The organism is Micromonospora sp. NPDC049679 (assembly GCF_040659735.1).
GTDB lineage: Bacteria > Actinomycetota > Actinomycetes > Mycobacteriales > Micromonosporaceae > Micromonospora_I.
Window position 1 is genome coordinate 1 of the sequence record NZ_JBFANZ010000020.1, and the last position, 108,033, is coordinate 108,033.

The 108,033-nt window shown below is 71.6% G+C and carries 92 protein-coding genes, 3 pseudogenes and 1 riboswitch; of the genes and pseudogenes, 66 read left to right on the plus strand and 29 right to left on the minus strand.

All coding sequences use genetic code 11. The features are described from left to right. Positions 1-632: 632 nt before the first annotated feature. The 11 genes and pseudogenes from AB0J06_RS15160 to AB0J06_RS15210 all read left to right on the plus strand — a co-directional run bounded on the left by AB0J06_RS15160 (position 633) and on the right by AB0J06_RS15210 (position 11,032). Entirely contained in the window at positions 633-1,238 is a 606-nt protein-coding gene (locus tag AB0J06_RS15160; protein ID WP_357428707.1) for a methyltransferase, read from the plus strand. Between the two features lie 53 nt (positions 1,239-1,291). After that, positions 1,292-2,971: an ATP-binding cassette domain-containing protein gene (locus AB0J06_RS15165; RefSeq protein WP_357428709.1), complete on the plus strand. Its 1,680-nt coding sequence runs from the start codon at positions 1,292-1,294 to the stop codon at positions 2,969-2,971. 49 nt (positions 2,972-3,020) lie between these two features. Continuing rightward, on the plus strand, positions 3,021-3,965 hold the full coding sequence (locus AB0J06_RS15170; protein WP_357428876.1) for an aldo/keto reductase: 945 nt from the start codon (positions 3,021-3,023) through the stop codon (positions 3,963-3,965). A 355-nt stretch (positions 3,966-4,320) separates the two neighbouring features. Beyond that, positions 4,321-4,429, plus strand: a riboswitch (TPP riboswitch). After that, a pseudogene (thiE, locus tag AB0J06_RS15175) lies at positions 4,423-5,055 on the plus strand (thiamine phosphate synthase); the annotation flags it as partial. Its footprint overlaps the riboswitch before it by 7 nt. A gap of 71 nt (positions 5,056-5,126) precedes the next feature. Continuing rightward, positions 5,127-6,239: a glycine oxidase ThiO gene (gene thiO / locus AB0J06_RS15180; protein ID WP_357428711.1), complete on the plus strand. Its 1,113-nt coding sequence runs from the start codon at positions 5,127-5,129 to the stop codon at positions 6,237-6,239. Continuing rightward, positions 6,230-6,430 (plus strand): sulfur carrier protein ThiS, encoded by a 201-nt coding sequence (gene thiS, locus AB0J06_RS15185; protein ID WP_357428713.1) that lies wholly within the window; start codon positions 6,230-6,232, stop codon positions 6,428-6,430. Before thiO ends, thiS begins: the two co-directional genes overlap by 10 nt. Continuing rightward, entirely contained in the window at positions 6,427-7,206 is a 780-nt protein-coding gene (locus tag AB0J06_RS15190) for a thiazole synthase (protein ID WP_357428715.1), read from the plus strand. The genes thiS and AB0J06_RS15190 overlap by 4 nt, the downstream gene beginning before the upstream one ends. Then, positions 7,203-7,850, plus strand: coding sequence for a thiamine phosphate synthase (locus tag AB0J06_RS15195; protein ID WP_357428717.1), 648 nt, complete (start codon positions 7,203-7,205; stop codon positions 7,848-7,850). The genes AB0J06_RS15190 and AB0J06_RS15195 overlap by 4 nt, the downstream gene beginning before the upstream one ends. Then, positions 7,847-8,638, plus strand: a complete 792-nt coding sequence (thiD, locus tag AB0J06_RS15200) for a bifunctional hydroxymethylpyrimidine kinase/phosphomethylpyrimidine kinase (protein ID WP_357428719.1) — start codon at positions 7,847-7,849, stop codon at positions 8,636-8,638. The genes AB0J06_RS15195 and thiD overlap by 4 nt, the downstream gene beginning before the upstream one ends. A gap of 20 nt (positions 8,639-8,658) precedes the next feature. After that, positions 8,659-10,251, plus strand: coding sequence for a phosphomethylpyrimidine synthase ThiC (gene thiC / locus AB0J06_RS15205; protein ID WP_357428721.1), 1,593 nt, complete (start codon positions 8,659-8,661; stop codon positions 10,249-10,251). Positions 10,252-10,621: 370 nt separating this feature from the next. Next, positions 10,622-11,032 (plus strand): roadblock/LC7 domain-containing protein, encoded by a 411-nt coding sequence (locus AB0J06_RS15210; protein ID WP_357428723.1) that lies wholly within the window; start codon positions 10,622-10,624, stop codon positions 11,030-11,032. A gap of 107 nt (positions 11,033-11,139) precedes the next feature. On the opposite strand, the gene AB0J06_RS15215 is transcribed toward AB0J06_RS15210, so the two are convergent. Then, on the minus strand, positions 11,140-12,228 hold the full coding sequence (locus tag AB0J06_RS15215) for a uroporphyrinogen-III synthase (RefSeq protein ID WP_357428878.1): 1,089 nt from the start codon (positions 12,226-12,228) through the stop codon (positions 11,140-11,142). Between the two features lie 180 nt (positions 12,229-12,408). Here AB0J06_RS15215 and AB0J06_RS15220 point away from each other — a divergent pair, with 180 nt between their 5' ends. From AB0J06_RS15220 to glmM, 4 genes are all read left to right on the plus strand, one after another. Beyond that, entirely contained in the window at positions 12,409-13,125 is a 717-nt protein-coding gene (locus tag AB0J06_RS15220; RefSeq protein WP_357428725.1) for a class I SAM-dependent methyltransferase, read from the plus strand. Between the two features lie 167 nt (positions 13,126-13,292). Beyond that, positions 13,293-13,736, plus strand: a complete 444-nt coding sequence (gene rplM / locus AB0J06_RS15225) for a 50S ribosomal protein L13 (protein ID WP_357428727.1) — start codon at positions 13,293-13,295, stop codon at positions 13,734-13,736. Between the two features lie 20 nt (positions 13,737-13,756). Further along, positions 13,757-14,236, plus strand: coding sequence for a 30S ribosomal protein S9 (rpsI, locus tag AB0J06_RS15230; RefSeq protein ID WP_357428729.1), 480 nt, complete (start codon positions 13,757-13,759; stop codon positions 14,234-14,236). A gap of 107 nt (positions 14,237-14,343) precedes the next feature. Next, on the plus strand, positions 14,344-15,702 hold the full coding sequence (gene glmM / locus AB0J06_RS15235; RefSeq protein ID WP_357428731.1) for a phosphoglucosamine mutase: 1,359 nt from the start codon (positions 14,344-14,346) through the stop codon (positions 15,700-15,702). Between the two features lie 103 nt (positions 15,703-15,805). Here the strand turns inward: glmM and AB0J06_RS15240 are convergent, their stop codons facing one another. Beyond that, complete coding sequence (locus AB0J06_RS15240) at positions 15,806-16,987, minus strand: pyridoxal phosphate-dependent aminotransferase (protein WP_357428733.1); 1,182 nt, start codon at positions 16,985-16,987, stop codon at positions 15,806-15,808. Between the two features lie 232 nt (positions 16,988-17,219). On the opposite strand from AB0J06_RS15240, the gene glmS reads away from it, so the two are divergent. Further along, entirely contained in the window at positions 17,220-19,136 is a 1,917-nt protein-coding gene (gene glmS, locus AB0J06_RS15245; protein WP_357428735.1) for a glutamine--fructose-6-phosphate transaminase (isomerizing), read from the plus strand. Between the two features lie 54 nt (positions 19,137-19,190). Here glmS and AB0J06_RS15250 read toward each other — a convergent pair whose 3' ends face one another. Both AB0J06_RS15250 and AB0J06_RS15255 read right to left on the minus strand, forming a co-directional pair. Further along, positions 19,191-20,780 carry an alpha/beta hydrolase gene (locus tag AB0J06_RS15250; protein WP_357428737.1) on the minus strand — a complete coding sequence of 530 codons (1,590 nt, stop codon included), beginning with the start codon at positions 20,778-20,780 and terminating at the stop codon, positions 19,191-19,193. Positions 20,781-20,808: 28 nt separating this feature from the next. Next, positions 20,809-21,102, minus strand: a complete 294-nt coding sequence (locus AB0J06_RS15255) for a type VII secretion target (RefSeq protein WP_357428739.1) — start codon at positions 21,100-21,102, stop codon at positions 20,809-20,811. A gap of 169 nt (positions 21,103-21,271) precedes the next feature. Between AB0J06_RS15255 and AB0J06_RS15260 the strand changes: the two genes are divergently transcribed. From AB0J06_RS15260 to ung, 6 genes are all read left to right on the plus strand, one after another. Further along, positions 21,272-21,640: a holo-ACP synthase gene (locus AB0J06_RS15260; protein WP_357428741.1), complete on the plus strand. Its 369-nt coding sequence runs from the start codon at positions 21,272-21,274 to the stop codon at positions 21,638-21,640. A 31-nt stretch (positions 21,641-21,671) separates the two neighbouring features. Continuing rightward, on the plus strand, positions 21,672-23,153 hold the full coding sequence (locus tag AB0J06_RS15265) for an NAD(P)H-hydrate dehydratase (RefSeq protein ID WP_357428743.1): 1,482 nt from the start codon (positions 21,672-21,674) through the stop codon (positions 23,151-23,153). Positions 23,154-23,203: 50 nt separating this feature from the next. Next, a complete protein-coding gene (gene alr, locus AB0J06_RS15270) occupies positions 23,204-24,322 on the plus strand; it encodes an alanine racemase (RefSeq protein WP_357428745.1) in 1,119 nt (372 codons plus the stop codon). Continuing rightward, positions 24,319-25,473 carry an alpha/beta hydrolase gene (locus AB0J06_RS15275; RefSeq protein WP_357428747.1) on the plus strand — a complete coding sequence of 385 codons (1,155 nt, stop codon included), beginning with the start codon at positions 24,319-24,321 and terminating at the stop codon, positions 25,471-25,473. Before alr ends, AB0J06_RS15275 begins: the two co-directional genes overlap by 4 nt. Further along, positions 25,470-25,952 (plus strand): tRNA (adenosine(37)-N6)-threonylcarbamoyltransferase complex ATPase subunit type 1 TsaE, encoded by a 483-nt coding sequence (gene tsaE / locus AB0J06_RS15280; RefSeq protein WP_357428749.1) that lies wholly within the window; start codon positions 25,470-25,472, stop codon positions 25,950-25,952. Before AB0J06_RS15275 ends, tsaE begins: the two co-directional genes overlap by 4 nt. A gap of 95 nt (positions 25,953-26,047) precedes the next feature. Then, positions 26,048-26,749, plus strand: a complete 702-nt coding sequence (gene ung, locus AB0J06_RS15285; protein WP_357428751.1) for a uracil-DNA glycosylase — start codon at positions 26,048-26,050, stop codon at positions 26,747-26,749. Here the strand turns inward: ung and AB0J06_RS15290 are convergent. Continuing rightward, positions 26,738-27,469 (minus strand): helix-turn-helix transcriptional regulator, encoded by a 732-nt coding sequence (locus tag AB0J06_RS15290; protein WP_357428753.1) that lies wholly within the window; start codon positions 27,467-27,469, stop codon positions 26,738-26,740. The two genes, ung and AB0J06_RS15290, sit on opposite strands and share 12 nt — an antisense overlap. A 284-nt stretch (positions 27,470-27,753) precedes the next feature. Between AB0J06_RS15290 and tsaB the strand changes: the two genes are divergently transcribed. The 6 genes from tsaB to AB0J06_RS15320 all read left to right on the plus strand — a co-directional run bounded on the left by tsaB (position 27,754) and on the right by AB0J06_RS15320 (position 33,768). Beyond that, positions 27,754-28,464: a tRNA (adenosine(37)-N6)-threonylcarbamoyltransferase complex dimerization subunit type 1 TsaB gene (gene tsaB, locus AB0J06_RS15295; RefSeq protein ID WP_357428755.1), complete on the plus strand. Its 711-nt coding sequence runs from the start codon at positions 27,754-27,756 to the stop codon at positions 28,462-28,464. Continuing rightward, on the plus strand, positions 28,461-28,919 hold the full coding sequence (gene rimI, locus AB0J06_RS15300) for a ribosomal protein S18-alanine N-acetyltransferase (RefSeq protein WP_357428757.1): 459 nt from the start codon (positions 28,461-28,463) through the stop codon (positions 28,917-28,919). Before tsaB ends, rimI begins: the two co-directional genes overlap by 4 nt. After that, positions 28,912-29,958, plus strand: coding sequence for a tRNA (adenosine(37)-N6)-threonylcarbamoyltransferase complex transferase subunit TsaD (gene tsaD / locus AB0J06_RS15305; protein ID WP_357428759.1), 1,047 nt, complete (start codon positions 28,912-28,914; stop codon positions 29,956-29,958). Before rimI ends, tsaD begins: the two co-directional genes overlap by 8 nt. Positions 29,959-29,969: 11 nt before the next feature. Further along, positions 29,970-30,224 (plus strand): hypothetical protein, encoded by a 255-nt coding sequence (locus AB0J06_RS15310; protein ID WP_357428880.1) that lies wholly within the window; start codon positions 29,970-29,972, stop codon positions 30,222-30,224. A 68-nt stretch (positions 30,225-30,292) separates the two neighbouring features. Beyond that, positions 30,293-32,002: an ABC transporter ATP-binding protein gene (locus tag AB0J06_RS15315; RefSeq protein WP_357428761.1), complete on the plus strand. Its 1,710-nt coding sequence runs from the start codon at positions 30,293-30,295 to the stop codon at positions 32,000-32,002. After that, positions 31,999-33,768, plus strand: a complete 1,770-nt coding sequence (locus AB0J06_RS15320; protein WP_357428763.1) for an ABC transporter ATP-binding protein — start codon at positions 31,999-32,001, stop codon at positions 33,766-33,768. Before AB0J06_RS15315 ends, AB0J06_RS15320 begins: the two co-directional genes overlap by 4 nt. A gap of 87 nt (positions 33,769-33,855) precedes the next feature. Here the strand turns inward: AB0J06_RS15320 and AB0J06_RS15325 are convergent, their stop codons facing one another. From AB0J06_RS15325 to AB0J06_RS15350, 6 genes are all read right to left on the minus strand, one after another. Beyond that, positions 33,856-35,040 carry an ROK family transcriptional regulator gene (locus tag AB0J06_RS15325; RefSeq protein ID WP_357428765.1) on the minus strand — a complete coding sequence of 395 codons (1,185 nt, stop codon included), beginning with the start codon at positions 35,038-35,040 and terminating at the stop codon, positions 33,856-33,858. Positions 35,041-35,072: 32 nt separating this feature from the next. Beyond that, on the minus strand, positions 35,073-36,335 hold the full coding sequence (locus tag AB0J06_RS15330) for an ABC transporter permease (RefSeq protein ID WP_357428767.1): 1,263 nt from the start codon (positions 36,333-36,335) through the stop codon (positions 35,073-35,075). Then, entirely contained in the window at positions 36,332-37,150 is an 819-nt protein-coding gene (locus AB0J06_RS15335; protein ID WP_357428769.1) for an ATP-binding cassette domain-containing protein, read from the minus strand. Before AB0J06_RS15335 ends, AB0J06_RS15330 begins: the two co-directional genes overlap by 4 nt. A gap of 181 nt (positions 37,151-37,331) precedes the next feature. Beyond that, the gene (locus AB0J06_RS15340) at positions 37,332-38,429 is read right to left on the minus strand and encodes a substrate-binding domain-containing protein (protein WP_357428771.1); all 1,098 of its coding nucleotides are present in this window, start codon (positions 38,427-38,429) and stop codon (positions 37,332-37,334) included. A 251-nt stretch (positions 38,430-38,680) separates the two neighbouring features. Beyond that, entirely contained in the window at positions 38,681-39,160 is a 480-nt protein-coding gene (gene ybaK / locus AB0J06_RS15345) for a Cys-tRNA(Pro) deacylase (RefSeq protein ID WP_357428773.1), read from the minus strand. 11 nt (positions 39,161-39,171) lie between these two features. Then, complete coding sequence (locus tag AB0J06_RS15350) at positions 39,172-40,350, minus strand: methyltransferase domain-containing protein (protein WP_357428775.1); 1,179 nt, start codon at positions 40,348-40,350, stop codon at positions 39,172-39,174. 259 nt (positions 40,351-40,609) lie between these two features. Between AB0J06_RS15350 and groES the strand changes: the two genes are divergently transcribed. From groES to AB0J06_RS15365, 3 genes are all read left to right on the plus strand, one after another. Continuing rightward, entirely contained in the window at positions 40,610-40,924 is a 315-nt protein-coding gene (gene groES, locus AB0J06_RS15355; RefSeq protein ID WP_357428777.1) for a co-chaperone GroES, read from the plus strand. A gap of 118 nt (positions 40,925-41,042) precedes the next feature. Next, positions 41,043-42,689 carry a chaperonin GroEL gene (groL, locus tag AB0J06_RS15360; RefSeq protein WP_357428779.1) on the plus strand — a complete coding sequence of 549 codons (1,647 nt, stop codon included), beginning with the start codon at positions 41,043-41,045 and terminating at the stop codon, positions 42,687-42,689. A gap of 133 nt (positions 42,690-42,822) precedes the next feature. After that, on the plus strand, positions 42,823-44,460 hold the full coding sequence (locus AB0J06_RS15365; protein ID WP_357428781.1) for a molybdopterin-dependent oxidoreductase: 1,638 nt from the start codon (positions 42,823-42,825) through the stop codon (positions 44,458-44,460). Between the two features lie 85 nt (positions 44,461-44,545). Here AB0J06_RS15365 and AB0J06_RS15370 read toward each other — a convergent pair whose 3' ends face one another. After that, positions 44,546-44,941, minus strand: a complete 396-nt coding sequence (locus AB0J06_RS15370; protein ID WP_357428783.1) for a WhiB family transcriptional regulator — start codon at positions 44,939-44,941, stop codon at positions 44,546-44,548. A 260-nt stretch (positions 44,942-45,201) separates the two neighbouring features. On the opposite strand from AB0J06_RS15370, the gene AB0J06_RS15375 reads away from it, so the two are divergent. Continuing rightward, a complete protein-coding gene (locus AB0J06_RS15375) occupies positions 45,202-46,140 on the plus strand; it encodes a helix-turn-helix transcriptional regulator (RefSeq protein ID WP_357428882.1) in 939 nt (312 codons plus the stop codon). Between the two features lie 25 nt (positions 46,141-46,165). Here the strand turns inward: AB0J06_RS15375 and AB0J06_RS15380 are convergent, their stop codons facing one another. After that, the gene (locus AB0J06_RS15380) at positions 46,166-46,567 is read right to left on the minus strand and encodes a DUF5319 domain-containing protein (RefSeq protein ID WP_357428785.1); all 402 of its coding nucleotides are present in this window, start codon (positions 46,565-46,567) and stop codon (positions 46,166-46,168) included. 285 nt (positions 46,568-46,852) lie between these two features. Here AB0J06_RS15380 and guaB point away from each other — a divergent pair, with 285 nt between their 5' ends. The 4 genes from guaB (at position 46,853) to AB0J06_RS15400 (ending at position 52,616) form a co-directional block, all read left to right on the plus strand. Then, positions 46,853-48,421 carry an IMP dehydrogenase gene (gene guaB / locus AB0J06_RS15385; protein WP_357428786.1) on the plus strand — a complete coding sequence of 523 codons (1,569 nt, stop codon included), beginning with the start codon at positions 46,853-46,855 and terminating at the stop codon, positions 48,419-48,421. A 68-nt stretch (positions 48,422-48,489) separates the two neighbouring features. After that, complete coding sequence (locus AB0J06_RS15390; protein WP_357428788.1) at positions 48,490-49,608, plus strand: GuaB3 family IMP dehydrogenase-related protein; 1,119 nt, start codon at positions 48,490-48,492, stop codon at positions 49,606-49,608. A 57-nt stretch (positions 49,609-49,665) separates the two neighbouring features. Beyond that, positions 49,666-51,066, plus strand: coding sequence for a M1 family metallopeptidase (locus AB0J06_RS15395; RefSeq protein WP_357428790.1), 1,401 nt, complete (start codon positions 49,666-49,668; stop codon positions 51,064-51,066). 83 nt (positions 51,067-51,149) lie between these two features. Continuing rightward, entirely contained in the window at positions 51,150-52,616 is a 1,467-nt protein-coding gene (locus AB0J06_RS15400; RefSeq protein WP_357428792.1) for a M1 family metallopeptidase, read from the plus strand. A 42-nt stretch (positions 52,617-52,658) separates the two neighbouring features. Here AB0J06_RS15400 and AB0J06_RS15405 read toward each other — a convergent pair whose 3' ends face one another. Then, positions 52,659-53,792: an LCP family protein gene (locus AB0J06_RS15405; protein ID WP_357428794.1), complete on the minus strand. Its 1,134-nt coding sequence runs from the start codon at positions 53,790-53,792 to the stop codon at positions 52,659-52,661. Between the two features lie 150 nt (positions 53,793-53,942). Here AB0J06_RS15405 and AB0J06_RS15410 point away from each other — a divergent pair, with 150 nt between their 5' ends. Together AB0J06_RS15410 and guaA are read left to right on the plus strand one after the other, a co-directional pair. Next, positions 53,943-55,655, plus strand: coding sequence for a GMC family oxidoreductase (locus AB0J06_RS15410; RefSeq protein ID WP_357428796.1), 1,713 nt, complete (start codon positions 53,943-53,945; stop codon positions 55,653-55,655). A 62-nt stretch (positions 55,656-55,717) separates the two neighbouring features. Next, the gene (gene guaA / locus AB0J06_RS15415) at positions 55,718-57,271 is read left to right on the plus strand and encodes a glutamine-hydrolyzing GMP synthase (RefSeq protein WP_357428798.1); all 1,554 of its coding nucleotides are present in this window, start codon (positions 55,718-55,720) and stop codon (positions 57,269-57,271) included. 10 nt (positions 57,272-57,281) lie between these two features. Here the strand turns inward: guaA and AB0J06_RS15420 are convergent, their stop codons facing one another. Then, complete coding sequence (locus tag AB0J06_RS15420; protein WP_357428800.1) at positions 57,282-57,617, minus strand: PspC domain-containing protein; 336 nt, start codon at positions 57,615-57,617, stop codon at positions 57,282-57,284. Between the two features lie 167 nt (positions 57,618-57,784). Between AB0J06_RS15420 and AB0J06_RS15425 the strand changes: the two genes are divergently transcribed. The 3 genes from AB0J06_RS15425 (at position 57,785) to AB0J06_RS15435 (ending at position 60,959) form a co-directional block, all read left to right on the plus strand. Then, on the plus strand, positions 57,785-58,732 hold the full coding sequence (locus AB0J06_RS15425; protein ID WP_357428802.1) for an NUDIX domain-containing protein: 948 nt from the start codon (positions 57,785-57,787) through the stop codon (positions 58,730-58,732). Between the two features lie 74 nt (positions 58,733-58,806). Further along, positions 58,807-59,727: an NUDIX domain-containing protein gene (locus AB0J06_RS15430; protein ID WP_357428804.1), complete on the plus strand. Its 921-nt coding sequence runs from the start codon at positions 58,807-58,809 to the stop codon at positions 59,725-59,727. A 302-nt stretch (positions 59,728-60,029) separates the two neighbouring features. Beyond that, complete coding sequence (locus tag AB0J06_RS15435; RefSeq protein WP_357428806.1) at positions 60,030-60,959, plus strand: CDP-alcohol phosphatidyltransferase family protein; 930 nt, start codon at positions 60,030-60,032, stop codon at positions 60,957-60,959. A gap of 166 nt (positions 60,960-61,125) precedes the next feature. On the opposite strand, the gene AB0J06_RS15440 is transcribed toward AB0J06_RS15435, so the two are convergent. The 3 genes from AB0J06_RS15440 to AB0J06_RS15450 form a co-directional block, all read right to left on the minus strand. Then, positions 61,126-62,379, minus strand: coding sequence for a phosphatidylserine decarboxylase (locus tag AB0J06_RS15440; protein WP_357428808.1), 1,254 nt, complete (start codon positions 62,377-62,379; stop codon positions 61,126-61,128). A 153-nt stretch (positions 62,380-62,532) separates the two neighbouring features. Beyond that, positions 62,533-62,910 carry a hypothetical protein gene (locus tag AB0J06_RS15445; RefSeq protein WP_357428810.1) on the minus strand — a complete coding sequence of 126 codons (378 nt, stop codon included), beginning with the start codon at positions 62,908-62,910 and terminating at the stop codon, positions 62,533-62,535. Beyond that, positions 62,907-64,754 carry a PspC domain-containing protein gene (locus AB0J06_RS15450; protein WP_357428812.1) on the minus strand — a complete coding sequence of 616 codons (1,848 nt, stop codon included), beginning with the start codon at positions 64,752-64,754 and terminating at the stop codon, positions 62,907-62,909. The genes AB0J06_RS15445 and AB0J06_RS15450 overlap by 4 nt, the downstream gene beginning before the upstream one ends. A gap of 233 nt (positions 64,755-64,987) precedes the next feature. Here AB0J06_RS15450 and AB0J06_RS15455 point away from each other — a divergent pair, with 233 nt between their 5' ends. The 7 genes from AB0J06_RS15455 (at position 64,988) to AB0J06_RS15485 (ending at position 73,292) form a co-directional block, all read left to right on the plus strand. After that, positions 64,988-66,229: a PspC domain-containing protein gene (locus AB0J06_RS15455; protein WP_357428814.1), complete on the plus strand. Its 1,242-nt coding sequence runs from the start codon at positions 64,988-64,990 to the stop codon at positions 66,227-66,229. Continuing rightward, on the plus strand, positions 66,229-66,951 hold the full coding sequence (locus tag AB0J06_RS15460) for a response regulator transcription factor (protein WP_357428817.1): 723 nt from the start codon (positions 66,229-66,231) through the stop codon (positions 66,949-66,951). Before AB0J06_RS15455 ends, AB0J06_RS15460 begins: the two co-directional genes overlap by 1 nt. Before the next feature lie 604 nt (positions 66,952-67,555). Next, positions 67,556-69,199, plus strand: a complete 1,644-nt coding sequence (locus tag AB0J06_RS15465) for an ABC transporter substrate-binding protein (protein ID WP_357428819.1) — start codon at positions 67,556-67,558, stop codon at positions 69,197-69,199. Positions 69,200-69,336: 137 nt separating this feature from the next. Beyond that, entirely contained in the window at positions 69,337-70,263 is a 927-nt protein-coding gene (locus AB0J06_RS15470; RefSeq protein WP_357428821.1) for an ABC transporter permease, read from the plus strand. Beyond that, positions 70,256-71,239, plus strand: a complete 984-nt coding sequence (locus tag AB0J06_RS15475; protein WP_357428823.1) for an ABC transporter permease — start codon at positions 70,256-70,258, stop codon at positions 71,237-71,239. The genes AB0J06_RS15470 and AB0J06_RS15475 overlap by 8 nt, the downstream gene beginning before the upstream one ends. Positions 71,240-71,248: 9 nt before the next feature. Then, positions 71,249-72,283: an ABC transporter ATP-binding protein gene (locus AB0J06_RS15480; protein ID WP_357428825.1), complete on the plus strand. Its 1,035-nt coding sequence runs from the start codon at positions 71,249-71,251 to the stop codon at positions 72,281-72,283. After that, positions 72,276-73,292: a dipeptide ABC transporter ATP-binding protein gene (locus tag AB0J06_RS15485; RefSeq protein WP_357428827.1), complete on the plus strand. Its 1,017-nt coding sequence runs from the start codon at positions 72,276-72,278 to the stop codon at positions 73,290-73,292. The genes AB0J06_RS15480 and AB0J06_RS15485 overlap by 8 nt, the downstream gene beginning before the upstream one ends. A gap of 175 nt (positions 73,293-73,467) precedes the next feature. Here AB0J06_RS15485 and AB0J06_RS15490 read toward each other — a convergent pair whose 3' ends face one another. Both AB0J06_RS15490 and AB0J06_RS15495 read right to left on the minus strand, forming a co-directional pair. Further along, positions 73,468-73,779: a chorismate mutase gene (locus tag AB0J06_RS15490; protein ID WP_357428829.1), complete on the minus strand. Its 312-nt coding sequence runs from the start codon at positions 73,777-73,779 to the stop codon at positions 73,468-73,470. 274 nt (positions 73,780-74,053) lie between these two features. Continuing rightward, the gene (locus AB0J06_RS15495) at positions 74,054-75,907 is read right to left on the minus strand and encodes a bifunctional metallophosphatase/5'-nucleotidase (protein WP_357428831.1); all 1,854 of its coding nucleotides are present in this window, start codon (positions 75,905-75,907) and stop codon (positions 74,054-74,056) included. Positions 75,908-76,117: 210 nt separating this feature from the next. On the opposite strand from AB0J06_RS15495, the gene pcrA reads away from it, so the two are divergent. Beyond that, the gene (pcrA, locus tag AB0J06_RS15500) at positions 76,118-78,523 is read left to right on the plus strand and encodes a DNA helicase PcrA (protein WP_357428833.1); all 2,406 of its coding nucleotides are present in this window, start codon (positions 76,118-76,120) and stop codon (positions 78,521-78,523) included. 127 nt (positions 78,524-78,650) lie between these two features. On the opposite strand, the gene AB0J06_RS15505 is transcribed toward pcrA, so the two are convergent. After that, positions 78,651-79,379, minus strand: coding sequence for a M23 family metallopeptidase (locus AB0J06_RS15505; protein WP_357428834.1), 729 nt, complete (start codon positions 79,377-79,379; stop codon positions 78,651-78,653). 392 nt (positions 79,380-79,771) lie between these two features. Here AB0J06_RS15505 and AB0J06_RS15510 point away from each other — a divergent pair, with 392 nt between their 5' ends. The 4 genes from AB0J06_RS15510 to sucD all read left to right on the plus strand — a co-directional run bounded on the left by AB0J06_RS15510 (position 79,772) and on the right by sucD (position 83,588). Next, positions 79,772-80,176, plus strand: coding sequence for a cobalamin B12-binding domain-containing protein (locus AB0J06_RS15510; protein WP_357428836.1), 405 nt, complete (start codon positions 79,772-79,774; stop codon positions 80,174-80,176). Positions 80,177-80,560: 384 nt separating this feature from the next. Next, positions 80,561-81,265, plus strand: a complete 705-nt coding sequence (locus tag AB0J06_RS15515; protein ID WP_357428838.1) for a hypothetical protein — start codon at positions 80,561-80,563, stop codon at positions 81,263-81,265. 250 nt (positions 81,266-81,515) lie between these two features. After that, a complete protein-coding gene (sucC, locus tag AB0J06_RS15520; RefSeq protein WP_357428840.1) occupies positions 81,516-82,694 on the plus strand; it encodes an ADP-forming succinate--CoA ligase subunit beta in 1,179 nt (392 codons plus the stop codon). Positions 82,695-82,700: 6 nt separating this feature from the next. After that, a complete protein-coding gene (gene sucD, locus AB0J06_RS15525; protein ID WP_357428842.1) occupies positions 82,701-83,588 on the plus strand; it encodes a succinate--CoA ligase subunit alpha in 888 nt (295 codons plus the stop codon). Between the two features lie 58 nt (positions 83,589-83,646). Here sucD and AB0J06_RS15530 read toward each other — a convergent pair whose 3' ends face one another. Next, complete coding sequence (locus AB0J06_RS15530; RefSeq protein WP_357428844.1) at positions 83,647-83,895, minus strand: hypothetical protein; 249 nt, start codon at positions 83,893-83,895, stop codon at positions 83,647-83,649. Positions 83,896-84,204: 309 nt separating this feature from the next. On the opposite strand from AB0J06_RS15530, the pseudogene AB0J06_RS15535 reads away from it, so the two are divergent. Next, a pseudogene (locus AB0J06_RS15535) lies at positions 84,205-85,451 on the plus strand (DUF6350 family protein). A gap of 120 nt (positions 85,452-85,571) precedes the next feature. On the opposite strand, the gene AB0J06_RS15540 reads toward AB0J06_RS15535, so the two are convergent. Then, positions 85,572-85,862 carry a CD225/dispanin family protein gene (locus AB0J06_RS15540; RefSeq protein ID WP_357428846.1) on the minus strand — a complete coding sequence of 97 codons (291 nt, stop codon included), beginning with the start codon at positions 85,860-85,862 and terminating at the stop codon, positions 85,572-85,574. A 244-nt stretch (positions 85,863-86,106) separates the two neighbouring features. Here AB0J06_RS15540 and purN point away from each other — a divergent pair, with 244 nt between their 5' ends. The 6 genes from purN to AB0J06_RS15570 all read left to right on the plus strand — a co-directional run bounded on the left by purN (position 86,107) and on the right by AB0J06_RS15570 (position 92,897). Then, positions 86,107-86,721 (plus strand): phosphoribosylglycinamide formyltransferase, encoded by a 615-nt coding sequence (gene purN / locus AB0J06_RS15545; RefSeq protein WP_357428884.1) that lies wholly within the window; start codon positions 86,107-86,109, stop codon positions 86,719-86,721. Beyond that, entirely contained in the window at positions 86,718-88,286 is a 1,569-nt protein-coding gene (gene purH, locus AB0J06_RS15550; protein ID WP_357428848.1) for a bifunctional phosphoribosylaminoimidazolecarboxamide formyltransferase/IMP cyclohydrolase, read from the plus strand. Before purN ends, purH begins: the two co-directional genes overlap by 4 nt. A gap of 68 nt (positions 88,287-88,354) precedes the next feature. Beyond that, the gene (locus AB0J06_RS15555) at positions 88,355-89,527 is read left to right on the plus strand and encodes a crosslink repair DNA glycosylase YcaQ family protein (protein ID WP_357428850.1); all 1,173 of its coding nucleotides are present in this window, start codon (positions 88,355-88,357) and stop codon (positions 89,525-89,527) included. Between the two features lie 59 nt (positions 89,528-89,586). Next, entirely contained in the window at positions 89,587-90,447 is an 861-nt protein-coding gene (locus tag AB0J06_RS15560) for a bifunctional methylenetetrahydrofolate dehydrogenase/methenyltetrahydrofolate cyclohydrolase (RefSeq protein WP_357428852.1), read from the plus strand. A 112-nt stretch (positions 90,448-90,559) separates the two neighbouring features. Beyond that, entirely contained in the window at positions 90,560-91,510 is a 951-nt protein-coding gene (gene mdh, locus AB0J06_RS15565; RefSeq protein WP_357428854.1) for a malate dehydrogenase, read from the plus strand. Between the two features lie 169 nt (positions 91,511-91,679). Beyond that, entirely contained in the window at positions 91,680-92,897 is a 1,218-nt protein-coding gene (locus AB0J06_RS15570) for an NADP-dependent isocitrate dehydrogenase (protein WP_357428856.1), read from the plus strand. A gap of 436 nt (positions 92,898-93,333) precedes the next feature. Here the strand turns inward: AB0J06_RS15570 and AB0J06_RS15575 are convergent, their stop codons facing one another. From AB0J06_RS15575 to cysC, 3 genes and pseudogenes are all read right to left on the minus strand, one after another. After that, entirely contained in the window at positions 93,334-93,660 is a 327-nt protein-coding gene (locus AB0J06_RS15575; protein ID WP_357428888.1) for a hypothetical protein, read from the minus strand. A 157-nt stretch (positions 93,661-93,817) separates the two neighbouring features. Continuing rightward, a pseudogene (locus AB0J06_RS15580) lies at positions 93,818-94,198 on the minus strand (glycosyltransferase family A protein); the annotation flags it as partial. A gap of 275 nt (positions 94,199-94,473) precedes the next feature. Next, the gene (gene cysC, locus AB0J06_RS15585) at positions 94,474-96,003 is read right to left on the minus strand and encodes an adenylyl-sulfate kinase (RefSeq protein ID WP_357428858.1); all 1,530 of its coding nucleotides are present in this window, start codon (positions 96,001-96,003) and stop codon (positions 94,474-94,476) included. Positions 96,004-96,200: 197 nt separating this feature from the next. On the opposite strand from cysC, the gene AB0J06_RS15590 reads away from it, so the two are divergent. From AB0J06_RS15590 to AB0J06_RS15605, 4 genes are read left to right on the plus strand one after another with little or no spacing between them, the layout of a single operon-like run. Beyond that, entirely contained in the window at positions 96,201-97,118 is a 918-nt protein-coding gene (locus AB0J06_RS15590) for an ABC transporter ATP-binding protein (RefSeq protein ID WP_357428860.1), read from the plus strand. Next, the gene (locus AB0J06_RS15595; RefSeq protein WP_357428862.1) at positions 97,108-98,007 is read left to right on the plus strand and encodes an ABC transporter permease; all 900 of its coding nucleotides are present in this window, start codon (positions 97,108-97,110) and stop codon (positions 98,005-98,007) included. Before AB0J06_RS15590 ends, AB0J06_RS15595 begins: the two co-directional genes overlap by 11 nt. Next, a complete protein-coding gene (locus AB0J06_RS15600; protein ID WP_357428864.1) occupies positions 98,004-98,915 on the plus strand; it encodes an ABC transporter ATP-binding protein in 912 nt (303 codons plus the stop codon). Before AB0J06_RS15595 ends, AB0J06_RS15600 begins: the two co-directional genes overlap by 4 nt. Further along, positions 98,915-99,625, plus strand: coding sequence for an ABC transporter permease subunit (locus AB0J06_RS15605; RefSeq protein WP_357428866.1), 711 nt, complete (start codon positions 98,915-98,917; stop codon positions 99,623-99,625). Before AB0J06_RS15600 ends, AB0J06_RS15605 begins: the two co-directional genes overlap by 1 nt. A gap of 456 nt (positions 99,626-100,081) precedes the next feature. Here AB0J06_RS15605 and AB0J06_RS15610 read toward each other — a convergent pair whose 3' ends face one another. Continuing rightward, complete coding sequence (locus AB0J06_RS15610; RefSeq protein ID WP_357428868.1) at positions 100,082-100,696, minus strand: TetR family transcriptional regulator C-terminal domain-containing protein; 615 nt, start codon at positions 100,694-100,696, stop codon at positions 100,082-100,084. A gap of 84 nt (positions 100,697-100,780) precedes the next feature. Between AB0J06_RS15610 and AB0J06_RS15615 the strand changes: the two genes are divergently transcribed. Then, complete coding sequence (locus AB0J06_RS15615) at positions 100,781-103,186, plus strand: PEP/pyruvate-binding domain-containing protein (protein WP_357428870.1); 2,406 nt, start codon at positions 100,781-100,783, stop codon at positions 103,184-103,186. Positions 103,187-103,313: 127 nt separating this feature from the next. Here AB0J06_RS15615 and ppc read toward each other — a convergent pair whose 3' ends face one another. Next, positions 103,314-106,103, minus strand: coding sequence for a phosphoenolpyruvate carboxylase (ppc, locus tag AB0J06_RS15620; RefSeq protein ID WP_357428886.1), 2,790 nt, complete (start codon positions 106,101-106,103; stop codon positions 103,314-103,316). 175 nt (positions 106,104-106,278) lie between these two features. On the opposite strand from ppc, the gene AB0J06_RS15625 reads away from it, so the two are divergent. Next, positions 106,279-107,319, plus strand: a complete 1,041-nt coding sequence (locus AB0J06_RS15625) for a S66 peptidase family protein (RefSeq protein WP_357428872.1) — start codon at positions 106,279-106,281, stop codon at positions 107,317-107,319. Here the strand turns inward: AB0J06_RS15625 and AB0J06_RS15630 are convergent. Beyond that, complete coding sequence (locus AB0J06_RS15630; protein WP_357428874.1) at positions 107,313-107,600, minus strand: GntR family transcriptional regulator; 288 nt, start codon at positions 107,598-107,600, stop codon at positions 107,313-107,315. The two genes, AB0J06_RS15625 and AB0J06_RS15630, sit on opposite strands and share 7 nt — an antisense overlap. Positions 107,601-108,033 lie beyond the last annotated feature (433 nt).

Below are 108,033 nucleotides of genomic sequence, written 5' to 3' on the forward strand. Positions count from 1 at the left end.
TTGCCGCTCGCCGGCAACCCGGTCTTCGATGAGCGCCTCCTCGCCGCGCTCGTCCTCAGCCCCGCTGTGAGCGGGTCGTCGACGTGACTGCGCTGGGGAACCGGGCGATTACCCGGGGGCGGCGGGTATGGCTCCTGCGGTGCGGAGGGCCGACCGTAGCTCGTGCCCCCGCGCGGCAGGTAACCCTCGATCGGGCCGACCTGAGCGTCGCGGGGACCCGGAGTCGCCGGCCCCGGTCGGGGCTGTGCGCCGCCGGCCGGGCCCGGGGGAGCCGGCCAGCCCGTCGCGGGTCCGGCCGGTGGGAAGGGGGCTGCACCTGCCCGGGGCAGCCCCGACACCTCGTCGTCGGGCTCAGCGCGGCGGTGGCCGCCGCGGGAAGCCGGTCGTGCCGGCGTGGCCTCGGCGCGTGGATCGTGGGCGGGAAGGTCACGCCGCGACCGCGGCGGCCATCCGCCCGAGTCGGAGCCGTGCCCGTACACCATGTCGCACAGGGTAATGGAGGCTGGTCAGCAGGCCCGCTAGGCGCGAATCGCGTCAGTCGAAAGAGTGGACATTTCGCGACCGTTCCTCGCGTTGAGCCGGAGTGGGCCCGGCCCGGCACGGTGGGGGAACGGTAGGCGAGAATGCGAGGCGTGACCGGCGACCACTACTTCAGCGCGCAGCCCAGCACCGCGATCCAGCGGCGTGACGTCGAGTTCACCGTGGCCGGGCGGGACTACGAGCTGACCGCGGCCGGCGGTGTCTTCTCCGCCAGCCGTCTCGATCCCGGCACGGCCGTCCTGCTGCGCAAGGCGGATCTGCCCCCCGCCGGGGCCGCCGGCCCCTTCCTCGACCTCGGCTGCGGCTACGGGCCGATCGCCTGCGTGCTCGCCGCCGTCGCACCGCGGGCCACCGTGTACGCGGTGGACGTCAACGCCCGGGCCCGTGAACTCGCGGCAGAGAACGCGGCGCGGGTCGGCGCCGGGGACCGGGTGCGGGTGGTGGCGCCCGACGAGGTCCCGGATGAGGTGTCCTTCGCGCAGCTCTGGTCCAACCCGCCGATCCGGATCGGCAAGGACGAACTGCACGTCATGCTCCAGCGGTGGCTGCCGCGGCTGGCCCCCGACGGAGTGGCCTGGCTGGTCGTCGCCAAGCACCTGGGCGGTGACTCGCTGCAGCGGTGGCTCGGCGACGAGGGATGGCGGGTCGAGCGGCACGCCAGTCAGAAGGGTTACCGGGTGTTTCGGGTGACGCGGTGAACTGAGGAAAAACCCGCTGTCCACGGCTCGCGCCGGTCAGGCAGGATGCGCCCGTGGGCTATGTAGACGTGGCAGGGGTGGGACACATCCTCCCGGACGGCCGGGAACTCTTCGCCGAGGTGTCCTTCCGCGTCGGCGAGGGGCGCAAGGTGGCGCTGGTCGGCCCCAACGGCGCCGGGAAGACGACGCTGCTGCGGATGGTCGCGGGTGACCTGCCGGTGCGCGCCGGTGCGATCGCGCGGGCGGGTGGGCTGGGTGTGATGCGCCAGTTCATCGGGATGATCGGCGACGACCGTACCCTCAACGATCTCGCGCTTTCGATTTCCCCGCCCCCGCTGCGCGCGGCGGGGGAGCGGGTCGCCGCGGCGGAGGCGGCGCTGCACGCCGCCGAGATCCGCGGCAAGTTCAGCACCGCGGCCGGCAAGGCGCAGCTGGCGTACGCGGACGCGCTCGCCGCGTGGGGCGAGACCGGCGGCTACGAGGCGGAGGTCGTCTTCGACACGGTCTCCACCATCGTGCTCGAGCAGCCGTGGGAGGCGACGCGGGAGCGACCGGTCCGGACGCTCTCCGGCGGCCAGCAGAAACGCTTCGCCCTGGAGATGCTGCTGCGCGGCACCGACGAGGTGCTGCTCCTCGACGAGCCGGACAACTTCCTCGACGTGCCCGGCAAGCGCTGGCTGGAGGGGCGGCTGCGCGAGTCCGCCAAGTCGGTCCTCTACGTGTCGCATGACCGGGAGCTGCTCGCCCAGACCGCCGACCGGGTCGTCGCCGTCGAAGGGGGGAGCGCCTGGGTGCATCCCGGCAGCTTCACGACCTGGCACGAGGCCCGGGTCGCCCGGCACGACCGGCTGGAGGAACAGCGGCGCCGCTGGGACGAGGAGCACCAGAAGCTGCGCGAGCTGATGCTGATGTACAAGCAGAAGGCGGCGTACAACGACGGGCTGGCCTCCCGCTATCAGGCCGCGCAGACCCGGCTGCGCAAGTTCGAGGAGGTCGGGCCGCCGCCGTCGCCGCCGAAGGACCAGGCGCTGCGCATGCGGCTGACCGGCGGCCGCACCGGCAAGCGGGCGGTGATGTGCGAGCAGGTCGAACTGCACGGGTTGACCTATCCGTTCGACCTGGAGATCTGGTACGGCGACCGGGTGGCGGTGCTCGGTGCCAACGGGACGGGGAAGTCGCACTTCCTCCGGCTGCTGGCGCGCGGTGGCACCGATCCCGACGTGTCGAACACCCCTGTCGCCGGAGGCGCCTCCCTCACGCCGGTCGCACACGAGGGGGTCGTCCGGCTCGGCGCGCGGGTCCGTCCCGGCCACTTCTCGCAGACCCACGACCGCCCGGAGCTGCTCGACAAGACCCTTGTGGAGGTGCTGTGGCGCGGTGACGATCACCGGGCCGGGATGGACCGGCACGCCAGCATGGGTGTGTTGAGCAGGTACGAGCTCGCAGCCCAGGGCGACCAGCGTTTCGGGACGCTCTCCGGCGGCCAGCAGGCCCGCTTCCTGGTCCTGCTGCTGGAGCTCTCCGGGGCGACCCTGCTCCTGCTCGACGAGCCCACCGACAACCTCGACCTGGCCTCCGCCGAAGCGCTCGAAGAGGGGCTGCGGGCATTCGAGGGAACCGTTGTCGCTGTGACCCATGACCGGTGGTTCTCCCGATCCTTCGACCGCTTCGTGCTCTTCCGGGGTGACGGTGAGGTGGTCGAGGTCCCGGAACCGGTCTGGGACGTCGGGTGAACGGCGGCAGCGCGGCGCGCGGTTGCATAGGGTTCCTCGTGTGACTGACATGACCTATCGCCGGATGGGCGACTCCGGCCTCGTGGTGTCCGTCGTCGGCGTCGGCTGCAACAACTTCGGCCGCCGGCTCGATCTCGACGGCACCCGCGCCGTGGTCGACGCCGCGCTGGAGGTGGGAATCAACTTCTTCGACACCGCCGATATCTACGGCGAGCCGCACGGCGCGTCGGAGGAGCAGCTCGGCGCCGCCCTCAAGGGGCGACGGGACGATGTGGTGGTGGCGACCAAGTTCGGCATGGCGATGGAGGGACTGAACGGGCGCGACTTCGGCGCTCGCGGCGCGCGGCGGTATGTCGGCCGGGCCGTCGAGGCGTCGCTGCGCCGGCTCGACACCGACTACATCGACCTCTATCAGATGCACGAACCCGACCCCGGCACGCCGATCGAGGAGACCCTGGCCGCCCTGGACGATCTGGTGCACGCCGGAAAGGTGCGCTATCTCGGCTGCTCCAACTTCGCCGGCTGGCAGATCGCCGACGCCGACTGGACCGCCCGCTCCGGCGGCCTGACCCGGTTCGTGAGCGCCCAGAACCACTACAACCTGATCAACCGGGCGGTGGAGGGCGAGGTGCTGCCCGCCTGCGAGCGCTTCGGGCTCGGCATGCTGCCGTTCTTCCCGCTCGCCAACGGGCTGCTCACCGGGAAGTACAAGCGCGGTGGCCAGCCGCCGGAGGGGAGCCGGCTGGCGGCCGGCGGCCGGTACGCGGAGCGGCTCGCGGCGGCGCCGTGGGACACCATCGAGGCGATCGGGGCGTTCGCCGCCGAGCGCGGACGGTCCATTCTGGACGTGGCGATCGGCGGGCTGGCCGCGAAGCCGGCCGTCACGTCCGTCATCGCCGGCGCGACCAGGCCGGACCAGGTGCGGGCGAATGCCGCGGCCGGCGCGTGGCAGCCCTCGGCCGACGACATGGCGGCGCTCAACGCCATCGGATGAGCGCATGCCCGACCGGGCCGGAGATCCCAGCTGTCGACTCGTACCGCTACGAGTCCGCGGCAAGCTGGCCAGCGCAACCGGCCGGACGCTGAAGCCGACGTCCGCCATGCGCCACAAGCAGATCACCGGGACGGTGATCGGGGTGAAGACCGGCCACACGGACGGGCGCACGACGAGCGCAGCCGTGACCGTCCGGTAGCAACTCTTCGAGAAGGCTGTGCCGGGGCGCCGGCCGCCCCGCTCAGCAGCGGAGTCGTCTTGCAGGATTCGGTGTTGCGTGCGGCTGACACAACCGGGGCTGGAAAGTGAGAGCCGGCCCTTTACGGGACCGTGACGGTCGCCGTAGTGTGACAGGCAAGTAACCCACGGGAGCCCGGTGGACCGGGCTGAGAGGGGGGCTGCAGCCCCCGACCGTCGAACCTGATCCGGGTAATGCCGGCGCAGGGAGGAGTTTGCCGTGCCGTCCCTGGGACGTCTGCATCTCATCACCGACACCCGACCCGGGCGTGACCCGCTCGCCGTGCTCCGCGCCGCTCTCGCCGGCGCCCACGCGGCGTCCGCTGTGGAGCAACTGGTCGTGCAGGTCCGGGTCGAGGACCCGGCCACCGATCGGGAGACCTACGAGCTGGCCACGCGCGTCGTGGACCTCTGCGCGGAGGCCGGGGCGAGCTGTCTGATCAACGACCGGCTGCACATCGCGCTCGCGGTCGGCGCCGCCGGCGGCCACGTCGGCGCGCTCGACCTGCCGGTCGACGCGGCCCGGCGGGTGCTCGGCCCGACCGCGCTGCTCGGGGCGACGGCCCGTGCCGCCGGGGCGGCACGGGCGGCCGTCGCGGCGGGCGCCGACTACCTCGGTGTGGGGCCCTGCTACCCGACATCCACCAAGGACGGGCTGCCCGCGCCGATCGGCCCACGTGGGGTGCGCGAGGTGACCGGCGCGGTCGACGTACCGGTCATCGCCATCGGGGGAGTCACCATCGACCGGGTGCCGGACCTGATCGCCGCCGGCGCGCACGGGGTGGCGGTGGTGGGGGCGGTCGCCGCCGCCACCGATCCGGCCCGCGCGACGGCGGACCTGCTCACCGCGCTGCTGGCAGCGGACCCACCACGTGCGGCCAGAGACGATGAGAAGGGGCCCCGCCGTACGGACGGGGCCGGGGCGTGAGCGGCACGGCGGACGTGGCGGTGATCGGGGCCGGCCCGGTCGGGCTGGCCATCGCGTGGCGTTGCGCCGAACGTGGCATGCGGGTCGTGGTGCGCGACCCGGCGCCCGGTTCGGGGGCATCCGCGGTCGCGGCCGGCATGCTCGCCCCGGTCGCGGAGGCCTACTTCGGCGAAGAGCCGCTCACCCGGTTACTCGTCGGGTCTGCGGCCCGCTGGCCCCGCTTCGCCGCCGACCTGCACGCGGCGAGCGGGATGGACCTCGGCTATCGGGCCGAGGGCACGCTCGTGGTCGCGCTGACCGGGGACGACCTCGCCGAGGCGGAGCGGCTCTGGACGTACCAGACGGGGCTCGGCCTGCCGATCACCCCGCTGCGCCCGGCGGCGCTGCGCGAGCGTGAGCCGCTGCTCGCGCCGCGGCTGCGCGGCGGCGCGTACGCGCCCGGCGATCACCAGGTCGACCCGCGTCGGCTGGTCCCGGCGCTACGGGCCGCGCTCGACGGGGCCGGCGTGCCGGTGCGCCCGGAGGCGGTCGGCGCACTGTCCACAGTTGACGCGCGGGTCGTCGTCGTGGCGGCCGGCTGCGGCACGGCGCCGCTGACCGGCCTACCGATCCGACCGGTGAAGGGGCAGATCCTGCGGCTGCGCGCGCCGGGCGGCGCCCCGCCCGGCTTCCTCCACGTGATCCGGGGGTACGCCGACGGCCGGCACGTCTACCTCGTGCCGCGTGCGGACGGGGAAGTGGTCGTGGGCGCCACCGTCGAGGAGCGTGGCGACTGCGCGGTGACGGCCTCGGCGGTGCTGGAGCTGCTGCGCGCGGCCGCCGCCCTGCTGCCGGAGATCGCCGAGTACGAGCTGGTGGAGGCGCGGGCCGGGCTGCGCCCGGGCACCCCCGACAACGCGCCCGTTCTCGGCGCGCTGCCCGACCGGCCCGGCGTGATCGTGGCGGCCGGCCACTACCGGCACGGGATCGTCCTGACGCCGGTGACCGCCGAGCTGATCGCCGATCTCGTGTCGACCGGCGTGCCCGATCCGGCGCTCGCGCCGTTCGGGCCGGGCCGGTTCCTGTCGTCCCGTTTCCTGCGAGGAGAGGCGGATTCCGGGTGGAACTGACGGTCAACGGAATCGGGCGGGCGGTGCCCACCGGCGCCACGGTGGCCGACGTGGTCGCCGAGATCACCACCGAGAGCCGGGGCGTGGCGGTCGCGGTCAACGGCGAGGTCGTGCCGCGGGGCGGGTGGCCGGCCGCCGTGTTGCGCGACGGCGACCAGGTCGAGGTGCTCACCGCCGCGCAGGGCGGGTGACCGGCATGGCGTTCGTCGTGGCCGGGGAGACGTTCGGCTCCCGCCTGATCCTCGGCACCGGTGGCGTGGCCAACCTGCGTGTGCTGGAGGCGGCGATCCGCGCCTCGCGGACGGAGCTGGTGACCGTGGCGCTGCGCCGGGTCGACGCCGCCGCGACCATGAACGGCGGCCTGCTCGAGCTGCTCGAGCGGTGCGGGGTGCGGCTGCTGCCCAACACCGCCGGCTGCTACACAGCGACGGAGGCGGTGAAGGTCGCGCACCTGGCACGCGAGGCCTTCGGGACCACCTGGGTCAAGCTCGAGGTGATCGGCGACGAGCGCACCCTCCTGCCCGACGGGGTGGAGTTGCTGACCGCCGCCGGGCAACTGGTGGCCGACGGGTTCACCGTGCTGCCGTACACATCGGACGATCCGGTGCTCGCCCGCCGGCTCGCCGACGCCGGCTGCGCGGCGGTGATGCCGGCGGGCGCCCCGATCGGATCGGGGCTCGGCATCAGCAATCCGCACCACATCCGGCTGATCCGGCAGACCGTCGACGTGCCGGTGATCCTCGACGCCGGCATCGGAACCGCCTCCGACGCCGCCCTCGCCATGGAGTTGGGCTGCGACGCGGTGCTGCTCGCCAGCGCGGTGACCCGGGCCGCGGATCCGCCGCGGATGGCCGCGGCGATGCGGCACGCCGTCGAGGCGGGGTGGCTGGCCGCGCACGCCGGACGGATCGCCAAACGCTTCCACGCGCTGGCCTCCACCCCGGACGACGGGCGGCCGGAGCTGTGACGACTCCGGTCGGGATCGTCGTCGTCACCGACCGTCGGCTCGCCCGGCGACCGCTCGTCGAGGTGGTGGCGGCGGCCGTCGACGGGGGCGCGCGCTGGGTCGTGCTCCGGGAGAAGGATCTCCCGCGCGACGAGCGCGCCGCGCTCGCCGACGGCCTGCGGGCGCTGCTCGCGCCCGTCGCCGGAACGCTCATCGTCGCCGGGCCGGATCCGCTGGGCGGCGATGCCGTGCACCTGGCGGCCGCAGGCCCGTACCCGCCGCCCGCCCTGCCGCTGGTCGGCCGCTCCTGTCATGACGCGACCGAGCTGCGCCGGCTGTCTACCGAGAGCTACGTGACGGTGTCGCCGGTCTTCCCGACGCCGTCCAAGCCCGGATACGGCCCGATCCTCGGCCCGCAGGGGTTGGCCCGCCTCGTCCGGTGCAGTCCCGTGCCGGTGCTCGCGCTCGGTGGCGTCGCCTCCGCCGAACAGGCTGTCGCGTGCGTCGCGGCGGGGGCCGCCGGCGTGGCGGTCATGGGTGCCGTGATGCGATCCCGCGATCCGGCTGAACTTGTCCGGGGACTCTCCCGTTTCACAGGGTGTGTCGCGCCCCCCACGCTTCGTGCTACCGCTGGGGGGAGCCAACCCAGGGAGGTTCACCCATGACGCCACCGATGGTGCTCACGATCGCCGGATCCGATTCCGGGGCCGGTGCCGGAATCCAGGCAGATCTGAAGGTCTTCGCGGCTCTCCGGCTTTACGGCACATCGGTCATCACGGCGACGACGGCGCAGAACACCCGGGGGGTGCACGACGTCTTCCCGATGCCGGGAAACGTCGTCTCCGCCCAACTGACCGCCGTCCTGGAGGACATGCCGCCGCGCGCCGCGAAGGTCGGGATGCTCGCCACGGCGGAGGCCGCCGCGGCGGTCGGCGCCAAGGCGCGCGCCGGGTTGCTGCCCAACCTCGTCATCGACCCCGTGCTCGAGTCGTCCAGCGGGCGCCGGCTCGGGGTGGTCAGCGCGATCGAGCGGCTGCTGCCGCACGCGACCGTCATCACCCCCAACCGCGAGGAGGCGTCCGCGCTCGTCGGCTGGTCGGTCGCCACCCCGGCCGACATGGCCGGCGCCGCCGCGCAACTCGCTTCCAACGGGCCGAAGTACGTGGTGGTCACCGGTGGCGACATGGTGGCCGGCGAGGACGCTGTGGACGCCGTCTGGACCGACGCGGGGGCGCGGTTCCTGCACTATCCGCGGGTCGTCACCCGCAACAACCACGGCACCGGGTGCACCTTCTCGGCCGCGATCGCCGCCCGGCTCGCGCTCGGCGACGCGGTGCCGGAAGCCCTGGTGTTCGCCAAGGAGTACGTCGCCCGCGCGCTGATCGGCGCGCGTGACTGGAAGCTGGGCGGCGGTCAAGGGCCGTTGGATCATTTCGGCTGGTCATCGGCCTGATCTAGATGAGGGAGGCTGTCATGGAGGCTCGGCGCAGGGTGTACGTGGAGGGGACGCGACCGGATATCCGGGTGCCGTTCGCGGAGGTGGTGCTGACCGGCGACAACCCGCCGGTGCGGCTCTACGACACCGCGGGTCCGGGCTCCGACCCCGCGGTGGGCCTGCCGCCGCTGCGCGGCCCGTGGATCGCCGCGCGGGGTGATGTGGCGCCGGCGCGAGGGGCGGGCACGCCGCTGGTGGGAGCGGCCGGTCGCCGGCCGACGCAGTTGGCGTACGCGCGGTCCGGCCAGGTGACGCCGGAGATGGAGTTCGTGGCGCTGCGCGAGGGCGTGTCACCGGAGCTCGTCCGGCAGGAGATCGCGGCGGGGCGCGCGGTGCTGCCGGCGAACGTCAACCATCCCGAGTCGGAGCCGATGATCATAGGCAGCAGTTTCCTGGTGAAGGTCAACGCCAACATCGGCACCTCCGCGGTGACCTCGTCGGTCGCGGAGGAGGTGGAGAAGCTGACCTGGGCCACCCGCTGGGGCGCCGACACGGTCATGGATCTCTCCACCGGCAAGCGGATCCACGAGACGCGCGAGGCCATCGTCCGCAACTCCCCGGTGCCGATCGGCACCGTGCCGATCTACCAGGCGTTGGAGAAGGTGGGCGGCGACCCGGTCGAGCTCTCCTGGGAGGTCTTCCGGGACACCGTCATCGAGCAGGCCGAGCAGGGCGTGGACTACATGACCGTGCACGCCGGCGTGCTCATGCGCTATGTGCCGCTCGCCGTCGCGCGGGTCACCGGCATCGTCTCGCGCGGCGGATCGATCATGGCGGCGTGGTGCCTGGCGCACCACGAGGAGAACTTCCTCTACACCCACTTCGCCGAGCTCTGCGAGATCCTCGCCCGCTACGACATCACCTTCTCCCTCGGCGACGGCCTGCGTCCCGGCTCGATCGCGGACGCCAACGACGAGGCGCAGTTCGCCGAGCTGCGCACCCTCGGCGAGCTGACCACGGTGGCCTGGGAACACGACGTGCAGGTGATGATCGAAGGGCCGGGGCACGTCCCGATGCACAAGATCAAGGAGAACGTCGACCTGCAGCAGGAGCTCTGCCACGAGGCGCCGTTCTACACGCTCGGCCCGCTGACCACGGACATCGCCCCCGCGTACGACCACATCACGTCGGCGATCGGCGCCGCGATGATCGGCATGTTCGGCACCGCGATGCTCTGCTACGTCACGCCGAAGGAGCACCTCGGGCTGCCGGACCGCGACGACGTCAAGGCGGGGGTCATCGCCTACAAGATCGCGGCGCACGCGGCGGACCTGGCCAAGGGGCATCCGGGCGCCCAGGCGTGGGACGACGCGCTCTCCAAGGCGCGGTTCGAGTTCCGGTGGGAGGACCAGTTCAACCTGGCGCTCGACCCGGAGACCGCGCGCGCCTACCACGATGCGACGCTGCCGGCCGAACCGGCGAAGACGGCCCACTTCTGCTCGATGTGCGGTCCCAAGTTCTGCTCCATGAAGATCACCCAGGAGCTCAAGGAGTACGCCGAGCGCGGCATGCGGGAGAAGTCGGAGCAGTTCGTGGATTCGGGCGGCAAGGTCTACCTGCCGCTGGCCTGAGTCGTCGTCCGGCCGTGCTGCGTTTGCCGTCCCGCGGCAGGCGCAGCACGACGCGCGTCCCACCTGTCGTCCCAAAATGTGGTCGGATCGCGGGATCGGCCGCGACGGCCGGGAGGGCCGAGGCGGTGACTCGGGCAGTATTTGGGCAGTTCATCAGGTCGTAAATATGAAGCCCGCCGCGGCGGACGGTCATGGATGGGTTCCGGCGACTCTTTTCCTCCATTGAGGAGTCTTCCCAACCGGGTCCGGGTTCTGGTGAAATCTCCGCCGTGTCGCGAGCGGGCGCCCCCGGACACGGGGCGCAGGCGCACCGCGCGGTCGCTCTGCACCGGGCAGAACACCAGCACCCCGACCAAGGAGACCACAGCCGATGAACAGGCCAGCGGCGGCAATCCAGGACATGGGCTGGCTGCTCAGCAGCTTCGCCGACAGCGTGGCGGGGATCGCCCACGTGGTCGCCGTCTCGGCCGACGGACTGCTCCTCGCGTCGTCGCGGGACCTGCCGCCGGATCGCGCCGACCAGCTCGCCGCGATCACCGCGGGGGTCGTCAGCCTGACCGACGGAGCGTCCCGGATGTTCAGCGCCGGTGGGGTGCTCCAGACCGTCATCGAGATGGACAGCGGATACCTGTTCCTGATGTCCATCAGCGACGGCTCGTCCATGGCCGTGCTCGCGGCGCGCAGCTGCGACGTGGGTCAGGTCGGCTACGAAATGGCGCTGCTCGTGGAACGGGTGGGCGCGGCGCTCGTGCCGCTGCCCCGACAGGCCGTCGGGGGCTGAGCCGACGCGACCCCCGGCGCTGGTCCGCGCGTGTGATCCGCGAGTCGTCGCGGGTGGCCGCGATCGAGCCGGTGGAGTGCGCGGCGGGTGAGCCGCGATGACGGAGGTCAGTCGACCGGGAGGCGGTAGCCCCGCTTCACCACGGTCTGCACGATCCCCGGCGTGCCGAGGCGGGCGCGCAGCCGCGCAACGGCCATCTCGACCGCGTGCTCGTCGGCGCCGCGCGGCAGCGTACGCAGCAGGGTCGACCGCGACAGGACGCGGCCCGGCGCGACGGCGAGAGCCCGCAGCACGGACATCGGGCCGGGCGCGAGCGGACGGAGCTCGCCGTCGATGACGGCGGCGTGCCCGCGCAGCGTCAGCAGGTGCGCGCCCACCTTCAGGGTCACCGCGCGTCGCGGCAGCTCCTCGGTGATGGTGCGGGCCAGCGCACCGAGCCGGGCGTGGGCGGGGGTGGCGACCGGCACGTCGTGCGCGCGCAGCGGGGCGGCGGTGACCGGGCCGACGCCCGCGGCGAGGACGTCGGAGCGGAGCGCGTCGAGCAGGGCGTCGCAGCGGGGGCCGGCCGCGTCGAGCAGGGCCCTGACCGCGGGTGCGGAGGTGAACGCGACCGCGTCGACGAGGCGGGCGGCGATCAGGTCGATGAGGCGGTGCAGCGGAGCGGGGTCGCTCGGCGGCGCCCACCGGTAGACCGGCACCTCGATCACGGTCGCGCCGGCCGCCGCGAGCGCGGCACCGCACTCCGGATGACGTTCGCCGTGCAGCTGCATGGCCACCCGCTGTCCGGCGACGCCGCGTTGGCGGAGGTGTTCCACCATCTCGTCGCACGTCTCGGAGGGCGGCGACCACGCGGCGCGAAGCCCGGCGGCGTGGATGGCGGCGCGGGCTTTCGGGCCGCGCGCGACGATGCGGGCCCCGGCGAGGACGGAGCGCAGCGGATCGCCCAACCCCCAGCCCTCCGCCGCGGCCAGCCAGCCGCGCATTCCGATGCCGGTGTTGGCGACGACGATGTGCGGTGGGTTGTCGAGACAGGCGCGGGTCGCGGCCCGGAGTTCCGAGCTGTCGGTGGACGGAACGATCCGCAGTGCCGGGGCGAGCACCACCCGGGCGCCGACGCGCTGCAACAGGGTGGCGAGTTCGTCGCGGCGGCGGTCGGCGGTCAGCCCGACGGTGAAGCCGGAGAGCTCAGCGGAGATCAGCGGTCCTGAACGCTCCACGCCGCCTGTCATGTCCGAAGCGTGCCGGCGGACGGTTTCACCCCGGCGTCCCGAACGTTTCCGACCTGCTAAGGCCCGCTCACAGCCGGCGAGCCGTCACGGTACGACCGAAGCGCCTACAATACGAGAAATCTGTCTCATATATCAGGAGGCGATGGGATGGCCGTGTCGGCGTTGTTCGATTCGATGGCGGGCTCCTACGACGAGTCGCGGCGTCGCCTCGTGCCCTGTCTCGAGGAGTTCTACGGAACCGCCGTCGAGGTCGCCGCGCCGCCGCTGCGCGCCGCGCTCGCGGCCGGCCGTACCCCTGAGGTTCTGGATCTCGGTGCGGGCACCGGCCTGCTGTCGCTGCTCGTCGCGGCGGCTGTGCCCGGCGCGCGGCTCACTCTGCTCGACGCCGCCCCGGCGATGCTCGCCGTGGCCGGCGGGCAGCTGCGCGCCCGCGCCGTCGCGCACCACACGGTCGTCGCCGACCTGGCCGATCCGCTTCCCCCGGGCCCCTACGACGCGGTCGTCTCCGCGCTCGCGATCCACCACCTCGACGACGGCGGCAAGCGGGACCTCTACCGGCGCGCGCACGGGGTGCTGCGGCCCGGCGGGGTCTTCGTCAACGCGGAGCAGGTGGCGGGTCCCACCCCGGAGCTGGACCGCCGGTACCACGAGGTGTGGCTGGCGCAGGTCGCCGCGCTCGGTTCGGAACCGGCGGAGATCGAGGCCGCGCGGGAGCGGATGTCCTTCGACCGCCCCGCGCCGGTCCGGGCGCAGTGCGGCTGGCTGCGCGAGGCCGGGTTCGCCGACGTCGACTGCTTCTTCAAGTCCTGGCGCTTCGCGGTGCTCGGCGGCCACCGCTCCGGCGGGCCCGGCGACGGCGGTTAGCGGGGGCTCCCAGCTCTCGTTTTGACCGGTCAGCAGGGGAGCGGGTATCGTTGCCTGCTGTTGTGCGACAGCTGAAAGCGTCCCCATTTCATCGGGTACGCTTGTCGTTCGTGCGCGTCTGGTGACCGACGCGCGACCCCAGACCGACGACGAGACAAGGTAAACCTGTGCGTACGTACAGCCCGAAGCCGGGTGAGATCGAGCGTCAGTGGCACGTCATCGACGCTTCTGATGTCGTGCTGGGCCGTCTGGCCACCCACGTCGCCACGCTGCTGCGTGGCAAGCACAAGCCCACTTTCGCGCCGCACGTCGACACCGGCGACTTTGTCGTCATCGTGAACGCGGGCAAGGTGGCACTGACCGGCAACAAGCGGCAGACCAAGATCGCCTACCGGCACTCGGGATACCCGGGCGGCCTCAAGCAGGTCCGCTACGAGGAGCTGTTGACGAAGCGGCCCGACCGGGCTGTCGAGCTCGCGGTGAAGGGCATGCTGCCGCACAACAAGCTCGGTCGTCAGCTGATCACGAAGCTGAAGGTCTACGCCGGCGCCGAGCACCCGCACGCCGCGCAGCAGCCGGTGCCGTTCGAGATCAAGCAGATCGCGCAGTGAGCGCGGGCGAAGGAAGCAGCATGACCGACACCATCGCGCCCAGCTCGGCCGAGATCGCCGAGTCCGGGGTGCCCGCCGCGGCTCCCGCGCCCGTCGTCAGGGCTCCGCGGGGCGACCGCCCGATCCAGACCGTCGGCCGCCGCAAGGAGGCCATCGTCCGGGTTCGCATCGTTCCCGGCACCGGCAAGATCACGTGCAACGGTCGCGAGCTCGAGGCCTACTTCCCGAGCAAGGTGCACCAGCAGCTGATCAAGGAGCCGCTGGTGACCTCCGAGAAGGCCGAGGCCTTCGACGTCATCGCCAACCTGCGCGGCGGCGGCACCACCGGTCAGGCCGGCGCGCTGCGCCTCGGCATCGCCCGGGCGCTCATCATCAACGAACCCGAGGACCGCCCCGCCCTGAAGAAGGCCGGCTTCCTGACGCGTGACGCGCGGGTCAAGGAAAGCAAGAAGTACGGTCTCAAGAAGGCCCGTAAGGCCCCGCAGTACTCGAAGCGCTGATCAACAGTATTTTGCACCTCTGACGAACGGCCGGTCCGCCCCCAACACGTGGTGGCGTTCCGGCCGTTACGTTTTCTCCTATTGGCGTCCGCACGGAGGTTTCGCGCATGGGTCGGCTCTTCGGCACTGATGGGGTACGCGGTCGGGCAAATGTGGATCTCACCCCCGAGTTGGCGCTCGCGGTCGCCGTCGCGGCCGCACACACCCTCGCCGAGGTTGATCGCACTCATCCGCCGCTCGCCGTCGTCGGGCGTGATCCTCGCGCCAGCGGCGAAATGCTCGAAGCCGCGGTGGTCGCCGGGCTCGCCAGTGCCGGCGCCAACGTCGTACGGGTCGGTGTCCTGCCCACCCCCGGCGTCGCCTACCTCGTCGGCGAGACCAAGGCCGATCTCGGCGTGATGCTCTCCGCGTCGCACAACCCGATGCCGGACAACGGCATCAAGCTCTTCGCGGCGGGCGGCCACAAGCTCCCCGACGAGATGGAGATGAAGATCGAGGCGACGATCGAGGCCAACGGCGCCGCGGAGTGGCGCCGACCGACCGGTGGCGGAGTCGGGCGCGTGCACGATCTGCTCGACGGCGCGGACCACTACGTGCAGCACCTGGTCGCATCGGTGCCGCACCCCCTCGACGGGCTGAAGGTCGTCGTCGACTGCGCCAACGGCGCCGCCTCCGAGATCGCGCCGGTCGCCTACCGCGAGGCCGGCGCCGAGGTCATCGCCATCCACGCCGAACCCGACGGGCTCAACATCAACGAGGGTTGCGGCTCCACCCACCTCGACGTCATCAGGGCCGCCGTGGTCGAGCACGGCGCGGACCTCGGCATCGCGCACGACGGCGACGCCGACCGGTGCCTCGCCGTCACCGCCGACGGTCAGGAGGTCGACGGGGACGAGATCATGGCAATTCTCGCGATCGCCATGCGGGACGCCGGCACCCTTACCGACAACACCCTGGTCGCCACGGTGATGAGCAACCTCGGCCTCCGCCTCGCCATGTCGAAGGCGGGGATCCGGCTGATGGAAACCAAGGTCGGCGACCGGTACGTGCTGGAGGAGCTGCGGGCGTCGGGCCTCGCGCTCGGCGGCGAGCAGAGCGGGCACATCGTGATGCCGGCGCACGCGACCACCGGCGATGGCATTCTCACCGGTCTGCACCTGATGTCCCGGATGGCCGCCACCGGCCGGTCACTGGCCGAACTCGCGTCCGTGGTGACGAAGCTGCCCCAGGTGCTCATCAACGTGCCCGTCGGTGACCGCTCGGCGGGCGCTGCGGCGCCGGCCGTGCTGGCCGCGGCGGAGCAGGCCGAGGCGGAGCTGGGGGAGACCGGCCGGGTGCTGCTGCGCCCCTCCGGTACCGAGCCGCTGGTGCGGGTGATGGTCGAGGCCGCCACCGTGCAGACCGCCCGCGACGTTGCCGAACGGATCGCTCAGACCGTGCGTGAGGCCAGCCCCGTTCCGGCCTGAACCGGCCGCCGCCATCCCGCGCGGCGCCGCTCGGGATCCCGTCACCCGCTTGCAGATCAAGCCGGGTGCCGGGTTCCCCGCACGACGGGGGAGTGCGCGGAGGTCAGGTGGCGCGGAGGCGGCGGACCGCCTCGTCGAGCACGTCGGGGCGCTTGCAGAACGCGAAGCGCACCAGCCGCCGCCCGGCCTCGGCGTCGTCGTAGAACACCTGCGTGGGCACCGCCACCACACCGCACCGGGCCGGCAGCGAACGGCAGAACTCCACACCGTCGTCCCCGCCGAGCCGCGTGATGTCGGCGGTGACGAAGTAGGTGCCCTCCGGCCGTAGCACGCCGAACCCCGCCGCGGTCAGCCCGGTGATGAGCTGGTCACGGCGCGCCTGCAGGGAGTCGCGGAACCCCTCGTAGTAGCTGTCGGGCAGGGCGAGCGCGACGGCGACCGCCGGCTGCAGGGGCGCCCCGTTCACGAAGGTCAGGAACTGCTTGACCCGCAGGACCGCGGAGACCAACGGAGCCGGCCCACTGACCCAGCCGATCTTCCATCCGGTGCAGGAGAACGTCTTGCCGGCGGAGGAGACGCGAAGCGTGCGTTCCCGCATCCCGGGCATCGTGGCCAGCGGGACGTGCGGCCCGGACGCGTCCGTGAAGACGAGGTGCTCGTACACCTCGTCGGTGACCGCGTAGGCCCCGTACTCCTGGCACAGCTCGGCGATGAGCGTCAGCTCGTCCCGGGTGAAGACCTTGCCGGTCGGGTTGTGCGGCGAGTTGAGCAGCACCAGCCGGGTGCGCGGGCCGAACGCCGCCCGCAGCTCCGCGGGATCGAACCCGTAGCGCCCGCCGTCCGTCGGGCGCAGGGTGACCGGCCGGCGCACGGCACCGGCCAACGCCACCGACGCGGCGTACGAGTCGTAGTAGGGCTCGAAGCAGACCACCTCGTCGTCCGGCTCGCACAGGCCGAGGATCGACGCGGCGATCGCCTCGGTCGCCCCGGCGGTGATCAGCACCTCGCCGTCGGCGTCGTAGTCGAGGCCCCAGAAGTGGCGCTGGTGGGCGGCGACCGCAGCGCGCAGCCCCGGGATCCCCGGACCGGGCGGGTACTGGTTGTGGCCGCCGCGCAGCGCGTCGGCGGCGGCGGCGAGCATCTCGACCGGCCCGTCGGAGTCCGGGAACCCCTGTCCCAGGTTGACCGCCCCCGTGGCGGTCGCCAGCGCCGACATCTCCGCGAAGATGGTGGTGCCGAACGGACGCATCCGGCGTACGAGTGGATCGGTATCGGCGGTCGTCACACCGTGAGCCTAGGTGCTGGATGTGGGGGGACGTCCAGTCCGAAATCGGCCCCGGAGGGGGATCCGGTCCGGCAGGGTGAAACCGGCCACAACCGCACGGGCCGCCGGTAGCGCAAACAGCGTGCGCTAATGCACCTTTGGTGCACCGACCCCGCTAATCGCTCATCATGTTTGATTGATTAGGGGCCTTACGCGCAAGCACGGTGAGCGGTTTTCGGTTACGCTGCGGGCCATGTGCGGAATCGTGGGATACGTTGGCGCCCGGCCGGCGCTGGGAATCGTGCTCGACGGGCTGCGGCGGCTGGAATACCGCGGCTACGACTCGGCAGGCGTGGCGATCGTCTGCGAAGACGAGCTGCTCACGGAAAAGCGGGCCGGCAAGCTGGCCAACCTGGAGAAGGCGCTCGGCGACGAGCGGTTCGGATCCGCCGACCGCGCGGACGTCGCGGGCCCGCTCCGCATCGGCGACGGCACCACCGGCATCGGCCACACCCGGTGGGCCACCCACGGCGGCCCGACGGACCGCAACGCGCATCCGCACGTCTCCGCCGATGGCCGGGTCGCCGTCATCCACAACGGCATCATCGAGAACTTCGCGAAGCTCCGGGCGGAGCTGGAGGCCGGCGGGACCGAGTTCGTCAGCGACACCGACACCGAGTGCGTGGCGCACCTGCTCGCCGCCGCCCTCGCGGACCTCCGCGACAGCGGGGAGCCCGAGGGGCCGCAGCTGCTCGCGTCCGCCATGCGGCAGGTCTGCCAGCGGCTGGATGGAGCCTTCACCCTGCTCGCCGTGGACGCGGCGCTCCCCGGCGCGGTGGTCGGCGCCCGGCGCAATTCCCCGCTCGTCGTCGGTCGCGGGGTGGGGGAGAACTTCCTCGCCAGCGACGTCTCCGCGTTCATCGAGCACACCCGTGAGGCGGTCGAGCTCGGTCAGGACCAGGTCGTCCTGATCACCGCCGAGCGGATCGAGATCAGCGACTTCGCCGGTCAGCCCGCCACCGGCAAGGACTTCCACATCGACTGGGACGCCTCGGCCGCCGAGAAGGGCGGCTACGACTACTTCATGCTCAAGGAGATCGCCGAGCAGCCGCAGGCGGTCGCCGACACGCTCCTCGGCCGGCTGACCGAGACCGGCGAGATCATGCTCGACGAGGTGCGCCTCACCGACCAGGACCTGCGCGACGTCGACAAGATCTTCATCGTCGCCTGCGGCACGTCCTTCCACACCGGCCTGGTCGCGAAGTACGCGATCGAGCACTGGACCCGCATTCCGTGCGAGGTCGAGCTGGCCAGCGAGTTCCGCTACCGCGACCCCGTCCTCGACCGGTCCACGCTGGTCGTGGTGATCTCGCAGTCCGGCGAGACGATGGACACGCTGATGGCGCTCCGCCACGCCAAGGACCAGAAGGCCCGGGTGCTGGCCATCTGCAACACCAACGGCTCCACCATCCCGCGCGAATCCGACGCGGTGCTCTACACCCACGGCGGCCCCGAGATCGCCGTCGCCTCGACGAAGGCTTTCCTCACTCAGCTCGTCGCCTGCTATCTGATCGGCCTGCACCTCTCGCAGGTGCGCGGAATCAAGTACGCCGACGAGGTCGCCGCGGTCGTGAGCCAGCTGCAGGAGATGCCCGACAAGCTGCGCCAGGTGCTCGCCGCCATGGAGCCGGTACGCGAACTCGCCCGCGACCTCAGCACGGCGAACCAGGTGCTCTTCATCGGTCGGCACGTCGGCTACCCGGTCGCCCTCGAAGGCGCGCTCAAGCTCAAGGAGTTGGCGTACATGCACGCCGAGGGCTTCGCGGCCGGCGAACTCAAGCACGGCCCGATCGCGCTGATCGACCAGGGCACCCCGGTGATCTGCGTAGTGCCCTCACCGGCCGGTCGCGGCATGTTGCACGACAAGATCGTGTCGAACATCCAGGAGATCCGGGCCCGCGGCGCCCGCACCATCGTCATCGCGGAAGAGGGCGACGACGCCGTGGTGCCCTACGCCGACGACCTGATCTACGTGCCGCGTACCCCGACCCTGCTCGCGCCGCTGGTCACCACGGTGCCGCTGCAGCTGCTCGCCTGTGAGATCGCCGCCGCGCGTGGCCACGACGTCGACCAGCCGCGAAACCTCGCGAAGTCGGTCACCGTGGAGTGACCTCCAGCTCCGGGGCCCCTTCGTCCGCGAAAAGCGAGCCGAAGGGGCCCTTCCTCACGCCGGGGGTCCGAGCGCGACGCGGGCCATCCCGTCGAGGGCCGGGTTGCCGGCGTCCCAGTAGCCCGTGTGACCGCGCGGGGCGCCGTCGAACACGCGGGCGCCGAAATCGGGATCGACCGGGTTGCGCCCGAACCAGAGCTCCTCGTCGGGCGCGGCGATTGCCAGCAGCGGGCCGATCAACGGCGCGGTGACCGCGAGCGCGGCCTGCTTGAGCACCGCGGCCGGAGGTGCCGTCGCGTACTGGATCACGTCGTTGCCCGCGGTGCTGGACCAGACCTGACCGGGCGGCATGCGCAGGTCGGCGGCGCGGTCGACGCCGACGCCGGGCGATCCCACGAACACCAGGCTGTCCGCGGCCAACCCGTGGTCCCGCGCGGTTGCCCCGACCACGAGCGAACCGTAGCTGTGTCCGAGCACCGTCTGGTGCGCCGGCGGACCGTCGTGGCTGGCGCGGAGCCCTTCGTGGAAACGGTGGAGCGCCGGGCCGGCGTCGTGGGCGTGGGAGGCGTGCATCGCCTCGTCGACGAAGTCCGGCGCGTCGTAGTCCAGCCACAGCACCGTCGCCGTCCGCTCGGCCGGGCCGAGCTCTGCGCAGCGCGCCGCCATCCGGGAGGCACGACCCAGCTCGCCGTCCACGCTCGCCAGGTCGGCCGTCATGCCCGGCACGTACGTCAGCACGTTCTCGGCCTGATCCGGGTTGCCCAACGCCACGATCGCCCGCCCGTCACCCCCGCTGCCCAACCGGAGCAGGTAGGCGCGGGGCACGGTGGCGGAGGTCAACCGGGCGGTGATCGCGTCCACCCCGGCCAACAGCCCGTCCACGTGGTCGAGCTCGCCGTAACGCACCGGCCGCCGGGCGAGCAGGTCGGCGCGGCGACCCAGCAACGTGGCCCGTTGCTCGTCGAGCACCAGCCGGTTGGCCTGGTCACGGTCGCGGACCGGCACCCCGTCCAACGGCCCGATCAGCGCCGGTTCGTGCCGGATCAACCAGCGCTGCTCCGCCGGGCTGAGCCCGTCCCACCAGCGCCGGACGGCCACCGGATCCGCGCCCGCCGGAGGGTGGCACGCGGGGGGTCGCGCCACCCAGTCCGCCGCGGCGGCGGTCGACAGCGCGCCGAGCCGGTCCGCAGCCTCGCGGTCCGCCGACGTCGCCAGATCGAGGGCGGCGCGGATCTCGCACGCGATCCGGTGCGCGGCGGCAAGGGTGGGCCCGTTCGGCGGGGTCAGCGCCGGATCGACGGTGACCTCGCCGCGCCGGTCGACGAGCACCCGCACCAGATCCGCCGCGTCGACCGCGCCCTGCAGCATCGCCTTGGCCCGCACGATCGCGGCGGCGAACTCCGCGAGCACCTGATCGACCGCCACGTACGCCGGCCGGCCCGCGTCGAGCTGGTCCCGGATGCCCGCCAGGCGCGCGTCGGCGGTCCGCCCGGCCGTGCCCGACCACTGCGTCCGCAGTGCCGCCGCCGTCGCCGTGATCTCCGCGGATCGGCGACCCACCACCGCGTCCGCGTCCCGCCATGCCGCGCCCGTCGTCCGCCACGAATCCGGGTCGGCCGCCCAGAGCTGCTCGTAGGTGATCACCGTCGGTCCCCGGTCGCCAGCGGTCCGGTCACCGCAGGGCCGCCGTCCGCCGGGCCGCCCGTTCGTCGGCGGCCTCGTATTCGCCCGCCGCCGCGCGCAGCCGGCTCGCTGCGTCCGTGGCCTGTCCGCCGACCTCCCCGAGGTGCGCCCGCACCGCGGCGGCCAGATCCGCCAGGGCGGCGTGGGTGTTCCACCCGGGCGGGGAGGCCGGCGGCAGGGCCAGCGTGCTGAAGCCGTGGCTGAGCTGGTCGCCGGTGCTGTCGAGCTGAACGGCGCCGGCCCGCACCGCGTCGGGATCCACCCGGATCAGATCATCGAGCATGGGAACCTCCCCGGTCCGTCGATGCGCCGACATTAGGGAGCGCGGGTTGGGTCCAACCAGCCCTGTGGATAACCTGGCGGGCCCCGTATCCCCAGGTTGTCCACAGGCGTTGCCCGAGGGTACGCGGCGGGCTAACCTGCGCGCTCCCGCCGACCGCTAGGCTGGGCCGGTGATCGTGGCAGTCGGCATCGATGTCGTTCTGGTCGACCGGTTCACCCGCGCGTTGGCCCGCACCCCGCTGTTGGCCGACCGGCTCTTCACCGAGGCCGAGCGCTATACCGGATCGGGCAATCCCCGTTCGCCGGAGTCGCTCGCCGCGCGGTTCGCGGCGAAGGAGGCGGTGGCGAAGGCGCTCGGCGCTCCGGGCGGCCTGCACTGGCACGACTGCGAGGTCGTCGCCGATCCGGACGGGCGGCCGTGGCTGACCGTCTCGGGCACGGTGGCGGCCGTCGCGACCGAGCGCGGCGTCAACCGCTGGCACCTCTCCCTCTCCCACGATGGCGGCATCGCCTCCGCCATGGTCGTGGCGGAGCGATGAGCGTTCGGGGCGAGCGGGGCGGGGTGGCGTCGTGAGGGCGGTGTGGCGGGTCGCTGACGTGCGGGCGGCCGAAGAGGCGCTGATGGCCACCCTGCCGCCGGGCACGCTGATGCAGCGCGCCGCCGCCGGCCTGGCCCGTCGCTGCGCACTGCTCCTCGCGGAGGCGGGCGGGGTCTACGGGGCCGGCGTCCTGCTCCTGGTCGGGGCGGGCAACAACGGCGGCGACGCGCTCTACGCGGGGGCGCGGCTCGCCGGTCGCGGCGCCGCCGTCGCCGCGGTGCTCCTCGCGCCCGAGCGGGTGGACGCGGACGCGTTGGCGACGCTGCGGGCGGCCGGGGGGCGTCTCGTCGACGAGCTCCCCGCCGACGTGGACCTGGTCCTCGACGGGATCGTCGGGATCGGCGCGGCGGGCGGGCTCCGCGAGCCGGCGGCCACCGTCGTGGCCCGGCTCGGCGGGCTGCGGGGCCGGTCGGGACGGCGGCCGGTGGTGGTCGCGGTCGACGTGCCGAGCGGCGTCGAGGTGGACACCGGCGACGTGCCGCGGCCGGCGGAGCCGACCAACGGAAACGCGGTGCTGCCCACCGCGGTGACCGCCGACGTGACGGTCACCCTCGGCTCTCTCAAGCCGGCTCTCGTGGTGGGGCCGGCCGCCGCGCTCGCCGGCCACGTCGACGTGGCCGACATCGGTCTCGGGCCGTGGCTGCGCGGGACCCCGGCCCTGCACGTCCCGGAGTGGGACGACATCGCCGCGTGGTGGCCGCCGCTGGACGCGTCGTCGGAGAAGTACACGCGGGGCGTGGTGGGGATCTCGACCGGCTCGGCGACCTATCCGGGAGCCGCGGTGCTGTCCGTGGGGGGTGCGCTCGCCGGCCCCACCGGGCTGGTGCGCTACGCCGGCGGCGCGGCCGCGCAGGTGCTGCAGCGCCACCCGTCGGTGATCGCCACGGACCGGGTCGCGCACGCCGGCCGGGTGCAGGCCTGGGTCTGCGGGTCAGGGCTCGGCGGTGACGAGTTCGCCGCCGCCGAGCTGCGTTCGGTGCTCGCCGCGCCGGTGCCGGCGATCCTCGACGCCGACGCGTTGACCATGCTCGTCGACGGTTCGATGGCCGGCCAACTCCGTGACCGGGACGCCCCGATCGTGATCACACCGCACGATCGCGAGTTCGCCCGGCTCGCCGGTGAGCCGCCCGGCGGGGATCGGGTGGGCGCCGCGCTCAAGCTGGCCGCCTGGACGAAGGCGACGGTGCTGCTGAAGGGCGACCGCACCGTCGTCGCGACGCCGGACGGACGGGCCTTCGCCAATCCGACCGGCACGCCGGCGCTCGCCACCGGCGGCACCGGCGACGTGCTCGCCGGGCTGCTCGGATCGTTGCTCGCGGCGGGACTGTCCCCCGAGCGCGCGGCGGTGGCGGCCGCGTACCTGCACGGGCTCGCCGGACGCGTGGCGAGCCGGCGCGGGCCGGTGACCGCGTCCGACGTCGCCGACGCGCTGAGCGAGGTCGTACCGGCGTGAGCGGCATGTTGTCCCGGCCGGCGCCAGATATCAATCAGTAGGCTGGCCCCATGTGGCAGGCTGAGGTACGTGTTGATCTTGACGCGATCCGCGACAACGTGGCGCGGTTGCGCGCCGGCACGACCGCAGAGTTGATGGCGGTGGTGAAGGGCGACGGCTACGGCCACGGCATGGTCCCCTCCGCGCGGGCCGCGGTGGACGCGGGTGCCGACTGGCTGGGCGTGTGCACGCTCGATGAGGCGCTCACGCTGCGCCGGGCGGGTCTCACCGTCCCGGTGATGGCCTGGCTGCTCGCCCCCGGCCTCCCGCTGCACGACGGGGTCGCCGCCGATGTCGACCTCGGGGCGGGGAGCGTCGGCCAGTTGGGCGAGATGACGGCCGCCGCGCAGCGCGCCGGGCGACCGGTGCGGGTGCATCTCAAGATCGACACGGGGCTTTCGCGGGGTGGCGCGACGCCGCAGGACTGGCCGGCGCTGGTCGAGGCCGCCGCCAAGGCGCAGAGCGACGGCACCGTCGAGGTCGTCGGCGTGTGGAGCCACTTCGTCTACGCGGACGCCCCCGGCCACCCGACGATCGACCGGCAGCTCTCGGTCTTCCACGAGGCGCTGGAACTGGCCGGGCGGTACGGGATCCGCCCGCAGTACCGGCACATCGCCAACTCCGCCGCCACCCTGACCCGCCCCGACGCGCACTTCGACCTGGTCCGGCCCGGACTCGCCGTCTATGGCCTGTCCCCGGTGGCGGGGGAGCACTACGGGCTGCGTGCCGCCATGACCGCCCGCGCGCGGGTGATGCTCACCAAGCGGGTCCCGGCCGGTGCGGGGGTGTCGTACGGCCACACGTACATCACGGAGCGGGAGACGACTCTCGCCGTGGTGCCGCTCGGCTACGCCGACGGCATCCCGCGGCACGCCTCCAACGTCGGTCCCATCCAGTTGGCCGGGCGGGTGCGCCGGATCGCCGGGCGGGTCTGCATGGATCAGGTGGTGGTGGACTGCGGTGACGACCCGGTCGCCCCCGGCGATGTGGCAACCCTCTTCGGCAGCGGCCAGCACGGCGAGCCCACCGCTGACGACTGGGCCGTCGCGCTCGACACGATCAATTACGAGGTGGTGACCCGCTTCGGCAGCCCACGGGTGCCGCGCGTCTACGACGGGATCGGCGCATGACGCAGGCGGCCGGGCGGTCGAAGGGGAAGCCGCGGGGCCTGCGGCCGGGCACCGCGCGCAAGGCCGGCATCTTCGGCGCCGTGGTCGGTCTCGCCGCGGCGGGGCTCGCCGCCGGCGTCGCCGCGGAGCGGGCGATCGTCCGCCGCTCCAAGCGCGGCGTCGGCGACCCGCACGCGGACGAGCAGTTCGGCGAGCTGCCGTACGACGAGACGTGCGTGGTGACGACCGCCGACGGCACCGACATCTACGTGGAGGTCGTCGAGCCGGCCGACGGGGTCGAGCTGGACACGGGCTTCGCCGACGGCGTGATCGGTGCACCCCGGCCGGAACCGACGATCGTCTTCGTGCACGGCTTCTGCCTGGACATGGGGACCTTCCATTTCCAGCGCAAGGAGCTGGCCCGCCTCGGCGACTACCGGATGGTCTTCTACGACCAGCCCGGGCACGGTCGCTCCGGCAAGCTGGAGACCGGCGAATACGAGCTGCCCTCGCTCGGTGAGACACTGCGGGCGGTGATCGACGAGACGACGCCGGAGGGCCCGCTGATCCTGGTCGGCCACTCGATGGGGGGCATGACCATCATGGCCTTCGCCGAGCTGTATCCGGAGCTGTTCGGGGAACGGGTGGTCGGTACCGTCCTGATGGCCACCTCTGGCGGGCTGGTCGAGCAGGCCAGGTTCGGGATTCCCGCGCTGATCGGTCGAGTCGGGGGACCGCTTCTCCCGCTCGTCAACAATGCCACCCGGTTAACCGGTCCGATGATCGACCGCGCCCGTCAGGCCTCCTCGGACCTGGCCTGGCTGCTCACCCGCCGATACGGGTTCGGCAACCCGCGCCCCAGCCCGGCGCTGGTCTCGTACGTGGAGGAGATGAACTCGCGTACGTCCGTCGAGACGGTCGCCCGCTATCTGCGGACGCTCTTCACCCACGCGCGCTACCCGGCGCTGGTGGCGCTCCGGGACACGCCGACCCTGGTGATCGTCGGCGAGAAGGACATGATCACGCCGGTGACGCACTCCGAGGAGATCCTGCGGCGGCTGCCGGACGCCGAGTTCGTGAAGGTGCCGGACAGCGGGCACGTGGTGATGCTCGAACACGCCGCGGGGGTCAACGCCGCCCTCGTCGAGTTCGTTGAGAAGATCGGGCAATGAGCACAACGCTGCGACTGCCCGCGATCGAGGACACCCACGCGTTCGGCAGACGGCTCGGCCGGCTGCTGCGTGCCGGGGACCTCGTGGTGCTGACGGGTCCGCTGGGCGCCGGTAAGACGGCGCTGGTGCAGGGGATCGGCGCCGGGCTGGCGGTGCAGGGCGACATCACCTCACCCACCTTCGTGATCGCCCGCGTGCACAAGCCCGATCCGGCCCGCGGCGGCCGGCTCGCGCTCGTGCACGCCGACGCCTACCGGCTCGGCGCCGCGGCCGACCCGCGGGCCGAGATCGACGACCTCGACCTGGACGCGTCGATGGATGACGCCGTCACCGTCGTCGAATGGGGCGAGGGGATGGTGGAGCAGCTCGCCGATGCCCACCTGCAGGTGCACATCGACCGGCGCGACGACGATTCACGGCTGGTGGAGCTGGTGCCCGGCGGCGGCGACTGGGCGGAACGGTTGACGGCGCTACGGTAGGCGCGGCACCGTCGTGAGCCGCGCGCCGGGTGGGTCGGTCTGTCGTACCCGCGCCCTAGAGTGCGGCGAGCGATCACGACCCGGAAAGGCCCCCCATGCCGCAGGACGTTCCGACCCTCGATCTCCCCGCGCTGCTGCCGCCGGCCTGGACCGAGACCCTCGCGCCGCACCTGGACGCCGGGCGCACCGCCGAGCTGGGTCGGTTCGTCGCCGCGGAATACGCCGCGCACACCGTCTATCCGCCGGTCGAGGATCTCTTCTCGGCCTACCGGCTCTGCGCCCCGCGGGACTGTCGGGTGCTGATCCTCGGGCAGGATCCCTACCACCGCGCCGGTCAGGCCCACGGGCTCAGCTTCAGCGTCCGCGACGGGGTACGGGTGCCGCCGTCGCTGCGCAACGTGTTCAAGGAGCTGGCCGAGGACCTCGAACTGCCGGTGCCGGGCAGCGGCAACCTCACCGGCTGGGCCGACCAGGGGGTGCTGCTGCTCAACGCGGTGCTGACGGTCCGGGAAGGGACGCCCAATTCGCACGCGGGTAAGGGCTGGGAGGCGTTCACCGACGCCACGATCAAATCGCTGAACGCCCGCGACACCCGTGTCGTCTTCCTGCTCTGGGGCGGCTACGCGCGCAAGAAGCGCGACCTGATCACCAACCCCGCGCACGTCGTGCTGGAGGCGGGGCACCCGAGTCCGCTCAACCCGCGCGGATTCCTCGGCAGCCGGCCGTTCAGCGCCGCCAACAAGGCGCTCGCCGACGCCGGCCAGCCCACCATCGACTGGGACCTGTCAGCCCGCTGATCCCACGCGCCGCGCCCCGAGCGGCGACTCTGCCCGCTGCCGGCGGTAACGGCGCAGCAGGCCGGCCGCCCGGGCGTCGGTAATCTCCACCTCCGCCAGCGGCACCACCCGGTAGCGCCGTTCCCCGTGCCGGATTTCGATGGCCTCGGGCAACTCGTCGAGCATCCGCGCCCGGATCTCGCCGACCATCGTCTGCCACCGGTGGGCGCCGGGTTCCCGCGGATCGAGCGCCAGGTAACCGAACTCCTGCCACTTCTCGTGCCAGCGGTGCGCATATTTCCGGGTGAGCCACTCGGTGAAGGCGTCCGCGTCGCGCCACGCGAGCGCGATGTCCACCGCCGGGACCGGCACCGGAGCGCCCTGCAGCAGTGCGGCCGTCGGCCCGTCGAATACGAACGGGATGTCGCCGAGACCGTCCATCGCCTTGTCGACCCCGGCGGCGGCGATCCGTTCGGCCACCGGGCGGGCGGTGAGCTCGACGATGGCGGCATCGACGTGCGCGTCGAGCGGCTCGAGGCCGACGGTCAGCTGCGCGTCCACGGCCGCGAAGAGCCGCTCCAGCGTGGCCATGTTGGGCGTCTGCACGCCGCGCTCCACCCGGGCCACCGTGGTCTGGGAGACTTCCGCCCGGTCCGCCAGCTCCCGCTGCGTGAGGCTGTGTAGCTCCCGCTGCCGGCGTAGCGCGTCGCCGAGGAGGGTCGACAGGCGGGTTGTGGTCATCGGTCGATGGTCGGACCCGAGCAGCCGGCTGTCCAGTGTCCGGTTCGGGACGAAGGACGATCGAATGGCGTGCTGTCCGCCTGTCCCGGATCGCGCGTCCAGCCCGGGCCGCCTCATGCCTGTCGGTTCCAATGCGTCTGACGCATCACGAGTCGTCAAGCGCATCAAGCGCAACCGGCTCCATCCCTTCAAGCGCGGCGAGGGGCGTGGTAAAGGGTGCGAGGGCGGCCACCGGGGCCGTGCCGGGAGTCAGCGTCATCTGCTGCCCGGTTAGGGTGCATAGCGTGCTCGTACTGGTGGTGGATTCCTCGACTCCGGCCGTGACGGCAGCGCTCGCGGAGGTCACGGCCGCGGGTGTCGCCCTGCGCGCGCAGCGGCGGTCGGTCGATGCGCGGGCCCACGGTGAGCTGCTCGCTCCCGCCGTCGGGGAGGTCCTCGCGGAGGCCGGGGCACGGCCGACCGATCTCGCCGCCATCGTCGCGGGGCTGGGACCCGGCCCCTTCACCGGGCTGCGGGTCGGCCTGGTCACCGCGGCCAGCATGGGGCAGGTGCTGGGCGTGCCGACGTACGGCGTCTGCTCGCTCGACGCGCTCGGGCTGGCGGCGACCCGCGACCTCGACGTGACGGCCGCCCGGGACGGCGCCCCGGGCGGGCCGGTGCTGGTGGCCACGGACGCCCGGCGGCGCGAGGTCTACTGGGCGGTGTACGCGGCCGGTCAGCGGGTGACCGAGCCCGCGGTCGACGCCCCCGCCGTGGTGGCGGCGCGCGCCGCCGCGCTGGCGGTCGGCGCCGCGGTGGGGGAGGGCGCGGAGCGGTACGCCGACGTGCTCGGCCTGCCGGTGCGGTCGGAGCCGCGCTTCCCGCCGGCCGAAGAGCTCGTCACACTGGCCGCCGAGCGCGTCCTGCGCGGCGCTCCCGGTGAGCCGCTCACCCCGCTCTACCTGCGCCGACCCGACGCGGTCGAGCCGACGACCCGCAAACCGGTGCTGCGGTGACGCCGACCCGCTTCCGGTGGTGGCACATCGACGAGGTGCTCCCCATCGAGGCCGACCTGTTCGGCGCCGAAAAGTGGTCGGCCGGCATGTTCTGGAACGAGTTGGCGGCCGGCCACTTCTACCTCGTCGCGCTCGACGGGGCCGGGACGGTGGCCGGGTACGCCGGGCTGGCCGTCCAGCCACCGGCCGAGGCGTGGGTGCAGAACATCGCGGTGCGCCGGGACGCGCAGCGTGGCGGGGTCGGCCGCGCCCTGCTGGAGGCGTTGCTCGCCGAGGCGGCCCGCCGCAACGTCCGCTCGACGCTGCTGGAGGTGGCGGTGGACAACGCGCCCGCGCAGAAGCTCTACGCCGCGTACGGCTTCGAGCCGGTGGGTGTACGCCGCGGCTACTACCAACCCAGCAACACCGACGCCCTGGTGATGCAGCGCGACACGGAAGCCACTCCTCATGACTGATGAACCCCTGGTCCTCGGGATCGAGACCTCCTGTGACGAGACCGGCGTCGGGATCGTGCGCGGACACACGCTGCTCGCCGACGCGCTCGCGTCCAGTGTGGATGAACATGCGCGCTTCGGCGGCGTGGTGCCGGAGGTGGCCAGCCGTGCCCATCTGGAGGCGATCGTCCCGACGATGCGGCGCGCGCTCGACGACGCCGGGGTCACTCTCGCCGATATCGACGCGATCGCGGTGACCTCCGGTCCCGGGCTGGCAGGGGCGCTGCTGGTCGGGGTAGCCGCGGCGAAGGGGTACGCGCTCGCCGCGGAGAAGCCGATCTACGGGGTGAACCATCTCGCCGCGCACGTGGCGGTGGACACGCTCGAGCACGGGGCGCTGCCCGAGCCGGCGATCGCCCTGCTGGTCTCCGGCGGACACTCCTCCCTGCTGCTCGTGGACGATCTCGCGCACGGCGTCACCCCGCTCGGCGCGACGATCGACGACGCCGCCGGTGAGGCCTTCGACAAGGTCGCCCGCCTGCTCGGGCTGCCGTTCCCCGGCGGGCCGCCGATCGACCGGGCGGCGCGCGAGGGGGACGCGGCGGCGATCGCGTTCCCACGCGGGCTGACCGCCCCGAAGGACCTCGCCGCGCACCGTTTCGATTTCTCGTTCTCCGGGCTGAAGACCGCGGTCGCCCGCTGGGTCGAGGCGCGGCAACGGGCCGGCGAGACGCTGCCCGTCGCCGATGTGGCCGCGTCCTTCCAGGAGGCGGTCTGCGACGTGCTCACCGCGAAGGCGATCGACGCGTGCCGGGCGCAGGGGATCAGCACGCTGGTCATCGGGGGCGGGGTCGCCGCCAACTCGCGACTGCGGGCTCTCGCGGAGCAGCGGGGCGAGAAGTACGGCATCCGGGTGCGGGTGCCGCGGCCGAAGCTCTGCACCGACAACGGGGCGATGGTGGCCGCGCTCGGCTCCCATCTGGTCGCCTCCGGAGTCGCGCCCAGCCGGCTGGATCTGCCCGCCGACTCCGCCATGCCGTTGACGATCGTGAGCGTGTAATGTCCCGCGACGTGATCGTGCGGATGTGGGAGGTGCGCGCGGAGCCGTACGGCTTCACGGACCTCATCTCCTGGATCTGCGACACGGCGCTGCCGGAGCTCGAGCACAGCCCGTTGCACATCTCGAGCGAGGTCTTCTCGTCCACCGACAACCGGGTCGTGGTCGTCTCGAAGTGGCGCAGCAGCCCGGTGTCGCTGCCCGAGCCGCCGGCGCGACTGGTCGCCCGCTCGCCGCACGTCTGGGACTTCACCCAGGTCGACCGCTGACCGACCCGGCACAGCCACGGGAAATCGGTGGCGTGGCCCCACGCTGACCACATAGTTTCAGTGCTGCCATGCGCTCCCTACCGGTAGCCGATCCCGGCGTTCCCGATCACCGCTCAGCCACCCGCCTGCTGCTGTGGCTGGCGGCGCGTGCGTGGCCGTCGTTGAGCACCGCCGTGCTGCTCGGTGTCCTCTGGATGGTCAGCCAGGCGCTCATGCCGGCCGCGGTCGGCAAGGCCATCGACGCCGGGATCCGTGCCCAGGACCGGACCGGACTGATGACCTGGGGTGGTGTCCTGCTCGGTCTCGGCCTGCTGCAGGCGACCGCCGGCGTGCTGCGGCACCGGCTGGCGGTCTACAACTGGCTCGCCGCGGCCTACCGGACGATCCAGGTGACGATCGACCAGGCCAACCGGCTCGGCGCCACGTTGCCCAAGCGGCTGGCCGCGGGCGAGATGGTCAGCATCGGCACCGCCGACATCAGCCACATCGGCGGGGCGCTGGACATCACGGCCCGCGGCAGCGGAGCGCTCGTCGCCGTCGTCACCGTCGCGGTCATCCTGCTGAGCACGTCGGTCCCGCTCGGTCTCGTCGTGGTGCTCGGGGTGCCCCTGCTCATGGCGATCGTCGGCGGGCTCATCCGGCCGTTGCACCGGCGGCAGCAGTCCTACCGGGACCAGCAGGGGACGCTGACGACACGGGCGGGCGACATCGTGGCGGGGCTGCGGGTGCTGCGCGGTGTGGGTGGGGAGCCGGTCTTCTCGGCGCGCTACCGCGCGGAGTCGCAGGAGCTGCGGGCCAGCGGCGTACGGGTGGCGCGGGTCGAATCCGTGCTCGACGCGGCGCAGGTCCTCCTCCCCGGCGTCTTCGTCGTGCTGGTGACCTGGCTCGGCGCCCGGTTCGCGGTGCGCGGTGAGATCACCGCCGGACAGCTCGTCTCGTTCTACGGCTACGCCGCTTTCCTCGTCTCGCCGCTGCGGACGCTCACCGAGGCCATCGACAAGTTCACCCGGGGTCACGTCGCCGCGTGCCGGGTGGTCGCGATGCTCGCCATGCAGCCGGAGCTCACCGATCCGGCCGAGCCCACCCGGCTCCCCGCGACTCCCGGCGAACTCGTCGACGTCGAGTCGGGACTGGTCGTGCCCCCGGCCCGGATGACCGCGATCGCGGCCGCGGCGCCGCAGGACGCGGTCGCCATCGCGGACCGGCTCGGCCGTTACGTCGACGCCGAGGTGACGCTGCACGGCGTACCGCTGGAGAAGCTGACGCTGGCGACGGTGCGGGAGCGGATCCTGGTGGCCGACAACGACGCGCACCTCTTTTCCGGCCCGCTCCGCGCGGAGCTCGACCCGCGCGGCCGGGGTCACGAGGAGGCGATCCGGGCGGCGCTCGTCGCGGCCAGCGCCACGGACATCGTCGACGCGCTTCCCGATGGACTCGACACGGTCATCGCCGAGCGCGGCCGGGAGTTCTCCGGTGGCCAGCAGCAGCGGTTGCGGCTGGCGCGGGCGCTGCTGGCGGATCCGGAGATCCTGGTGCTCGTCGAGCCCACCAGCGCGGTCGACGCGCACACCGAGGCCCGGATCGCGCGGACGCTGGGCGCGGCGCGCCACGGCCGGACGACCGTGGTCTGCACGACGAGCCCGCTCCTGCTCGACCCCGCCGATCACGTGGTCTTCGTGGAGGACGGCAAGGTCGTCGCGGAGGGTACGCATCGGGCGCTGCTCGCGAGCGAGCCGCGCTACACCGCCGTGGTCACCCGAGAGGAGGTGCCGTCATGAGCGGCGCTCTGCCGGTCGCGGACGCGGCGCAGGTCCGCCGCTACGCCCGCGCCCTGACGCGCCGCCACCCGCGCGCGCTCGCCGCGGCGCTGACCCTGCACGCGCTCGCCGCGATCGCCGGACTGGCCGCCCCCCGGCTCCTCGGTGACCTGGTGGAGGCGATCTCGCACGGCACGACGACTGTGACGGTCGACCGGATCGCCCTGGCGATCGCCGGGTTCGTGGTCGTGCAGGCGGTGCTGGTGCGCTTCGCGCACCTCGCCTCGGCGCGCCTCGGCGAGCAGGTCCTCGCCGAGCTCCGCGAGGAGTTCGTCGACCGGATTCTCGCCATCCCTCTCTCCACCGTGGAGCGGGCGGGCATCGGCGATCTGCTGACCCGCACCTCCCGGGACGTCTCGGCGTTGTCGAAAGCGGTGCGCTTCGCGGTGCCGGAGACGCTGATCGCGATCGTCACCGGGTTCTTCGTCATCGGCGCCCTCGTGCTGGTGGGGCCGCTGCTGGCGCTGCCCTGTCTGGTGGCGGTGCCGCTGATCTGGGCCGGCACCCGGTGGTACCTGCGCCGCGCCCCCGACAGCTACCTGCGGGAGAACGCCAGCTACTCGGACATCACCGACGGGATCAGCGAGACCGTGGAGGGGTCGCGCACGACGGAGGCGCTGGGCCAGCAGGAGCGGCGTCGGGCCCGCACCGACGAGAACATCCGGCGGTCGTACGCGGCGGAGCGGTACACGCTCTTCCTGCGGACCGTCTGGTTTCCGGTCGTCGAGATCGGTTACGTGCTGCCCGTCGTCGCCACGCTGGTCGTCGGCGGCTGGTTCTACATCGAGGGCTGGGTGACCCTCGGTCAGGTCACCGCGGCCACGCTCTACGTCCAGCAGCTGATCGACCCACTGGACCGGCTCCTCACCTGGCTCGACGAGTTGCAGGTGGGGGGCGCGTCGCTGGCCAGGCTGCTCGGCGTCGCCGGGCTCCCCGACGACCGGGGCGCTTCGCCGGCGCGTCCCGAAGGGGGGCGGCTCATCGCCCGCGACGTGCGGTTCTCGTACGTGCCGGGGCGCGAGGTTCTGCACGGGGTGACGTTGACCGTGGAGCCGGGGGAGCGGCTGGCGATGGTCGGACCCTCCGGCGCCGGCAAGTCCACGCTCGGTCGCATCCTCGCCGGCATCCACGCCCCGCGCTCGGGGACGGTCACGGTGGGCGGCTCCCCTCTGGCTGAGCTCTCCCTCGACGAGCTGCGCTCACACGTCGCGCTGGTCACCCAGGAACACCACGTCTTCATCGGCACGCTCCGCGACAACGTGGCGATGGTCCGCCCCGGCGCCTCCGAGGACGACGTACGCGCGGCGCTGGCCGCCGTGGACGCGCTCGACTGGGCGGAGGAACTGCCGGCGGGGCTCGCGACGGTGGTCGGCTCCGGCGGACACGCGCTGTCGTCGGCGCAGGCGCAGCAGCTCGCGTTGGCGCGGCTGGTCCTGGCCGACCCGCACACCCTGGTCCTCGACGAGGCGACCTCGTTGATCGATCCGCGGGCGGCGCGGCACCTGGAGCGGTCGCTCGCGGCGGTGCTGCGGGGGCGGACCGTCATCGCCATCGCCCACCGGCTCTTCTCGGCGCACGACGCGGACCGGGTGGCGGTGGTAGAGGACGGGCGGATCGCGGAGCTCGGCTCGCATGCCGAACTCGTCGCGGCGGACGGCTCGTACGCCGCGCTGTGGCGCTCCTGGCACGGCGAGGAGGCGGCACCTCCTGCTGTTCCCGCACGGTAAGGGGGAGCGGGCGTCAGCTCCGGGTGGCGGCCATGAAGACACCGAGCACGATGAACGCGGCGATCGCGAAGATGATCAGGCGCGCGGTCAGGGGGCGGCGTCGAGCGGATCGGAGAGAAGCTGCTCGAACGCGAGCTCGGCCGCGCCGAGCAGCGCGGCGTCGTTGCCCAGCTTCGGCGTACGCAGCCGCACGTGCTCGCGGCAGGCGGCGAGCGCCATCGCGTTGAGCCGGCTGCGCAACTGCGCCGCCGACGCGAGATAGACGTGGCGCAGCGTGCCGCCGAAGATGACCATCTCCGGGTTGAAGATGTTGACCAGATTGGCGACGCCGAAGCCGAGCCACTCGCCGACCTGCCGTACCGCGGTCTGCGCGCTGGCGTCGCCCCGCCCGGCCGCGTCGACGACGGCGAGCACCGCGTCCGGACCCAGCAGCCGCTCCCGGCCGGCCGCCCGGAGCAGCGCGTGTTCGCCGATCTCGGTCTCCCAGCAGCCCCGCGACCCGCAGCCGCAGGGCCGCCCGTTCGGGTGCACGACCATGTGCCCGACCTCGCCGCCGTAGCCGCCGTGCCCGGTCACCGGTCGGCCGCCGGCGATGATGCCCGCGCCGATGCCCACATCGCCGTAAACGTAGATCAGGTTGTCGCAGCCGACGGCGACCCCGCGGGTGTGCTCGGCGAGCGCGGACAGGTCCGCGACGTTGCCGACCGCGAGCGGCCGATCGCCGCCGAGCTGTCCCCGCAGCACCTCGCCGAGCGGTTCGTCCAGCCACCCGCTGTTCGGGCTGAGCCGGACCATGCCGTCCTCGCGGCGCACCATCCCGCAGACCGCGACCCCGCCGCCGACGTAGACGGAGCCGTCCGGCACCGACTCCTGCATCTCCTTGACGACGGCCGCCAGCAGGGGCGCGGTCTCGGCGATGGAGACCGCGTGCGGACGGCGCATCTCCCGCTGGTCGAGCAACTTGCCGCCCAGGCCGACCCGTCCGGCGCGCAGCCGGTCGACCTCGATGCTCAGCGCGTACGCATAGACCCGCTCCGACTCGGGCCGGACGACCAGCGATGGTCGTCCGGCCCGGCCGGTCTCCCGGGGCGCCCCCTCGGTGACCAGACCGGCGGCGGCGAGGTCGGCGGTGAGCGCGCCGATGGTGCTGCGGTTGAGGCCGAGCGCGGTGGTCAGCTCGGTCCGTGACGTCGCACCGTGGACGTGCACGTAGCGGAGGAGCGCGCCGAGGTTCTGGCGGCGGATCTCCTCCTGGCTCGGCCCTGCCCGCATCCGACCGTTCTCTCCACTATGGACGGCGCTGATTACCGGTTACCCGTCGCGGCGGCTCTGCGCCGCGACAGCGCGTCGACACCGGCGGCGAGCAGCAGCACCAAGCCGGTGACGGTGAACTTCACGCCCGAGCTGGCGTTCATCAGGGCCATGCCGTTGTCGATCACCGCGACGACCGCGCCACCCAGAATGGCGTCCAGGATCCGGCCCTTGCCACCGAAGAGACTGGTGCCGCCGATGACCGCCGCGCCGACCGCGTAGAGCAGGACGTTGCTGCCGCCGGTGTTGGCGTCGACCGAGTTGCTCCGGCTCGCCGCCACGATGCCGCCGACGGCCGCCATCGAGGAGCAGATGACGAAGACCGAGATGCGGATCCGGTCGACGTTGATGCCGGCGCGGCGCGCGGCCTCCTTGTTGCCGCCGACCGCGTAGACGTGCCGGCCGTACGCGGTGCGCTGCAGCACGAACGTCCAGACCACCAGCAGGACCACGATGATCGGTACGACGATCGGCACGCCCTTGAGCGACGAGATCAGCGTGTTGATGCTTCGCTCCACGTTGAGGATGTAGACCGCTACGCCGACGATCACCGCCAGCGCGCCGATCCGGGCGAACACGATTCCGATGGGGTCGGTGATCAGGCCGCGGGCCGACCGCTTGCGGTGGCGCAGCAACTGCACGGCGGCGTAGCCGCCGACCCCGATCGCAGCGAGGAGCCAGCCCAGCGTGGGCGGCAGGTTGCGGTTCGCGATCGCCACCAGCGCGTCGTCGCGGACGGAGATGTTCTTGCCGCCCTCGATCAGCAGCAGCACGACGCCCTGGAAGGCGAGGAACGCGGCGAGCGTCACGACGAAGGAGGGGATGCCGATCTTCGCGACCAGGAAGCCGAGCACGAAGCCGATCACGGTGCCAGTGGCGATCGCCGCGAGCAGCGCGACGTACCAGGGATAACCGTGCAGCGTGACGAGGACCGCGAGCACCGCGGCGCAGACCCCGCTGGCGAAGCCGGCGGAGAGGTCGATCTCGCCGAGGAGAAGGACGAAGACCAGGCCCATCGCGATCAGCGTGACCGCCGCGCCCTGGGTGAAGAGGTTGGCGAAGTTGCCGGCGGAGAAGAAGGCGGGTCGCACGATCGAGAAGACCGTGCAGAGCACCACGAGGCCGAGGACGGCCGGCAGCGCGCCGAGATCGCCGCCGCGGAGGCGGGCGACGTAGTCGCGGACGTGTTCGCCGACGGTGCGGGTGGCCACGGGCACTCGCTCGTTGCCCACCGGGGGAGTGGTGGTGACGCTCATCGGTCGGCTCCAGGAGTGACGGTGATTGACTGCTCGGCGCTGTTCTCCGCGCCGTTCTCGGCCGGCAGGCCGAGGTCGCCGCTGCGGCCGGCCGTGATCAGCTCGACGATCTGCGAGTGGTTGATGTCAGTGGTCTTCACCTGGGCGACCATCCGGCCGAGGTAGAGCGCGGCGATGCGGTCGGAGACGGCGAAGACGTCGTTCATGTTGTGCGAGATGAGCACGACGGCGAGACCCCTGTCGGCCAGCCGTCGGACCAGTTCGAGCACCTGGGCGGTCTGGGCGACGCCGAGCGCGGCGGTCGGCTCGTCGAGGATGACGACCTTGCTGTTCCAGAGCACCGCCTTGGCGATCGCCACGGTCTGCCGCTGGCCGCCGGAGAGGCTGGAGACGTGCTGGCGCAGCGATTTCACGGTGCGGACCGAGAGGCCGTCGAGGGTCTCCCCGGCCATCTGCTCCATGGTCGCCTCATCGAGGACGATGCCGTTGCGCTTCTCCCGACCGAGGAACATGTTCTGCACGATGTCGAGGTTGTCGCAGAGCGCGAGATCCTGGTAGACGACCTCGATGCCGAGCGCGGAGGCGTCGCGCGGGTTGCTGACGCTCACGGGTTGGCCTTCGAAGAAGAACTCGCCGCCGTCGGTGGGGTAGATGCCGCTGATGCACTTGACGAGGGTGGACTTGCCGGCGCCGTTGTCGCCGACGAGGGCCGTGACCTCGCCGGGATGCACGGCGAAGTCGACGTTGCGCAGGACCTGGACGGGACCGAAGCTCTTGTCGATCCCGCGCAACTCCAACAGGGGTGTCGCGGACACGGATGGGTCTCCTTTGCGGGTGTCCGGTCGAGATTGGTCCGTCGGGCGCTGCTCACCGGTGAGCGCTGCCACCGTCTAGCGCTGCCATCGTCGGCCAGTGGCGCCGCCCGGCACGCGATCACGTGCCGGGCGGCGCCGCTGCGGCGGTGTCGCCGGGCCGGCCGTCAGGCCGGCCGCGCGATCAGCTGATGCCGGCCGCGGTGCAGGCCGCCGCGAAGGCGGCGGTGCAGAGCTCGGCCTTGGTGACGAAGCCGTCGGTGACGACGTCCTTCACGTTCTCCTTGGTGATCGACTGCGGGGCGAGCAGGACGGCGGGCACGTCGCGGTTGCCCTCGGGGTCCTTGACCGTCTGGCCGGTCTCCTTCTTGTCGCCCTTGGCCACGGAGATCGCCAGATCGGCGGCCGCCTGGGCCTCCTTCTTGATCGCCTTGTAGACCGTCATGCACTGGTCACCGGCGAGGATGTTCTGCAGGCCCTGCACGGTGGCGTCCTGGCCGGTCACCGGGACCTTGCCGTTGAGCTTGTTCTTCTTCAGCACGGAGATGACCGCGTTGCCGAGGCCGTCGTTGGCGGCGAGCACACCGTCGATCTTGCCGCCGGTCTGGGTCAGCATCTGCTCGAAGATCGTTCCGGCCTCGGTGTTGTCCCACTGCGGCACGGACTGGTCCGGACCCTTGGTGTACTCCTTGGCGTCGTACTTCGCCTTGAGCACCGAGTCGTAGCCGTTCTTGAACAGGGTGGCGTTGTTGTCGGTCGGGGAGCCGTTGAGCTCGGCCACGACCGGGGTCTTCGCGCCCTTGTCGGTGAGGCACTTGACCAGGCCCTCACCCTGCAGCTTGCCGACGGCCTCGTTGTCGAAGCTGACGTAGTACTGCGCGGAACCGCCCAGCGTCAGCCGGTCGTAGTCGATCGTCGCCACGCCCTGCGACTTGGCCTTGTCGAGCACGGCCTTGCCGGTGCCGGAGTCCAGGTTGACGATCATCAGCGCGGTGACGCCGTTGGTGATCATCTGGTCGGCGATGGTCTGGAACTGGGTCTTGTCGCCCTGCGCGTTCTGGATGACGTAGTCGACCTTGGCGGCCTTGAACGCCTCTTCGAGGAACTTGCGGTCGGCGGTCTCCCAGCGGGCGGAGGAGGCGCTGTCGGGGAGGATGACGCCGATCTTCGGCTTCTTGTCGCCGCCACCGCTGGTGCCGGTGCCGGAGTCGGTGCCGCAGGCGGCGACGCCACCGACGGTCAGCAGACCGACAGCGGCGAGGGAGAGGATCCCTTTGCGCATTGCATGGGTCCTTTCAGATTGATCGAGTCTCGCGACTGGGATATCGGGTGGTGTGGCCGCGGGGCTCTGACGCCGCCACGGCGGGAAGAGTGAGACGGTCATCTCACTTTTGTTGTGTCCGGCAACGTATTGGCCGGTGAGCCGATCGCACAAGATGGTCGAGGTCACGACTTTGTTGTGGGCCGTAACAATTCAGCAACGTGCACGACGCGTGCCGGACATGTGCCCGTTCCCGCCTGGTATGGGCGTGGTCAGCGCGCCGCGATCGGGGCGAGCGTGGCCGCGGTGAGCCGGATCAGATCCGCCGGGGCGAGCGCCACCTGGAGCCCGCGCCGCCCGGCGGAGACGTACAGCGTGGGGAGCGCCTCGGCCGACGAGTCGATCACGGTCGGTAGCCGTTTGCGCTGTCCCAGCGGGCTGATTCCGCCGCGGACGTACCCGGTGGTGCGCTCGGCGAGCGCCCGGTCGGCGAGGGCGGCGCGTTTGCCGCCGACGGCGGCGGCCAGGGCCTTCAGATCGAGTTCGCCGGTGACCGGCACGACCGCTACGGTCAGCGCCCCGTCGACCTCGGTCACCAGTGACTTGAACACCTGCGCCGGTGGCACTCCGAGGGCCGCCGCGACCTCGGCGCCGTAGTGGGGGGAGTCGGGCGAGACGTCGTACGGGTGGGTCGTGTACGCGATCCTCTGCTTCGTCAGCAGCGCCGTCGCCGGAGTGCCCTGACCTGCCACGGAAACAGACCCTACCGGCAGAGCAGCACCGTCGGCGCTCCGGCGACGCGGGTCAGCACGACGGTGGCGGAGCCGGTGCCGGCCAGCCGCAGGTCCCGGCGCAACTGTTCCGGATCGAGCGCCGACCCCCGTTTCAGGATCTCGGCCCGGCCGACGCCCCGCTCCCGCAGCAGCGCCCGCAGCCGTTTGAGCGAGAACGGCAGCACGTCGGTGATCTCCAGGCACCGGGCGTACGTCGTCGCCACCGCGGTGTCGGCGTAGACGTACGCGATGGTCGGGTCGGCGAGGGTGCCGTCGACGGTCGCGGCGAATTCGGCGACCAGGTGGGCACGGACCACGGCGCCGTCCGGGTCGTACAGGTAGCGGCGGACCGCGCCGACGGGTGCGGCCGCGTCGCCGGTCCCGGCGAGGTCCGAGGTGGTCCCGGCGGCGGCGAGCAGTGTCGCCCGCCGGGGCGTGCCGGCGAGCGGGCCGCACCAGATGGCGGCCTCGACGACCTCACGGGCGACGCTGACCCATTCGGCTTCGGCGCCGGGCGGGATGAGCGCGTGGTCGATGCCGGGCGCCACCTTCAGCACGGTGCGGGGGACCCGTTCGGCGAGCGCCATCACGAAGTCCCACGGCGGTGAGTAGGCGGCGGGGTCGAAGACCCGCCGGCCGGTGCCGGACTTGCGGCGCGCCGGGTCGCAGAAGACCGCGTCGAAGCCGGTCACGTCGACGGTCGTGGCGTCGGCGCGCTCGACGGTGAACAGGTCGGCGACTCCGGCCGCCTCCGCGTTGGCGGTGGCGATCGCGGCGGTGACGGGATCCGCTTCCACGCCGTGCACCCGGATGCCGGCGCGGGCCGCGGCGATCGCGTCGGCGCCGAGGCCGCAACCGAGGTCGGCGAGGGTGCGTACGCCGGCGGCCCGCAGCCGGGTGGCCCGTCGCTCGGCCACCGCGCTCCGGGTCGCCTGTTCCAGTCCGGCGCGGGTGAAGAACATGTGCGCGGCCAGCGGACCGAACTTGCCCACCGCCCGGCGGCGCAACTCGGCCTGGGTGAGGGCGGCGGCGGCGAGGTCGGCGGGGACGCCGCGCGCCCGCAGCGCGCCGGCCGCGGAGAGCGGGTCACGGCCGGCGAGGTCGGCCGCCGCCGCGAGTGCGCTCACCCCGGCGGGGGTACGCAGTGCGGCGAGCCGGTCGAGATCCATCGCGTCATTGTCGTACGTCGGAACCGGGCGATCGCGATCCGGCGCCACCGAGTTGGCACTCTCCTTGACGGAGTGCTAGCGACAGGCATAATCTTTCGTTAGCACTCTCAACCTGAGGGTGCCAGCTCCCCGACACGCTCGAGGGGCGAAACGCCAGGCGGACCGGCTCCCGCGACGACGGACCCGCCCGGTGGCATGAGGCAGATTGATGCCGGCCGGACCAGTCTGGCCGGCAACGACACCAGATACCCCGGAGGGTATGCCCGTGACTACCGCGACCAAGGTTGCGATCAAGCCGCTCGAGGACCGGATCCTGGTCCAGGCGAACGAGGCTGAGACCACCACGGCGTCGGGCATCGTGATCCCCGACACCGCCAAGGAGAAGCCGCAGGAGGGCACTGTCCTCGCTGTCGGCCCGGGCCGGATCGACGACAAGGGCAACCGGATCCCGGTTGACGTCAATGTCGGCGACTCGGTTCTCTACTCGAAGTACGGCGGCACCGAGGTTAAGTACGCCGGCGAGGAGTACCTGGTGCTCTCCGCCCGCGACGTCCTCGCGGTCATCGAGAAGTGACCTACTGACAAGTGCTGAGCGCCCCGGCACCCCACGCGGGGTTCCGGGGCCTCATCCGTTCTCCGGCCGTCGGCGCAGCCGACGGCCGGGCAATGGCTAGTGCGTTGAAGGGACTTTTATGGCGAAGATCCTGAGCTTCTCGGACGACGCCCGACACCTGCTCGAGCACGGTGTCAACGCTCTCGCTGACACGGTCAAGGTCACCCTCGGCCCGCGCGGGCGCAACGTCGTGCTGGACAAGAAGTTCGGTGTTCCGACGATCACCAACGATGGCGTGACCATCGCCAAGGAGATCGAGCTCACCAACCCGTACGAAAACCTCGGTGCGCAGCTGGTCAAGGAGGTGGCGACGAAGACCAACGACGTCGCCGGCGACGGGACCACGACCGCGACCGTGCTGGCCCAGGCCATGGTGCGCGAGGGTCTGCGCAACGTGACCGCCGGGGCCAACCCGACCAGCCTCAAGCGGGGCATCGAGGCCGCGGTCGAGAAGGTGTCCGCCGCGCTGCTCGACAAGGCTGTCGACGTGGCCAGCAGGGACTCGGTCGCGCACGTCGCGACCATCTCGGCGCAGGACGCCACGATCGGTGACCTCATCGCCGAGGCGATGGAGCGGGTCGGCCGCGACGGTGTCATCACCGTCGAGGAGGGGTCCGCCCTCGCGACCGAGCTGGAGGTGACCGAGGGCCTGCAGTTCGACAAGGGCTTCATCTCGCCGCAGTTCGTGACGGACACCGAGGCCCAGGAAGCGGTCCTCGACGACCCGTACATCCTGATCACCACGCAGAAGATCTCGACGATCGAGGAGCTCCTCCCGCTGCTGGAGAAGGTCCTGCAGACCGGCAAGCCACTGCTCATCGTGGCCGAGGACGTCGAGGGCCAGGCGCTCTCCACGCTCGTGGTCAACTCGATCCGCAAGACCGTCAAGGTCTGCGCGGTCAAGGCGCCCGGGTTCGGCGACCGCCGCAAGGCGATGCTGCAGGACATGGCCGTCCTCACCGGCGGCGAGCTTGTCGCGCCCGAGTTGGGCTACAAGCTCGACGCGGTCGGCCTGGAGGTGCTCGGCAGCGCCCGTCGCGTCGTCGTCGACAAGGAGACGACCACGGTCATCGACGGTCGTGGCCGGGACACCGAGGTCACCGACCGGGTCTCGCAGCTCCGCAAGGAGATCGAGGCCTCGGACTCCGACTGGGACCGGGAGAAGCTGGCCGAGCGGCTGGCGAAGCTCTCGGGCGGCATCGCGGTCATCAAGGCCGGTGCGGCGACCGAGGTCGAGCTGAAGGAGCGCAAGCACCGCATCGAGGACGCGATCGCCGCGACCAAGGCCGCGGTCGAGGAGGGCACTGTGCCCGGCGGCGGCGCCGCCCTGGTGCAGATCGCCTCCGTGCTCGACGGTGACCTCGGGCTGACCGGCGACGAGAAGGTCGGCGTGTCGATCGTCCGCAAGGCGCTCGACGAGCCGCTGCGCTGGATCGCCCAGAACGCGGGCCACGACGGCTACGTGGTCGTGCAGAAGGTGCGCGACAGCAAGTGGGGCTCCGGCCTCAACGCGGCCAGCGGCGAATACGTCGACCTGGTCGGGGCCGGCATCATCGACCCGGTCAAGGTGACCCGCAACGCGGTCATCAACGCCGCGTCGATCGCCGCTCTGCTGCTCACCACCGAGAGCCTGATCGTGGAGAAGCCGGAGAAGGCGGAGCCGGCCGCGGCCGGTGGCCACGGCCACTCGCACGGTCACGGCCACCAGCACGGCCCCGGCTTCTGACCGGGTAGCGCCACGCACGCAAGATCCGCGTGATCAACAACTCCGGCGGAGTTGCCTGATCACGCGGATCTTTCCTATTACGGATCGCTGACGTGACTACCGCCGTGACCGCTGCCGCGCCGAAACTTGTCGCGTGACGAGGACGAGGTTCGGCGCGTTGGCCGGTGTCGCCGCCGCGGCGGTCGCCGTTGGGCTGGCCGAGGTGGTCGCGGTCCTGACCGGGGCGCGCTCCGCGCCGCTCGTCGCGGTCGGTGCGGTGGTGGTCGACACCGTGCCCGGACCGCCCAAACAGTTCGCCATCGACGTCTTCGGCGTATACGACAAGATCGCGCTGCTGATCGGCACCGGGCTGCTGATCGCCATCTTCGCCGCGCTCATCGGCGTGCTGGCGCTCCGCTCGCTCGCCGCCGGGTCGGCCGGGGTGGCGCTCTTCGGTGCGATCGGCGCCGCGGCCGCCCTGACCCGTCCCGGTGCCGGTGTCGGCGCCGCGCTGCCCTCGCTGGTCGGCGCCGCCGCCGCTGCCGGGGTGCTGTGGCTGCTGACGGCCGGCCCCCTGCGCGCCCCGCCGACCCGGGACACCGCCGCACCCGAACCGGCCGCACGCCACTCGGCCGCACCCGACTCCGCGACCCCGGTCGGCGTGCTCACGGAAGAGCGGGCCGGAGAGGCCGACGACACGCGCGACGCAGCCCCTGATCGCGGGGAGCCGGGGCGGCGGCGGTTTCTCCGCGCGGTCGGCGTCGCCCTGGGCGCCGCCGCGCTCACCGGTCTCGGCGGCCGATGGCTCGCCACCCGCCGCTCCGTCGCCGCCGCCCGATCCGCGGTCACCCTGCCCGTCCCCGCCGACCCGGCGCCACCCCTGCCGGCCGGAGCCGACCTCGCCCTGCCGCGGCTCGCCCCGTACACCACGCCGAACGCCGGCTTCTACCGCATCGACACGGCGCTGGTGGTGCCCCAGGTCGATCCGGCCACCTGGCAGTTGCGCATCCATGGGCGGGTCCGTCATCCGCTCACGATCAGCTACGCCGACCTTCTCGCCCGGCCGATGACCGAGCGGCACATCACGCTCGCCTGCGTCTCGAACGAGGTCGGCGGGGACCTGATCGGAAACGCGCGGTGGCTCGGCGTACGCCTCAAGGACCTGCTCGACGAGGCGCAACCGTTCGACGGCGCGGACCAGGTTGTCGGGCGTTCCGCCGACGGTTGGACCTGTGGCACCCCGACCGCCGCGCTGCGCGACGGCCGCGACGCGCTGCTCGTGGTCGGCATGAACGGCGAGCCGCTGCCGATCGAGCACGGCTTCCCGGTCCGGATGGTCGTCCCCGGCCTGTACGGCTACGTCTCGGCCTGCAAATGGCTGGTCGAGCTCGAGCTGAGCAGCTTCGCCGACTTCGACGCCTACTGGGTTCCGCGCGGCTGGTCGGCGCAGGGGCCGATCAGGACGCAGTCCCGGATCGACACGCCCCGCGCCGGCGGCCGGCTCACCGCCGGCCGGGTGACGGTTGCCGGCGTGGCCTGGGCGCAGCGCCGGGGGATCGAGCGGGTGCAGATACGCGTGGACGGCGGGCCGTGGCACGACGCGACGCTCGCCGCGACCGTCTCCGTCGACACCTGGGTGCAGTGGTCCTGGCGGTGGCCGGCGACCCCCGGCGAGCACACGCTGCAGGTGCGCGCCACCGATGGCACGGGGGACGCCCAGCCCGAGGAGCTGCGCGCGGTGACGCCGGACGGCGCGACCGGCTGGCACTCGGTGCGGGTGACGGTGCGGTGAAGGCCGGACGGGCCGCGGGGGACCGCCGAGGCGACACAGCGCCGCGGGGCCTCCTGGCAGAGGCCGCGTCGACGCTGTTGTCCGGTCAGTAGGTGCCGGCGGGGACCGGTCGCTGGGCGGGCACGGTCGACTTGTGGGGGCGCCCCAGGCGGGCCTCGAGCCGGGCGATGTCGACCCGCGTCATGCGACGGTCGGCGAGGTCCTCCCAGCCGACCGCGAGCAGTCGCAGACGCTCGGACTCGCTGAATCCGCCCCATACGCCGTACGGCTCGCGCACCGACAGCGCGTGCGCGGCGCACTCGGCGCGGACCGGGCACGTGCCGCAGACCGCCTTGGCCTGGGTCTCGCGACGGTTGCGGGAGGAACCACGCTCACCGTCGGGGTGGAAGAACTGGGCGCTGTCCCGGCCGCGACAGGAACCGAGCCGCTGCCACTCCCATAAGTCGACGATGGGTCCGGGCAGTCTGCGTACGTTCGACATCAGCACCCTCCTTCCGCGCGGCGCCGCGACGGTCAGTCCTCGGCGGTCGGACCGGAGCGGCGGGCCGCGCGGGCGCACCATGTCCGACCAGACACACCCGTACCCTGCGCATCACCTACTCACACGTTCCTGATCAAACCGTTACTGTCAACGAACCTGACGCGGTGCCGAGGTGTTCGGAACTTTCCTCTTCTTTCGTAGGAAAGCGCGTAATGATCAGACCCTTCCGTGGTCTTCTCCTTGAGGAGAGGGGGATGACTGTGCGTACCGTCCTCGTGTGCGTTCGGACTACATTCGCCGCGCAGAATGTCGCGTCCGCCGCGACGCGGCTCGGGATGGCCGCCGCCATCCGCACCGCCGTTTCCGAGCCGGAGGTCATGCTGCGGCTCTCCGAGCGGCCGGCGGAGATCGTGCTCGCCGACACCGCGCTGACCCGCCCGGACAGTGTCGGGTTTACCCGCCGGGTGCTCGCGAAGGCTCCCGGCGCGACGATCGTGCTGTTCGGTGGGGAGGACCCGCGGGTCGCCGCCGCCGCGATCGCGGCGGGCGCCCGCGGTCTGATCCACGGGGCGGACCAGGACCTCGTCAGTGTGGTGGCGAAGACCCTGCTGCTGCTCTCCACGCCGGGACGGGCCGCGTCCGGGCTCGGCGCGGCCGCCGGTTCGGGGCAGGCGGCCGCGGTCGGGCGCAATCTCTCCGCTGGTACGCCGGGCTCCCGCCCGGGCGGGGCGTCGCGGGTGCCCGGTGCCGCGATACCGGCGGGCAGCATGGCCGGAGCCACCCTGCCCGGTCAGCCGGGTGGCCCCGCCGTCGTTCCGGTGCAGCGCGGCGAGGATTTCGCCGGTTATCCGCCGGGCGTCGCTCGGCCGTCCGGCGAGGGCGATCACCGGTTCCCGAGCGGGCTGGACCGGCGCGCCAACGCGGTGCGGGACGGACGCTTCGGTGGGCCCGGACAGCGGTCGGGTGAGTCGCCGGCGGGTTACCCGGGGAGCCCGGTACGGCGGGTCACGCTCACCGAGCGCGAGCTGCAGGTGCTGCGTGGCATGGCGGAAGGCAAGAGCAACGCCGAGATCGGGCGTGACCTCTTCGTCTCCGAGGACACGGTGAAGACCCACGCCCGGCGGCTGTTCCGCAAGCTGGGCGCGCGGGACCGGGCGCACGCGGTCGCGGCGGGCTTCCGGGCGGGGCTGGTCGCCTGAGCGCGGGGCGCCGGCGGGCCGGAGCTCAGACCTCGGCCTCGTCGGTGCCCTCGGTCAGCGTGTCGTGCACGCCGTCGGCGTAGCCGCGGGCGTATTCCCACGTGACGTAGTGCTCCGGGTCCGGATCGAAGGCGGGCTCGTGCACCCGGGGCCGCCCGGAGTTGAGCAGGTGGCGCAGATTGCCGCGGAGCAGGTCCCAGTCGAAGTAGTGGGGCTCGTGGCAGTCTTCGCACTCGATGACCAGACCGCGGACGCCGATGGGGGTGAGCAGGGCCTGGTAGATCTCGAGGTCGGCCAGGTCCTCGAGCACGTCCTGCCGCTCGACCTCGGTCAGCGGGTCGAGCTGAGCGTCCCCGGCGAGGTCGTCCAGACCCGCGGACGGGTCGGCGGGGTCGCCGTTGAAGGGGTCGATCGGCTCGTCGTGCACCCCTCCACCGTAGTCGCACCACCGGCTGTCGCGCGCACCCGCCATCGCGCCGCGGCGCAGGCCCGGACGGGTGACCGCGCCGGCGCGCCCCGTCGGGGGCGCGGGTCGGAGCCCGTGCGCCGGTGCGGGCGGCTCGTCCGACCCGGTTGTGACGCCCGTCGACGCGCGTGGGCGGCGGCCCCTGGTCCCTGGGTACGATGGGTCATCGCGCCGCACGCTGGGCGAGCCGGTCACGCGCCGGGCGTGCCAGGCGAATCCCGTCCGACCAGTTCAGGGGAACAAGTCGTGGATAACTCGCCCGCCAACGATCTTCCGATGGGTTCGGTCGACACCGACCCGCGCCCCGATCGACCGGCCCCGGAGCACGTGCCCGGGTCAGCGCGGTTGGTCCCCCTCGGGCTGACCTTCGACGACGTGCTGCTGCAGCCGGCCGAGTCCGACATCGTGCCGAGCCGGGTCAACACGATCACCCGGATGACCCGCAACGTGAACGTGTCCATCCCACTGCTGTCCAGCGCGATGGACACGGTGACCGAGGCCCGGATGGCGATCGCGATGGCGCGCCAGGGCGGCATCGGCGTGCTGCACCGCAACCTGTCGATGGAGGACCAGGCGCTCCAGGCCGACCTGGTCAAGCGCTCGGAAGCGGGCATGATCACCAACCCGGTGACGGCGAGCCCGGACGACCGGCTGCGCGACGTGGACGAACTGTGCGCGCGCTACCGCATCTCCGGCGTGCCCGTCGTCGACCGGGACGGCGCCCTGGTCGGCATCGTCACCAACCGCGACATGCGCTTCGAGTCGGACAAGAACCGCAGGGTCCGCGAGGTCATGACCCAGATGCCGCTCGTGACCGCTCCGGTCGGGGTCTCCAAGGATCATGCGCTGGCGCTGTTGCGCGAGCACAAGGTGGAGAAGCTCCCGCTGGTCGATGAGACGGGGCGGCTGCGTGGGCTGATCACGGTCAAGGACTTCACCAAGAGCGAGCAGTTCCCCGACGCCACCAAGGACGACGCCGGCCGGCTCCGGGTGGCCGCCGCGGTCGGCGTGGGGGAGGAGTCGTACAAGCGGGCCCGGCTGCTGGTGGACGCCGGGGTGGACGTGCTGGTCGTGGACAGCGCGCACGGCCACAGCCGTAACGTGCTGGAGATGGTGCGCCGGCTCAAGAAGGACACCGCGATCGACATCGTCGGCGGCAACGTCGCCACGTACGCCGGGGCGAAGGCGCTCGTCGACGCCGGCGCCGACGCGGTCAAGGTGGGGGTCGGTCCGGGCGCGATCTGCACCACCCGCGTGGTCGCCGGGGTCGGCGTCCCGCAGGTCACCGCGATCATGGAGGCCGCCCGCGCCTGCACGCCGGCGGGGGTGCCGGTGATCGGTGACGGCGGAATCCAGTATTCGGGCGACATCGCGAAGGCGCTGGTGGCCGGCGCCAGTACGGTCATGCTCGGCAGCCTGCTCGCCGGCTGCGCCGAGAGCCCGGGCGAGCTGCTCTTCATCAACGGCAAGCAGTTCAAGTCGTACCGGGGGATGGGTTCGCTGGGCGCGATGCAGTCGCGCGGCGAGGCCCGCTCCTACTCCAAGGACCGCTACTTCCAGGACGACGTGCTGAGCGAGGACAAGCTCGTGCCGGAGGGTGTCGAGGGCCAGGTGCCCTACCGGGGGCCGCTCTCCGTCGTCGCCCACCAACTGGTCGGCGGGTTGCGCGCGGCGATGGGGTACGTCGGCGCGGAGAGCATCCCGGAGCTGCACCGACGCGGCCAGCTCATTCGGATCACGGCGGCGGGGCTCAAGGAGAGCCACCCGCACGACATCCAGATGACGGTGGAAGCGCCCAACTACCACAGCCGCTGACCGTTCACCGGCGCGGTCGACCCACCGTTCCCGCCCACGGGGCGGGCCTGTCTACTTTGGAGTGACCCATGCGTGACGTGGTGGAGATCGGGCTGGGTAAGACCGCGCAACGCGGCTACCACCTCGATGACATCGCCATCGTGCCGAGCCGCCGCACCCGCGACGTCGACGACGTGTCGACCGCGTGGCAGCTCGACGCCTACCCGTTCAAGATTCCCTGCGTGGCGCACCCCTCCGACGCGACGATGAGCCCCGCCTCCGCGGTGGCGCTGGGACAGCACGGCGGGCTCGGGGTGCTCAACGTCGAAGGGCTCTGGACGCGCTACGAGGACCCGGCCAAGGTGCTGGAGGAGCTCGCGAGCCTCGGCGAGGACCCGCGCGCCACGCAGCGGCTCCAGGAGGCCTACTCCGAGCCGATCCGCCCCGAGCTGATCGCTGAACGGGTCCGCCACATGCGTGACGGCGGGGTGACCGTCGCGGTGCGGGTCTCGCCGCAGCACACGCTCGCGCTCGCCCCGGTGATCCTCGACGCCGGCGTCGACATCCTGGTCATCCAGGGCACGCTCGTCTCCGCCGAGCACGTCTCGACCACCGACGAGCCGCTCAACCTCAAGGAGTTCATCGCCGACCTCGACCTTCCGGTCGTGGTCGGTGGGTGCACGGACTACAAGACGGCGCTGCACCTGATGCGTACGGGCGCGGCCGGCGTGATCGTCGGCATCGGCGCGGACGAGTGGTCCACGACGGACACCGTCCTCGGCATCCGGGTGCCGATGGCGACCGCGATCGCCGACGCGGCGGCGGCCCGTCGCGACTACCTCGACGAGACCGGCGGGCGTTACGTGCACCTGATCGCCGACGGGGATCTGCAGACGTCGGGCGACATCGCCAAGGCGCTCGGATGCGGCGCCGACGCGGTGATGCTCGGCGAGCCGCTGTCGTTCTGCGACGAAGCGCCGGCCTCCGGGGCGTGGTGGCACTCCGCCGCCAGCCACCCCAACCTCCCGCGCGGCGCGTACGGCGTCGCGGGCGACTCGCTCGGTTCGATGGAGAAGCTGCTGTACGGCCCGGCGGACGACCCGGATGGGCAGCTCAACCTCTTCGGCGGCCTGCGCCGGGCGATGGCCAAGTGCGGCTACCGCGACCTGAAGGAGTTCCAGAAGGTGGGGCTCGTCCTGGACCGCTAGGTCCGGGAGTGGTTGGCGCGGTGACCGTGGGCCCGATGGTTGTGGGGAGAGGTGGGGATGGTGCGCTCGACGCGGGTGGCCGTGGCGTGCGCGCTGGTCGTGGTCCTCGCGGCGTCCGGTTGCACCGGTGACCGGTCGGAGCCGAGGCGGGATTTCCGTCCCGGCTCCAACGGTGTCGGTGACCCGTACTTCCCGACCTACGGCAACGGCGGCTACGACGTGGCCAGCTACGCCCTGAAGCTCACGTACGACCCGGCCGACGACCGCGTGACCGGCAACGCGACGATCACCGCGACGGCGACCAGTGACCTGTCCCGGTTCAACCTGGACCTGGTCGGGCTGACCGTCTCCACCGTCACCGTCGACGGGAAGCGCGCGGGCAACTCCCGCGACGGCGCCGAGTTGGTGATCACCCCGGACGCCGGGTTGCCGAAGGGGCGGCGCTTCACCGTCGAGATCGGTTACGCGGGTGTCCCGGAGCAGATCACCAGTTCCGATCTGGGCAAGAACGGCTTCTTCGACACCCGTGACGGCGCGATCGCCCTCGGCCAGCCGGAATCCGCGAGCACGTGGTTCCCGGTCAACGACCATCCGCTCGACAAGGCCAGCTACGAGATCGAGGTCACCGTGCCCGACGGGCTCAGCGCGCTGAGCAACGGCGTGCCCGGCGGGACCACGAAGGCCGGTGGCTGGACGACGTGGAAGTGGTCGACGCGAACGCCGATGGCGAGTTACCTGGCGACCGTGGTGATCGGCAATTACCGGGTGAAGAGCGGGACGCACGACGGGAAGCCGCTGGTCACGGCCGTCGCCGCCACGTTGCCAGTCGGCGCCGCCGACGCGGCGATGGCCCGCACGGGCGAGATCGCGGATTTTCTCGCCACCCAGTTCGGGCCCTACCCCTTCGAGGCGTACGGCGGCATCGTGGTCGACAACGACCGGATCCGCTACGCGCTGGAGACCCAGACACGTCCCGTCTACGGCAACGTCTTCTTCGGCTCCGGCCCGAGCACCTGGGTGGTGGCCCACGAGTTGGCGCACCAGTGGTTCGGCGACAGCGTGTCGATCCATCACTGGAGCGACATCTGGCTCAACGAGGGCTTCGCGACGTACGCGGAGTGGTTGTGGGAGGAGCACGACGGCGGTAAGCCGGTGCGGGCCAACGTCGAGTCCGAGTACGCCAGGACCGACTGGTCGAAGCCGACGGCCGATCCCGGCAGGTCGGCCATTTTCAGTCCGGCGGTCTACAAGCGTGGCGGACTGACGGTCCACGCGCTGCGCCGCACCGTCGGCGACGATGCCTTCTTCCGGATCCTGCGGACCTGGACCGCCGAGAAGCGCGACGGCAACGCCACGACGGCCGAGTTCATCACCGTCGCCGAGCGCGTCTCCGGCAGGTCCCTGCGGTCGTTCTTCGACGAGTGGCTCTCCGGGAACACCGCGCCACCCCTCCCGTGACCGGACCGTGAATGCTCCTTTGTAGAGTCTCCCTCCTGGGTCGGCATGACCATGTCGCGCTCGTGTTTCGCGGGGGGATTCGAATGGGCACTGGACGAGGTATGCCCCGGGCCGCGGTCGGCCTCGTGGCGGTCGCCGTGATGGGGTTGGCGGGCTGTGGGTCCGGTGAGCGCGCCGGCTCGGCGTCCCCGTCGGCGGCGGGCGTCTCACCGACGCCGAGCTACAACTTCGAGCCGGGCGCGGACGGTGTCGGGGATCCGTACTTCCCCACGTACGGCAACAGCGGGTACGACGTCGAGCAGTACACCGTGAAGGTCAGGTACGACCCGAAGAGCGACCAACTCGCCGGGACGGCGACCGTGCAGGCGACCGCCACGTCGGACCTCTCCCGGTTCAACCTTGACCTGGCCGGCCTCACCGTGCGCTCCGTGACGATCGAGGGGGCGGCCGCCAGGCACGCCCGTGAGCGCAACGAACTCGTCGTCACGCCCGCGAAGGGGCTGCCGAAGGGCGCCCGGTTCACGGCGGAGATCGCCTACGACGGCAAGCCGTCGCCGCTGACCAACAAGGACCTCGGCGACGGGGGCTTCCTGCACACCCCGGACGGCGCGATCGCGCTCGGCCAGCCGGAGTCGGCGAGCACCTGGTTCCCGGTGAATGACCACCCGTCGGACAAGGCGACGTACAGCTTCGAGATCACCGTTCCGGACGGGTTGGCCGCGATCAGCAACGGCGTCCCGGAGGGGAGCACGAAGGCCGGCGGCTGGACCACCTGGAAGTGGGCCGAGCGGACGCCGATGGCGAGCTACCTCAGCACCGTGGTGATCGGCAAGTACCGGGTGAAGACCGGCCAGCACAAGGGGCGGCCGGTGCTCACCGCGGTGGCCGACAGCCTGCCGAAGGGCGCCGTCGACGCGGCCATGGCGAGCACCGTGACGGTCGCCGACTACCTCGAGACGGTCTTCGGGCCTTACCCCGTCGAGGCGTACGGCGGTGTGGTGATCAACGATGACCGGATCCGCTACGCCCTGGAGACGCAGGGACGTCCGGTCTACTCCGGCGGTTTCTTCGCGGGTGGCCGGCAGAACAACGTGGTGGCGCACGAGATCGCGCACCAGTGGTTCGGCAACAGCGTGGCGCTGGAGCGGTGGCAGGACATCTGGCTCAACGAGGGTTTCGCCACGTACGCGGAGTGGCTGTGGGCGGAACATGCCGGCGGCCCGAAGGTCCAGGCGGCGTTCACCACGGAGTACGGCCGGAGCGCGGCCACGGTGTGGAAGATCCCGCCCGGCAAGCCGGGGCCGGCCGAGTTGTTCAGCGCGTCGGTCTACAAGCGGGGCGGGATGACGGTGCACGCGCTGCGCGTGGCGGTGGGCGACGAGGCGTTCTTCCGGATCCTGAAGACGTGGGTGGCGGAGCAGCGGAACGGCAATGCCACGACCGCCGAGTTCGTGACGCTGGCGGAGCGGATCTCGGGCAAGCAACTCGACGCGTTGTTCGACGCGTGGCTCTACGGCACGAAGAAGCCGCCGCTGCCCAAGCGGAGCTGAGAGTCACGTCGAGGCGGTCACTCTCAGCGCCGCGCGGCCGGGTCAGCCCTTGACGACCAGCTTCGGGTTGGCTTTCAGGAACGCTTCCGCCCGGCCCGCCCGCAGTTCGGCGATGAACTTCCGTCCGACCTGCTCAAGCTGCTCGCCGGCGTAGCCGCCGCCGCTCTCGACGCCGAGCCCGGGGAGGCCGACCAGGGTCAGGGCCTCGGGGCGGAGGTTGCTCAGGGCGAAGGCGAAGTCGATCGGCCGGCGTCCCTGCCCGTCGAAGACCAGCGTCTTGCTGACCGCCCGCAGCACCCGGTCGATGCCGGCCGGATCGCTGGCGAGCTTCCGGTCGAGCACCTTGCGCAGCATCGCCTTGAGTAGTTGCTGCTGGTGCCGTTGCCGCGTGTAGTCGCCGCCGGAGATGTAGCGCTGCCGGGCGTAGTCCAGCGCCTGCCACCCGTTGAAGTGCCGCTGGCCCTTCTCGTAGACCATCTGTGGACCCGAGTAGCCGTTCGTGCCGCCGGGCGTGCGCATCCGTCCGTCGGGTCGCAGGTGGATGGAGGCGACCCGCTGGTCGACGTAGAGGTCGACGCCGCCGATCGCGTTGATGAGGTCCCGGTACCCGCGGAAGTTGAGCACCGCGCCGGCGTCGAAGCGGGCGATCCCGGTGTACTTGCTGACGGTCTTCGCGAGCAGCTGGAAGCCCTGGGCGACGTCGGGCCTGGCACCGCCCGTGCGGCGGCTGCCGTAGCTCATGGCGTGGGTGAGTTTGGTGCGTCCGCCGCCGTACCCGGCCTTGGGGAATGACGGGATGTCGACGACGAGGTCGCGGGGGAGCGAGAAGAGATAGCCGCGGTCGAGCCCCTTCGTGACGTGCAGGATCAGCACGGCGTCGGCGTTCGGTTGCCACGTCGGCACGCTTTCCCGCGGATCGATTCCGACGAGCAGGATGTTGAGTGGCCCGGTGATGTCGGCGCCCGGCGGCGTGGTGGGACTGGGCGTGGGCGACGGAGTGGACGTGGGCGGGGACATCCCGCCGAGCAGATCGGCGCGGGGCACGTCGTACCGGGAGCGGAGTAGCTGGATGCCGAACACGGCCGCGCCCGCCAGCAGGACCGCGACCAGCGCGATCGCCGCGCCCCGCATCATGCGGCCGCGCCTGCTCGCCGGGTCCGCCCCCGTGTCGCCCATTCGTGTGCTCCTTCACGGGTTGCCGCTTGTCTCGCTGCTATGGAAACGCCCCGGTGACGGTACGGGTTGCGTGCCGATCAGGTGTGTTGACTCGGCGGAACGTGTGACTTGCCCGTAGCGCAAAAGCTACTCGTCGGTAATGATGACCCCATGCGGTACGACGTGGTCGTGGTTGGCTCGGGATTCGGCGGCAGCGTATCCGCCCTGCGTCTCGCGGAGAAGGGTTATTCCGTCGCGGTGCTCGAGGCGGGCCGGCGTTTCGCCGACGACGAGTTCCCGCAGACGTCCTGGCGCACCCGGCGCTTCCTGTGGGCGCCGAAGCTCGGCTGCTACGGGATCCAGCGGATCACCCTGCTCCGCTCGGCCGGCCGGAAGGCGGGCGGGGCCGGGGCGGGGGTGCTCGTGCTCTCCGGCGCCGGCGTCGGCGGCGGCTCCCTCGTCTACGCCAACACGCTCTACGAGCCGCTCTCCGCGTTCTACGACGATCCGCAGTGGCGCGACATCACCGACTGGCGGTCGGAGTTGGCGCCCTACTACGACCAGGCCAAGCGGATGCTCGGGGTGACCACCTATCCGGTGCACACCGCGGCCGACCGGGCGATGCGCGCGGTGGCCCAGCGGATGGGCGTGGCGGAGACCTTCCACCCCACGCCGGTCGGCGTCCACATCGGACGTCCCGGTGAGGTCACCGCGGACCCCTACTTCGGCGGCGTCGGCCCCGACCGGACCGGCTGCCTGCACTGCGGCGCCTGCATGACCGGTTGCCGGCACGGAGCCAAGAACACGCTGGTGAAGAACTACCTCTGGCTCGCCGAGCGGCTCGGCGCGGCGGTGCACCCGATGACCACGGTGACGGCCGTCCGTCCGGCCGCGTCCGGCGCGGGCTACGAGATCGAGACCGTACGCACCGGCGCGTGGCTGGCGAAGCGACGGCAGGTGATCGAGGCCGACCAGGTCATCTTCGCGGCCGGGGCGCTCGGCACCCAGCGGCTGCTGCACGAGATGAAGACGTCCGGCCGGTTGCCGGAGCTCTCGCCCCGGGTCGGGGCGTTGACCCGCACCAACTCCGAGGCGATCCTCGGCGCCGCGGTGCTGCGGCCCGAGGCGCGACGGCGTGGCGTGGACTTCACCGAGGGGGTGGCGATCACCAGTTCGTTCCACCCCGACGCGCAGACCCATGTCGAGCCGGTGCGTTACGGCCGCGGCTCCAACGTGATGGGTCTGCTCCAGTCGGCGCTGGTCGACGGCGGTCCACGTCGGGTGCGGCGCTGGCTCGGCATCATGGGTCGGGCGCCCCTGACCTACCTGCGACTGCTGTCGGTGCGCGACTGGTCGCAGCGGACCGTCATCGCCCTGGTCATGCAGTCGGCGGACAACTCGCTGACCACCCACTTCCGGCGCAGTTGGCTCGGACGGCGTCGCCTCGCCACCACGCAGGGACACGGCGCGCCCAACCCGACGTGGGTCCCGGCGGGCAACGAGGCCGTACGGCTCCTCGCCGAGGAGATCGGTGGCATCCCGGGCGGGGCCATGACGGAGCCGTTCAACATCCCGATGACCGCGCACATCCTCGGCGGGGCCGCGATCGGGGCGTCCCCCGACACCGGGGTCGTCGACGGCTACCACCGCGTCTTCGGTCACCCCGGGCTGCACGTGGTTGACGGGGCCGCCGTCTCGGCGAATCTCGGGGTCAACCCGTCGTTGACGATCACGGCCCAGGCGGAGCGGGCGATGTCGTTCTGGCCGAACCGCGGCGAGCAGGATCCGCGGCCCGCGCTGGGCGATCCGTACGTGCGGGTCGAGCCGGTGCCGCCGCGCCGGCCCGCGGTTCCCACCCATGCCCCGGCGGCGCTGCGCGTGTGAGGAGAAGCGGTTCCTTACGCCGCCGTCTCGGCGGGCGGTGACGGTCGGTAGGCTTGCTCGGCATGAGCACGCCGCGACCCGTCCTCGTCGTTGACTTCGGGGCCCAGTACGCCCAACTGATCGCCCGTCGTGTCCGTGAGGCGAAGGTCTACTCGGAGATCGTGCCGCACTCGATGTCGGCGGCCGAGATGCTGGCGAAGAATCCCGCCGCGATCATCCTCTCCGGCGGTCCGTCCAGCGTCTACGAGTCCGGCGCCCCGCAGCTCGACGCCAAGCTCTTCGATGACGACGTGCCGGTTTTCGGCATCTGCTACGGCTTCCAGGCGATGGCGCAGGCGCTCGGCGGCACGGTGGCCCGGACCGGTCGGCGGGAGTTCGGCGGCACGCCGCTCACCGCCCGCCCCGAGGCCGGCGTGCTGCTGCGCGAGCTCCCCGCCGAGCTGCCGGTCTGGATGAGCCACGGTGACTCCGTCACCGAGGCTCCGGCCGGCTTCACGGTGACGGCGGAGTCCGCCGGCGCGCCGGTGGCGGCGTTCGAGGATCTCGTCTCCCGTCGCGCCGGGGTGCAGTTCCACCCGGAGGTGGCGCACACCGCGCACGGTCAGGAGGTGCTGAAGCGCTTCCTCTACGACATCGCGGGGATCGAACCGACCTGGACCCCGGCCAACATCATCGACGAGCAGGTCGCGCGGATCCGTGAGCAGGTCGGGGACAAGGAGGTGATCTGCGGGCTCTCCGGTGGGGTCGACTCCGCGGTCGCCGCCGCCCTGGTCCACAAGGCCGTCGGTGATCAGCTCACCTGTGTCTTCGTCGATCACGGTCTGCTCCGCGCGGGCGAGCCGGAGCAGGTGGAGGAGGACTACGTCGCGGCGACCGGCATCAAGCTGAAGGTGGTCGACGCGCAGGAGCGCTTCCTGGGGGCGCTAAACGGCGTCATCGACCCGGAGCAGAAGCGCAAGATCATCGGGCGGGAGTTCATCCGGGTCTTCGAGGCCGCCGCCCGTGAGGTCGCGGCGACGGGTGACGTCGAGTTCCTGGTGCAGGGCACCCTCTATCCGGATGTGGTCGAGTCCGGTGGCGGCACCGGCACCGCCAACATCAAGTCGCACCACAACGTCGGCGGGCTTCCGGACGATCTCCAGTTCTCGCTGATCGAGCCGCTGCGCACGCTCTTCAAGGACGAGGTGCGCGCGCTCGGCCTCGCCCTGGGGCTCCCCGAGGCGATGATCTGGCGGCACCCGTTCCCCGGCCCCGGGCTCGCGATCCGGATCATCGGGGCGGTCGACCGGCCGCGCCTGGAGGTGCTGCGCGCCGCCGATCTGATCGCCCGCGAGGAGTTGACCGCCGCCGGGCTCGACCGCGACGTGTGGCAGTTCCCGGTGGTGCTCCTCGCCGACGTCCGCAGCGTCGGAGTCCAGGGCGACGGGCGCACCTACGGGCACCCCGTCGTGCTGCGCCCCGTCTCCAGCGAGGACGCCATGACGGCGGACTGGTCGCGCCTGCCGTACGACGTCATCGCGCGGATCTCCACGCGCATCACCAACGAGGTGCCCGAGGTCAACCGGGTCGTGCTCGACGTGACCAGCAAGCCCCCGGGCACCATCGAGTGGGAGTGACCCCCACCGGTCACGCGAGCGGCGGCTGGGGCGGGGTGTGGCCCTGCTCCGGCCCGGTGGGGACCCACCCGGGCGCACCGGGAGCCGCCGGCCACGCGGGCGCGGTGGGCGGCTCCTCGGGCATGAGGAACCACATGACCGGGTACGCCAGCAGCGCCAGACCGCCGGTCAGCACCGCGGCCACGGCGAAGATCACCCGGACCAGCGTGGGGTCGACGGCGAAGTAACGGCCGAGCCCACTGGCCACACCGGCGATCATCCGGTCGGTCGTGGGGCGGCGGAGCTGCTTGTACGGAGGCTGGTTGACGGCCGGCTGGCTGTGCGGGGAGAGCAGGTTTTCTGTCATGCCTCCACGGTCCGCGCCGCCGTGCCCGCCGACCTCGGGAACCGCCCGGATCCTTACCCTGAGTGCCCCCGGATCGGCAACACTCCGGCCCCGCCTTCCGCCGACGAGTGTCGCCAATCTGACAGTCTTCCGTGTGTTGTCTCCTCATACGGGCAGAATTCCGCCCTGTGACCCCCGCGCTGGAGCCGCTTCGCAGGATCGCGGCATACGCAGTTTGCGCCGATTCCGACGATCGGGTGCTCCTGGTCCGCGCGTCGCCACGCTCGGGCACCCCCGGCGTGTGGTCGCTGCCCGGCGGCGCCGTCGACCACGGTGAGGACCCCAACCACACCGTCGTACGGGAGACCGCCGCGGAGACCGGCCTGTCGGTGGCGGTGACCGGGCTGCGGGACGTGCTCGCCGACATGCGCGCTCTGCCGCACCGGGGGATCACGATCCACACCGACCGCCTCGTCTACGACGTCTCGGTCCGCGGTGGAACTCTCTGCGACCGCATCGGCCACCCCACCGACCTCGCCCGCTGGCACACCCTCGAGGAGGCCAAGGGCCTGCCGCTGCGCCCCTTCACCGCCGGCGCGCTGGGGCTGCCTCCCGGCCCGGTCGACCTGCGCCCCGACGAGCCCCCCGAGTTCCCGTCGTTCTACGCGGTGCCCGGACCGGACGGCCTGCACCGGGCGCAGCGGTTCGCCGCGTACGCGGTGGCGACCGATCCGGCCCGCCGCGTGCTGCTCACCCGGATCGCTCCCGGATATCCCGGGGCGGGCCGCTGGCATCTGCCCGGCGGCGGCACCGACTACGGCGAGCAGCCGGGTGCGGCGCTGATCCGGGAGCTGCTCGAGGAAACCGGCCAGCGCGGGCGGCTCACCGAGCTGCTCGGCGTCGCCAGCCACCGTGACGCGGCCTCCCTCGGCCCGGAGGGCTATCCGATCGACTGGCACGGGGTGCGGGCCTTCTATCGCGTCGTCGTGGAGACCCCCGCCCCGCCGACCGTCGGCGACGTGGGCGGTTCCACCTCGGAGGCACGCTGGTTCGCCCCGGACGAGCTGACCGCCCTCTCGCCGACCGATCTGACCGAGGTGACCGCCGAAGCCGTACGCGCTGCCCGTCTCGCGTGATCGGCGCTGCCGCCGTCGGTCATGCTGGGGGAGCGGCGTGCGGGACGTCGCGCGCGGACCGAGGAGGTGCCGGCTTGGAACGGCGGCGACGCATCGCGGCGTACGGGCTGTGCCGTGACGATGCCGGCCGGGTCCTGCTGGCCCGCGCGTCCGCGCAGGCCGACCTGCCCGGGCTGTGGCAGATCCCCGGCGGGGGCATCGAGCACGGCGAGCATCCCGCCCGCGCGGTGGTGCGGGAGTTCGCCGAGGAGACCGGGCTCGCGGTCGAGGTGGTCAGGGTGAGGGCCGTGCTCGCCGATGTCCTGGCGTTGCCGCGGCGGGCGATCCTGCAGCACACCGACCGGGTCATCTACGACGTGCGGGTCGTGCGCGAGGGGGTCGTCCGGCACGAAGCCGACGGAACGACCGACCTGGCCGAATGGATCGCGCCGGACCGGTTGGCGGAGCTGCCCATGATGGCCTTCACCGCCGAGTTGCTGGGGTTGCCGCCGAGGCCGGAGCCGGCCCGCGAGACGATCCCGGTCCTCCCGGGCGAGCACTCTGGGCAGGATCGGCCGGCGCGGGGGCAGCGCTTCGCGGCGTACGGGCTGACGACCGATCCGGACGGCCGGGTGCTGCTGACCCTGATCGCCGAGGGGTATCCGGGTGCGGGGCGCTGGCATCTGCCGGGCGGCGGAACTGATCACGGCGAGCAGCCGGCGACCGCGCTCCTGCGCGAGTTGGCGGAGGAGTCGGACCAGGTGGGCCGGATCACCGGGCTCCTGGACGTCTCCCACCACCGGAACCCGTCGGCGATGGGCCCAGAGGGCTATCCGATCGACTGGCACGCGGTCCGGGCCGTTTTCCGGGTCGTCGTGGAGGCGCCGACCGAGCCGCGGGTGACCGAGGTGGGGGGCGGCTCCACGGCCGACGCGCGCTGGTTCAGCGCGATCGAGCTTGCCGGGCTCCGGCTGACGGATGTCGCCGTGACGGCCCTTGCGCACCTGGGCCGGTGATCGCACGAAAGGCCGTTCTGGATGAGATCCGGTAAGATCGAGGGCTGGGCCAGTCGACCGGTCGGTTCCGCGCCCGAGATGGGAATACCTGCGCGGTTCGTGCTGTTTTACGGAGAAAGGTCCGCACGCAGCTATCGCCAACTCGTTCCATCTGTGCGATGGTGTAGGCCGCAAAATCGGGCGGTCGCCACGGCGGCGGATAAACCGATCCGGTGTTGGAGGGATACGTGCCGAGAGCCCCATGGCGTCGGCGTCGTACGACGGACAGCCCGCGCCCCGCAGGGCGCCGGTGGGCAGGACGGTTGCGCCGCAGTGGCACGTTCGCACGGCAGGTGCTGCTCGTCCGGGTCGCGCGTCGCCACGACGGACAGGCCCTCCCGGCCATGGTGGTCCGTCAGGGCCGCCGTGACGTCAACGGGATGGACCCGATGGTTCGATTCAGGGTCGACCCCATGACCGCCCGGGAGATCGAGTCCATCGCGCCGATGAGCCCCGCCTTCGGGCCGTCCGGCGCCGCTGCCGAGCCCGACTCCACGATCGTGGTCCCGCTGCTCCCCGGTGAGCGCACGATCGCCCGGCGTGCCAAGTTCGCGCTGGTCAACGCGTGCACCCTGGCCAGCCTCGGGCTCGGCCTCCTCGCCATCTTCCTGGCGATGCAGGGCGACGTCCGGGTCGCGGCCGGCTGCCTGATCGCCTGTGTCGTCTTCGACGGTCTCGACGGCGCGCTCGCGCGCAAGTTGGGCGTCTCCAGCCCGTTCGGCGCCCAGATGGACTCGTTGGCCGACATGTGCTCGTTCGGTCTCGCCGCGCCGGTCGTGGTCTACGCGTCGTTGGCCGGCACGGTTCCGGCCGCCGGTGCCGCGGTCGCCTGTGCCCTCGTGGCCGGGTGCGCGGCGATCCGGCTGGCCCGGTTCAACGTGTCGCCGAAGGACGGTCGCTTCTTCTGCGGCGTCCCGACCACCATGGCGGCCGCGGTGCTCGCCCTCGCGGTGCTCATCGGTCTGCCGGTGCCCGGGCCGGCGAAGCTCGCCGTGGTGGCGTTGCTCGCCTTCGCGATGGTCTCCAGCTTCCCGTACGCCAAGCTCGCCCGGCTGCTCAAGCTTCCGCCGTGGCTGTGGCTGCTGCCGCTGGTGGGTGCGCTGGTCGACATCCGGGTGACCTTCGCCCTGGTGGTGGTGGGCTATCTGGTCAGCGGTCCGCTGCTCTGGCTGCGCCAGCGCAGCACCGTCTAACCACAGACGATCGAAGGGGCGGCCTCCGTGCGGAGGCCGCCCCTTCGTGTATCTGCCTGGACCATCGCCGACCGACCAGGGCTTCCCCGTCGATCAAGGAGTAATAAACACGAGTTGATCGTCAACCGTGTGAATCACCCCTTGATCGACCGGAAAGTCCTTGAAGTCAGAGCCAGCGCGCGATCACCGACGCTCCGCCGAGCACCCGGTCGCCGGGGCCGACCAGCGCCTCGGCCGCGTCCGCCGGCAGGTAGACGTCCGTACGCGAGCCGAAGCGGATCAGTCCGAGGCGCTCGCCCTTGGCCAGCAGCGCCCCGACGGGCGCGCGCTGCACGATCCGACGCGCGATCAGACCCGTACGCTGGGCCACCACCACCGTGCCGCGAGCGGTGTCGAGCACCGTGTACGCGGCCACGTTGTGCTCGGCGGCCGGCTTCATCGCCGCGGCGAACCCACCGTCGACGACGAAGTAGTCCACCACCTTGCCGGCCACCGGGGTCCGGTTGACGTGCACGTCGAGCACCGACAGGAAGACCGCGATCCGGAGAAACTCCTGCTCGCCGAAGCGCTCGTCACGCAGCCGCTCCACCGACAGCACCCGGCCGTCACTGGCCGCCACCACCGCCGACTCGTCGTCGGGCACGTCGCGCTGCGGGTCGCGGAAGAAGGCCGCCACGGGGGCGGCGGCGAGCGCGGGAAGCAGCCACAGCTTCGACTTCGGTCGTGCCGCGCGGGTGAGCGCGGCCAGCCCCAGCGCGATGCCGGCCGCGGCCACCCCGTTGGAGTCGATGTGCATGTTCTGGGTCAGCGGCACGCTCGACGGGCGGTAGGCCGGGCCCAGCCGGCCCGCCACGGTGGCGTCGGCGGGCGTGAAGCGCAGCCGGTGGACGCGGACCGGCGGGGTGTTGCGCAGCACCAGGTCGGCGCCGACGCCGAAGAGCGCGCCCTGCCGCTCCAGCTCCGCGGTGGCACCCGACGTCATGCCCGGCAGCGCCGGCACGGCGGCGGCGAGCACACCGCCGTCGGTGAGGTACTTGTTGAGCCCGTCGAGGGTCGAGCGCGCCTCGTCGGCGGTGCCGGTCAGCGGTTGGCCGAGCACCAGCACGTCGGCCGGGTCGGCCTCGCCGACGGAGTCGACGACGCGGAGCCGGTCGGCCACCCAGCTGCCCTGCGCCGTGATGTGGTCGCGGAGCTGGGCGGCGCCGGTGCCGTCGGCCGGGACGACGGTGAGCGTGTCACCCGGCAGCAGCGCCTCGATCGCGGCGGCCAGCACCGCCGACTCGGCGTCGACCCCGACCAGCAGCGCGGACTTGGCGCCGTGGTGACGGGCCAGCTCGGTGGTCAGGGTGCGGGCGGCGCGGTCGCCGAGACGGACCGGGCCGCGGGGGCCGACCGTGCGCACGGCGGGGGACTGGGTCATGTCGTACGGGCTCCTCGCGGTGAAGACAGGACGGGCCGGGACGAGTGCCCGTGCCCGGCGGTGCCGGGGCGGGCGGGATGCAAACCGGCCGGCGGAGCCGAAACTCCACCGGCCAGCATATGCGCCTTTCCGGACCGGCCGCAGTGGCCGGCGTCAGGCCGGCCCCTCTCCGGCCCTTCCGTGCGGCGGCGCGGTGACCGGTTCCACTGGCGATCCGACCGGGAAACCCTCCGCCGGTGTGACCGGGGTCCCGCTGACGGGTCCCGGACCGCTCATCGGATCGGCCGGTGTGCCGGTGGTGGGCGTGACGTCGGACGACGTCGTCGCGTCGGCGGTGCGGGCGGCCGAGCGACCCGAGCGGAGGGCGCCCAGCAGACCGAACATGCCGAACAGGATGAGCGCGCTCGCGACGATCCATCCCACGGCGGGCAGTTCGAGATGGATCACCTGGGCGGCGAGCCACCAGGCCGCGATCCCAAGGAAGATCACGGAGAAGGTGAGCGAGACGCCGTCGGTGCGGTGCCCTTTCATCGGTATACCTCCACGTTGCCGGCGTTCACGTGCACGACGAGCCGCAGCTTCCCGCCGCCCGGCCCGTCCGGGCCGGCATCGGTGACGGTGCGGGCGGGCTGTTCGAAACCGCTCCAGGTGGTGTTGAAGACCCTGGCGTCGCCGGCCCTGACTTCGACCTGTGCGTCCACGTCGACGTTCGGTGGCAGGATCACCCGGAGTTGACCGAAGTCGACGGCCGTCGTCACCTGCGTGTCCCGTCCGCTGAAGTCGACCGACCGCAGATCGAGCACGGCGTCGCCGAACCGGTTGGCGTAGCGGTCGGCCAGATCCTCGTACGCCGCCGGCTGCCAGTTCACGTCGGCGCTCTCACCGCGTACCTGGGTGTAGGACTCCGACACGCTGGCGACGCCGAGCGCCGCCGAGACGACCAGCCCCAGCGCGATGAGCCAACGGGCCCGACCGAACCAGGCGCCGATCAGCAGCCCCAACGCGATCGTGACCAGCGCGCCGACGAAGTACGCCGAGACCGGCACCGCGGCGACATGCGTCAGATCGACCATCGCCACCAGGCCGAGCGCCACGAAGATCATCGAGAAGGTGGCCGCGCCGAGCGGGGAGCGCTCCTTCGGTTGCTTGGGTGGCTTGACCGGCTTGACGGGCGCCGCCTGGAAGCCGGGCGGGTAGGGACCGCGGCCGGCGTACGGACCGTGGGGGGCGAACGGTGCCCGGTAACCGCTCGGCGGCGGCGCGGCCGGCGGGTACGCCGCGGGGTCGGGCTGCGGTGCACCGAAGGGCGTCGCGAACGGCGGTGGCGCCGGGAACTGAGCCGCTGCCCCGAACTGCGGCGGGACGGCGTACGGAGCAGGGGCGGACGCGGTGCCGGGGAGATACGGCGATGGCGCGTGCGGCGACGCGGCGGTGCCGGAGTCCCCGGCCGACGGCGGGTAGGGCGTGACCGGCGTGCCCGGCATGGCCGGAGTCCCGGAGGGCCCGGTGGGCGGCATCCAGCCCGGCGTTGGCACCGCCCCGGGCGGGGGCGGGCCGACCGGATCGGGGGACGGGGTGAAGCGTCCCGGGCGCCCTCCGCTGTCGCGGTTGAGCAGCAGCGCACCCCCGATGAGGATCGCCGCGCCGAGCACGATGGCCCGGAACCCGTCGGTGACGATGAGCCCGAACATCACCGCCACGAGCACGCTCAGGATGAGCACCGTGATCGGCGACATGCTGGAACGGCCCCGGCCGAGCATCGACTCGACGGGGGACGCCGTGTCCCCCTCGTTCGGGATGACCAACCACGCGGCGAGATAGATGAGGATGCCGATGCCGCCGGCGAAGCCCAGCACGGCGAGCAGCACCCGCCACAGGATCGGATCCGTGTTGGTCGCCCGGCCGATCGCGGCGCAGACGCCGGCGAGGTACCGGCCATTGCGCGGGCGGACGAGGCCGTACCGGGAGGTGAAGGCCGACCCGGCGAACGGCGGCGGGTACCCGCCGCCCTGGCCCCATGGCGGCGGGCCGCCCGGGCCGGGCGGCGGCCCACCCGGCCCACCGGGCCCAGCGGTCCCACCCGATCCGCCCGGTGGCCCGCTCGGCGGTCCCGGGTTGGTCGGGTCGCCGTCGGCGGCCGGCGGGAACGGCCTGGTCGGGTCGCTGCCGGCCGGCGGGAACGCGGTGGTCGGCTCGTCGTCCGGGCCGTGGGAGAAGGCCGTCGGCGCGGCGCCGAGGTCGGTGGCGGTGGGCTCGTCGTGCGGGCGGGGCGCGTCGTTCGGATCGGAAGGCGCCGGGCCGGGCAGCGGGGGCCGCGCCCGAGCGGCGTCCTCCGTGTTCGCCGGTCTGCGGGACTCGGCAGCTTCGTCGGTCATGGTGACGATCCTGCTCCGCCGGGCACCCGAGCAACCTCCGGCGCCGACCCTGAGCGCACCCTGAGATCGCGGACGCGGCAATGTCCGGGGCGCGCCCCATGGCGACGGCGGGCCGCGGCATGTGACGATCGAAAGGGCCGGTACGCAGCGGGTATCGGCGCCGCCGGCCCGATCGGACGGGCGTGCCCGCCGCCCCTCCGCCGCCACGACAGGAGCCAGTCATCAGCACCCCGATGCAGCCGCCCCGCCTGTACCGCGCACGTGATCAGCGGGTGGTCGCCGGCGTCGCCGCCGGGATCGCGCACCACCTCGGCATCTCGGCCGTGCGGATCCGGATCGGGTTCGTCGTGTTGCTCAGCCTCAGCGGCCTGGGTGTGCTCCTCTACGCGGCGTTCTGGGCCGTGCTGCCGCCCCAGCCGGCGACCGCCGACCCGCCGCCCCGGCGCGACCTCAGCCAGTTGCTGCCGTTCGTGGCGATCGGGCTGGGCGTGATGCTGCTGCAGATCCTGCTCTTCGGCTCGGCGGGAGTGAGCGCCACCGCGGGCTGGCTGGTCGCGATCATCGCGGTCGGCGCCGGCATCATCTGGCACCAGTCCGCGCCGGAGCGACGGCAGATGTGGAGCGACACGCTCCCGCAGGTGCCCTGGCTCGCCGCCGTGGTCGACGAGACCGGCCGCCGCTCGTTCCTGCTGCGGTTCATCGGCGGCGGCGTGCTGGTGGCCGTCGGGGTCATCGGTGTGGTCGCGGTCTACTCGCCGCAGGGAAACTTCGACGCCGTCGTCAACGGCGTGATCTTCGCGCTGGTCGGGCTCGCCGGGGTCGGCGTGGTGGCCGCGCCGGTGCTCTGGCGTACGTACAACCAGCTGCGGGCCGAGCGGGAGGGGCGGATCCGCGAGCAGGAGCGGGCCGAGCTCGCCGCGATGGTGCATGACCAGGTGCTGCACACCCTCGCCCTGATCCAGCGCAACGCGGCCGACGTCAAGGCGGTGCAGCGGCTCGCCCGTGGGCAGGAGCGCTCGTTGCGCAATTGGCTCTACAAGCCGACCGCTTCGCCCACGGAGCGCTTCGCCGCCGCGCTGGAGCAGGCGGCGGCCGAGGTCGAGGACACGTACGCGATCACGGTGGAGGCGGTGGTGGTCGGTGACCGGGAGAACGACGAGCGGGTCGCGGCACTGGTCGCCGCCGCCCGCGAGGCCCTGGTGAACGCGGCGCGCCACGCCAAGGTGCAGACGGTGTCGCTCTACGCCGAGGTGGAGCCGGAGCAGCTCAGCGTGTTCGTACGGGACCGTGGCGCCGGCTTCGATCTGAGCACGGTGGAGGATCATCGCCACGGCGTACGCGGCTCGATCATCGGGCGTATGAAACGGCACGGCGGGCGGGCCGAGATCCGCAGTGAGCCGGGGGACGGCACCGAGGTGCGGCTGATCCTGCCGATGGCACGGGCCACCTCCAGCGCAGGGAAGGACAGACAGTGATGAACGACCAGCCGATCGAGGCCGGTACGGATCCGGGTACCGCGGAGGAGCGGCGTCTGCGCGTCTTCCTCGTCGACGACCATGCGATGTTCCGGGCGGGGGTCCGCGCCGAACTGGGTGCGCACGTGGATGTGATCGGCGAGGCGAGCACGGTGGCCGAGGCGGTCGCCCGGATCGCGACGATGGAGCCGGACGTCGTGCTGCTCGACGTACACATGCCGGATGGCGGCGGCCGGGCGGTGCTCGACGCGGTGCTGCGGGGCGCGCGCGACCGCGGCGCCCCTGCCCCCGCCGCGGCGTCGTCCGTCCGTTTCCTGGCCCTGTCGGTCTCCGACGCGGCCGAGGACGTGATCGGTCTGATCCGGGCCGGCGCGCGCGGGTACGTCACGAAGACGATCTCGCCCGACGACCTGGCGACCGCGATCCGGCGGGTCGCCGACGGCGACGCCGTGTTCAGCCCCCGGCTGGCCGGCTTCGTGCTGGACGCCTTCGCCGCCCGTCCCGACGCGCCGGTGGCCGACCCGGAGCTCGACCAGCTCACCAACCGGGAGCGCGAGGTGCTGCGTCTGTTGGCGCGGGGGTACGCCTACAAGGAGATCGCCAAAGAGCTCTTCATCTCGATCAAGACGGTGGAGACCCACGTCTCGAACGTCCTGCGCAAGCTGCAGATGTCCAACCGGTACGAGTTGTCCCGGTGGGCGGCGGACCGCCGACTCGTCTGAGCGTCGCGCACGCCCACGGCTCCGGTCCCGGCGACCTCGATCCCGCTTGTCGATCCATCCGTCGGTGGTCGTGGCGAGCCGAAGTGACATCGCCCGGATGGGCGAATACGGCGAGTGCCCGGCGAGCGTCGGAGAGTGGCGAAGTCGACGGAGGTGAGGTCGCCGGGACCGATCGTACTCTGGGGTATTGTTGCGAACCGGCGATCCGAAATCCCTGGTCAAAGGCCTTTCCTCACAAGGGAAATTGATCTTGATTCCGTATCGGCATCGTCCCGGCAGCGTATCGGCTTGATAACGGCACCTTCACGCAATGGGCATGTCGGTGTCACAGTGTCACTCACCTCACCCGACTGTGTGAGCGCTCAGGAGGCGCCTCATGCGCACGGACACCGCAATAACGGTTGTGTGTGCGAATGACTCTTCCTGGCGCGCCATGCCGCGGTGGTGGCGCGTCTGAGCGGATCATCAAGCGTCACGGGCTTCACCGATCTTCGGTGAAGCTCGCCGGCGGCGCGCCGGGCGGCGTCGGGCAGTTGGCCGGCGCTGACCGGGGGCTGCCGGATACAGCAGGAACACCAGCAATAACTAAAGGGAGGCCCCCGAAATGAGAGTTTCGAAGCGGGCGGGTGCGGTCGCTTTGACCGCTGCCGCTGCGCTCGTCGCGGCCGGCTGCAGCAGCGGCGACAGCGGCGGGAAGTCCGGTGGCGACACCGCCAACGGCGCCATCACGATCGACGGCACCCAGCCCGAGGTGGGGCTCATCCCCTCGAACACCACCGAGACCGGTGGCGGCAAGGTCGTCGACTTCATGTGGACCGGCCTGGTCACCTACCCCAACGACGGTGGTGCGCCGAAGAACGCGGTTGCCGAGTCGATCGAGACGACCGATTCCAAGGTCTACACGATCAAGCTCAAGAAGGGCACCAAGTTCCACGACGGCACCGAGGTGAAGGCGAAGAACTTCGTCGACGCCTGGAACTGGGGCGCCTACTCGCCCAACGGGGCCCAGAACGGCAGCTTCTTCAGCCAGATCGAGGGCTTCTCCGACGTCCACACCGAGGACCCGGACGGCCCGGACGGCGCGAAGAAGGCGCCGGAGCCCAAGGCCAAGGTGATGTCGGGCCTCAAGGTCGTCGACGAGCACACCTTCACGGTCACTCTCGGCGCGCCGTTCTCGATCTTCCCGACGATGCTCGGCTACAGCACCTTCATGCCGCTGCCGGACGCGTTCTTCACGAGCAAGCCCGAAGAGTTCGGCAAGAAGCCGGTCGGCAACGGCCCGGTGAAGTTCGTGTCGTGGCAGGACAACGTCGAGCTGAAGCTGACGCGCTTCGACGACTACAGCCTGGACGACAAGGTCAAGATCAAGGACGTCACCGTCAAGCTGTACCAGGACGACACGGCGGCCTACAACGACCTGCTGTCGAACAGCCTGGACTTCCAGCAGCAGATCCCCGTCTCGGCGCTCGCCGGTGACAAGTGGAAGAGCGACCTGGGCGACCGGGCGATCGACGCGCCGATCCCGTCGACCGGCATCATCGCCTTCCCGATCTACGACAAGCGCTTCCAGAACGCCGACCTGCGCAAGGCGATCTCGCTCGCGGTCAACCGTCAGGAGATCAGCGAGAAGATCTTCTTCGGTGCGCGCAAGCCCGCCAACAGCTGGGCGAACCCGCTCACCCCGGGTAACAAGGAAGGCAACTGCACCGCCTGCACGTACGACGCGACGCAGGCCAAGGCGCTGCTCGCCAAGGCCGGCGGCTTCCAGGGCGAGATGGTCTTCTACTACAACGCGGACGCCAGCCACAAGGAGTGGATGGAGGCCGTGGCGCAGAGCGTGAAGAACACGCTGGGCATCAACGCGCGCGCCGAGGGCATCCCGACCTTCGCCGTGTTCCGTCAGATGATCAACGCCCACCAGATGAAGGGCCCGTACCGCGCCGGTTGGCAGCAGGACTACCCGGACGTGGAGAACTGGGTCGGCCCGCTGTTCACCACGGGCGGTTCGTCGAACGACGGCCTGTACAGCAACAAGCAGGTTGACGAGCTGTACAAGCAGGGCACCGCTGCTGCTGACGTGGACGCGGCGCACGCCAAGTTCACCGAGGCGGTCGCGCAGGTCGACAAGGACGTCCCGACCATGCCGATCTACTTCTCGAACCAGCAGTCCGGCACCTCCAACAAGGTCAAGAACGTTCAGACGACCAACGTTGGCGAGATCGACCTCTCCTCGGTCGAGCTCAAGTAACTGACTGAAAGCCTCAGGTCCGGCCCACCTACCGGTGGGCCGGACCTGAGGCGGTCCGGTGGGGGTGCGAGCATCTGCCCCCGCTGCTCCACCAACCCGTGTCGGCGCCCTACCGGGCGCCTGTGTCTGGAGGACCCATGGGCCGTTACGTGCTGAGACGGCTGCTCCAACTAGTCCCCGTCTTCTTCGGGACCACCTTCCTCATCTACTTTCTCGTCTGGAGCGTCCCCGGCGATCCCTTCGCCGGCAAGTGCGGCGACAAGCGCTGCCCGGACTCCTACATCCAGTTCATGACGGAGAAGTACCACCTCAACGATCCGATCTGGACGCAGTACGGCAACTACATGAAGAACCTGCTCCAGGGTGATTTCGGAGTGAACTTCAGCGGTCGGGAAATCAGCGACATCATCCTCACCGCGTACCCGAACACGCTGAAGCTGGCCATCGTGGCCCTCGCCGTCGAGGCGCTCATCGGCCTCACCGCCGGTGTCCTCACCGGCCTGCGGCGCAACGGCTTCCTGGACAACCTGGTCCTGGTCTCGACGCTGTTCCTGATCGCCCTGCCGACGTTCGTCACCGGCTTCGTGCTGCAGTACCTCTTCGGCGTGCAGTGGCACATCGTCAACCCGACCGTCACGAACCCGCCCGGCTTCGCCGAGCTCATCCTCCCCGGGTTCGTCCTCGGCAGCGTCTCGATGGCCTACATCGCCCGGCTCGCCCGCACGAGCATCGCCGAGAACCGGCGCGCGGACTACGTCCGGACCGCCATCGCCAAGGGGCTGCCGATGCGTCGGGTGGTCGGCATCCACCTGCTGCGCAACTCGCTGATCCCGGTGGTCACCTACCTCGGCACCGACCTGGGCGCGCTGATGGGTGGCGCGATCATCACCGAGGGCATCTTCGGCATCAACGGGATCGGTCGAGAGGTCTACCGTTCGATCGTCACGAAGGAGAGCGCGGTCGTCGTCTCCATCGTGGTCGTCCTGGTGCTCATCTACCTGTTCATGAACCTGCTGGTCGACCTGCTCTACGCCGCACTTGACCCGAGGATCCGCTATGAGTGACCCGACTTTGGGATCGATGGCGACGACTCCGCCGGCGGAGCAGCCCACCGTTCCCGCGACCACGGCCGCCCCGAACGCCGGCCTGTCCGCTCCGGATCGCAAGGAGAAGCCGCGCGGACTGCTCGGTGACGCCTGGCACGACCTGAGCCGCAAGCCGCTCTTCTGGATCTCGTCGGGGTTCATCCTGCTGTTCCTGGTGATGGCCGCCTTCCCGACGCTGTTCACCTCGGTGGACCCGACGCACGGGCTGCTCGCCCGCAGCCGGGTCGAGCCGAGCGGCGACGCGTGGTTCGGCTACGACGTGCAGGGGCAGGACGTCTTCGCCCGGGTCATTCACGGCGCCCGAGCCTCGATCGTCGTCGCGGTCCTCTCCACGATCGGCACCGTGCTCATCGGTGGGACGCTCGGCATCATCGCCGGTTTCAAGGGCGGCTGGTTCGACACGATCCTGTCGCGGATCGCCGACATCTTCTTCGGCCTTCCGTTCGTGCTCGGCGCGATCGTCATCCTCTTCTCGTTCAACCCGCCGGGCTCCAACCGCGGCAAGTACGCGATCATGGGGATGGTCATCGCGTCGCTGGTCATTCTGAGCTGGCCGGTGTCGATGCGGATCATGCGCTCCGCGGTGCTGGCGAACAAGGAAGCGGACTACATCATGGCCGCGCGGGCCATGGGCGCAGGTCCGGGACGGATCATCCTCAAGCATCTGCTCCCGAACTGTCTCGCCCCGGTCCTCGTCTACTCGACGATCCTGATCGGATCCTTCATCGGCGCCGAGGCCACGCTGTCCTTCCTCGGCGTGGGCCTGAAGTCGCCGGTGGTCTCCTGGGGGATCATGATCAACGAGGCGCAGAACTACATCCGGGTGTCGCCGTTCCTGCTGCTGTTCCCCGCCGGGTTCCTTGTCGTCGCCGTGCTCAGCTTCGTCATGCTCGGCGAGGCGGTCCGCGAAGCCCTCGACCCGAAACTGCGGTAGGAGATCCAGGTGTCTGACGTAATCGTGTCCGAACCTCAGCTCGACACCTCGGGGCGTCCGACCGGCCGCCTGCTCGAGGTCGAGGACCTCCGCGTCGAGTTCCGCACCCGGGACGGCGTCGCGAAGGTCATCAACGGTGTGACGTACCACGTCGATGCCGGGGAAACACTCGCCGTGCTCGGCGAGTCCGGCTCCGGCAAGAGCGTGACCGCCCAGACGATCATGGGCATCCTTGACACTCCGCCCGGCTTCGTCACCGGTGGCCAGATCCGCTACCAGGGTCAGGACATGCTGAAGATGTCGGCGGAGCAGCGCCGGCGGATCCGTGGCGAGGGCATCGCCATGGTCTTCCAGGACGCGCTCTCCGCGCTGAACCCCGTCTTCAACGTCGGGTTCCAGATCGCCGAGCAGTTCCGGATCCGGCGGGGGATGAGCCGCGGTGACGCCAAGAAGCGCGCCATCGAGATGCTCGACCAGGTCAAGATCCCCAACGCGAAGCAGCGGGTGACCGAATACCCGCACCAGTTCTCCGGTGGTATGCGGCAGCGCGTCATGATCGCCATGTCGCTGGCGCTCGACCCGCAGGTGCTGATCGCGGACGAGCCGACCACCGCGCTCGACGTCACGGTGCAGGCGCAGATCATGGACCTGCTCGCGGAACTCCAGCGCGAGCGGCAGATGGGTCTCATCCTGATCACCCACGACCTGGGCGTGGTCGCCGACGTCGCGGACCGGATCGCGGTCATGTACGCGGGGCGGATCGTCGAAGAGGCGAACGTCCACGAGCTGTACGGGAAGCCGGCCCACCCCTACACCCTGGGGCTGCTCGAGTCGATCCCGCGGATCGACGAGAAGGGTCAGCAGCTGCGGACGATCAAGGGGCTCCCGCCGAGCCTGCTGAAGATCCCGTCCGGGTGCCCGTTCCACCCGCGTTGCCCCATGGCGCAGCCGGTGTGTCAGGAGAAGGTGCCCCCGCTGCTGCAGCTCGGGCCGACCCGGGCCAGCGCCTGCCACTTCGCCGAGGAGCTTGTGAGCCGTGACTGAGAAAATCCTCGAGGTCCGTGACCTGGTCAAGCACTACCCCGTGACCCGTGGCGTGGTCTTCAAGAAGACCATCGGCCACGTCCAGGCCGTCGACGGGGTCTCGCTCGACCTGCACTCGGGCGAGACGCTCGGTGTGGTCGGCGAGTCGGGGTGCGGCAAGTCGACCCTCGCCCGGGTGCTGATGAACCTGGAGAAGCCGACGGGCGGCACCGTCCGTTACCGCGGCCAGGACATCTACTCCCAGCGCGGGGCGGATCTGCGCCGGCTGCGGCGTCAGATCCAGCTCGTCATGCAGGACCCGTACACCTCGCTCAACCCCCGGATGACCGTCGGTGACCTCATCGGCGAGCCGTTCGAGATCCACCCGGACGTCGCCCCCAAGGCGAGCCGGCGACAGAAGGTGCAGGAGCTGCTGGAGGTGGTCGGGCTCAACCCCGAGCACATCAACCGCTACCCGCACCAGTTCTCCGGCGGCCAGCGTCAGCGCATCGGCATCGCCCGCGCACTGGCTCTGCGTCCGGAGATCATCGTCTGCGACGAGCCCGTCTCGGCGCTGGACGTGTCGATCCAGGCCCAGGTGATGAACCTCCTGGAGAAGCTGCAGAACGAGTTCGGTCTCGCCTACATCTTCATCGCCCACGATCTCTCCGTGGTCCGGCATCTCTCCGACCGCGTCGCGGTGATGTACCTCGGCAAGATCGTGGAGACCGGCACGGAAGACGAGATCTACGAGCGGCCGACCCACCCGTACACCCAGGCGCTGCTCTCGGCCGTCCCGGTGCCCGACCCGAACAGCCGGCAGAACAAGGCGATCATCCGGCTCACCGGCGACGTGCCGAGCCCGGCCGACCCGCCGTCGGGATGCCGCTTCCGCACCCGGTGCTGGAAGGCGCAGGACATCTGCGCCACGGAGCCGCCGGCGCTGGAGACGCGTCCCGGCTCGGACCACCCCAGCGCCTGTCACTTCGCGGAGAAGCGGGAGATCGTCCCGACCCACGAGGCGGCGTAACCCTCGCGCTTGCCGGAGTCGGCGACGACTCCGGCAAGCCGTGGCGTCGCACCCGCCCCGCACGCCTCCCGCGGCGCCCGGGCGGTCGCGCACGGGCGTCGCGGGCTGGTCGCGTTGACGCGGACGCGGTCCCGGTCACGGGAAAATGCCTCCGGTGACGGCTGCGGATCGCGCTTCACAGTGGTCCGCGGCCGGCCCGGAGCAGCAGCAGGGCGAGCTGGGTGCCGTCGGCGCCGAGAGCGGCGCGGAAGCGCTCCAGAATCTCGCGCTCACGGGAGAGGACCAGTCGCGTCCCGCCCGAGGCCAACCGTGTCTTACCGACCTGTTGCGACAGCGCTGCCCGTTCCTGCCAGAGCGCGATCAGCGCGTTGTCGATCTCATCGATGCGTTCGCGCAGGTCGGTGATGCGCTCTGCCGCCTCCGGCGCGTTGGTGCCGGTCTGCGCGGCCGGGCCGTCGGTCTGCTGTTCCACCACGTTCGCCTTCATTCGGTGCTCCTGGGGTCCAGGCCCCCGGCTCTCCGAACCCGGAAGCGAAAAGCCCCGGGCTCAGGAGCCCGGGGCTTTTCGTAGGTCTGTGTGCTCAGGCGCGACCTACGGCTGCCGGACTCCCGCAGCCGTAGTAAAAGTAAAAGCGCGCCTCGTGGATCACGTGGTCGAGTATGCCCACGTTGACGCTGGGTTCGCAAGCATTCGCCAGTTAATGGGACGGACCCGGATTCGAGCGGCTGGGATGCCGTCCGGATCCGGGCCCGTACCCGGGTCATCCCAGCCGCGTGATGCGGTTCGCCGGCCCCGGCGCGACCGGTGCGCCGGCCCCGAGGTAGCCCACGAGCGCGTCCACGTCGAAGCCGTTCGCCGTGGTCCGGCCGGTCCCCGCCGAGAGCGTCGTGAACCCGTCGCCGCCGTTGGCCAGGAAGTCGTTGGTGGTCACCCGGTAGCTCGCGGCCGGGTCGATTGGGACGCCGTTGAGCGAGAGCCCGCTGACCCGCTGCCCGGCCGAGAGCCTCGTGTCGTACGAGTAGGTGAGGCCCGCCGACACCTGCAGCACCCGCTGGCTGGTCTGTCCGGCGAAGCCCACGAACTGCTGCTCCAGCACGTCCTTGAGCTGGGCCCCGGTGAGGGTCTGCGTCACCACCAGATTGTTGAACGGCTGCACGGTGAACGCCTCGCCGTAGGTGATCTGTCCGGGGGCCTCGCCGCCGCTGGAGGCGGCGTAGGAGAGCGAGGCCCGGACGCCACCCGGGTTCATCAGGGCGATCTGCGCGCCGTTGTCGCGGGTCCAGGCGAGCTGGGCGTCGGCGATGACGTCACCGAGCGGGCTCTCCTGGTTGGGCTGGTTGTCCCGGACGATGTCCGCGGTGATCGCGCCCACGACCCGGTTGGCGATCGGAGCGACCGCGGTCCGGTACGTGTCGGCGAGCGCCTTGGCCTGCGGATCCACCAGCGCCGCGTTGCGCACGTAGCTGCCCGGCGTGGTCTGGCGCCAGGTGCCGTCCGCGTCGCGGACGCCGTTCTCGACGATCACGTTGCGCGCGGAGATCTCCGCGAAACGTCCGCTGCGCCGGTCGATCGAGTAGTCGATGTCGGTGATCAGCTGGCCGTTGCTGCCGGCGCTGGTCACCACGGTCTGCGCGCCCGACGAGTTCGGCAGCGAGCACGAGTAGAACCGGTGCGTGTGCCCGGAGACGACCAGCCCGAATTCGGGTCGGAGCCCGGCGACGATCGGCACGACCGGGCCGGAGAAGTTGGCGCAGTCGGAGATGCCGGGAGTGGTCGGCGGCGCGGACTGCTGGCCCCCTTCGTGCAGGAGCAGGACGAGGGACTTCACGCCGAAGCTGCGCAGCAGGCCGCCCCACTTGTTGGCGGTCTCGACCTCGTCGGAGAACTCCACCGAGGTGATCCCGGCCGGGTTGACGATGCGCGGGGTGCCCTTGAGGGTGAGTCCGACGAAGCCGACCGGGACGCCGTCGACCAACCGCAGGTCGACCGGGGGGAGGACCGGCAGGCCCGTGCGCTTGCTGACGGTGTTCGCGGCGAGGTAGTTGAACTTCGCCCCGGCGAACTCGTGGCCGGCCTTGCAGCCGTCCACCGGGTGGCAGCCGCCCTTGGTCATGCGGATCAGCTCGTCGACGCCTTCGTCGAACTCGTGGTTACCGACGGAGCTGATGTCGAGCCCGACGAGGTCCATCAGCTCGATCGTCGGCTCGTCGTGGAACGCGGCGCTGACCAGCGGGCTCGCGCCGATCAGGTCACCGGCTCCGACCGTGGTGGTCTTGCGGCCCTCGGCCGCGGCTTCGGCGCGGAGCTTCTTGAGCCAGGTCGCGAGGTATTCGACGCCGCCGGCGGGAGTGCCGTTGACGACCGCGCCGCTGCCCGTGGGCGGGTCGATGGCGCCGTGGAAGTCGTTGTAGCTCAGGAAGTTGCCCTTGACGGTCGCGGCGGCGGGTGTGCCGTAGGAGACCGTGACCGGGGCGAGCGCCGCCGCGGAGCGGTCGGCGGTCGTGGTCGTGGAGGTTGTCGTCGCCATCGGTATCGTGGCGATGACGGCCAGTGCGAGGGCGGGCGTGGCGAGGTGACGCAGGGCCGCCCAGCCGCGCGAGCGCGGTCGGCTCATCGGTTTCTCCCAGTCGATGGGGCGGACGGTCGTCCCGCGGCGGATGCCGGCCGGGACCGTCCTGGGGGATCACCCGTCATAGTTCTCGACCGGGGATGAACACGCCAGAGCTGACGGATGACAGCTTGGTGTCCATCGGGGCCGCGGACACCCGACGCGCGTGTCCTGCGGGTCGGGGATGTCGGACCGGCGGCATAGAATCGCCGTGCGATGCATGCTCTCTTCGAAACCCCGCCGGTCCAGTCCACGCCACCACGCCGCTCCCACGGCGCGGGCCTCGACGCCCAGGCTCTCCTCGTCGGTCTGAACGGGCCGCAGCGCGACGCGGTGACCCATGCCGGCGCGCCGCTGTTGATCGTGGCGGGTGCGGGGTCGGGGAAGACCCGGGTCCTGACCCACCGGATCGCCTACCTGCTCGCCGCCCGTGACGTCCATCCGGGCGAGATCATCGCGATCACCTTCACCAACAAGGCCGCCGGCGAGATGAAGGAGCGGGTCGCCGCGTTGGTCGGGCCGCGCGCCCGGCTGATGTGGGTGTCGACCTTCCATTCGGCGTGCGTGCGGATCCTGCGGGCCGAGCACGAGCACGCCGGGCTGAAGTCGACCTTCTCGATCTACGATGCCGACGACTCGCGGCGGTTGATGCAGATGGTCGTCCGTGAGCTCGACCTGGACCCGAAGCGTTATCCGGCGCGGGGCCTGGCGGCGCAGGTCTCCAACCTGAAAAACGAGCTGGTCGACCCGGAGGAGTTCGCGGGTCGGGCCAACGGGCCCAACGAGCGGGCGCTGGCCGAGGCCTACACGCTCTACCAGCGGCGACTCAAAGAGGCGCACGCGCTCGACTTCGACGACCTGATCATGACAACGGTGCACCTCCTCCAGGCGCATCCGCATGTGGCGGAGAGCTACCGCCGCCGGTTCCGGCACGTGCTCGTCGACGAGTACCAGGACACCAACCACGCGCAGTACACCCTGATCAAGGAGCTGGTGGGGGCGGCCGACGATGGCCTGCCGATCGAGCCGGCCGAACTCTGCGTCGTCGGCGACGCCGACCAGTCGATCTACGCGTTCCGCGGCGCGACGATCCGCAACATCCTCGAGTTCGAGCGGGACTTCACCAGCGCCCGCACCATCCTCCTGGAGCAGAACTACCGCTCCACACAGACCATCCTCAACGCCGCCAACGCCGTGATCAACAACAACACGTCGCGTAAGCCGAAGCGGCTCTGGAGCGACGAGGGGGCCGGCGAGCAGATCGTCGGCTACGTGGCCGACACCGAGCACGCCGAGGCCGACTGGGTGGCACGGGAGATCGACCGGCTCTGCGACGACGGGTCGGCCCGTCCGGCCGACGTCGCGGTCTTCTACCGCACCAACGCGCAGTCCCGCGTGTTCGAAGAGGTGTTCATCCGGGTCGGGTTGCCCTACAAGGTGGTCGGCGGGGTGCGCTTCTACGAGCGCAAGGAGGTCCGCGACGCGTTGGCCTACCTGCGTGCCGTCGTCAACGACGACGACACGGTGAGCCTCCGCCGGGTCCTCAACACCCCCCGCCGGGGGATCGGCGAGCGGGCCGAGGCGTGCGTCGAGGCGTTGGCCGCGCGGGATCGGATCTCGTTCGGCGCGGCGCTGCGCCGCGCCGTCGAGGCGCCCGGCATCTCCACGCGGGCCGCCAACTCGATCGCCGACTTCGTCGCGCTCCTTGACGGCGCCCGCGAGCTGGCCGCGAACGGTTCCCCGGAAGATGTGCTGGAGGCGGTCCTGCTCCGGTCGGGCTACCTCGCCGAGCTGGAGGAGAGCCTCGACCCGCAGGACGCCGGGCGGGTCGAGAACCTCCAGGAGCTGGTCAGCGTCGCCCGGGAGTACACCGAGCGGGTTGAGGGGCAGGCCGAGGAGGGGGAAACCGGCGCGACGCTCGCCGGTTTCCTCGAGCAGGTCGCGCTCGTCGCCGACGCCGACCAGATTCCGAGTGACGACCCCGAGCACCAGGGCGTGGTCACGCTGATGACCCTGCACACCGCCAAGGGGCTGGAGTTCCCGGTGGTGTTCCTGACCGGCCTCGAAGACGGGGTCTTCCCGCACCTGCGCTCGCTCGGCGACACCCGCGAGCTGGAGGAGGAGCGCCGGCTCGCCTACGTCGGCATCACCCGAGCCCGCCAGCGCCTCTACCTGTCCCGTGCGGTGACCCGGTCGGCGTGGGGACAGCCCGCCTACAACCCGCCGTCCCGCTTCGTCGCGGAGCTGCCGGTGGAGCTCGTGCGCTGGGAGCGCACCGAAGGCTCCTACACGTCCTGGTCCGGCACGGGCGGCGGCGTCGGTGGGCGGGCGGGCGGCGCCGAGCGTTCGGCCGCCGCGCGTGGCGGTGGCTTCGCCGGCGGTACGCCGAAGGCGGCCCGCCTCGCCGAACGGCTCGGCATCGACGGCAGTCGGTTGGCCACGGCGAGCGAGCTGCCCCAGGCTCCGAAGGTCGCGGTAGGGGACCGGGTCAACCACCAACGCTACGGCCTGGGTCGGGTGCTCGCCGTCGAAGGACACGGACCGGGTGCGCGGGCGCAGATCGACTTCGGTGAGCAGACCATGTGGCTCGTGCTGCGGCACGCGCCGCTCGACAAGCTCTGAACCCTCCGTTCGTCCACGTGTAGTCGGAAGCCCGGTTCGCTGACCGAACCGGGCTTCCGGGCAACACAGAGTGATCAAAAATCGCCCGCGCCGGACCGGCGCGGGCGATTGTGAGGCGTGGCGGAGGTCACTGACTCCCGGTGCCGCCGTAGATTGCCTCGATCTGCAGCTTGATGTCGACGCCCTTGGCCCGCAGATACGGGATCGGGTCCTTGGCCTGCCCGTTGGCGTGCACCTCAAGGTGCAGGTGGGCACCGTAGGAGTGGCCGGTGTTGCCCACCTCGCCGAGCACATCGCCGGCCTTGACCTGCTGGCCGACCTTCACGTTGATCTTCGACGAGTGGCCGTAGACGGACTCGGTCCCGTCGTCGTGCCGGACGATCACGCAGTAGCCGTAGCCGCCGTTCCAGCCCGCCAACGTCACGGTGCCGGAGTGGATCGCGCCGTAGGGGGTGCCCTCGGGGGCGGCGAGATCGATGCCGCCGTGCAGCTTGCCCCAGCGCATCCCGTAGGGAGAGGTGAAGGTGTAGCCGTGCAGGGGGAGCAGCCAGACATCCGGCGCGGCCTGCGTCATCGAGGTGGCGAGCCCGGCGCGTTCGGTGTCACGCGAGGCGCGAGCGGCATCCTGGGCGCGGGTCGACGCGTCCGTGGTCGTCGCGCTCGCGGTCTCCAGGTCGGCCAGGGTCGAGGGGCTCACCGTCTTGGCGTCGGGAAGGGCCGCGCCGGCGCCGAGGGCGACGATGCCGGCACCGACGAACGCGGTGGTGACGACGGCGGCGTAGCGGCTCCGCGGGGGGGTGGGCACGCGGCGGCGGCCGCGATATCGGTCGGGCTCAGACGACAGGCGCTGGCGCACGCACACCCTCCGTTGTCGGGTCAGTCAGGCGGTATCGCGAGCGTCGGTGAACCGGGGATGAACGCTCGCTGACCGCGTCGTCAGCCGGTGGTGTACCAGATGACAACCGTGGACACGTTAGCCAACCCCTAGGCGCGTTACAAGCTGGACCGCCGAATTAGTGATTCGGAGTGCGACTGTCCGTTGGGGAATGCCGGTATTCGTAACCTTTTGTATACAGCCTCGTTGGTAACGGAAAGTTACATTGAGGCTGACGGATCGTCAGTGTGTTCGCCCCGGATGGGAGACGACCCGGGAGTCCCCCTACGGGGCCACCTCCCCGGTTCGACGCGCCCTGGGTTACCGTTCGTTCAGGTGGAAGGCAACGGATGCCCTCGGAAGGTGTTGCGCTGATGAGTTCTCGAATTCGGGTCGTCGTCGCCAAGCCGGGCCTCGACGGGCATGACCGCGGCGCCAAGGTCGTCGCGCGGGCGCTCCGCGACGCCGGTATGGAGGTCATCTACACCGGGCTGCACCAGACTCCCGAGCAGATCGTCGAGACGGCGATCCAGGAGGACGCCGACGCGGTGGGGCTCTCCGTGCTCTCCGGTGCCCACATGACGCTTTTCCGTCGGCTCCTCGAACTGCTCGCGGAGCGTGGGGCGGAGGACATCGTCGTCTTCGGTGGCGGCATCATCCCCGAGGCCGACATGCCGGAGCTGGCCCGGCTCGGGGTAGCCAGGATCTTCACGCCCGGCGCGACCACCCAGTCAATCGTGGAGTGGGTCCGCGAGAACGTGGCGGCCCCCGTCGCCTGAAAGCCGCACGGACCGTCGCCTGAAACGGGACTTATCAGCGCCTGAAACGGCGAACGGACCGGCGCGAGATCGCGGCGGTCCGGATGGGGCGGCAATGATTGGCGCGGAATTAGGTGAGAGGCCGGACGCACCCCTCACACGTCCGGCCTCTCGATGCACGATGCCCCGCCGCCACCCCTCGACCGACAGGGCATCGGCCGTTTTTGTCGTCCCGCCGTAGCGCTTCGACATCTGAATCAACGATGTCCGAGGGCGGTGGTTACGCGGACGGCGGGAACTCTTTCCCGGCATTCCGGCCGCCTCCCGGGAGGCCTGCTGGCGATGATCGCGGTCGGTCGTACGCTGTTGGCGCGTCCGTCCTGATCCGCGCGCCTGGAGTCGTCGATGAGCATCCCGCCGCAGCCGCAGCCGCAGCCGCAGCCGCAGCCGCACGGCTGGCCGCAGCAGCCGCAGGTCCCCGGCTGGCCGCAGCAGCCGCCGCCGGCGGGTTGGCCGCAGCAGCCGATGCCGCAGGGCGGCTGGCACCAGCCACCGGTGATCGCGAAGCGCATCCCGGAGGACCAGCCCTTCATCGTCCGGCACAGCGCGCCCAAGCGGGTTCTGCAGTTCGGCCTGCTCCTGCTCTTCGTCGCAGTGGCCGTCGCCTGCCCGTTGGGGCTGGCCGCGGCGGGGAGCGGGGAGGGTGCTCTCCCGCTCGTCGTGATGACCGGCGGCCTCCTCGGGTTCTTCGCGCTGATCTTCGGACTGCAGATCTATCTGCTCACCTCAGGTGGCCCGGTCCTCGCGATGGGTCCCGCCGGACTTTGGATCAAGACCAGGCCGACGCGCGGGCAGTCCGTCTGGCTCCCGTGGGAGGCGGTCGAGCAGGTGTACCGGCGCCGGTGGGGCCTGGACAAGATGGTCTGCGTGAAGCCGCGTGACCCCCGGATCTCCGGCAATCTCGGTGGGTTCACCGCGTTCGACGCGGGGATGCAGCGGCTCTTCTTCGGCACCGGGTTCACCGCGCCGCTCACCTTCGCCGATCGCCCGGAGCAGGAGATCATGGGGGCCATCGCGCACTTCTCCGCCGGTCGCTGCCCCCTGGTCTGACCCGTCCCGTGCGCGCGTGACCAGGTACGTTTCGCGTGGCGCGCCGCCGACACGCCGGAATGGGCGCCGGTTTGCGGGGAATGGGGGCTGTGCATTACCGCACATGCCGCGCCCGCCTGGTTGCGACCGGTGCCGGTGTCGCTAGGCTGCGCCAGATGACGCCGCCCCCATTCCGGGACGGATGTCATCCACTTTTCACGCTGGCGGCGGCGCGACGTCGCGCCGCGGAGACGGAACGGGACGCGCAAACGTGGACCTGTACGAGTACCAGGGGCGCGACATGTTCGAGCGACACGGCTTGCCCGTGCTCGCCGGCGGCGTCGCCACGACCCCGGAGGAGGCCCGCGCGATCGCCGAACGCCTCGGCGGCCGCGTGGTTGTCAAGGCTCAAGTCAAGGTCGGTGGCCGGGGCAAGGCGGGCGGCGTCAAGCTCGCCGACGGCGCCGAGGAGACGGTGGCCCGCGCCAGCGACATCCTCGGCATGGACATCAAGGACCACACCGTCCACAAGGTCATGATCACGGTGACCGCGGACATCGCCGAGGAGTACTACCTCTCCTACCTGCTGGACCGCGCGAACCGCACCTTCCTGTGCATCGCCAGCGTGGCCGGCGGCATGGACATCGAGCAGGTCGCCGTCGAGTCGCCGGAGAAGGTGGCCAAGATCGCCATCGATGCCAACACCGGCGTCGACGAGGCCAAGGCGCGCGAGATCGTGAGCGCCGCCCGCTTCCCGGCGGAGGTCGCCGACCAGATCACCGACATCGCGGTCAAACTGTGGCAGGCGTTCGTCGCCGAGGACGCGACCCTGGTCGAGGTCAACCCGCTCGCCAAGACCGCCAGCGGCCAGGTGCTCTGCCTGGACGCCAAGGTCACGTTGGACGAGAACGCGGGCTTCCGCCACCCCGACCACGAGGCCCTCGTCGACCAGTCGGCGGTGGACCCGCTGGAGCAGCGCGCCAAGGAGAAGGACCTCAACTACGTCAAGCTCGACGGCGAGGTCGGCATCATCGGCAACGGTGCGGGTCTCGTCATGTCGACCCTCGACGTGGTGGCCTACGCCGGCGAGGCGCACGGCGGCGTGAAGCCCGCCAACTTCCTCGACATCGGTGGCGGCGCGAGCGCGGCGGTCATGGCCAACGGACTGGAGATCGTCCTCTCCGACCCGGCCGTGAAGAGCATCTTCGTCAACGTCTTCGGCGGCATCACCGCCTGCGACGAGGTCGCCAACGGCATCATCCAGGCCCTCGCCCTGCTCGAGCAGCGCGGCGAGACGGTCACCAAGCCGCTGGTCGTACGGCTGGACGGCAACAACGCCGAGGCCGGGCGCGCCATTCTCAACGATGCCGCCAACCCGCTCGTCGAGCGCGTTGACACCATGGACGGGGCGGCCGAGCGTGCCGCCGAGCTCGCTGCGGCGGGGAAGTGATCTGACATGGCTATCTGGCTGACCAAGGACTCCAAGGTCATCGTGCAGGGGATGACCGGCTCCGAGGGCTCGAAGCACACCCGACGGATGCTGGCCGCCGGCACCGCCGTCGTCGGTGGGACCAACCCGCGCAAGGCGGGTCAGACGGTCGACTTCGACGGCACGGCGCTGCCGGTCTTCGCCGGCGTGAGCGAGGCGATGAAGGAAACCGGTGCGGACGTCACCGTCATCTTCGTCCCGCCGCAGTTCACCAAGGCGGCCGTGATCGAGGCGATCGACGCCGAGATCCCGCTCGCCGTGGTCATCACCGAGGGCATTCCGGTGCACGACAGCGCGGCGTTCTGGGCCTACAACGTGGCGAAGGGGAGCAAGACCCGGATCATCGGGCCGAACTGCCCCGGCATCGCCTCGCCCGGCGCGTCGAACGCCGGCATCATCCCGGCCGACATCACGCCGGCCGGCCGGATCGGCCTGGTGAGCAAGAGCGGCACGCTGACCTACCAGCTCATGTACGAGCTGCGGGACTTCGGCTTCTCCACCTGCGTCGGCATCGGTGGCGACCCTGTCATCGGGACGACCCACATCGACGCGCTCGCGGCGTTCCAGGACGACCCGGAGACCGACGCGATCGTGATGATCGGCGAGATCGGCGGCGACGCCGAGGAGCGGGCGGCCGAGTTCATCAAGGCCAACGTGACGAAGCCGGTGGTCGGCTACATCGCCGGCTTCACCGCGCCGCCCGGCAAGACGATGGGGCACGCGGGCGCCATCATCTCCGGCTCGGCCGGTACCGCGGACGCCAAGAAGGCGGCGCTCGAGGCCGCCGGGGTCAAGGTCGGCAAGACGCCGAGCGAGACCGCCCGGCTCATGCGCGAGGTCATGTCCGCCATCTGACGGAGTACGACGCACAGGGCCGGTCGCGATTGCGGCCGGCCCTTCTGCGCGTCCGGCTTCACATGCCCGGATAGCGTCCGGTCGCGCGCAGCACGGCGCTAGCGACGACGTTGACCACGCTCACTGCGATCGCCACCCAGCCGAGCACGGGGGACCGGCCGCACCGCCGGGCGTCGCGGATCGAGAGATAACCGAAGACGATACCGAGGATCCCGCAGAGCAGGCCGACGACGATTCCGAGGACGCCCCACAAGGTGGTGCGGTCGTTGCCGGGCGCCGCCGCCGGCGGCGGGTACGGTGCGCTCACGGGGCCTCCACGGGTCTGCGTCTACCCGGAGCATGGGACCGACGGTCCGCAACCAGACGCTAGCCCGGCCTCACGTCCAATATCCGAATATCAACGAACTGTGTGATCGTCACCGGTGGTGTTGCCCGCCGCCCGACCGGTCGACGTGCCAAAGTAGGGGCCTGATGTCATCCACCACCCCTGACCTGCCACCGCGCTCCGCAGACGCCGAATCCGCAGGCGGCCGCCCCGAAGACGTCCCGGGCGCCGGCGACCAGCGCGCCCGCGCGCGGTCCGCCGGGGTGCCGCGGGTCTCCGCCGAGGCCGCGGATGCGGCCCCGACCACCCGCGACGCCCTCCGGGGCGCCGCCGTCGTCGCGCGTGCGCCCGCGCCGCGCCGCGGCGGCACCCGCCGCCCCGGCCGCCCGCCGCTGGCCGTCGCGGCGGGCGTCGCGGCCTGTTGGGCGGCGCTCGTCTCCTACCTGCCCGTCACGCTGGTGCTCTGGCTCGCGCAGATGGCCGAGGAAGGCGGCAGCCTGGGCGGAGCGGCCCGGATCGGGCTCGCCGGGTGGCTGCTGGGGCACGGCGTGCCGCTCGGCACCTCCGCCGGGCCGCTCGGCCTGCCCCCGCTGGCGCTGGGCGCGTTCGCCGCGTGGCGGGTCGCCCGCGCCGGGGTGCACGTCACCCGCGCCGTCGGGGCGCGGGAGACGGGATCGGCACCCCGGGCGCTCGCGGTCGCGGGCGCGGTGGGCGTCGGGTACGCGATCGTCGGCGCGCTCGCCGCCATGTTCGCCGCCACCCCCACGACGACCGTTTCGCCGCTGCGCGCCGGGCTCACCCTCGCCGTCTTCGGCGCGCTCGCCGCGCTCGTCGGCGCGCTGCGTACCACCGGCGCGCTGTGGGTGCTGGCGCGCCGGATCGCGCCATCGCTGCGCCACGGGCTGCGCACCGGAGTGGTGGCCGCGCTGCTCGTGCTCGGCGCGGGAGCCGGCGTCGCCGGACTCGCGGTGGCGATGGGCGGTGGCGACGCCAGCGACATGATGGGGGCCTACCGGGCCGGGGCGTCCGGGCAGGCCGGCATCACCCTGATCAGCATCGCCTACGCGCCCAACGCCGCGATCTGGGCCGCGGCATACCTGCTCGGCCCCGGATTCGCGGTCGGCGCGGACACCACCGTCAAGACCACCGAGGTGACCCTCGGCGCGCTGCCCGCCGTACCCGTGCTCGCGGGTCTTCCGCACGGACCGGTCGGTGGGTTCGGCGCGGCGCTGCTCGCCGTGCCGGTCATCGCCGGGATGGCGGCCGGGTGGTTGCTCGGGCGGCGCCGGCTGCACGCGGCGCAGCGCGACGGGGTGCCGATGCAGTGGGGTGGTCTGCTCTCGGCCGCCTCGATCAGCGGCCCCGTGGCGGGGGTCGTGCTCGGTCTCGCGGCGATTGTCTCCGGTGGACCGCTCGGGGGTGGCCGGCTGGCCGAGATCGGTCCCGTCGCGTGGCAGGTGGCGGCCGCCGCGACGCTGCTCGTCGCGCTCGGTGCCCTCATCGGCGCTGCGGCGACCCGGGCGTTCGCCGGCTCGTGAGTGCCGCGCGGGGCGCCCCGGAAGCTCGGAGCGCCCCGTACCGGTCGCGCATCGCGTCCAGTCGCCGTCGAGCGGCGTTGGCCGCGTTGAAGCTGACCGTCAGCAGGATTGCGGGGTCGGTCAGACCGAGGAGTTCCCCGCGAGCGAGCTGAGGCCGCCGAGCAGGCAGCAGAGGATGACCACGCCGTACCAGGCCAGACCGATGATGAGCGCCAGCTTCGACCACTTCTTGGACTCGGCCGCCGCCGCCTGGGCTCCGGCGTAGTCGCCCTGCTGGATCAGCGGGTTGACCTTCGAGGCGTTGATGATGGCGGGGATCGCGAGCGGCCAGAACAGGAAGATCGCGACGATCGACATCGTCATGTTGTTGTCGATCTGCTGGGGCGGCTGCGAGGGGTACCCGGGCTGCATGGTTGCTCCTGTGGAGGTATTTGTCAGAGTTGGATGATCGTCGGGCAGCAATGCCCGAGCGACCGGCAGCGTACCTGGCCAGACCGCCTGTCGGCACCATCAAATAGCCGACATGCCGCAGCGGCGGAGTCGGCGGAAGCTTACGGACAATCGATGGGTGATCGGGGCGTCGCGCGCCGTGGCGGAACCGGCGTGGGGAGCCCGCCGACCACGCTGACCTGCCGGGTAGGGTGCTCGCGTGACTGTGCCCCCGCCGGCCGCCCGCATCGTCGTCCTCATTTCCGGCTCCGGGTCCAACCTGCAGGCGCTGCTCGACGCGTGTGCCGATCCGGCGTACGGCGCCCGGGTGGTCGCGGTCGGCGCGGACCGGGACGGGGTCGCGGGGCTCGAGCGGGCCGCCGCCGCCGGCGTGCCGACCTTCGTCGACGCGGTGCGCTCCTACCCGGGGCGGGACGACTGGGACCGGGCCCTCGCCGCCCACGTCGCCGAACACGAGCCCGATCTGGTGATCTCCGCCGGCTTCCTCAAGCTGGTCGGGACGGAGTTCCTCGCGGCCTTCGGCGACCGTTACGTCAACACCCACAACGCGCTGCTGCCCGCGTTCCCGGGCATCCACGGCCCGCGCGACGCCCTCGCATACGGCGTGAAGCTCGCCGGCGCCACCCTCTTCTTCGTCGATGCGGGCGTCGACACCGGCCCGATCATCGCTCAGGTCGCGGTGCCGGTGCTGCCGGACGACACCGAGGAGACGCTCACCGAGCGGATCAAGGAAGCCGAGCGGCAGCAGCTCGTCGAGTACGTGGGCCGCCTCGTGCGCGAGGGCTGGACCATCACGGGAAGAAAGGTCTCCATTCCATGAGTTCCCCGTTGGACGACCGGCGGCCGGTGCGGCGCGCGTTGGTCAGCGTCTACGACAAGACCGGCCTCACCGAGTTGGCCCAGGCGCTGCACGCGGCCGACGTGGAGATCGTCTCCACCGGGTCGACGGCCGCCACGATCGAGGCGGCCGGCGTCCCGGTCACCCGTGTCGAGGACGTGACCGGCTTCCCGGAGTGCCTGGACGGCCGGGTGAAGACGCTGCACCCGAAGGTGCACGCCGGACTGCTGGCCGATCTGCGGCAGGCGTCCCACGCCGAGCAGCTCACCGAGCTCGGCATCGCCCCGTTCGACCTGCTCGTGTCCAATCTCTACCCCTTCCAGCAGACGGTCGCCTCCGGGGCCGACGTGGATGAGTGTGTGGAGCAGATCGACATCGGCGGACCGGCGATGGTGCGGGCAGCGGCGAAGAACCACGCCTCCGTCGCGGTGGTCACGTCGGTCTCCGCGTACCCGCTCATCTCCGAGGCCCTCGGCGGCGGCGGCTTCACCCTCGCGCAGCGGCGCACGCTCGCGGCGCGCGCCTTCGCCGACATCGCCGAGTACGACGTGGCGGTGGCGCAGTGGTGCGCGGCGGTGCTGGACCCGGCCGCCCCGGAGTGGCCGGAGTTCACCGGGATGGCGCTGCGCCGCGCGGCGGTGCTGCGCTACGGCGAGAACCCGCACCAGCAGGCGGCGCTCTACGTCGACCCGGCGGCCCCGCCCGGGCTGGCCCAGGCCGAGCAGTTGCACGGCAAGGAGATGTCCTACAACAACTACGTGGACGCGGACGCGGCCTGGCGGGCGGCGAACGACTTCACCGAACCGGCCGTCGCGATCATCAAGCACGCCAACCCGTGTGGCCTCGCGGTCGGAGCGGACGTGGCGGAGGCGCACCGCAAGGCGCACGCCTGCGACCCGGTCTCCGCATTCGGTGGGGTCATCGCCGTCAACGGCGAGGTTTCGGTCGAGCTGGCGAAGCAGGTGGCCGAGATCTTCACCGAGGTGGTGGTCGCCCCCTCCTATGCGGACGGTGCGGTCGAGGTGCTCGCGGCGAAGAAGAACATCCGGCTGCTCCTCGCCCCGGCCTGGGGGCCGTGGCCGGCGGAGTGGAAGCAGGTCAGCGGCGGGGTGCTGGTCCAGATGGCCGACCGGGTGGACGCCCCGGGCGACGACGTCGCGGGCTGGCGGCTCGTCTCCGGTGAGCCCGCCTCCCCGGAGACCCTGCGCGACCTGGCGTTCGCCTGGCGGGCGATCCGGTCGGTGAAGAGCAACGCGATCCTGCTCGCGGCCGACGAGGCCACCGTGGGCGTGGGAATGGGCCAGGTCAACCGGGTCGACGCCGCGCACCTGGCGGTGTCCCGGGCCGGCGGCGACCGCGCGCGCGGTGCGGTGGCCGCCTCGGACGCGTTCTTCCCGTTCCCGGATGGGCTGCAGGTGCTCATCGACGCCGGGGTCCGGGCGGTGGTGCAGCCGGGCGGTTCCGTGCGGGACGAGGAAGTCGTCGCCGCGGCCGCGGCGGCCGGCATCACGATGTACCTCACCGGCACCCGGCACTTCTTCCACTGACGCCACGTTCCACTGACGCCACGCCGCAGGTCGCGGTCCTTGTCGGTGTCCGGCCCCATAATCCCGGCATGGACATGACGAAGCTGCGGGCGTGGTGGTGGCACCGGCAGGGGCTGGACGGCGCGCTCGGTGGCGCCACGCCGGCTGAGGTGCTCTCGCGCACGGGCTGGGCGCGGTCGGTCGGCGGAGTCAACCCCTACCTGACCCTGTTCGCGCGGGCCGGCGTCCACCGCGGCACGGTGGACGCGGCGGTCGAGGCGCTCGAGATCTACGAGCTGCCCTCCGCCCGTGGCTGCACGTACGTGCTTCCGGCCGAGCACTTCGCGCTCGGCCTGCAGCTGGGCAGGGGCGCTGCGGAGGTCCCGCTGCGGACCCTGGCCCGGCTCGGGGTGGAGCGTGCCGAGATCGAACGGCTCTGCGCCGACGTGGTGACGTTGCTCGACGGCCGGACGCTGGACCCGGCGAAACTGAAAGCCGAGCTGGGGGAGGCGGTGCGCACCCTCGGTGAGGAGGGGCGTAAGCGCGGGCAGGCCACGACGCTCCCCGCCGCGCTGGGGCTGCTGCAGGCCGCCGGCGAGATCCGGCGGGTGCCCAGCGGGGGCAGGCTCGACAACCAGCGGTACGCGTACACCCGGTGGAGCGTGCCCCCGACGGGGCTGGACGATGCGGCGGCCCGCGCCGAGTTGGCCCGCCTCTACTTCCACTGGACGGGGGCGGCGACGCTCGCGCACTTCCGATGGTTCAGCGCGTTCACGGTCGCGGCCGCGAAGGCCGCCGTGGCCGGGCTCGATCTGGTCGACCTCGGCGACGGGCTGCTCGCCCCCGCCGATCTCGCCGCGGAGTACGCCGCGTTCGCGCCGCCGCCCACGCCGCGTTACGCGTTGCTGGCCGGGATCGACGCGTTGCTGCTGCTGCGTCGGGATGTGCCGTCGCTGCTCGACGCGCCCGACGCGGAGTGCCCGATCCCGGGCGCCCCCGACCGGCGGATGGGCATGGTGCCCGACCTGCCGGACCATCCGATCGTCGACCGCGGCCGGGTGATCGGGCTCTGGCAGTACGACGTCGCCGCCGAAGAGGTGGTCTGGTGGCTCTTCGGGGGCGCTACGCCGGAGCGCGACCTTGCCGCGACCATCGCCCGCACCGGCGTCTACATCCGCGATGAGCTCGGTGACGCCCGTTCCTTCAGCCTCGACTCGCCGCAGTCCCGCGCGCCGCGCATCGCCGCGCTGCGGGCCGGCTGAGTTTCCCGGAGCGCGGACCGCCCGCACCGCCGACCCGCGCGCATGAGACGATCGGGGCCGTGACGGCGACTCTCCTGGATGGCAAGGCCGCCGCGGCGGCGATCAAGGACGACCTGCGTGCGCGGGTGAAGGCTCTCGCCGAGCGGGGCATTGTGCCGGGGCTCGGCACGGTGCTCGTCGGCGAGGATCCCGGCTCCCAGGCGTACGTGAACGGCAAGCACCGCGACTGCGCCGAGGTGGGGATCGCCTCGATGCGGCGGGAGTTGCCCGCCGACGCGACGCAGGAGCAGGTCGACGCGGTGGTCGCCGAGCTCAACGCGGACCCCGCCTGCCACGGCTACATCGTGCAGTTGCCGCTGCCGCGGCAGATCGACACCCAGCGGGTGCTGGAGCTCATCGACCCCGACAAGGACGCCGACGGCCTGCACCCGATCAACCTCGGTCGGCTGGTCCTCGGCTACGACGGGCCGCTGCCCTGCACGCCGCGCGGCATCGTCGAGCTGCTCCGCCGCCACGAGGTGCCGCTGCGCGGGGCCGAGGTCGCGGTGGTCGGTCGCGGCAACACCGTTGGGCGTCCCCTCGGCCTCCTGCTGACCCGCCGCAGCGAGAACGCCACGGTCACGCTCTGCCACACGGGCACGCTCGACCTGGGCACGCACACCCGTGCCGCGGACGTCGTCATCGTCGCGGCCGGGGTGCCGGGGCTGCTCACCGCCGATATGGTCAAGCCCGGCGCGGCAGTGGTCGATGTCGGCATCACGCGGATCGTCGGCGAGGACGGCAAGGGGCGCTACACCGGGGACGTCGCAGCCGAGGTCGCCGAGGTGGCCGGCGCGATCGCGCCGATGCCGGGCGGGGTCGGCCCGATGACCCGGGCGATGTTGTTGAGCAATGTGGTGGAACGCGCCGAACGCGGTTAGACATGTCGGACGGTGAGCCGTCCGACGCGCGCAGGCCCTGACCGGGCCTGCCGTTATCCGGCTGATACGGTCCGGGACGGAACCCGCCCCGGTATCAGGGAGTGAGACGACAATGGGTAAGAAGGTCACCGTCGTAGGAGCCGGCTTCTACGGCTCGACGACCGCGCAGCGCCTGGCCGAGTACGACGTCTTCGACACGGTCGTGCTCACTGACATCGTGGAGGGCAAGCCCGAGGGTCTGGCGCTGGATCTCAACCAGTCGCGGCCGGTCGAGGGCTTCGAGACCAAGGTCGTGGGCGCCACCACCGGCCCGAACGGCGAGGGGTACGAGGCCATCGAGGGCTCGGACGTCGTCATCATCACCGCGGGTCTGCCGCGGAAGCCGGGCATGAGCCGGATGGACCTGCTGGAGGTCAACGCCAAGATCGTGCGTGGCGTGGCGGAGAACGTCGCCAAGTACGCGCCGAACGCCGTCGTGATCGTGGTGTCCAACCCGCTCGACGAGATGACCGCGCTGGCCCAGCTCGCCACGCAGTTCCCGAAGAACCGGGTGCTCGGCCAGGCCGGCATGCTCGACACCGCCCGCTTCACCAACTTCGTCGCCGAGACGCTCGCCGTTCCGGTCTCGTCGGTGAAGACGCTCACGCTGGGCTCGCACGGCGACACGATGGTGCCGGTCCCGTCGCGCTCCACGGTCAACGGCAAGCCGCTCGCCGAGCTGCTGCCGGCCGACAAGATCGAGGAGTTGGTGGTCCGCACCCGCAACGGCGGCGCCGAGGTGGTCGCGCTGCTCAAGACGGGTTCGGCCTACTACGCCCCGTCCGCTGCCGCGGCGCGGATGGCGAAGGCGGTCGCCGAGGACAGCGGCGCGGTCATGCCGGTCTGCGCCTGGGTCGACGGCGAGTACGGCATCTCCGGCGTCTACCTCGGCGTCGAGGCCGAGCTCGGCGCGGAGGGCGTCCGGCGGATCGTCGAGACCGACCTGACCGGGTCCGAGGTGGCCGCGCTCAAGGAGGCCGCCGAGGCGGTCCGCGCCAAGCAGGCGGACGTCGCGCACCTCTGACGGCCCGCACCACGACCGTGAACCGCATGATCGCCGCTCGCCCCGCGAGCGGCGATCATGCTTTTTCCCGGGCCAGGTACGCGATCTTGCATGCGGCGTGCACGCCCGCCAACCGCCTGCCGTACGCTCGTACTGCTTACGTACTTGTTTCCGAGAGGAGCGCCGGTCGATGGCGAAGATCAAGGTAAATAACCCTGTCGTCGAGCTCGACGGCGACGAGATGACGCGGATCATCTGGAAGCAGATCCGCGAGCAGCTGGTCCTGCCCTACCTCGACGTCGACCTGGAGTACTACGACCTGTCGATCCAATACCGCGACCAGACCGACGACCAGGTCACGGTGGACGCGGCGAACGCCATCAAGCGTCACGGCGTGGGCGTCAAGTGCGCGACCATCACCCCGGACGAGGCCCGCGTCGAGGAGTTCGGCCTCAAGAAGATGTGGCGGTCGCCGAACGGCACCATCCGCAACATCCTCGGCGGCGTGGTCTTCCGCGAGCCGATCATCATGTCCAACGTGCCGCGCCTGGTGCCGGGCTGGACCAAGCCGATCATCATCGGCCGGCACGCGCACGGTGACCAGTACAAGGCCACTGACTTCGTGGTCCCGGGCCCGGGCACCGTGACCATCACGTACACCCCGGCCGACGGGGGCGCCCCGATGGAGATGGAGGTCGCCAACTTCCCCGGCGGCGGCGTCACCATGGGCATGTACAACTACGACGAGTCGATCCGGGACTTCGCCCGCGCCTCGTTCCGGTACGGCCTGGACCGCAACTACCCGGTCTACCTGTCGACCAAGAACACCATCCTCAAGGCGTACGACGGTCGGTTCAAGGACATCTTCGCCGAGGTGTTCGAGGCCGAGTTCGCCGAGGAGTTCAAGGCCGCCGGCATCACCTACGAGCACCGGCTGATCGACGACATGGTCGCCGCCGCGCTCAAGTGGGAGGGTGGCTACGTCTGGGCCTGCAAGAACTACGACGGTGACGTGCAGTCCGACACCGTCGCGCAGGGCTTCGGCTCGCTCGGCCTGATGACCTCGGTGCTGCTCTCGCCGGACGGCCGCACCGTCGAGGCGGAGGCCGCCCACGGCACTGTCACCCGGCACTACCGGCAGTGGCAGAAGGGCGAGAAGACCTCGACCAACCCGATCGCGTCGATCTTCGCCTGGACCCGCGGCCTGGCCCACCGGGGCAAGCTGGACGGCACCCCGGCGGTCACCGAGTTCGCCGAGACCCTGGAGCGGGTCTGCGTCGAGACCGTCGAGGGTGGTCAGATGACCAAGGACCTCGCGCTGCTGATCTCGCGGGACGCCCCGTGGCTGACCACGGACGAGTTCATGGCCGCGCTGGACGAGAACCTCGCCAAGAAGCTCTCGGCCTGACCAACGCTGTTCGACGAAGCCCGCCGGTCCCGTGCCGGCGGGCTTCGCCGTTTCCGCGACCGCAACGGTTCTTCGCGCGTACCGGCAAGGTCGACAAATTCTGACCGTCACCCCCCATCGGGGGGCATCGTTGACCAGGGTGAACGTGGTGCCAGCCACGTTCACAGGAGACCATCCCGGTCGCGGTCGCCCGGAGCCCAAGGCGCCGACCGGACGGTCTTCGGCTGCGGCAGCAGCCTGCCGTCCCTTCCCTGCGGGGGGCCCTGTCCCGGGCCCCCCGCGCCCCCCGCCGCCGGGACGACATCTCCAGCCGCGTGCCGCCGGGAGCGAGTAGCCGCAGCGCACCGCTGCCGTCCACCCGCGTCCCGGTTACGGGTAGGTGCGCGGTTGTCGCCGCTACCGCGGTGGCGACCGCGCACGACCCGCGGGAACGACCTCAGATGCCGCGGCCGTGCCGGTGCAGTGTCGTCAGGACACTCTCGACGGTGACCGCCCCGGTCAGGGCGGCCAGCGCGATAGCCGCGCGCGGCTCACGCCAGTTGGCGCGGATCGCCGCCTTCGCCCACCGCCAGGCGTCGCCCCGGTTGCCGGTCGCCGCCGACCAGCAGGCGAGCTGGCCGTAGACGCGGGCGGCGCCGGGCGGGCAGCCCCGGATCTCCGGGTGGCGCGCGATCATCCAGCGCAACGAGGAGATCTTCGTGGCGTACCCGTACGCGTAGTGGGACGTGCGTCTCCACAGCACCCGTACCAGCGCCTCGTCCACATGCACGATCGGCGCGCCCGGCGGGCGGCCCGGAGCAGCAGGTCCCAGTCCTCGTTCTGGCTGCCCGGGCATCCTCCGCGACCAGGCCGATCCGACCGGCGTCGGTGAGCGCCGCACGCTGGGCGAGAAACCCCGACGAGTGCAGCATCGCCATCCGGGAACGCGCCAGGTCCTCGACGACGACGCGGCGTCGCCCGGCGAGGCGCGGGGTGCGGCGACCGGCGTACTCGACCTCGATCGCGCACGTCGCGAACTCGGCCCCCGGGTGCTCGGCGAGCGCGCCGACCTGCCGGTGCAGCTTCTCCGGCGTCCACCGGTCGTCGTCGTCGCAGAACGCCACTAGGTCCGTGTCGAGCGCCAGGATGCCGCTGTTGCGGGCGCCGGCCAGGCCGGGGGTGCGGCTATTTTCGACCACCATGACGGGTACGCCCCCGGTGGCGGCGAGCAGTGGGTCCGGCGGGGTGCGGTCGAACACGATGATCACCCACCCGGCCGGAACAACCACCCTGACGGGTTCACCTAAGCGTCGAACTGTCATTCACCACGCCCCCACAGCCACCAGGACTAGACGCTCAAGGGCGCCTCGAACCGGGCCACCGCGGAATCAGAATTGCGAGCACTACGGCGAGAACCACGAAACAGCAACCGGCGCGGGTCCATGCCGGAGCTTCCAGCTCGCGAAGCACGAAGATAGCTGCGCCTGCCAGAAGAGTGCCGAAGATGACGACGTAAAGGGCCGTGGATGGACTTAGCGGCTTCTTTGACATTTCGTATCGGCTGCCCTCTATTTTTAAGATCATGGCGGCTGCCGTACTAGGCGGGCTGCAGGCGGGGCTCGACCCAACCCGTCTCGATGAGGTGCTGCAGAACGAGCTGCACGCCCTCCTCGACGCTGATGTCGGTCGTGTCGAGGACGAGGTCGGCGTCGGTCGGCTCCTCGTAGGGGTCGTCGATGCCGGTCATGCCGCGCAGCTGGCCAGCCCGCGCCTTGGCGTAGAGGCCCTTGCGGTCGCGCAGCTCGCAGATCTCCAGCGGGGTGGCGACATGGATCAGGAGGAAGCCGGCGCCGGCGGCCCGCGCCATCGCCCGCGCGCCGGCGCGGGCCTTCGCGTAGGGCGCGATGGGACAGCAGATGGCCAGGCCACGGTGCCGGGCGACCTCGGCGGCCACCCAGCCGATCCGCCGCACGTTGAGATCACGGTCGGTCCGGCTGAAGCCGAGGCCCGCGGAGAGCTCGCGCCGCACGACGTCGCCGTCGAGCAGGGTCACGGTCCGGTCCCCGCTCTCCCGCAGCGCGTCGGCGACCCCACGCGCGATCGTCGACTTGCCGGAGCCGGAGAGCCCGGTGAAGAAGACGACCATGCCACGGTGCCGGCGGGGCGGACGGGCCCGGGAGAGCTCCTTGGCCACGGCGGGCGGGGTGTGCCACTCCGGCAGTGGGAAGCCGCGGTCGAGAAGATCCTCGATCTCCTCCGACCTCAGCGCGAGGCGGCGGTTGCGGGGCGGGATGTCGTCGCGCCAGCGCCACTGGCCGTCGCGGTTGTCGTAGGCGAGTTCCCGCGGCACCAGCACCCGTGGCCCGCCGCCGGAGAGCATCTCACCGGTGGAGAGCAGGTGGGTCACGCCGTACGCGGCGGCCACCCGCGCGCGCAGCAGCGCGTCGCGGATCTCGTCACCCCGCCGGACGAGCGGCACGGCGACCAGGGTGGCCGGCGGCATCCGGTCGCGTGCGGCGAACACCGCCCGCACCAGCACCTCGGGAGGCAGTCCGTCCGGCCCGATGTCGCTGACCGGGATCAGGATGAGCAGGTGCGCGGCGAGGGTGCGGGCCGCGTGGGCGATCTGTGCCAGCTGCGGACGGTGCAGCGGCCGGTCGGCGACCACGCCGAGTACCCGCCCGGGCGGCAGCAGCGCCCGGACCTCGTCGGGCGTGCGCCGCAACCGTCGGAACGGGCCGTGCCCGCCGTCGCCGAGCCGACGGACGCTGCCCCCGACCCCGGAGAACCGCTCGCGGGTCGGCCACAGGTCGGCGACGTCCAGCGCGGCGACCGGGGCGCCCTCCGGGTCGGTGAGGACGAGCGTCCGCTGCAGCGGGTCGGCGAGGTCGAAGCGTTCGACGAGTTCGGTCGGCACCTCGAGGGTCACCGGCACCGGCCAGGGCGTGCCGTCGGCGAGTCGACCCCGCCGGTTGAGCGCGGCCAGGTCGGCACGGGTCAGAAAGCCGGTCAGCGGCGTATAGGCGCCGGACAGGAGCAGCTCAAGGTCGGCCAGCTCGTACGGTCGCGGCGTGTACGCCGGCGCGTCACGCAGCACTTCGTCGGGCAGTACCCACCCGTTGCTCATCGCACCCCCAACAGCGGATCGGCACATAGTTTCTCAGCCGACCGTCCATCGGTCGAGAGCGCCACGGCTATCTCGTGTCCCGGACCAGAGTCGCACGCCGATGAGCCATCCGTCAGGGGGGCACCGACACCGGAATCGGGGGAGCGTCAGGGTCGCACCTGATCCCGCGACGAGCCCCGGGTACCTACGCTGAGCGCGTGACACTCATCGCGACCCAATCGCTGACGAAAACGTACGGCGGCCGGGTGACGGCGCTCTCCGACCTCACGCTCAGCGTCGAACCGGGCATCGTCGGCCTGGTCGGCGCCAACGGCGCCGGAAAGTCGACCTTCATCAAGATTCTGTTGGGGCTGCTCGCCCCGACCAGCGGCCAGGCCCGCGTGCTGGACCTCGACCCCGTGACCGACGCCGAGGCGGTGCGGGCGCGGGTCGGCTACATGCCGGAGCACGACTGCCTCCCGCCCGACCTCTCCGCCGCCGAGTTCGTCACCCATCTGGGGCGGATGAGCGGCCTGCCGAAGACGGTGGCCCGGGAACGCGCCTCCGAGGCGCTGCGTCACGTCGGGCTCTACGAGGAGCGCTACCGGCAGATCGGCGGCTACTCCACCGGCATGAAGCAGCGGGTGAAGCTCGCCCAGGCGCTGGTGCACGACCCCGACCTGCTGCTGCTCGACGAGCCCACCAACGGGCTCGACCCGGCCGGACGGGACGCGATGCTCGCGCTGATCCAGCGGATCGGCGCCGAGTTCGGCATCTCCGTGGTGGTCTGCTCGCACCTGCTCGGCGAGGTGGAGCGGATCTGCGACGCGCTGGTCGCCATCGACGGCGGCCGACTGCTCCGCTCGGACCACATCTCGGCGATGACGACCGCGACCGACGTGCTCGCCGTCGAGGTGAGCGAGGGGACCGAGGAGTTGGCGGCGCGGCTGGCCGAGCTCGGGCTGCCCGTACGACGCGACGGCCGGATGCTGCTCGTGCCGCTCGCCGACGAGCAGACGTACGACCGGATCCTGCGCGCGGTGGCCGAACTGGACCTGCCGCTGCACCGGCTCGACCAGCGGCGGCACCGCGTGGCCGAGCTCTTCGCCCCGAGGGAGACCGTCAGTGTCAACTGAGACGACGACCCCGGCGCCCGCCGGGGTCATCCACGACATCGGGTACCAGCGGTACGCCGGCGCCCGGCTCGGCCGGCGCTACGTCGCCGGCTCCCTCTACGTGCACGGGCTGCGGACCGCGTTCGGGTTCGGGCGCAGCGCCAAGGCCAAGATCTTCCCGTGGCTGATCGTCGCGATCGTCGCCGTGGTCGCCGCCGGGCTCGCCGCGGTCCGGTCCCAGATCGGGGAGGTGGTGCTCACCTACGCGCAGTTCGCCGACGCGATGAGCTGGCTGGTGATCTTCTTTGTTGCCGTGGTCGCCCCCGAGCTGGTCTCGCGCGACCTGCGCAGCGGGGTGCTCCCGCTCTACTTCTCCCGGCCGTTGCACCGCGCCGACTACGTGCTGGCCAAGCTGGCCGCGTTGATCACCGCGGTCTGGCTGCTGCTCGGCGGCCCGCAACTGTTGATGTTCGCGGGCGCGGCCTTCACCACGGACAAGGGGATGGGCGGGGTCTGGGACGAGGTCCTGGACCTGCTGCCCGGCCTGGCGTACGCCGCGATCTGGGCGGTCGTCTTCGCGTCGATCGGGCTGCTGGTGGCGTCGCTGACCGGCAAGCGGGCGTTCGCGGCCGGCGGGGTGGTCGCGGTCTTCCTGATGACCACGCCGATCGTCGGGGTGCTGATGGTGATGCCGTCCACGACCGTCAACCGGCTCGCCGGCCTGGCCTCCCCGTCCAGCCTCGTGCAGGGCGTCGGCGTGTGGCTCTTCGAGGAATGGCTCGTCACCGACACCCCCACCGGGATCGGCGTCGGCCGGTTCGGCCCCGTGTACGGCGCCGCCGCGCTGCTGTTGATCGTCGCCTGCGTCGGGCTGCTGCTGGCCCGCTACCGGAAGGTCGCCTCCGCATGACGACTGTGGACCTGAGCGGGGTCTCCCGCTGGTACGGCAACGTGGTCGCCGTCAACGACATCAGCATGGCGCTCGGCCCCGGCGTCACCGGGCTGCTCGGCCCCAACGGCGCCGGCAAGACCACGCTGCTGCACATGATGGCCGGCTTCCTCGCCCCATCCCGGGGCACGGTCACCCTGGACGGCGCGCCCACCTGGCGCAACCCGGACGTCTACCGCCGGCTCGGGCTGGTCAGCGAGCGCGAGGCGGTGCACACCTTCCTCACCGCGTACGAGTTCGTGCTGGCCAGCGCCCGGCTGCACCGGCTGCCCGACGCGGAGGCCGCGGCGCGGCGCGCGATCGAGCTGGTCGAGATGACGTCGGCGCAGGACCGCCGGATCGGCACCTACTCCAAGGGGATGCGGCAGCGCACCCGCGTCGCCGCCGCGCTGGTGCACGACCCGCAGGTGCTGCTGCTCGACGAGCCGTTCAACGGCATGGACCCGCGGCAGCGGCTGCACATGATGGAGCTGCTGCACCGGCTCGGCGACGCCGGCCGCACCATCCTGTTCAGCTCGCACATCCTCGAAGAGGTGGAGCAGGTCTCCGGCACCGTCCAGGTGATCGTCGCCGGCCGGCTCGCCGCCTCCGGCGACTTCCGGACCATCCGGCGGCTGATGACCAACCGCCCGCACGTCTTCGCCGTGCACTCAAGCGACGACCGGCGGCTCGCCGTGGCGCTGATGGCGGAGGCGTCCGTGACCGGTGTGGAGATCGACCGGACCGGGCTGACCGTGCGCGCCGGCGACTACGGCAGCTTCACCCGGGCACTGCCCAAGGTCGCTCTCGCCTCCGGCATCCGCGTCCGCCGGCTGCTGCCCTCGGACGAGTCCCTGGAGAGTGTGTTCTCCTACCTGGTGGAGGCGTGATGTCGACGATTTCCTGGCTGACCGCCCGCGGGCTCTTCGGCCGCCGCCGGTTCCTGTTGCTGCTCCCGCTGCCGCTGCTCGTCGTCGGGCTGGCCGTGCTCGCCCGCTGGGCCGGCGTGTCGCCGACGCACTGGGGCGGACCGGTGCTCGTCGGCCTCGGCCTCGCCGTCGTGCTGCCCGTCGTCGCCCTGATCGTCGGGACCGGCGTGCTCGGCTCCGAGATCGACGACGGCACGATCGTGCACATCCTCACGAAGCCGTTGCCCCGCTGGCAGATCGTGCTGCCGAAGCTCGCGGTCGCGATCGGGGTCACCGCGGTCACCGTCGCGATCCCGCTCTACGTCGCCGGGGTGCTCGCGCACTCCGTACGGCTGGGGCTGGCGCTCGCCGCGGCGAGCGCGGTCGGTGCGATCGCGTACTCCGCGTTCTTCCTGGCGCTCAGTCTGGTGACCCGGCGGCCGGTGCTGCTCGGCCTGGTCTACGTGCTGATCTGGGAGGGGCTGCTCGGCAACTACGTGTCGGGGACGAAGGTGCTCTCCATCCAGCAGTACGTGGTGACGCTCGCCGACCGGCTCGCCCCCACGTCGCTGCTGAACGGCTCGGTCTCGGTGCCGGTGTCGATCGCGATGACCGTGATCATCGCGGTGGGCTTCACCGTGCTGGCGATCGACCGGCTGCGCTCGTTCAGCATGGCCGGCGAAACCAGCTGACCGTCGCAAGATCTCGTCATCAGCAACCAGGTCAGCGTCATGACCTGGGTGCGGCCTCGGGGCATCTCCGCTCCGGGGCCGCTTTGCTGAATGCGCAGCGGGTGCCGCAGTGCACGGCGATCGACTGACCGGTGTTACGCCTCGTCGGACGGTTCGAAGCCGGCGGCGCGGCAGATTTGGCGCGCCGACCAAGGTGGACCCGTCCGTGGGGCCGCTGATGACGCCCGGCCAGGAGCATCGCGGGCGCGGTGCCGGGTCGTGACCGCGATGGACGGTGAGCCGATCAGCGATGCCTGGGTGTACTGGGCGGCCACCCGGACGGTCGACCTGCATCGCGCGCGTCCCGGCGAGCAGTGGGCGCCGGGCGCGTGCGCAGTGCGCACCCCACGGGTGCGACCAGCTCGACTGGGCACGGCGGTACCTGAGGTAGAAGCGGAGGGGCGCGCAAAGATCCCGCTACTCCGCGGATGTCGTTGACCCGAACAGCACCGCCAGGTGTGCGTCGAGGGCAGCGACGGCCTCGTCGGGGGAGTAGTGCCGCCCCAGCAGATGCATGCCGAGTCCGTCGGCGAGCGCCAGCAGTGCCGTGGCCGCGTCGGCGGGATCGATCCGCAGGGGTGTGCCCCTTGTCGCCTGCGCCGCCCTGATCTGATCGGCGAGGAACGCCCGCATCTGGCTGGCGCTCTCCCGCAGCCCCTCGGCGATGGCCGGCTTGACGGCGGCGTAGGCGAGGAACGCGAGGAGCACGTGGCCTTCGAGTCGCCGGGTCTCGTCCAGCGGCAGGGTCTGCATCAGCAGCGTGCGGACGAGGTGTCCGGGCGAGGCCCCTGGCCCGCACGCCGTGACCGCGGCGGTCGCCCGCGCCTCGACGTTGTTCATGACCATCTCCAGGGCGAAGGTCATCATCTCGTCCTTGGTGCGGAAGTAGTGCTGCACCATGCCGGTCGACACCCCGGCCTCGGCCGCCACGTGCCGGAGGCTGACGGCCTCCAGGCCCTCGGTCGCGGCAAGCCGCATCAGGGCGTCCGCGAGTTGCTTCCGCCGCGCCTGGTGGTCCACCTTCCTGGGCATCCCGTCACTTTACATTGCAGTCGTATTGACATAGCGGATCCGTGGCAATACATTTCGGTCGTATTGCAACGAGGGGAGTCCGGGATGCACGTCATCGCGTTGCGCGACACAGCCGCCGGCATGGTGGATCTGGTGGGCGGCAAGGCCGCCGGGCTCGGCGAGATGATCAAGCTCGGCGAGCGGGTGCCGGAGGGGTTCTGCCTGACCACCACCGCCAACCAGCTCGGGGCGATACCGGAGACGGAGGTCGTCGCGGCGTACGAGCGACTCGGCGGTGGCCTGGTGGCCGTGCGCTCCAGCGCGACCGCCGAGGACCTGCCGCACGCCAGTTTCGCCGGACAGCAGGACACCTTCCTCAACGTCACCGGCACGGAGCAACTCCTCGACGCCATCCGTAGGTGTTGGGACTCCCTGCACACCGAGCGGGCCATCGCCTATCGCGAGGCGAACAACATCGCGCACGAGACCGTGCGGATGGCGGTCGTCGTGCAGCGCATGATCGACCCCACGGTCGCCGGGGTGATGTTCACCGCGAACGCGGTCACCGGCTGCCGTACCGAGATGGTGGTCGACGCCGCCCCGGGTCTCGGCACCGCCGTGGTCGACGGCACCGTCGTGGCCGACCACTACGTCCTCACCGGAACGCAGCACGACGACAAGGGCTGCCTGACGCGGGCACAGTTGGACGAGCTGCAGCGGGTCGGGGAACGGCTCCAGGACCACTTCGGTCGCCCGCAGGACATCGAATGGGCGATCGACCACGACGGCGCACTGTGGCTGCTGCAGTCCCGGCCGATCACCACACTGTTCCCCCTCCCGCCGGACACCGGCCGGCCGCTTCCCCGCATCTACCTGGAGTTCGGCCACGTACAGGGGATGCTTCAGCCGGTCACCCCGATGGGGATGTCCACGCTGAAGACGATGCTCGCGGGCATGTTCGCTTCCTTCGGCATCAAGGTGGAGATCGTCGACATCGGTGGACGCCTCTACGGCGATCTGACCGATCTGGTGCGCAGCAGGTCGACCCGCAAGAGGGTGGTCAGGCTCATGGCTGTGGACTTCGGCCCACGGGCTCAGGCGGTGGTCGAACACGTCCTGGCCGACCCGCGGTTCGCACCGCAGCCCGGCAACCCGGCCCGCACGAGCGCCGCGCTCACCTCGACGCTGCGCACCGTTCCCCGGGCGGCGGCCGGGATTCTGGGTGCGCTGGCGCGGCCCGACAGGGCGCGCGTCCGGATGTTCCGGGAGATCGAACAGCTCAAGCGTCGGGCTGTCGCCCCCGCCGGGCTGAACACGGCCGCGGAGCGGCTGAGCTTCGTGGAGACGCAGGACCCGTCCACGCGGTACGACAGGATCATCTGGCCGGTCGTCACCGGCATTCTCGTGGCCGCGCTGCCGCCGCAACTGCTCAAGGGCATCGCCAGCGACGCCGAGATCCACACCGTCCTGAGTGGCATGCCGCACAACGTCACCATCGAGATGGACCTGGCGCTCTGGCGGGTGGCCGAACGCGCCACCGAACACCGTGAACTGCTGTTGAACACCCCGCCGGACGAACTCGCCACGAAATACCTCGCGGGGGCGCTCCCCGACATCGGCCTGTCGGCGTTCCTCGACAGCTACGGCCACCGCGCCGTCGCCGAGGTCGACATCGGAGTGCCGCGCTGGGACGAGGACCCGGCACCGGTCTTCGCCATGATCGCGAACTATCTGCGGGTCACCGATCCGGAGCAGGCGCCCGATCGACGGTTCGAGCGGGCCGCGGCCACGGCCGAAGCGAAACTGGAGGAGCTGGTGCGGCGGGCGCGCCGCAGCAGGCCGATCCGCGGCCGGCTCGCCGGGTTCTTCCTGCGCCGGTCCCGGGCCCTGACCGGCCTGCGCGAGGCGGGCAAGTTCGCCGGGCTCTACCCGCTCCGCGAAACGCGCCGGCAGTTGCTGCTGATCGGGGCCGACCTGGTCGAGAGCGGGCTGCTGAAGCACGCCGACGACATCATGTTCCTGACCGCCGGCGAGGTGCGCACCGCCGTACACGACGGTGCCGATCACCGGGACACCGTCACCTCCCGCAAGGCCGTGCACCACCGGGAGCTGCGCCGCCCGACCGTGCCGGTCTCCCTCCTCTCCGACGGCACCGACGTCGAGCTCCTCATACCGCCGGCACCGTCGCAGGACGGGGCGCTGCGGGGCGTGGGAGCGGCCGCGGGTCGGGTCACGGGACCGGCCAGGGTGGTCCGCGATCCGGCAGCGGCCCACATCGAGCCCGGCGAGATCCTCGTCGCCCCCACCACCGATCCCGGCTGGACGCCGCTGTTCCTGACGGCCGGCGGGCTGGTGACCGAAACCGGCGCGACAATGGCGCACGGCCCGACGGTGGCCCGCGAGTACGGCATCCCCGCCGTCATCTGCGTGCCAGGTGCCACCGCCAAGATCAAGACCGGACAGCTCATCACGGTCGACGGCGCCGCCGGAACCGTCACCATCGACGAGTGAGTCGCTCAAACGCACCACGATCGCGCAACTTCCCGGAAATTGTGGTCTCGTCGTCCCGCGAGACCACAATTTCCGGGAAACAGAGCGATGGAATTGAACGGCGCGGCGGGTCGCGCCCGGCAGAGCGTCAGCCCGTGTTGCGCATGCCCGCCGCGATGCCGTTGACGGTGGTCAGCAGCGCCCGCTCCAGCGCGGTGCCGTCGCCGGGTGCCCGGCGCCCGCCCGGCGCGGTCGCGATCGCCCGGCCGGCGAGCCCCGACTCGCGGTACTGCCGCAGCAGCGCCACCTGGAGGTGGTGCAACGGCTCCAGGTAGGTGTCCCGGACGGCGAGGGTCCGCTGCAGCACCGCGTTGTTCTCCAGCAGCCCCAGCTCACCCGTGATCGCGAGCATCTCGCGCACGGTCCGCTCGTACTCCTCTTCGATCTTCGTGAAGATCGGCTGCAGCGGACCCGGCACCAGCGTCTCGACATAGCGCCGCGCGATGCTCAGATCCGTCTTGGTCAGCATCATCTCCACGTTCGACAGGAACGTCCGGAAGAAGTGCCAACTGCCGTGCATCTCGGCCAGCACCTCCGACAGCCCTGCCTCGCGGGCGGCGGCGAGCCCCGAGCCCACCCCGAACCAGCCCGGCACGATCTGCCGCGACTGCGTCCAGCCGAAGACCCACGGGATCGCCCGCAGGCCGCCCAGACCGGCGCCCGTGTTGGGCCGCTTCGCCGGCCGGGAGCCGATGTTGAGCGCGCCGAGCAACTCCGTCGGGGTGGAGGCCCAGAAGTATTCGGGCAGGTCCGGGTCTTCGACCAGCGACCGGTAGGAGCGGAACGCGGCGTCGGAGACGGTGTTCATCGCCGAGTTCCAGCGCTCCAGCATCTCCTCCGGCTGGCGCGGGGCGGTGTGCAGGAGCGTCGCCTGGAGCACCGCGGCCACGGTCAGCTCCAGGTTTTCCCGGGCGAGCGCCGGCAGGGTGTACTTGTCGGAGATGACCTCGCCCTGCTCGGTCACCTTGATCGCGCCGTCGAGCGTCCCGTACGGCTGGGCCAGGATCGCCTCGTGCGTCGGCCCGCCACCCCGGCCGACCGTGCCACCGCGACCGTGGAAGAGGCGCAGCCGGACGCCGTGCCGGGCCGCCACGTCACGCAGCGAACGCTGTGCCCGGTGGATCGCCCACTGGGACGTGGTGATGCCCGCCTCCTTGTTGGAGTCGGAGTAGCCCAGCATCACCTCCTGCACGTCGCCGCGGGCCGCGACGATCGCCCGGTACGCGGGGAGCGAGAGCAGTTCGTCGAGGAGTTCGCCGCCGGCGTCGAGCTCGGCCGGGGTCTCCAGCAGCGGCACGAGGCCGATCCGGGCCCGCGAGCTGTGCACGTCGATCAGCCCGGCCTCGCGGGCCAGCACCGCGGCGGCCAGCACGTCGTCGACGCCCATGGTCATCGAGATGATGTACGACTCGATCACCTCGTTGCCGAACCGCTCCTGCGCGTCGCGGATCGTGCCGAACACGTCGAACGTCTTGCGCGCCGCGTCGGTCAGCGGGGTGTCGAGCCGGGCCAGCGGTCGCCGCCCGGTCAGCTCCTCGGCGAGGAGCTTCGTGCGGTCGGTCCGGGTCAGCGTCTTGTAGTCGCCGACCTCACCGACCCGCTCGTAGAGCTGCGCCAGCACCGCGTGGTGCGCCTCGGCGTGCTCCCGCACGTCCATCGTCGCCAGGTGCAGCCCGAACGCGGAGACGGTGCGGATCGCCGACGCGAGCTTGCCGACGGCGGTGAGTTGTCCTGCGTTGCGGGCCAGCGAGGCGCGCATCAGCTCCAGGTCGGCGAGGAGTTCGCCGGAGCCGCGGTAGTCGCGTCCCGGCACGTGCGCGGTGCCGTCGGCCAGCCGCTTGCGGGTGTTGGCGAGCTTCGCCTTCACGCAACGCGCCTTCAGCCGGTAGGGCTCCTCGGCGTTGACCCGCCGGAACCTGGGCGCCACCTCGGGCAGCGCGTCGAGATCGGTGGCGAGACTGGCCGACAGGTCGAGCGAGACCCCACGCAGCCGCCGGGACACCGAGACCTCGCTGATCAGCGCGTCCATCGCCGCCTCGGTGGCCTGGATGCCGTGCTCGTGCTGGATCAGCATGACGTCGCGGGTCACGGCCGGGGTGACGAACGGGTTCCCGTCGCGGTCGCCGCCGATCCACGTGCCGAAGGTGAGCGGGCGGGACGTCGGTGAGGTCTCCACTCCGAGCGACCGCAGCGTGTCGGCGAGGTCGTCGAGGACCTGCGGCGCGGCGTCCGCGTACAGGTCCCGCAGGTAGTAGACGGCGTTGCGGGCCTCGTCGGTCGGGTCCGGCCGGTCCAGCCGCAGCTCGTCGGTCTGCCAGAGCAGGTCGAGCAGCTCGGCCAGACGGCGGTCGGTCGGGCCGGTGTCGGTCGCGCCGTACAGCACCGAGCCGGCCATCTCCAGGTCGAGCTCGTCGGCGACGGCGCGCAGCTTCGACAGGATCGACCGCCGCGCGGCCTCCGTCGGGTGGGCGGTGAAAACGGGGCGTACGGCGAGCCGCCGGGCCGCTGTCGCGATCTCCTCGGCCGGCACCCCGCGCTCGGCGATCAGCTTCGCCGCCTGGTCCAGCCAGCCGCCCTGGGTGGCGCGCTGCCGGCGCAGGTCCCGGGCGCGGTGCACCTGCTCAGTGATGTTGGCCAGGTGGAAGTAGGTGGAGAAGGCCCGGGCCAGCTTGGTGCCGGTCGTGACGTCCAACGCGGCGAGCCGGCCGGCGGCGGCCTCGGCGTCGGAGCGGACCAGCGCGCGTACCTCCTCGACCAGATCGAGCAGGGGACGCCCCTCCTGCCGGGCGAGGGTCTGACCGAGCAGCGTGCCCAGTCGCCGGATGTCGGCGCGTACCGCGGCGTCGGGGCCGTCGTTTTCGGTGCCGTTGTCGGACAGATCGCTCACCTGGCGCTCCTTACAAGGGTACGGAGGACAGCGCTGTCCGACGTCTCCGATCGTATCGGTGGCCCGTCCGGGGCTGGTCAGACTGGTGACCCACGTCTCAGCTGCTGGTTTTTCCGGCCGGAAATGCGAGTGCGGACGGCTCGCGGGCGGCGGTAGCGTGCCGCGCATGTCCGAGCGGAGCTATCCGGCCAAGCCGAAACCGGGGGACCGGGTCGCCGTCCTCTCACCCTCCGCCGGGCTGCCGGCGATCTTTCCCCACGTGCACGAGCTGGGCCTGCGCCGCCTGCGCGAGGAATTCGGCCTGGAGCCGGTCGAATACCCGACCACCCGGATCATGGGCGCCGACCCGCGTGACCGGGCCCGCGACATCAACGCCGCGTTCGCCGACCCGTCGATCACCGCCGTGCTCGCCACCGTCGGCGGCAACGACGAGGTCACCGTCATTCCGCACCTGGACGACGCGGTGCTACGGACCAACCCGAAGCCGTTCTTCGGCTACTCGGACAACACCAATCTGCTGTCCCACCTCTTCGACCTGGGCATCGTGGCCTACCACGGCGGCTCGGTGCTGGTGCACCTCGGCCGCCCCGGCTCGCCCCACCCGCTCTCGATGGACTCGCTGCGCGCGGCGCTCTTCACGGACGACTGGTACGAGCTGACGCCCGCCACGGAATACGGCGACGAGCCGAACGACTGGCACGACCCTTCCTCGCTCGACCGGCCACCCGCCATGTTCCCCGCGAGCGGCTGGAGTTGGCACGGTCCCCGCGCCGTTGTCGAGGGACCGGTCTGGGGCGGAAACCTCGAGGTGCTCTCCTGGCTGCTGCAGGCGGGCCGGATCGCGCCGAGCGCGACGTACGCCGGCTGCGTGTTCATCATGGAGACCTCCCAGGAGCTGCCCTCGGCGGTCGAGGTCTACCGGATCCTGCGCAACATGGGGGAGCGCGGTCTTCTCGCGGGCTTTCCCGCCGTGCTGGTCGGGCGGCCGAAGGCGTGGGAGTTCGACAAGCGCCTGTCGCCGGAGCAGAAACGGGAGTACGTCGCCGCGCAGCGCGCCGCCGTCACCCGCGCTCTCTCCGAGTACGCCCCGAACGCCGTGGTCGTCTTCGACCTCGACATCGGGCACACCGACCCGCAGCTGATCGTCCCGATCGGCGGGACCGCCCGCGTCGACGCGGTGGCTCGGCGGATCACGGTCCTCTACTGACTTATCCGCCGGATTGACCGGGACACCCCGTCGTGATCGAGACGAGTCACGCTCATCCCGGCCATGACCCGCCTGGATCGCGTGTCTACGAACTGTGCTGGTCCCGCACGAACACGCCCGCGCCGGGCGCTCCGTCCACGAAGGCCCTTCGCTTTGAGCCAGTCGATGGCGGCGCGCACGACCGGGCGGGAGACGTCGAACTCCCCGCACAGCTGGCGTACCGGAGGCAGCTTCGAGCCGGGGCGGGTACTCGCCGGAGGCAACCTGACATGCCAGGTCAACCCGGGATTGACCCCCGGGTTGACCTGGCAGGTTTCCCAGAAGTGGTGTCACGGTCTGTCATGCAGTGGCTGATCCGTGGTACCCGGTCACGCCTGCCGGGCGCGGCCTGAACACCGCCCTTCGCCGCAGATCTTGTCGAACGCCCCGCCCGCGCCCGTCTCGACCCTTCTGAATCAGACGTGGGTTGCCCGCAGCCCGCGTCTCCAGTGATCCCGAATGATCCGTGGGGTTATGACCCCACTGATCATTCATGATCACACCGCTTGGGCGCGGTGCCCCCACTGATCAAGGAGTTGTGCGTCGATCAAGGACGTATTCACACGATTTGATCTCCAATCGTGCTCGATCATGCGCGCGCCGATCTCCTGCAGTTGCTTGCGGCCGAGCCCCTCGCGGACCTTCGGGAACCAGTCCTGCTCCTCCTCGTCCATG

Coding starts and splice junctions, on each gene's coding strand:
- AB0J06_RS15445 (WP_357428810.1), bottom strand. CDS start 62,910: ATGAAAGGGCACCGCACCGACGGCGTCTCGCTCACCTTCTCCGTGATC.
- AB0J06_RS15370 (WP_357428783.1), bottom strand. CDS start 44,941: ATGTCGAACGTACGCAGACTGCCCGGACCCATCGTCGACTTATGGGAG.
- tsaD (WP_357428759.1), top strand. CDS start 28,912: ATGACTGATGAACCCCTGGTCCTCGGGATCGAGACCTCCTGTGACGAG.
- AB0J06_RS15400 (WP_357428792.1), top strand. CDS start 51,150: ATGGGCACTGGACGAGGTATGCCCCGGGCCGCGGTCGGCCTCGTGGCG.
- thiD (WP_357428719.1), top strand. CDS start 7,847: ATGACGCCACCGATGGTGCTCACGATCGCCGGATCCGATTCCGGGGCC.
- AB0J06_RS15465 (WP_357428819.1), top strand. CDS start 67,556: ATGAGAGTTTCGAAGCGGGCGGGTGCGGTCGCTTTGACCGCTGCCGCT.
- glmS (WP_357428735.1), top strand. CDS start 17,220: ATGTGCGGAATCGTGGGATACGTTGGCGCCCGGCCGGCGCTGGGAATC.
- groL (WP_357428779.1), top strand. CDS start 41,043: ATGGCGAAGATCCTGAGCTTCTCGGACGACGCCCGACACCTGCTCGAG.
- AB0J06_RS15315 (WP_357428761.1), top strand. CDS start 30,293: ATGCGCTCCCTACCGGTAGCCGATCCCGGCGTTCCCGATCACCGCTCA.
- AB0J06_RS15255 (WP_357428739.1), bottom strand. CDS start 21,102: ATGCTCGATGATCTGATCCGGGTGGATCCCGACGCGGTGCGGGCCGGC.
- AB0J06_RS15570 (WP_357428856.1), top strand. CDS start 91,680: ATGGCGAAGATCAAGGTAAATAACCCTGTCGTCGAGCTCGACGGCGAC.
- AB0J06_RS15210 (WP_357428723.1), top strand. CDS start 10,622: ATGAACAGGCCAGCGGCGGCAATCCAGGACATGGGCTGGCTGCTCAGC.
- AB0J06_RS15475 (WP_357428823.1), top strand. CDS start 70,256: ATGAGTGACCCGACTTTGGGATCGATGGCGACGACTCCGCCGGCGGAG.
- mdh (WP_357428854.1), top strand. CDS start 90,560: ATGGGTAAGAAGGTCACCGTCGTAGGAGCCGGCTTCTACGGCTCGACG.
- AB0J06_RS15220 (WP_357428725.1), top strand. CDS start 12,409: ATGGCCGTGTCGGCGTTGTTCGATTCGATGGCGGGCTCCTACGACGAG.
- guaA (WP_357428798.1), top strand. CDS start 55,718: ATGAGCACGCCGCGACCCGTCCTCGTCGTTGACTTCGGGGCCCAGTAC.
- AB0J06_RS15460 (WP_357428817.1), top strand. CDS start 66,229: ATGAACGACCAGCCGATCGAGGCCGGTACGGATCCGGGTACCGCGGAG.
- AB0J06_RS15455 (WP_357428814.1), top strand. CDS start 64,988: ATGCAGCCGCCCCGCCTGTACCGCGCACGTGATCAGCGGGTGGTCGCC.
- AB0J06_RS15555 (WP_357428850.1), top strand. CDS start 88,355: ATGGACATGACGAAGCTGCGGGCGTGGTGGTGGCACCGGCAGGGGCTG.
- AB0J06_RS15410 (WP_357428796.1), top strand. CDS start 53,943: ATGCGGTACGACGTGGTCGTGGTTGGCTCGGGATTCGGCGGCAGCGTA.
- AB0J06_RS15395 (WP_357428790.1), top strand. CDS start 49,666: ATGGTGCGCTCGACGCGGGTGGCCGTGGCGTGCGCGCTGGTCGTGGTC.
- thiC (WP_357428721.1), top strand. CDS start 8,659: ATGGAGGCTCGGCGCAGGGTGTACGTGGAGGGGACGCGACCGGATATC.
- cysC (WP_357428858.1), bottom strand. CDS start 96,003: ATGAGCAACGGGTGGGTACTGCCCGACGAAGTGCTGCGTGACGCGCCG.
- AB0J06_RS15490 (WP_357428829.1), bottom strand. CDS start 73,779: ATGAAGGCGAACGTGGTGGAACAGCAGACCGACGGCCCGGCCGCGCAG.
- AB0J06_RS15540 (WP_357428846.1), bottom strand. CDS start 85,862: ATGCAGCCCGGGTACCCCTCGCAGCCGCCCCAGCAGATCGACAACAAC.
- AB0J06_RS15510 (WP_357428836.1), top strand. CDS start 79,772: ATGAGTTCTCGAATTCGGGTCGTCGTCGCCAAGCCGGGCCTCGACGGG.
- alr (WP_357428745.1), top strand. CDS start 23,204: ATGTGGCAGGCTGAGGTACGTGTTGATCTTGACGCGATCCGCGACAAC.
- AB0J06_RS15420 (WP_357428800.1), bottom strand. CDS start 57,617: ATGACAGAAAACCTGCTCTCCCCGCACAGCCAGCCGGCCGTCAACCAG.
- glmM (WP_357428731.1), top strand. CDS start 14,344: ATGGGTCGGCTCTTCGGCACTGATGGGGTACGCGGTCGGGCAAATGTG.
- groES (WP_357428777.1), top strand. CDS start 40,610: ATGCCCGTGACTACCGCGACCAAGGTTGCGATCAAGCCGCTCGAGGAC.
- AB0J06_RS15330 (WP_357428767.1), bottom strand. CDS start 36,335: ATGAGCGTCACCACCACTCCCCCGGTGGGCAACGAGCGAGTGCCCGTG.
- tsaE (WP_357428749.1), top strand. CDS start 25,470: ATGAGCACAACGCTGCGACTGCCCGCGATCGAGGACACCCACGCGTTC.
- AB0J06_RS15615 (WP_357428870.1), top strand. CDS start 100,781: ATGCACGTCATCGCGTTGCGCGACACAGCCGCCGGCATGGTGGATCTG.
- sucD (WP_357428842.1), top strand. CDS start 82,701: ATGGCTATCTGGCTGACCAAGGACTCCAAGGTCATCGTGCAGGGGATG.
- AB0J06_RS15320 (WP_357428763.1), top strand. CDS start 31,999: ATGAGCGGCGCTCTGCCGGTCGCGGACGCGGCGCAGGTCCGCCGCTAC.
- ung (WP_357428751.1), top strand. CDS start 26,048: ATGCCGCAGGACGTTCCGACCCTCGATCTCCCCGCGCTGCTGCCGCCG.
- purH (WP_357428848.1), top strand. CDS start 86,718: ATGAGTTCCCCGTTGGACGACCGGCGGCCGGTGCGGCGCGCGTTGGTC.
- pcrA (WP_357428833.1), top strand. CDS start 76,118: ATGCATGCTCTCTTCGAAACCCCGCCGGTCCAGTCCACGCCACCACGC.
- AB0J06_RS15350 (WP_357428775.1), bottom strand. CDS start 40,350: ATGGATCTCGACCGGCTCGCCGCACTGCGTACCCCCGCCGGGGTGAGC.
- AB0J06_RS15605 (WP_357428866.1), top strand. CDS start 98,915: ATGTCGACGATTTCCTGGCTGACCGCCCGCGGGCTCTTCGGCCGCCGC.
- AB0J06_RS15290 (WP_357428753.1), bottom strand. CDS start 27,469: ATGACCACAACCCGCCTGTCGACCCTCCTCGGCGACGCGCTACGCCGG.
- AB0J06_RS15515 (WP_357428838.1), top strand. CDS start 80,561: ATGAGCATCCCGCCGCAGCCGCAGCCGCAGCCGCAGCCGCAGCCGCAC.
- AB0J06_RS15470 (WP_357428821.1), top strand. CDS start 69,337: ATGGGCCGTTACGTGCTGAGACGGCTGCTCCAACTAGTCCCCGTCTTC.
- AB0J06_RS15340 (WP_357428771.1), bottom strand. CDS start 38,429: ATGCGCAAAGGGATCCTCTCCCTCGCCGCTGTCGGTCTGCTGACCGTC.
- rpsI (WP_357428729.1), top strand. CDS start 13,757: ATGACCGACACCATCGCGCCCAGCTCGGCCGAGATCGCCGAGTCCGGG.
- AB0J06_RS15450 (WP_357428812.1), bottom strand. CDS start 64,754: ATGACCGACGAAGCTGCCGAGTCCCGCAGACCGGCGAACACGGAGGAC.
- AB0J06_RS15325 (WP_357428765.1), bottom strand. CDS start 35,040: ATGCGGGCAGGGCCGAGCCAGGAGGAGATCCGCCGCCAGAACCTCGGC.
- AB0J06_RS15170 (WP_357428876.1), top strand. CDS start 3,021: ATGACCTATCGCCGGATGGGCGACTCCGGCCTCGTGGTGTCCGTCGTC.
- AB0J06_RS15600 (WP_357428864.1), top strand. CDS start 98,004: ATGACGACTGTGGACCTGAGCGGGGTCTCCCGCTGGTACGGCAACGTG.
- AB0J06_RS15390 (WP_357428788.1), top strand. CDS start 48,490: ATGCGTGACGTGGTGGAGATCGGGCTGGGTAAGACCGCGCAACGCGGC.
- AB0J06_RS15440 (WP_357428808.1), bottom strand. CDS start 62,379: ATGACCCAGTCCCCCGCCGTGCGCACGGTCGGCCCCCGCGGCCCGGTC.
- AB0J06_RS15405 (WP_357428794.1), bottom strand. CDS start 53,792: ATGGGCGACACGGGGGCGGACCCGGCGAGCAGGCGCGGCCGCATGATG.
- AB0J06_RS15610 (WP_357428868.1), bottom strand. CDS start 100,696: ATGCCCAGGAAGGTGGACCACCAGGCGCGGCGGAAGCAACTCGCGGAC.
- AB0J06_RS15625 (WP_357428872.1), top strand. CDS start 106,279: ATGTCCGAGCGGAGCTATCCGGCCAAGCCGAAACCGGGGGACCGGGTC.
- AB0J06_RS15495 (WP_357428831.1), bottom strand. CDS start 75,907: ATGAGCCGACCGCGCTCGCGCGGCTGGGCGGCCCTGCGTCACCTCGCC.
- AB0J06_RS15275 (WP_357428747.1), top strand. CDS start 24,319: ATGACGCAGGCGGCCGGGCGGTCGAAGGGGAAGCCGCGGGGCCTGCGG.